This window comes from Planococcus plakortidis, from assembly GCF_001687605.2.
GTDB lineage: Bacteria > Bacillota > Bacilli > Bacillales_A > Planococcaceae > Planococcus > Planococcus plakortidis.
Window position 1 is genome coordinate 3,019,410 of sequence record NZ_CP016539.2, and the last position, 115,343, is coordinate 3,134,752.

General features: G+C 47.4%; 108 protein-coding genes, 6 pseudogenes, 1 riboswitch and 1 other annotated feature (2 of these 116 cut by a window edge). Of the genes and pseudogenes, 33 read left to right on the top strand and 81 right to left on the bottom strand.

The window, feature by feature from the left end; all coding sequences use genetic code 11:
- Both BBI15_RS15045 and BBI15_RS15050 read left to right on the top strand, forming a co-directional pair.
- On the top strand, window positions 1–46 hold the 3' portion of the coding sequence (locus BBI15_RS15045; RefSeq protein ID WP_068870795.1) for a glycosyltransferase family 2 protein. Its footprint begins 1,352 nt before the window's first position; only the last 46 of its 1,398 coding nucleotides appear in the window; its start codon lies beyond the left edge, outside the window; its stop codon occupies window positions 44–46.
- 17 nt (window positions 47–63) lie between these two features.
- Complete coding sequence (locus BBI15_RS15050) at window positions 64–420, top strand: response regulator transcription factor (RefSeq protein ID WP_068870797.1); 357 nt, start codon at window positions 64–66, stop codon at window positions 418–420.
- A gap of 206 nt (window positions 421–626) precedes the next feature.
- Here the strand turns inward: BBI15_RS15050 and BBI15_RS15055 are convergent, their stop codons facing one another.
- The 5 genes from BBI15_RS15055 to BBI15_RS15075 form a co-directional block, all read right to left on the bottom strand.
- Window positions 627–3,491 carry an ATP-binding protein gene (locus tag BBI15_RS15055; RefSeq protein ID WP_068870799.1) on the bottom strand — a complete coding sequence of 955 codons (2,865 nt, stop codon included), beginning with the start codon at window positions 3,489–3,491 and terminating at the stop codon, window positions 627–629.
- 223 nt (window positions 3,492–3,714) lie between these two features.
- On the bottom strand, window positions 3,715–5,151 hold the full coding sequence (cls, locus tag BBI15_RS15060; RefSeq protein ID WP_068870801.1) for a cardiolipin synthase: 1,437 nt from the start codon (window positions 5,149–5,151) through the stop codon (window positions 3,715–3,717).
- Window positions 5,152–5,374: 223 nt separating this feature from the next.
- Window positions 5,375–6,223, bottom strand: coding sequence for a GAF domain-containing protein (locus BBI15_RS15065; RefSeq protein ID WP_068870803.1), 849 nt, complete (start codon window positions 6,221–6,223; stop codon window positions 5,375–5,377).
- A 162-nt stretch (window positions 6,224–6,385) separates the two neighbouring features.
- Entirely contained in the window at window positions 6,386–6,958 is a 573-nt protein-coding gene (locus tag BBI15_RS15070; protein WP_068872624.1) for an MEDS domain-containing protein, read from the bottom strand.
- A 257-nt stretch (window positions 6,959–7,215) separates the two neighbouring features.
- Window positions 7,216–8,550, bottom strand: a complete 1,335-nt coding sequence (locus BBI15_RS15075; protein WP_068870805.1) for a hypothetical protein — start codon at window positions 8,548–8,550, stop codon at window positions 7,216–7,218.
- 244 nt (window positions 8,551–8,794) lie between these two features.
- Between BBI15_RS15075 and BBI15_RS15080 the strand changes: the two genes are divergently transcribed.
- Window positions 8,795–9,625 (top strand): SDR family oxidoreductase, encoded by an 831-nt coding sequence (locus BBI15_RS15080; RefSeq protein ID WP_068870807.1) that lies wholly within the window; start codon window positions 8,795–8,797, stop codon window positions 9,623–9,625.
- A gap of 62 nt (window positions 9,626–9,687) precedes the next feature.
- Here the strand turns inward: BBI15_RS15080 and BBI15_RS15085 are convergent, their stop codons facing one another.
- Both BBI15_RS15085 and BBI15_RS15090 read right to left on the bottom strand, forming a co-directional pair.
- Window positions 9,688–10,077: a potassium channel family protein gene (locus tag BBI15_RS15085; protein ID WP_068870809.1), complete on the bottom strand. Its 390-nt coding sequence runs from the start codon at window positions 10,075–10,077 to the stop codon at window positions 9,688–9,690.
- A gap of 21 nt (window positions 10,078–10,098) precedes the next feature.
- A complete protein-coding gene (locus tag BBI15_RS15090; RefSeq protein ID WP_068870811.1) occupies window positions 10,099–10,560 on the bottom strand; it encodes a peptide-methionine (S)-S-oxide reductase in 462 nt (153 codons plus the stop codon).
- A 410-nt stretch (window positions 10,561–10,970) separates the two neighbouring features.
- On the opposite strand from BBI15_RS15090, the gene BBI15_RS15095 reads away from it, so the two are divergent.
- Window positions 10,971–12,629, top strand: coding sequence for a M4 family metallopeptidase (locus tag BBI15_RS15095; RefSeq protein ID WP_068870813.1), 1,659 nt, complete (start codon window positions 10,971–10,973; stop codon window positions 12,627–12,629).
- Between the two features lie 324 nt (window positions 12,630–12,953).
- Window positions 12,954–14,417: a Na+/H+ antiporter NhaC gene (gene nhaC / locus BBI15_RS15100; protein ID WP_068870815.1), complete on the top strand. Its 1,464-nt coding sequence runs from the start codon at window positions 12,954–12,956 to the stop codon at window positions 14,415–14,417.
- A gap of 127 nt (window positions 14,418–14,544) precedes the next feature.
- Here the strand turns inward: nhaC and BBI15_RS15105 are convergent, their stop codons facing one another.
- The 5 genes from BBI15_RS15105 to BBI15_RS15125 form a co-directional block, all read right to left on the bottom strand.
- Complete coding sequence (locus BBI15_RS15105; protein ID WP_068870816.1) at window positions 14,545–14,961, bottom strand: GNAT family N-acetyltransferase; 417 nt, start codon at window positions 14,959–14,961, stop codon at window positions 14,545–14,547.
- A 37-nt stretch (window positions 14,962–14,998) separates the two neighbouring features.
- On the bottom strand, window positions 14,999–15,505 hold the full coding sequence (locus tag BBI15_RS15110; protein WP_068870818.1) for a CueP family metal-binding protein: 507 nt from the start codon (window positions 15,503–15,505) through the stop codon (window positions 14,999–15,001).
- Between the two features lie 151 nt (window positions 15,506–15,656).
- Entirely contained in the window at window positions 15,657–16,199 is a 543-nt protein-coding gene (locus BBI15_RS15115; RefSeq protein ID WP_068870820.1) for a PepSY domain-containing protein, read from the bottom strand.
- A 119-nt stretch (window positions 16,200–16,318) separates the two neighbouring features.
- Window positions 16,319–16,804: a hypothetical protein gene (locus BBI15_RS15120; protein WP_068870821.1), complete on the bottom strand. Its 486-nt coding sequence runs from the start codon at window positions 16,802–16,804 to the stop codon at window positions 16,319–16,321.
- 67 nt (window positions 16,805–16,871) lie between these two features.
- Window positions 16,872–17,318 (bottom strand): DUF7878 domain-containing protein, encoded by a 447-nt coding sequence (locus BBI15_RS15125; RefSeq protein ID WP_068870823.1) that lies wholly within the window; start codon window positions 17,316–17,318, stop codon window positions 16,872–16,874.
- A gap of 370 nt (window positions 17,319–17,688) precedes the next feature.
- On the opposite strand from BBI15_RS15125, the pseudogene BBI15_RS15130 reads away from it, so the two are divergent.
- Window positions 17,689–18,401: pseudogene (locus BBI15_RS15130) on the top strand (SMI1/KNR4 family protein).
- A gap of 229 nt (window positions 18,402–18,630) precedes the next feature.
- Here BBI15_RS15130 and BBI15_RS15135 read toward each other — a convergent pair.
- Window positions 18,631–19,077 carry a hypothetical protein gene (locus BBI15_RS15135; protein WP_068870827.1) on the bottom strand — a complete coding sequence of 149 codons (447 nt, stop codon included), beginning with the start codon at window positions 19,075–19,077 and terminating at the stop codon, window positions 18,631–18,633.
- Window positions 19,078–19,294: 217 nt separating this feature from the next.
- Window positions 19,295–20,476, bottom strand: a pseudogene (locus BBI15_RS15140) (IS256 family transposase).
- 208 nt (window positions 20,477–20,684) lie between these two features.
- On the opposite strand from BBI15_RS15140, the gene BBI15_RS15145 reads away from it, so the two are divergent.
- Window positions 20,685–22,187 (top strand): multicopper oxidase family protein, encoded by a 1,503-nt coding sequence (locus BBI15_RS15145; protein WP_068870829.1) that lies wholly within the window; start codon window positions 20,685–20,687, stop codon window positions 22,185–22,187.
- An 81-nt stretch (window positions 22,188–22,268) separates the two neighbouring features.
- Here the strand turns inward: BBI15_RS15145 and BBI15_RS15150 are convergent, their stop codons facing one another.
- Complete coding sequence (locus tag BBI15_RS15150) at window positions 22,269–23,561, bottom strand: APC family permease (protein ID WP_068870831.1); 1,293 nt, start codon at window positions 23,559–23,561, stop codon at window positions 22,269–22,271.
- Window positions 23,562–23,976: 415 nt separating this feature from the next.
- Between BBI15_RS15150 and BBI15_RS15155 the strand changes: the two genes are divergently transcribed.
- Together BBI15_RS15155 and BBI15_RS15160 are read left to right on the top strand one after the other, a co-directional pair.
- Window positions 23,977–24,504 carry a GNAT family N-acetyltransferase gene (locus tag BBI15_RS15155; protein WP_068870833.1) on the top strand — a complete coding sequence of 176 codons (528 nt, stop codon included), beginning with the start codon at window positions 23,977–23,979 and terminating at the stop codon, window positions 24,502–24,504.
- Between the two features lie 116 nt (window positions 24,505–24,620).
- A pseudogene (locus BBI15_RS15160) lies at window positions 24,621–24,887 on the top strand (metal ABC transporter solute-binding protein, Zn/Mn family); the annotation flags it as partial.
- 259 nt (window positions 24,888–25,146) lie between these two features.
- Here BBI15_RS15160 and asnB (BBI15_RS15165) read toward each other — a convergent pair.
- The 7 genes from asnB (BBI15_RS15165) to copZ (BBI15_RS15190) all read right to left on the bottom strand — a co-directional run bounded on the left by asnB (BBI15_RS15165) (window position 25,147) and on the right by copZ (BBI15_RS15190) (window position 33,627).
- Entirely contained in the window at window positions 25,147–27,066 is a 1,920-nt protein-coding gene (gene asnB / locus BBI15_RS15165) for an asparagine synthase (glutamine-hydrolyzing) (RefSeq protein ID WP_237150882.1), read from the bottom strand.
- A gap of 82 nt (window positions 27,067–27,148) precedes the next feature.
- Window positions 27,149–28,276, bottom strand: a complete 1,128-nt coding sequence (locus tag BBI15_RS15170) for a sensor histidine kinase (RefSeq protein WP_167358044.1) — start codon at window positions 28,274–28,276, stop codon at window positions 27,149–27,151.
- Between the two features lie 265 nt (window positions 28,277–28,541).
- Window positions 28,542–29,252: a response regulator transcription factor gene (locus BBI15_RS15175; RefSeq protein WP_068870841.1), complete on the bottom strand. Its 711-nt coding sequence runs from the start codon at window positions 29,250–29,252 to the stop codon at window positions 28,542–28,544.
- A gap of 158 nt (window positions 29,253–29,410) precedes the next feature.
- On the bottom strand, window positions 29,411–30,289 hold the full coding sequence (locus BBI15_RS16715) for an MATE family efflux transporter (protein WP_237150883.1): 879 nt from the start codon (window positions 30,287–30,289) through the stop codon (window positions 29,411–29,413).
- Window positions 30,290–30,335: 46 nt separating this feature from the next.
- A complete protein-coding gene (locus BBI15_RS16720; protein WP_237150884.1) occupies window positions 30,336–30,971 on the bottom strand; it encodes an MATE family efflux transporter in 636 nt (211 codons plus the stop codon).
- 176 nt (window positions 30,972–31,147) lie between these two features.
- Window positions 31,148–33,286 carry a heavy metal translocating P-type ATPase gene (locus BBI15_RS15185; RefSeq protein WP_068870843.1) on the bottom strand — a complete coding sequence of 713 codons (2,139 nt, stop codon included), beginning with the start codon at window positions 33,284–33,286 and terminating at the stop codon, window positions 31,148–31,150.
- A 137-nt stretch (window positions 33,287–33,423) separates the two neighbouring features.
- Window positions 33,424–33,627, bottom strand: a complete 204-nt coding sequence (copZ, locus tag BBI15_RS15190; RefSeq protein ID WP_029336157.1) for a copper chaperone CopZ — start codon at window positions 33,625–33,627, stop codon at window positions 33,424–33,426.
- Between the two features lie 272 nt (window positions 33,628–33,899).
- Here copZ (BBI15_RS15190) and BBI15_RS16325 point away from each other — a divergent pair, with 272 nt between their 5' ends.
- Window positions 33,900–34,232: a four-helix bundle copper-binding protein gene (locus BBI15_RS16325; protein WP_084632964.1), complete on the top strand. Its 333-nt coding sequence runs from the start codon at window positions 33,900–33,902 to the stop codon at window positions 34,230–34,232.
- 59 nt (window positions 34,233–34,291) lie between these two features.
- On the opposite strand, the gene BBI15_RS15195 is transcribed toward BBI15_RS16325, so the two are convergent.
- The 5 genes from BBI15_RS15195 to BBI15_RS15215 form a co-directional block, all read right to left on the bottom strand.
- Entirely contained in the window at window positions 34,292–34,969 is a 678-nt protein-coding gene (locus BBI15_RS15195; RefSeq protein WP_068870845.1) for a response regulator transcription factor, read from the bottom strand.
- The gene (locus BBI15_RS15200) at window positions 34,947–36,350 is read right to left on the bottom strand and encodes a sensor histidine kinase (RefSeq protein ID WP_068870847.1); all 1,404 of its coding nucleotides are present in this window, start codon (window positions 36,348–36,350) and stop codon (window positions 34,947–34,949) included. The genes BBI15_RS15195 and BBI15_RS15200 overlap by 23 nt, the downstream gene beginning before the upstream one ends.
- A gap of 99 nt (window positions 36,351–36,449) precedes the next feature.
- Complete coding sequence (locus BBI15_RS15205; protein ID WP_068870848.1) at window positions 36,450–37,358, bottom strand: F510_1955 family glycosylhydrolase; 909 nt, start codon at window positions 37,356–37,358, stop codon at window positions 36,450–36,452.
- A 322-nt stretch (window positions 37,359–37,680) separates the two neighbouring features.
- On the bottom strand, window positions 37,681–38,226 hold the full coding sequence (gene resA, locus BBI15_RS15210; RefSeq protein ID WP_068870850.1) for a thiol-disulfide oxidoreductase ResA: 546 nt from the start codon (window positions 38,224–38,226) through the stop codon (window positions 37,681–37,683).
- A gap of 38 nt (window positions 38,227–38,264) precedes the next feature.
- On the bottom strand, window positions 38,265–38,972 hold the full coding sequence (locus tag BBI15_RS15215) for a cytochrome c biogenesis CcdA family protein (protein ID WP_068872625.1): 708 nt from the start codon (window positions 38,970–38,972) through the stop codon (window positions 38,265–38,267).
- 379 nt (window positions 38,973–39,351) lie between these two features.
- Here BBI15_RS15215 and BBI15_RS15220 point away from each other — a divergent pair, with 379 nt between their 5' ends.
- The 6 genes and pseudogenes from BBI15_RS15220 to BBI15_RS15245 all read left to right on the top strand — a co-directional run bounded on the left by BBI15_RS15220 (window position 39,352) and on the right by BBI15_RS15245 (window position 46,481).
- Window positions 39,352–39,939, top strand: a complete 588-nt coding sequence (locus tag BBI15_RS15220; RefSeq protein ID WP_068870852.1) for a YdhK family protein — start codon at window positions 39,352–39,354, stop codon at window positions 39,937–39,939.
- A gap of 199 nt (window positions 39,940–40,138) precedes the next feature.
- Window positions 40,139–41,590, top strand: coding sequence for a UDP-N-acetylmuramoyl-L-alanyl-D-glutamate--2,6-diaminopimelate ligase (locus BBI15_RS15225; RefSeq protein ID WP_068870854.1), 1,452 nt, complete (start codon window positions 40,139–40,141; stop codon window positions 41,588–41,590).
- A 25-nt stretch (window positions 41,591–41,615) separates the two neighbouring features.
- Window positions 41,616–42,776, top strand: coding sequence for a D-alanyl-D-alanine carboxypeptidase family protein (locus BBI15_RS15230; RefSeq protein WP_068870856.1), 1,161 nt, complete (start codon window positions 41,616–41,618; stop codon window positions 42,774–42,776).
- A gap of 32 nt (window positions 42,777–42,808) precedes the next feature.
- Window positions 42,809–43,429: a TVP38/TMEM64 family protein gene (locus BBI15_RS15235; protein WP_237150885.1), complete on the top strand. Its 621-nt coding sequence runs from the start codon at window positions 42,809–42,811 to the stop codon at window positions 43,427–43,429.
- A 157-nt stretch (window positions 43,430–43,586) separates the two neighbouring features.
- Window positions 43,587–45,410 (top strand): annotated as a pseudogene (asnB, locus tag BBI15_RS15240) (asparagine synthase (glutamine-hydrolyzing)).
- Window positions 45,411–45,449: 39 nt separating this feature from the next.
- Window positions 45,450–46,481, top strand: coding sequence for a C39 family peptidase (locus BBI15_RS15245; protein ID WP_068870860.1), 1,032 nt, complete (start codon window positions 45,450–45,452; stop codon window positions 46,479–46,481).
- A 169-nt stretch (window positions 46,482–46,650) separates the two neighbouring features.
- Here the strand turns inward: BBI15_RS15245 and BBI15_RS16330 are convergent, their stop codons facing one another.
- The gene (locus BBI15_RS16330; protein ID WP_167358045.1) at window positions 46,651–46,974 is read right to left on the bottom strand and encodes a Rieske (2Fe-2S) protein; all 324 of its coding nucleotides are present in this window, start codon (window positions 46,972–46,974) and stop codon (window positions 46,651–46,653) included.
- Window positions 46,975–47,085: 111 nt separating this feature from the next.
- Window positions 47,086–48,183, bottom strand: coding sequence for an NAD(P)/FAD-dependent oxidoreductase (locus BBI15_RS15250; protein ID WP_084632967.1), 1,098 nt, complete (start codon window positions 48,181–48,183; stop codon window positions 47,086–47,088).
- Between the two features lie 423 nt (window positions 48,184–48,606).
- Between BBI15_RS15250 and BBI15_RS15255 the strand changes: the two genes are divergently transcribed.
- The 3 genes from BBI15_RS15255 (at window position 48,607) to BBI15_RS15265 (ending at window position 51,483) form a co-directional block, all read left to right on the top strand.
- Window positions 48,607–49,131: a hypothetical protein gene (locus BBI15_RS15255; RefSeq protein WP_068870862.1), complete on the top strand. Its 525-nt coding sequence runs from the start codon at window positions 48,607–48,609 to the stop codon at window positions 49,129–49,131.
- A gap of 192 nt (window positions 49,132–49,323) precedes the next feature.
- Window positions 49,324–50,763, top strand: coding sequence for an MATE family efflux transporter (locus BBI15_RS15260; RefSeq protein ID WP_068870863.1), 1,440 nt, complete (start codon window positions 49,324–49,326; stop codon window positions 50,761–50,763).
- A 24-nt stretch (window positions 50,764–50,787) separates the two neighbouring features.
- Window positions 50,788–51,483, top strand: coding sequence for a hypothetical protein (locus BBI15_RS15265; protein WP_068870865.1), 696 nt, complete (start codon window positions 50,788–50,790; stop codon window positions 51,481–51,483).
- 441 nt (window positions 51,484–51,924) lie between these two features.
- Here the strand turns inward: BBI15_RS15265 and copZ (BBI15_RS15270) are convergent, their stop codons facing one another.
- Entirely contained in the window at window positions 51,925–52,131 is a 207-nt protein-coding gene (copZ, locus tag BBI15_RS15270) for a copper chaperone CopZ (RefSeq protein WP_068870867.1), read from the bottom strand.
- Between the two features lie 51 nt (window positions 52,132–52,182).
- Window positions 52,183–53,187, bottom strand: a complete 1,005-nt coding sequence (gene gap / locus BBI15_RS15275) for a type I glyceraldehyde-3-phosphate dehydrogenase (RefSeq protein WP_068870869.1) — start codon at window positions 53,185–53,187, stop codon at window positions 52,183–52,185.
- A 608-nt stretch (window positions 53,188–53,795) separates the two neighbouring features.
- Between gap and BBI15_RS15280 the strand changes: the two genes are divergently transcribed.
- The 5 genes from BBI15_RS15280 to BBI15_RS15300 all read left to right on the top strand — a co-directional run bounded on the left by BBI15_RS15280 (window position 53,796) and on the right by BBI15_RS15300 (window position 59,522).
- A complete protein-coding gene (locus BBI15_RS15280; RefSeq protein WP_068870871.1) occupies window positions 53,796–54,410 on the top strand; it encodes a CadD family cadmium resistance transporter in 615 nt (204 codons plus the stop codon).
- Between the two features lie 81 nt (window positions 54,411–54,491).
- A complete protein-coding gene (locus tag BBI15_RS15285) occupies window positions 54,492–54,857 on the top strand; it encodes an ArsR/SmtB family transcription factor (RefSeq protein WP_068870873.1) in 366 nt (121 codons plus the stop codon).
- Window positions 54,850–57,027: a heavy metal translocating P-type ATPase gene (locus BBI15_RS15290; protein WP_068870875.1), complete on the top strand. Its 2,178-nt coding sequence runs from the start codon at window positions 54,850–54,852 to the stop codon at window positions 57,025–57,027. The genes BBI15_RS15285 and BBI15_RS15290 overlap by 8 nt, the downstream gene beginning before the upstream one ends.
- A 230-nt stretch (window positions 57,028–57,257) precedes the next feature.
- Complete coding sequence (lpdA, locus tag BBI15_RS15295) at window positions 57,258–58,676, top strand: dihydrolipoyl dehydrogenase (protein WP_068870877.1); 1,419 nt, start codon at window positions 57,258–57,260, stop codon at window positions 58,674–58,676.
- 183 nt (window positions 58,677–58,859) lie between these two features.
- Window positions 58,860–59,522: a class I SAM-dependent methyltransferase gene (locus BBI15_RS15300; RefSeq protein WP_068870879.1), complete on the top strand. Its 663-nt coding sequence runs from the start codon at window positions 58,860–58,862 to the stop codon at window positions 59,520–59,522.
- 369 nt (window positions 59,523–59,891) lie between these two features.
- Here the strand turns inward: BBI15_RS15300 and merA are convergent, their stop codons facing one another.
- The 4 genes from merA to BBI15_RS15325 all read right to left on the bottom strand — a co-directional run bounded on the left by merA (window position 59,892) and on the right by BBI15_RS15325 (window position 65,254).
- Complete coding sequence (merA, locus tag BBI15_RS15310; RefSeq protein ID WP_068870883.1) at window positions 59,892–61,532, bottom strand: mercury(II) reductase; 1,641 nt, start codon at window positions 61,530–61,532, stop codon at window positions 59,892–59,894.
- Window positions 61,533–61,535: 3 nt separating this feature from the next.
- On the bottom strand, window positions 61,536–61,937 hold the full coding sequence (merR, locus tag BBI15_RS15315) for a mercury resistance transcriptional regulator MerR (RefSeq protein WP_068870885.1): 402 nt from the start codon (window positions 61,935–61,937) through the stop codon (window positions 61,536–61,538).
- Window positions 61,938–62,300: 363 nt separating this feature from the next.
- Window positions 62,301–64,616, bottom strand: coding sequence for an MMPL family transporter (locus BBI15_RS15320; RefSeq protein ID WP_068870887.1), 2,316 nt, complete (start codon window positions 64,614–64,616; stop codon window positions 62,301–62,303).
- Between the two features lie 26 nt (window positions 64,617–64,642).
- A complete protein-coding gene (locus tag BBI15_RS15325) occupies window positions 64,643–65,254 on the bottom strand; it encodes a TetR/AcrR family transcriptional regulator (RefSeq protein ID WP_068870889.1) in 612 nt (203 codons plus the stop codon).
- 191 nt (window positions 65,255–65,445) lie between these two features.
- Between BBI15_RS15325 and BBI15_RS15330 the strand changes: the two genes are divergently transcribed.
- Window positions 65,446–66,102 carry a Type 1 glutamine amidotransferase-like domain-containing protein gene (locus BBI15_RS15330; protein ID WP_208599436.1) on the top strand — a complete coding sequence of 219 codons (657 nt, stop codon included), beginning with the start codon at window positions 65,446–65,448 and terminating at the stop codon, window positions 66,100–66,102.
- Between the two features lie 79 nt (window positions 66,103–66,181).
- Here the strand turns inward: BBI15_RS15330 and BBI15_RS15335 are convergent, their stop codons facing one another.
- The 4 genes from BBI15_RS15335 to BBI15_RS15350 all read right to left on the bottom strand — a co-directional run bounded on the left by BBI15_RS15335 (window position 66,182) and on the right by BBI15_RS15350 (window position 69,743).
- Window positions 66,182–67,177: a YhdH/YhfP family quinone oxidoreductase gene (locus BBI15_RS15335; RefSeq protein ID WP_068870891.1), complete on the bottom strand. Its 996-nt coding sequence runs from the start codon at window positions 67,175–67,177 to the stop codon at window positions 66,182–66,184.
- Window positions 67,178–67,312: 135 nt separating this feature from the next.
- On the bottom strand, window positions 67,313–67,888 hold the full coding sequence (locus tag BBI15_RS15340) for a 5' nucleotidase, NT5C type (protein ID WP_068870893.1): 576 nt from the start codon (window positions 67,886–67,888) through the stop codon (window positions 67,313–67,315).
- A gap of 12 nt (window positions 67,889–67,900) precedes the next feature.
- On the bottom strand, window positions 67,901–68,995 hold the full coding sequence (ribD, locus tag BBI15_RS15345; protein WP_068870895.1) for a bifunctional diaminohydroxyphosphoribosylaminopyrimidine deaminase/5-amino-6-(5-phosphoribosylamino)uracil reductase RibD: 1,095 nt from the start codon (window positions 68,993–68,995) through the stop codon (window positions 67,901–67,903).
- Complete coding sequence (locus tag BBI15_RS15350; RefSeq protein WP_068870897.1) at window positions 68,988–69,743, bottom strand: GTP cyclohydrolase II; 756 nt, start codon at window positions 69,741–69,743, stop codon at window positions 68,988–68,990. The genes ribD and BBI15_RS15350 overlap by 8 nt, the downstream gene beginning before the upstream one ends.
- A 311-nt stretch (window positions 69,744–70,054) precedes the next feature.
- On the opposite strand from BBI15_RS15350, the gene BBI15_RS15355 reads away from it, so the two are divergent.
- Complete coding sequence (locus tag BBI15_RS15355) at window positions 70,055–70,594, top strand: helix-turn-helix domain-containing protein (RefSeq protein ID WP_068870899.1); 540 nt, start codon at window positions 70,055–70,057, stop codon at window positions 70,592–70,594.
- A gap of 112 nt (window positions 70,595–70,706) precedes the next feature.
- Window positions 70,707–70,948, top strand: a binding site (T-box leader).
- Between the two features lie 79 nt (window positions 70,949–71,027).
- The gene (tyrS, locus tag BBI15_RS15360) at window positions 71,028–72,242 is read left to right on the top strand and encodes a tyrosine--tRNA ligase (RefSeq protein ID WP_068870901.1); all 1,215 of its coding nucleotides are present in this window, start codon (window positions 71,028–71,030) and stop codon (window positions 72,240–72,242) included.
- 53 nt (window positions 72,243–72,295) lie between these two features.
- Here the strand turns inward: tyrS and aldA are convergent, their stop codons facing one another.
- From aldA to BBI15_RS15380, 4 genes are all read right to left on the bottom strand, one after another.
- Complete coding sequence (gene aldA / locus BBI15_RS15365) at window positions 72,296–73,738, bottom strand: aldehyde dehydrogenase (RefSeq protein WP_084632969.1); 1,443 nt, start codon at window positions 73,736–73,738, stop codon at window positions 72,296–72,298.
- Window positions 73,739–73,847: 109 nt separating this feature from the next.
- Window positions 73,848–74,537: a Type 1 glutamine amidotransferase-like domain-containing protein gene (locus BBI15_RS15370; RefSeq protein ID WP_068870905.1), complete on the bottom strand. Its 690-nt coding sequence runs from the start codon at window positions 74,535–74,537 to the stop codon at window positions 73,848–73,850.
- A 17-nt stretch (window positions 74,538–74,554) separates the two neighbouring features.
- Window positions 74,555–74,971 (bottom strand): NUDIX hydrolase, encoded by a 417-nt coding sequence (locus BBI15_RS15375; protein ID WP_068870907.1) that lies wholly within the window; start codon window positions 74,969–74,971, stop codon window positions 74,555–74,557.
- The gene (locus BBI15_RS15380) at window positions 74,961–75,203 is read right to left on the bottom strand and encodes a hypothetical protein (RefSeq protein WP_068870908.1); all 243 of its coding nucleotides are present in this window, start codon (window positions 75,201–75,203) and stop codon (window positions 74,961–74,963) included. The genes BBI15_RS15375 and BBI15_RS15380 overlap by 11 nt, the downstream gene beginning before the upstream one ends.
- A 157-nt stretch (window positions 75,204–75,360) precedes the next feature.
- Here BBI15_RS15380 and BBI15_RS15385 point away from each other — a divergent pair, with 157 nt between their 5' ends.
- Window positions 75,361–76,035, top strand: a complete 675-nt coding sequence (locus BBI15_RS15385; RefSeq protein ID WP_068870910.1) for an ArsR/SmtB family transcription factor — start codon at window positions 75,361–75,363, stop codon at window positions 76,033–76,035.
- Window positions 76,032–77,270 (top strand): annotated as a pseudogene (locus BBI15_RS15390) (MFS transporter). Before BBI15_RS15385 ends, BBI15_RS15390 begins: the two are co-directional and overlap by 4 nt.
- Window positions 77,271–77,351: 81 nt before the next feature.
- Here BBI15_RS15390 and BBI15_RS15395 read toward each other — a convergent pair.
- The 5 genes and pseudogenes from BBI15_RS15395 to BBI15_RS15415 form a co-directional block, all read right to left on the bottom strand.
- Window positions 77,352–77,705, bottom strand: coding sequence for a hypothetical protein (locus tag BBI15_RS15395; protein ID WP_068870912.1), 354 nt, complete (start codon window positions 77,703–77,705; stop codon window positions 77,352–77,354).
- Window positions 77,706–77,727: 22 nt separating this feature from the next.
- A complete protein-coding gene (gene rpsN / locus BBI15_RS15400) occupies window positions 77,728–77,997 on the bottom strand; it encodes a 30S ribosomal protein S14 (protein WP_068870914.1) in 270 nt (89 codons plus the stop codon).
- A 39-nt stretch (window positions 77,998–78,036) separates the two neighbouring features.
- On the bottom strand, window positions 78,037–78,186 hold the full coding sequence (gene rpmG / locus BBI15_RS15405; RefSeq protein WP_058382433.1) for a 50S ribosomal protein L33: 150 nt from the start codon (window positions 78,184–78,186) through the stop codon (window positions 78,037–78,039).
- Between the two features lie 15 nt (window positions 78,187–78,201).
- Window positions 78,202–79,319, bottom strand: a pseudogene (locus tag BBI15_RS15410) (GTP-binding protein).
- A 145-nt stretch (window positions 79,320–79,464) separates the two neighbouring features.
- Window positions 79,465–80,721 carry a Y-family DNA polymerase gene (locus BBI15_RS15415; RefSeq protein ID WP_068870916.1) on the bottom strand — a complete coding sequence of 419 codons (1,257 nt, stop codon included), beginning with the start codon at window positions 80,719–80,721 and terminating at the stop codon, window positions 79,465–79,467.
- Between the two features lie 172 nt (window positions 80,722–80,893).
- Between BBI15_RS15415 and BBI15_RS15420 the strand changes: the two genes are divergently transcribed.
- Window positions 80,894–81,643 carry an SDR family NAD(P)-dependent oxidoreductase gene (locus BBI15_RS15420; protein WP_068870918.1) on the top strand — a complete coding sequence of 250 codons (750 nt, stop codon included), beginning with the start codon at window positions 80,894–80,896 and terminating at the stop codon, window positions 81,641–81,643.
- A gap of 42 nt (window positions 81,644–81,685) precedes the next feature.
- On the opposite strand, the gene BBI15_RS15425 is transcribed toward BBI15_RS15420, so the two are convergent.
- The 9 genes from BBI15_RS15425 to BBI15_RS15465 all read right to left on the bottom strand — a co-directional run bounded on the left by BBI15_RS15425 (window position 81,686) and on the right by BBI15_RS15465 (window position 89,608).
- The gene (locus tag BBI15_RS15425; RefSeq protein WP_068870920.1) at window positions 81,686–82,576 is read right to left on the bottom strand and encodes a fumarylacetoacetate hydrolase family protein; all 891 of its coding nucleotides are present in this window, start codon (window positions 82,574–82,576) and stop codon (window positions 81,686–81,688) included.
- A 103-nt stretch (window positions 82,577–82,679) separates the two neighbouring features.
- Window positions 82,680–82,967, bottom strand: coding sequence for a hypothetical protein (locus BBI15_RS15430; RefSeq protein WP_068872627.1), 288 nt, complete (start codon window positions 82,965–82,967; stop codon window positions 82,680–82,682).
- 12 nt (window positions 82,968–82,979) lie between these two features.
- Window positions 82,980–83,660, bottom strand: a complete 681-nt coding sequence (locus tag BBI15_RS15435) for a FusB/FusC family EF-G-binding protein (RefSeq protein WP_068870922.1) — start codon at window positions 83,658–83,660, stop codon at window positions 82,980–82,982.
- 132 nt (window positions 83,661–83,792) lie between these two features.
- Window positions 83,793–85,316 (bottom strand): tripartite tricarboxylate transporter permease, encoded by a 1,524-nt coding sequence (locus BBI15_RS15440; protein WP_237150886.1) that lies wholly within the window; start codon window positions 85,314–85,316, stop codon window positions 83,793–83,795.
- 27 nt (window positions 85,317–85,343) lie between these two features.
- Window positions 85,344–85,829: a tripartite tricarboxylate transporter TctB family protein gene (locus BBI15_RS15445; protein ID WP_068870924.1), complete on the bottom strand. Its 486-nt coding sequence runs from the start codon at window positions 85,827–85,829 to the stop codon at window positions 85,344–85,346.
- A gap of 93 nt (window positions 85,830–85,922) precedes the next feature.
- Complete coding sequence (locus BBI15_RS15450; RefSeq protein WP_167358046.1) at window positions 85,923–86,894, bottom strand: Bug family tripartite tricarboxylate transporter substrate binding protein; 972 nt, start codon at window positions 86,892–86,894, stop codon at window positions 85,923–85,925.
- 16 nt (window positions 86,895–86,910) lie between these two features.
- Complete coding sequence (locus BBI15_RS15455) at window positions 86,911–87,444, bottom strand: chromate transporter (protein ID WP_068870925.1); 534 nt, start codon at window positions 87,442–87,444, stop codon at window positions 86,911–86,913.
- Window positions 87,441–87,971, bottom strand: coding sequence for a chromate transporter (locus BBI15_RS15460; RefSeq protein ID WP_068872630.1), 531 nt, complete (start codon window positions 87,969–87,971; stop codon window positions 87,441–87,443). Before BBI15_RS15460 ends, BBI15_RS15455 begins: the two co-directional genes overlap by 4 nt.
- Before the next feature lie 32 nt (window positions 87,972–88,003).
- Window positions 88,004–89,608: a gamma-glutamyltransferase family protein gene (locus tag BBI15_RS15465; protein ID WP_068870927.1), complete on the bottom strand. Its 1,605-nt coding sequence runs from the start codon at window positions 89,606–89,608 to the stop codon at window positions 88,004–88,006.
- Between the two features lie 158 nt (window positions 89,609–89,766).
- On the opposite strand from BBI15_RS15465, the gene BBI15_RS15470 reads away from it, so the two are divergent.
- Complete coding sequence (locus tag BBI15_RS15470) at window positions 89,767–90,696, top strand: LysR family transcriptional regulator (RefSeq protein ID WP_068870929.1); 930 nt, start codon at window positions 89,767–89,769, stop codon at window positions 90,694–90,696.
- A gap of 56 nt (window positions 90,697–90,752) precedes the next feature.
- On the opposite strand, the gene BBI15_RS15475 is transcribed toward BBI15_RS15470, so the two are convergent.
- Genes BBI15_RS15475 through BBI15_RS15510 form a run of 8 tightly spaced genes read right to left on the bottom strand, consistent with a single transcriptional unit; the run spans window position 90,753 to window position 98,652 of the window.
- Window positions 90,753–91,652: a hydroxymethylglutaryl-CoA lyase gene (locus tag BBI15_RS15475; protein WP_068870931.1), complete on the bottom strand. Its 900-nt coding sequence runs from the start codon at window positions 91,650–91,652 to the stop codon at window positions 90,753–90,755.
- Window positions 91,652–92,272, bottom strand: a complete 621-nt coding sequence (locus BBI15_RS15480; RefSeq protein WP_068870933.1) for a flavin reductase family protein — start codon at window positions 92,270–92,272, stop codon at window positions 91,652–91,654. Before BBI15_RS15480 ends, BBI15_RS15475 begins: the two co-directional genes overlap by 1 nt.
- A gap of 23 nt (window positions 92,273–92,295) precedes the next feature.
- Window positions 92,296–93,534 (bottom strand): MFS transporter, encoded by a 1,239-nt coding sequence (locus BBI15_RS15485; protein ID WP_068870935.1) that lies wholly within the window; start codon window positions 93,532–93,534, stop codon window positions 92,296–92,298.
- A 38-nt stretch (window positions 93,535–93,572) separates the two neighbouring features.
- Window positions 93,573–95,069: a sodium:solute symporter family protein gene (locus BBI15_RS15490; protein WP_068870937.1), complete on the bottom strand. Its 1,497-nt coding sequence runs from the start codon at window positions 95,067–95,069 to the stop codon at window positions 93,573–93,575.
- Complete coding sequence (locus BBI15_RS15495; RefSeq protein ID WP_068870939.1) at window positions 95,062–95,322, bottom strand: hypothetical protein; 261 nt, start codon at window positions 95,320–95,322, stop codon at window positions 95,062–95,064. Before BBI15_RS15495 ends, BBI15_RS15490 begins: the two co-directional genes overlap by 8 nt.
- A 45-nt stretch (window positions 95,323–95,367) precedes the next feature.
- Window positions 95,368–95,970 (bottom strand): 3-isopropylmalate dehydratase small subunit, encoded by a 603-nt coding sequence (leuD, locus tag BBI15_RS15500; RefSeq protein ID WP_068870941.1) that lies wholly within the window; start codon window positions 95,968–95,970, stop codon window positions 95,368–95,370.
- Window positions 95,967–97,391, bottom strand: a complete 1,425-nt coding sequence (gene leuC / locus BBI15_RS15505) for a 3-isopropylmalate dehydratase large subunit (protein WP_068870943.1) — start codon at window positions 97,389–97,391, stop codon at window positions 95,967–95,969. Before leuC ends, leuD begins: the two co-directional genes overlap by 4 nt.
- Window positions 97,392–97,404: 13 nt before the next feature.
- A complete protein-coding gene (locus tag BBI15_RS15510) occupies window positions 97,405–98,652 on the bottom strand; it encodes a CaiB/BaiF CoA transferase family protein (RefSeq protein ID WP_068870945.1) in 1,248 nt (415 codons plus the stop codon).
- Between the two features lie 311 nt (window positions 98,653–98,963).
- Here BBI15_RS15510 and BBI15_RS15515 point away from each other — a divergent pair, with 311 nt between their 5' ends.
- On the top strand, window positions 98,964–99,635 hold the full coding sequence (locus BBI15_RS15515; protein WP_068870947.1) for a GntR family transcriptional regulator: 672 nt from the start codon (window positions 98,964–98,966) through the stop codon (window positions 99,633–99,635).
- Window positions 99,636–99,701: 66 nt separating this feature from the next.
- On the opposite strand, the gene BBI15_RS16485 is transcribed toward BBI15_RS15515, so the two are convergent.
- A complete protein-coding gene (locus BBI15_RS16485) occupies window positions 99,702–99,941 on the bottom strand; it encodes a hypothetical protein (protein ID WP_157101677.1) in 240 nt (79 codons plus the stop codon).
- A 569-nt stretch (window positions 99,942–100,510) separates the two neighbouring features.
- Here BBI15_RS16485 and BBI15_RS15520 point away from each other — a divergent pair.
- A complete protein-coding gene (locus BBI15_RS15520) occupies window positions 100,511–101,794 on the top strand; it encodes an L-lactate MFS transporter (protein WP_068870949.1) in 1,284 nt (427 codons plus the stop codon).
- A 77-nt stretch (window positions 101,795–101,871) separates the two neighbouring features.
- Here BBI15_RS15520 and BBI15_RS15525 read toward each other — a convergent pair whose 3' ends face one another.
- The 15 genes from BBI15_RS15525 to BBI15_RS15590 all read right to left on the bottom strand — a co-directional run.
- The gene (locus tag BBI15_RS15525; RefSeq protein ID WP_068870951.1) at window positions 101,872–103,365 is read right to left on the bottom strand and encodes an amidase family protein; all 1,494 of its coding nucleotides are present in this window, start codon (window positions 103,363–103,365) and stop codon (window positions 101,872–101,874) included.
- A gap of 536 nt (window positions 103,366–103,901) precedes the next feature.
- Window positions 103,902–105,659 carry an aminodeoxychorismate synthase component I gene (pabB, locus tag BBI15_RS15530; protein ID WP_068870952.1) on the bottom strand — a complete coding sequence of 586 codons (1,758 nt, stop codon included), beginning with the start codon at window positions 105,657–105,659 and terminating at the stop codon, window positions 103,902–103,904.
- Entirely contained in the window at window positions 105,637–106,260 is a 624-nt protein-coding gene (locus BBI15_RS15535) for an anthranilate synthase component II (RefSeq protein WP_068870954.1), read from the bottom strand. The genes pabB and BBI15_RS15535 overlap by 23 nt, the downstream gene beginning before the upstream one ends.
- A 148-nt stretch (window positions 106,261–106,408) precedes the next feature.
- A complete protein-coding gene (locus BBI15_RS15540; RefSeq protein WP_068870955.1) occupies window positions 106,409–106,615 on the bottom strand; it encodes a hypothetical protein in 207 nt (68 codons plus the stop codon).
- Window positions 106,616–106,737: 122 nt separating this feature from the next.
- On the bottom strand, window positions 106,738–107,136 hold the full coding sequence (locus BBI15_RS15545) for a DUF1259 domain-containing protein (protein ID WP_068870957.1): 399 nt from the start codon (window positions 107,134–107,136) through the stop codon (window positions 106,738–106,740).
- A gap of 243 nt (window positions 107,137–107,379) precedes the next feature.
- Window positions 107,380–107,553 carry a hypothetical protein gene (locus BBI15_RS16490; protein WP_157101678.1) on the bottom strand — a complete coding sequence of 58 codons (174 nt, stop codon included), beginning with the start codon at window positions 107,551–107,553 and terminating at the stop codon, window positions 107,380–107,382.
- A gap of 74 nt (window positions 107,554–107,627) precedes the next feature.
- Complete coding sequence (locus tag BBI15_RS15550) at window positions 107,628–108,107, bottom strand: flavodoxin domain-containing protein (RefSeq protein ID WP_237150887.1); 480 nt, start codon at window positions 108,105–108,107, stop codon at window positions 107,628–107,630.
- On the bottom strand, window positions 108,094–109,140 hold the full coding sequence (locus tag BBI15_RS15555; protein ID WP_068870959.1) for a ribonucleotide-diphosphate reductase subunit beta: 1,047 nt from the start codon (window positions 109,138–109,140) through the stop codon (window positions 108,094–108,096). The genes BBI15_RS15550 and BBI15_RS15555 overlap by 14 nt, the downstream gene beginning before the upstream one ends.
- 6 nt (window positions 109,141–109,146) lie before the next feature.
- The gene (locus BBI15_RS15560; protein WP_068870962.1) at window positions 109,147–111,324 is read right to left on the bottom strand and encodes a ribonucleoside-diphosphate reductase subunit alpha; all 2,178 of its coding nucleotides are present in this window, start codon (window positions 111,322–111,324) and stop codon (window positions 109,147–109,149) included.
- 2 nt (window positions 111,325–111,326) lie between these two features.
- Window positions 111,327–111,815, bottom strand: coding sequence for an acyl-CoA thioesterase (locus tag BBI15_RS15565; RefSeq protein WP_068870963.1), 489 nt, complete (start codon window positions 111,813–111,815; stop codon window positions 111,327–111,329).
- Window positions 111,816–111,951: 136 nt separating this feature from the next.
- Window positions 111,952–112,129: riboswitch (cobalamin riboswitch) on the bottom strand.
- Window positions 112,130–112,729: 600 nt separating this feature from the next.
- Window positions 112,730–112,918 carry a DUF3934 domain-containing protein gene (locus tag BBI15_RS15570; RefSeq protein ID WP_068870965.1) on the bottom strand — a complete coding sequence of 63 codons (189 nt, stop codon included), beginning with the start codon at window positions 112,916–112,918 and terminating at the stop codon, window positions 112,730–112,732.
- Between the two features lie 71 nt (window positions 112,919–112,989).
- The gene (locus tag BBI15_RS15575) at window positions 112,990–113,466 is read right to left on the bottom strand and encodes a glutathione peroxidase (protein ID WP_068870967.1); all 477 of its coding nucleotides are present in this window, start codon (window positions 113,464–113,466) and stop codon (window positions 112,990–112,992) included.
- 28 nt (window positions 113,467–113,494) lie between these two features.
- Window positions 113,495–113,932, bottom strand: a complete 438-nt coding sequence (locus tag BBI15_RS15580) for a transcriptional regulator, SarA/Rot family (RefSeq protein ID WP_058382398.1) — start codon at window positions 113,930–113,932, stop codon at window positions 113,495–113,497.
- Window positions 113,933–113,952: 20 nt separating this feature from the next.
- Window positions 113,953–114,372, bottom strand: coding sequence for an organic hydroperoxide resistance protein (locus BBI15_RS15585; protein ID WP_058382397.1), 420 nt, complete (start codon window positions 114,370–114,372; stop codon window positions 113,953–113,955).
- A 420-nt stretch (window positions 114,373–114,792) separates the two neighbouring features.
- Window positions 114,793–115,343: the 3' portion of a methyltransferase family protein gene (locus BBI15_RS15590; RefSeq protein WP_068870970.1), read on the bottom strand. It continues 4 nt past the right edge of the window; 551 of the gene's 555 nt are visible here — the last part of the coding sequence; the start codon falls outside the window, past its right edge — the gene reads right to left on this strand; its stop codon occupies window positions 114,793–114,795.

Here is a 115,343-nt window from a genome sequence, read left to right on the forward strand (position 1 = left end):
GAAAGCGCATTGGGGCGATATGAAACGCAAAGGGATTTCGACTTAACAGCAAGGAGGATACTGATGAAGAAAATATTGGTCGCAGATGATGAAGACATTTTGCGCATCTTGATCGCAGATACTTTGGAAGACAATTTCCTGATCGAAGAAGCCGAAGACGGCAAAGAGGCCCTGGAGAAGATCCGGGCCAATGACTACGATTTGGTCGTGCTCGATTATATGATGCCGTACCTCACCGGCATGGAAGTGCTCGAGGAAGTCCGGAAAGACCTGAACGACACGAAAGTGCTGATGCTGACCGCGAAGGCACAGGATGCGGACCGCGAGAAAGCCATCCTGAACGGGGCGGATTATTTCATGTCCAAGCCGTTCAGCCCGATGGAACTCTTGGCGCTTGTGGAAGATATTTTGGTGTCCTAGAAAAACAAAGCCGCTCTAAAAGAAACGGTTGATGTCCATTACGACGGACGCGCTCTAGCCCACAGGATGTGGGTCATGCAGCTGGATTCACCGTCTCCATTCCCATCAGTTACTAATAAAAATAGCCGAAGAAAAAGAATATCTTTTTCTTCGGCTATTTTTATTTTGTTATAGGATTGGTCAATTTTTCAGTCGTTTGCTCTTTCTCAGCTTTCCGGCTCGTCATCCAGGCCGTATGTGGCGTAGAAGATGACGCCGTTCTGCTCCTGCCCGTTCTGCAAGCCTTTCATCACTTTCGATAAATTCACCGGGGCGTATGGTTTGGTCAAGTAGTGGTTGATCTTGCTGATCTTGTTGGCGTCCACTGATGGGTCGAGTGCGGAAGAAATGACGATTGGGATATTCTCTGTCGCCGGGTCTTCCTTCATCATATCGACCAAATCCCAGCCGCTCAATTCCTCACCGAGCATGATGTCGACGACCGCCCCGACCAAAGGCGTGCGCTTCGCTTCTTTGAAGGCTTCTTTCGGCGAGGTGTGGTAAATCACTTTAAAACCGTTGAGCTTCAGCTCTTCCGATAACAGCAACGCGAGGCTCATATCATCTTCCACGATCATCACCGGCGGGTTCTCCTCCGCACCTTCTTGTGCAGCATATTCCTGGATTCCGGATATGAGCGGCAATTCAAAGTGGATGGTCGTGCCTTGTCCTTCCTGCGATTCAATCCAGATCTTGCCGTCGTGCTTGGCGATGATTTCCTGGCAGATCGCAAGGCCAAGCCCGGTGCCGCCGATTTTGCGGCGCGAACTATTGTCGATGCGCTGGAATTTGGAGAACAGCTTCGGTATGTCTTCAGCCGGGATGCCGATTCCTTCGTCCTGGATCGACACACGCAAATGGTTGGCATGGTTTTTCATGCAAATGGTCACGTTGCCGCCTTCTGGGGAAAACTTGATGGCATTGCCGACCAGGTTCATCAATACTTGCGCGAGGCGCTCCCGGTCGCCTTCCACTTTGACATCCGTTGCATCGTCCACCAAGACGATCGAATGCGCCGGCTGCGTCCTGAATTTTTCCGCCGCTTCGATGACCAGTTCATTCATCGATAGCTTATCCATCCGGTACACCTGGTCCCCGGATTCCATCCGCTGCAGATCCAGGAAATCATTGATCAAATTGGTCAGGCGCATCGCTTCTTTATAAATCGTCTTCAAATAACGCACTTGCTTGTCCGGTTTCAACTCTTTGTTGAGCAATAGCTCCGTGAAGCCGAGCACGCTCGACAGCGGCGTCCGCAGCTCGTGGCTGACGGTGCTGACCAGCTCGGATTTCATCTTGTCGACTTCGTGCTCTCTCGTGATGTCGCGGTGCACGAAAATCGTCCCCGTCCGTTCCCCGTCGACAATGACCGGTGTGCTATAGACATCGATGACCCGTTCATAAGGGGCGTTGACCGTATATTGGAAAGTTTTCGCATCGCCGTCGTTCTCACGGATGCACGCGTTAAGAAAATCGTTCATCGCTTCAGGCGATGCCGTTTGTTCAGACATTTTGCGGATCCACACATCTTGGGGGATGACGGCGTCGAGCGGCGCATTCCCGCAGCTCAGCATCGTGCACATGGTTTCATTGCGCTGCACCATGCTGCCATTTTTCGCGATGAACTGGATGCCTTCATTGATGTTATTGATGATGCGCTCATTCAATGTCCGTTCATGGATCGCCGCGTCGTATAATTGGATCCGGTCGATCGCCAGATGGACGCGCTTGAACAGCCCGTCAATATCGGCTTGTTCTTCTTTCGAAAAGCCTCTTCCGACACGCGACAAGCCGACCAGCGCGATGCTTTCGTCTTGTTCGTTTTTTACGGAAGCGTATAAATCATGGATAAAGACCGGGCCGTCCGCGAAGCCTTTTTGCTCCACCGCTTCCCGTGTGACCGTAAAGGATTCATCTTCTTTCAAGCGGGTCAATAGATAAGGGATTTGCTGTTCCTGAAATTGCCTGAACATCTCTTCCGTGAAGCCTTTCAGCGCAAATTCACCGGAATCCGGCAACCACAAGGCCCCCGTATCGATCTCATACGTATCGGTAAAGTATTGGAGTGTCGCATTGATCAACTTTTGCTTATCCAAGGTAAATGACAAGACATGGTTCAAGTCGTTGAAGCGGATCAAGCGGTCTTTCGTTTGTTCGGTTTCTGCCAAGGCATCTTCCAGTTCGGCCTGTTTGTCCTGCAACTGGCCTTTATTCAAGAGAAGGGCCTGGTTTTGGGAAGTGAGGTCTTCCTGGTTTTCACGGATCGTGTTCATCATCCGTTGGAAAGTCTGGGACAATAAGCCGATTTCATCTTTCCGTTCGAGAGGGGTGTAGGATACTTGCTCGCCATTGCCGAACCCTTCGATCGATTCACGCATCCCTTCCAGCGGCTTGACGATATCATTCATCGCCCTGTAGATGATCAAGGCCGTGATGATGAACAGCAGGATGAACAATAAGATCAACATGAATGAAAAGTTCTCCGACTGCCTGATCATGTCTTCGTTCAATTGTTCCAAATCCGCTTCGGACGCGGATTTGTATTCGTCGGCGAAAGCGACGAATTCATTCACTGTAGCATTGGTCCCGTCGTTCGACAGGTTCCTCAATGCCGCATAGTCGTCATTTTGTACAGCAGCGATGGCTTGGGGAAATACTTGCGTTTCAAACGTCGTGATGAACCTTGCCAAATCGGAAATTTCCTCTTGTTCTTCCTCACTTATGGATAAGCCTTCCAACCTTTCAATGGCGCTCTTCAGAATTGCCAATTCGACATACGCCAGCCTTAACTCTTCCTGGTTCTGGAAAGCGTAATACCCCCTCGTGCGGAAAAAGAGCTGGTTCAAAGCTTCGGAAAGCCCCTGCAAGGTTTCTTGCTTTTCTGTAAGTTCGTCATATTCCGCCTGCCGCTCATCCTGCTGGCTGTCCATATAAAAGTAAATCCCAGCAATCAGCAATGAACAAATAAGCAATGAAGACAATGTAAGCCGAAGATATTTGTGCCTGATGCCTTTCTCCGATGATTTATCCATTGCGCCCACCCCAACTTTTATAAGATTGATCATGCAATAAAAATTTCAAAATTTAACCTTCAATGTAAATTTTCTTCTCTTGTTATAGTATATGATTTTCCCGATTTATAGAATCTTTTTCCGCACTTTTTTCCCTTGCATTGCTCCATCAAGACGATAAAAAAGCTCGAAGCCACGAATGGCCCAAGCTTGATTGATTTCCCCCCAGAAACGGCGGCCGCCCCTATAGGATCGGCGACACCAGTTTCGCGATATCCTGTTTCGCTTTCTCGAACCAATGCTGTTTCCTGAAATCCTCTTCGGTCAATTCCGCCGAGAGCTTGCGGTCCTGCAGGAACAGGCCCGCCATTTCCTGTGCCGACTGCGCATCGTAGACGAAAGCATTCAATTCGAAGTTCAAAGCGAAACTGCGCACGTCCATATTGGCCGACCCGACCGAGAACGCCTGTCCGTCAACGACAAGTGTTTTGGCATGGAGAAACCCGTTCTTGTAGCTATAGACTTTGACGCCGTCTTCGAGCAGTTCCCGGGCAAAAGATAGCGTGGCGGAATGGACGAAGAGATGGTCCGCCAAATGCGGAATCATCAGCTGCACGTCCACCCCGCCGAGCGCCGCTGTCCTTAGCGCATCCATGATGGACTTATCCGGAAGGAAATAAGGCGTCTGCAAATAAATCGATTCGCGCGCGTGATGGATCATCTTCAAATAACCGTTCTTGATGTCTTCATGCGTTTCCAAAGGCCCGCTTGCCACCATTTGCAGCGGGGCGCCAGATCGTTGCTCGGTTTTCGGGAAATAGGTTTCCGCATACTTCATCGGATATTTTTCAGCAGCCTGGTTCCAATCGATGAAAAAGCGGTTTTGCAAAGAATGCACCGCTTCTCCCGTTATGCGCAGATGCGTATCGCGCCAATAGCCGAACTCTTCTTTCTTGCCGATGTATTCATCGCCGACGTTAAAGCCGCCTGTATAGCCGATACGTCCGTCGATGACCGCCAATTTTCGGTGATTTCGGTGATTGAGACGCGGATTGATGCTTGTCAGCATAGCCGGCAAAAACGCGGCTGACTTGCCTCCTGCCCCGTGGAACGCATCAAAGAAATGCTTCGGCAGGCTGCTCGAACCCAAGTCGTCATACAGGAACAGCACCTTTACGCCTTGGTCCGCTTTTTCAGTCAGCAGCGACATGAGTTCCCGCCCCAGGGCGTCGTCATTGAGGATGAAATACTGCAGGTGAATATGCTTTTCGGCAGCGCGGATATCCGCGAACAAAGCATTGAATTTCCGTTTTCCGTCGTTGAAGATCTGAATATCGGAAGCCATCGATAAGGGGGCATCGGTCCGCGCGGCATTCATCTGGACAATATCCATCCATTTCTCCTCCAGTGCGGGCGGCTGGAAGCTTCCTGATTTCATCTCCGATAGCTGCCGGTCCTTCCAATCCATGAAATCACGGTTCTCATAAGCAATCGGACGATTCAGCCGGCTGCGCCTCAAAGGTTTCCCGAACAGCCAGTACAGCACGAAGCCGAGAATCGGGATAAAGAACAGGACCAGAATCCATGCCCATGCCGAAGAAGCCGTTTTCCGTTCAAAGAAAAGAATGAAAAACGCCAAGACCAAATTGATGAAAATGAAAATATTGCTTATCGTGCTCAACCATTCAAACGAAATGCCAATCCCTCCTCACGCTTCGACGTGCCTTGATTCATCGCTTAAGAAAGCTTATCTCTTTGTATTCCCCACTGGCCTATGCCTTTAACGCCCCGCAACCGGAAAAAATGAACCCCGGTGAATCCGCTGGAAGCGTCTTCGCCGGGGCATGTATTTATCCATTGGCCGATCCGAGTGGCCGCTTATTTCACCGAAGCGGCCCCGGTGGTCATGTTTTGATCAAGGCGAAACCGAGCTGCTCGATGGCGACCTTCAAGCTTCTTTCCATTCGTTCACCCTTCAGGGAATGGGCGAAATGCGGGACGTTCATTGCCATCGTCGGCAAAATGCCGGTGATGATCGGGGTGATGCCCATGATCTTCAAAGCTTTGATCAAATCCAGCAAAGGCTCTTCGATGCGTGGGTCGATTTGCGTGATGCCTGAGAAATCCAAGATGAGGAAGTCGAGTCCTCCGCTCGCTTTTATCACTACATCATCGATCAGCTGATAGGCGCGTTCCAAGGTAATGTGGCCGATGACCGGCAAAATCGAGATTTCATCGGACAAGGGCACGAGCGGCGAAGACAAAGTTTGGATTTCCTTTTGTGCTTTATCGAGTTCAAGGATATAGCTCAATAAAGATGACATGGTCCCGAACATCTCCTGCTGCTCTTCGGTAAACGAAACCGGCTCTTTATCCAAGCCGCAGATGGTACCGTACACTTCCCCGCTTTCAAAATAAATCGGGATGCCGATGAATGCGCCATTGCCGAATTGCGCAGCGACGGGCAGCTTGGCGGCATCGCCATCTTTCGAGATGTCTTCGATCACCAGCGGCTCCTGCCCGTAATTGATCGTGAGGCTGCAGAAGGTCTGGTCAAGCGGCGACTGGCTGTCTTCCACTACCAACTTTTCATTTCTATTGATCGCTTTTTTGATGATATTGGTTTTTCCGTCATTTTCAGCAATGAAAAGCGTATTGATGTCCATTTGCTTGCTCAGCATGCTCAAGATTTGATTGGCTGCATCATTGAAGTTCTGAAATTTTCGGGAAGGGCCGATTGGCTGATGGTGCATATGATCCCTCCTCTATGGGGAGTGCCCAAGGAGAAAATTGGCGCACTTTTTCCTAACGATACTAAAGCGGTTCTTCGATTGCAACGCACCGCCTTTCTGGCATCACCCCGTCCCAATTATCCGGCCGGGTCAAAATTTCAGGGACAAATTCAAAAACCGGGCTTAAACCTGTCTCGGTGCTGATTGGTACTGCGGCGAAGCGATGAATTCATCTTCCAACAAGACATATGGATGGGTTTTCATCAAACTCTCTGTCAAATGAAGAGGCATCTTCTTTTTTTCATAAGCACAAATCAGCGGAAACTCATACTCGTCCACTGCACGATCTGCAATTTTTTCGAAATCTTCTATAAGAAACAGCGGCTCTTTGACGCTTTCCCATTCCACATGAGCCCAGGAACGAAAACTTAAGTTATTTTCAATATAAGGCGCCACCGTTTTAGTGAAATAATCATGAATGGCAGGCGGGTGGTAACTTCCAGTCGACCAATAGAAGTGAAGGCTGTTCACGAACTTAACCATCGCCAGTTGTTTCTCTGTATACCGTTTCTTCATATGCTGTGTAAGTTCCCGTGTCAGGCGCTCGTTTTCCACGACTAATACATAATCGCCAGCGTGTATTCCTTCATTTATGTAGTCCAGCAGCTGCTTCATATAATTTCCAGCACCTTCGAAAGCATACAGGACGTGCACATTGCGCTGGGTTTCAAGCAATAGATTCATCTTGCTTGCCAAACAATCCCCTTCTTTCTTCATGCGATTTCAATAAAAAGAAATTCATTCCCCCTCAGGGTCGAGAATCGATAAACATCGCTTCCTTTTATCAAATCATACCATTCCCCTGTACTTTTCTGCTGTTATTCTTTTCAGCTCGTGCCGACCTAGAGGACAAGCACTGTATATACCGTTGCGGACCTTATACAAAAAAGGATATATGGGGAATTTCAGCCTAAAAAAAGAAAGGGCTTGAGCCCTTTCTCTCCTATCTTTCATTATTGTTTTTTAGTTTGACGATACGTCAGTGTTCCAGCTGCCATGAAGATCAATGTGCTGAGTGCGACCCACAAGACCATCGTGTTGGATTGGCCGGACATTCCGCCGAGCCCAGTGGAAGGCATTTTGTCAGGTGCTGTGTTCTCGAAGTTCTCTGGGAATTGGTCGACGATTGCGCCGCTCAATCCTTTCCCGATATCGAACATGATCGCATAACCTGTGCGGTATGTGTCATATGACGCGGCATAGTCGCCGTTTACGTATTGCTGGAAAGTGTCCACAACGGATTGTTCATGCGCTTCCACGCCTGCAATTGTTTCATCCAACGGCATACGGTCTTCTGTTGCTGTGTTCAAGAATGTGCCAAGGTCTGTTGCGAATGTGCTGGTCAAGGTGGAGACAGCTTGCTCTTTCGCTTGCTCATCTTCTGAAGCTGTGGCATTTGCCAAGTCGCCTTGAACCGTGATGTGTTCGTTGTTCCATAGTTCCACAAACTGGTTGCTCGCTTCCTCACCATAAACAGAAGCTAGTGCTGCACGGAACTCTTCTACGTTTTGGTCTTGTGCCCAGTTGACGAAATCGAAGTCAGCCGAACCGTTGAAGCCTTTTGCCATGCTCAATTGCGCGAGGGCAAAGTGCTCTGCTGCAATGCGGTTGACTGTCGAACGGAAGTCGCCAGCTGGTGTGTTCGGGTCAGAGAACTGATCCGGAAATTGAGCCGAAATCGCTCCGCTGATGGCACTGCCTGCACCGAAGATTTGTGTGAAGCCTTCCAGGTACATCGTGTAAGCAGCTTCGTAATCGCCTTCTACATAAAGATCAAACGTATTTTGCACGTAATCTTCGTGTTCACGAAGTGCAGCTGTCGCCCCGTCTTCCGGAAGATTGCCTTCTGTGGCCGTGCCGAGGAATTCACCCATTTCATCGACGAATGATTGGACTTGATCCAATGCTTCTTGTTGCATCGCGGCGTCATCCGCTTTCACGGCCGCTGCGTAATCATCTGTTCCCATATTGTGCTTATCGAAGATCTCGACAAAAGCCGCTCCGCCATCTTCCCCGTAAACGGAAGCGATGACCGGTTCCATATCGGCCGCGTTCTCATCGAGCGCCGCCATGGCTTCTTCTGCTGCTTCGTCGCCATCGTAAATTTTCATCATGGAATCCACTGCGAGCGCATAGTGCTCAGACAATAGCGAATCCAAGGTTGCGCGAAGTTCGACGCCTGTCGTTTCTGTTGGCGGTGCTTCTTCTGCTGCCAACACGGTAGAACCGATTCCCGGGACTAAAAGCGATGCGCCTACTACTGGCAGTAAAAGCTTTTTCATTTTCATGTAACCACTCCTCTGTTTTGTTTTCTTATAAGCTCAACGGAGTGAGGGTGAATTTAGATCACAATTTCTAAAAAAAGTTTTCTTCGGTTAAGCGGTTACATCGAAAAAGCCAGGTTTAGCGCCCTTCCTGGGTGGTAGGTAAGGTAAAGTATTGATCAATAAAAAGGAAGATTCCGGTAAAGGTTTTGACCGGTTTGATTCATAGATTTACAAGAACCTACTATAACTAGAGGAGGAACAGAACATGGGTAAATTGCAAGATAAAGTGACCGTCGTTACAGGTGCAGCAACAGGCATCGGGAAAGCGACAGCAGAACTGTTTGCACAAGAAGGCGCGATTGTCCTTCTTGCGGATATTAAAGAAGAAGCCTTGCAGGAAACGGTCGCGAAAATCAATGAAAACGGCGGCACGGCGAAAAGCTTCCAAGTGAACATCGCCAAGGAAGAGGACGTCACTTCTTTCGCCAATCAAGTGAAAGAACAATACGGCACGGTCTATGCGTTGTTCAATAACGCCGGCATCGACCAGGAAGGCGGCAAAGTACACGAGTATCCGGTCGATTTGTTTGATGACATCACGGCTACGGACTTGCGCGGCACGTTCTTGATGAGCAAATATTTCATCCCACTCATGACGGACAATGGCGGGGCGATCGTCAACAACGCTTCCATGTCAGGCAGTTTTGCCGACTTGGACCGCTCAGGCTACAATGCAGCAAAAGGCGGCATCATCAACTTCACGAAATCGATCGCCATCGAATACGGGCGTTCCGGCATTCGCGCCAACTCCGTATCTCCCGGAACAATCGAAACGCCGCTGATCGATGAACTGGCTGGTTCGAAAGAAGAAGAAGCCGGGCGTGAGTTCAGGGAAAGCAACAGATGGCTCGCTCCATTAGGGCGCCTCGGCTTGCCGAAAGAAATCGCTACGACGGTGTTGTTCCTCGTCTCAAGCGACAGCTCTTATTTGACGGGCCAGGACATCGTTGTCGATGGCGGCCTTACCGCTTACACATGGCCGGGCAAAATGGTCATGGACGACAGCTGGAAAAAAACGACCACAAAAGAACAATAAAGATAGCAAAAAGAACCCCAAACGGCAACTGCTTTTAACAGCAGTCCGTTTGGGGTTCTTTGCTATTTCCCTTTAGTTTTCTGTTTCGGTGCCGCCTTAGCTTGCGGTTTTACGTCCAGCTGCTCGGGCCGCTCTAATTTCAAAACCGCATAGCCCAAGCGAATCAACACCATGACCATTACACCGACGCCAACTGCCAGATAAATCATCGTGAAACTTCGGCTTAAATTGCCGCGCGGCACGAGACCCGTATCGACTCCAGCCGGAATGAGGCTGACGAACGCGAAGTAAAAGGCATCAAATAAGGACCACCCTTCGATTTGATAATAGAACAAGGTCCCCGACAGCACGATGAATGCCAAAGTCAGCAGCAAGGTCCTGAACAAGGGCTCTTTGCCAATGCGGGCAATGGCTGACAGCAAGCGCCTTAAGGTCAATACGAGTGAAATCATCTTTTGCTCACGCTCTTTTCTTTACGCATACTTGGTCAATAACGCTGTGGGGATATGGCAATAATCATCGGGGCATCTGTCCAAACGGTCCTGATGCTCCGCTGCACTGGCTATGTAATTCTCAAGCGGCAACACTTCAACTGCGATACGATCCGAATCCGAACGTTCGTTAATAAAGGCTTTCGCAAACGTTAAATGCGCAGGCGTTTCGCTGTAGACGCCGGTTCTGTATTTCTCGCCGACATCCTCGCCTTGTTTATTGACACTATACGGATCGATGATTTCAAAGAAATACCCCATCAATTCCTGGACCGATACGCGTGAAGGGTCGAATGTGGTTTTGACGCATTCCGCGTAGCCATCGTAATCGCCTTCAAGCGATTGCGTCTTCCCGTTCGCCCGTCCTGCTTCGGTCGATTCGACACCCGGTAAGGTCTTGATGAACGCCTGAACGCCCCATAGGCATCCGCCTGCAAAATAAATCGTTTCATAATGCTCCCCTTTCCATCTCCCAGCATTTTCCCCATCAAATCATAAATTTACTTTTAAACGAGTATAGCATTTCACGCATGGCCGCAGGAACCGCCATTCCCCGCCCCGGTTCTCTACTTCATTAAAGCAAAACTCATTGTTTCAATAAACCGCTTTTTGAGAATCTTCGGGATGCAGCCAAGCGCTATGCGCATTTAGCTTAGCAAAATGGTTCCATCCGCAAAACCGATAGGCCTATAAAATATACAAACCCTCGCTTCTTCGGTAAACCCCGGGGGGCAATCATCACTTTTAAGGGGACATAAAAACGCATATTATCGCTCATTTATTCAGAATAGTTAAATAGTTATGATGTGTTTACCGCGCTAAGATGCCGGTAAGACGAGAAGGAGTGACTTTTGATGAACAAGAAGAAACTACTGACTTTAAGTTTAGCAGCATCATTGGCATTATCCGCTACAGCGGTTTCCGCCGATACTTTATCGGAACAGGCAGCGGAGAAAGTCCATGTCAACAAAGATACCAAGACGCCTGATTTCATTTCCGGGAAACTGACGGCCCCATCCGATCAAGCGGCCAAAGATATCGTCTTTACATATTTGGAAGACCATCAAGATACGTATAAACTCGGCAAAAAAGAACTTTCTAGCTTCAAGGTCATCAGCCAGGAAGAAGATGAACTTGGCTTCACCAAAGTGAAGCTCCAGCAGAAATTCAAGGGCGTTCCGATTTTCGGTTCCGTGATCAATGCCCATGTCGATCAAAATGGCGTGCTCACGTCGATTTCGGGCAATCTGACGCCCGAATTATACGATAAGCAGTCCTTGAAAAAAGGCGCTACTTTGAAAGCCGGGACAGCTGTCGAAAAAGCTGCAGCCGACCTGGAAGAGAAAATCGGCAGCACACCGGAGCTTGAAGCTGAAGTGTCACCGGAATTGGTCATCTATTCCAAAGACGGCCAGGCGCATTACGCCTACAGCGCCGAATTCGAGTTCCTCTACCCGGAACCGGGGAATTACCAATATTTCGTGGACGCCAAAACGGGTGACATCCTCGATTCCTATAACCAGATCCACGAAGCGAAACCTTCCGGCGGCGGCGCTAGCTTAACGGGTGAAGACTCGACAGCAACTGGTAAAGGCGTCTTGGGCGATACGAAATCATTCAATACCTTAGTCAACAGCAACGGCTCTTACCTGGTCGACCGGACGCGCGGTAACGGCATTTTCACCTACGATGCGAAAAACCGCACCCGGATTCCTGGAACTCTGTGGCTCGATAGCGACAATGTCTATAACGCCGCTTATGACGGGGCGGCAGTCGATGCCCATGCTTACGCCGGGCAGACCTATGATTATTTCCAGGACGTCCATAGCCGTAACAGCTACGATGGCAACGGGGCTGAACTGATCTCGACTGTCCATTACGGCCGCAGCTACAATAACGCATTTTGGAGCGGTTCCCAGATGGTCTACGGTGACGGTGACGGCAATACCTTCGTGCCGCTGTCCGGCGCACTGGATGTCATCGCGCACGAATTGACGCATGCCGTGACCGATACGACGGCGGACTTGATCTACCAGAACGAATCAGGCGCAATCAACGAATCCATGTCCGATATCTTCGGGACGCTAGTCGAGCACCATTTCAATAACACGCCGGACTGGCAAGTAGGAGAAGACATCTATACGCCGAATGTCGCGGGTGATGCACTGCGTTCCATGGAAGACCCGACTTTGAGCGGAGACCCGGACCATTACTCGAAACGCTACACCGGCACAGGGGATAATGGCGGTGTCCATATCAACTCGGGCATCAGCAATAAAGCGGCATTCTTGCTTGCGAACGGCGGCACGCATTACGGCGTGACGGTCGCTGGCATCGGCAACGACAAAGCGGGCGATATCTACTACCGCACGCTCACGCAGTACTTGACGCCAAGCTCCAATTACAGCCATTTCCGCGTTTCCACCATCCAGGCAGCAACGGATCTCTACGGGGCATCAAGTGCTGAAGTCGCAAGTGTCAAAGCGGCGTTCTCGGCTGTCGGGGTCAATTAAATACTCGCAGTATCCTGACCATGCATTCTTTGCTGAATCCATACCAATAGAAATGCCGATGGGGCCCCGCTATAAGGTGCCCCATCGGTATTTTTATATTTGTGGTTTTTCGGCTACCCACCAGTTAACGCTTTTCTTCCATATACTAAAATAACGCTTTTTTTTAAGATGATTTTACAAATAATTATTGTTAAAATAGTGCAAAATTTCTTTGCGCAAAAATTTTCGGATTTTAGATTTTTGAAAAAATCATTTGCGCCTCCTCGAAGCTCGTGGCAGAATAGTTGAAAAGGCTTTCATTATCTTGCATTGAGGAGATGGATTATGAGAAATCAACCAAAAATAGAAATCCCATTTGCTATGGCATTAATTCCCTTCATCGTGATGATCGGCATTATGGCCATCACGATCATCAAATTCGGCGGGAGCCCGCACGTCCCGTTATTGATCGGCGCAGCCATTGCTGCCTTGATCGGCTGGCGCTACGGATACAAATGGGACATCATTGAAGAAGGCGCCTATAAAGGCATACGTATGGCGCTTCCAGCGATTGTCATCATCATACTCGTCGGCCTGATCATCGGCGCTTGGATCGGCGGGGGCATCGTTGCGACGATGATTTACTACGGATTGAAAATCATCACCCCGTCCTTATTCCTCGTGACCATCTGCATCATTTGCGCCATCGTCACTTTGGCCATCGGCAGTTCGTGGTCGACGATGGGAACGATCGGCGTCGCGGGAATGGGCATCGGCGTGAGCATGGGGATCCCTGCCGCCATGGTAGCGGGTGCGGTCATTTCGGGCGCTTATTTCGGGGACAAGATGTCTCCGCTATCTGACACGACCAACTTGGCCGCCGGCATTACGGAGACGCCTCTTTTCACACATATTAAGCATATGGTGTATACGACGATTCCCGGACTCGTTATTGCATTGGTTGTTTACTTTATTCTCGGCAGGCAGTTTGCCGGCACAGCGGTCGATATCGGTAATATCAACAGCATCCTTTCCGCGTTGGAAAGCAATTTCGTGATCTCTCCATGGCTATTGCTCGTGCCGCTTGCGGTCATCGTCTTGGTAGCGAAGAAAGTCCCCGCGCTTCCTGCATTGACGATCGGTGTTTTGCTCGGCTGGCTATGCTATGTCTTCGTCCAGGGCGGCAGTGTAGCCGATGCCGTCAACACGCTCCATGATGGGTTCGTGATTTCGAGCGGCAATGAAATGGTCGACAATCTATTCAACCGCGGCGGCATCGAGTCGATGATGTACACGGTGTCCTTGACGATTGTCGCGATGATCTTCGGCGGCATCATGGAACAAGTCGGGATGCTCCAAGCGATCGTCAACCAGATCCTGAAAGTGGCAAAATCAGCGGGCAGCCTGATCGCGGCGACGATCGTCTCCGCCTTTTTCACGAACGCGACCGCTTCTGAACAATACATATCGATTCTTCTCCCAGGAAGAATGTACGCCAAAGCGTACCGGGACAAAAAACTGCATTCGAAGAATCTCTCGCGGGCATTGGAAGACGGCGGCACCGTCACGTCTCCCTTGATTCCCTGGAATACATGCGGCGTATTTATCGTGGCGACTCTTGGCGTCAGCACATTCGCTTATGCGCCATACGCCGTCCTGAACTACACCTTGCCGATCATCTCCATCTTCATGGCATCTGTCGGGTTGAAAGTCGAATTCCTGACAGAGGAAGAATTACAAGCCTTGGAAGAAAAAGAAGCGCGGCAATCCGAGAAAACAGGCGACACTTCAGATTCTGTATTGACGTGAATACCAAAAACCCATCAAGCTGCTTGAAGCTTGATGGGTTTTTTGCTTTTTCATTTATAAACCCGAAAGGAGAACGTGCTTAAACCCGATGAGTCCGGCCCTTTGAGCAATAATGTGGCCACTTGTTTCAAAGCTCTTTGTACATATAGTAATGCGTGAAGCCTTTCGGGAAATCTTCCAATTGCCCAAAAACCTTGAATCCTAATTTCTGATAGAAATCCGGCGCTTGGAAGCTGAAAGTCTCGAGCCTCATCAACCGGCATTGTTGTTCGCGCGCATAGGCTTCAGCCGTCTCCAGTAATTCCTGGCCTTTTCCCATGCCGCGCAAGGAATCTCCTACCCACAGGAGATCCACGAAAAAACATTCCCAGTCCGTATGGCCGACGAGCCCGCCAAGGATATCACCTTGTTCATCCTTCAACACAAAACTCATTTTCTCTTCTTCGGTATACGCGACTTTCGATTTGTTGTACCTGACCAAATTGTATCGGATAAATCCCGCTTCCTCTTCATCGTATCCTCTATGCATGCGGATGTCCGCCATTATTCTCTCTCCCTTCTTGATCCATTACGAGCCAATTTTAGCTCAATGCCATGCTGGTTAAACAGGTTGGATCGCCGCTGAATGTGGAGAATTGAAGTTCTCCGCTTTTACCGTCCGCTTCGATTTCAACCGTATAGGTTTGCTCACGCGGCAGCCACAAATCGATGAACCCATTTGCCGGCGTTGTCATCAACTGGTCTACATAGACTTCCCCTTGTTCATCCGTCACGGTGACCTTCAGTTCTTTTTCCGCCAGCTCTCCTTGGCATCCCGTCAAGCTATGGATTTCGCAAGGATGCGTATACGTTTCATACGGGGCAATCGAGACAAAGAACTCATCTTCAGGCAATGGATAAACCGTTGTTTTTCCCTCGTCTTCCACCTTCAGTTCTCGATCGTCAATCGAAGCTGCACTGACTTCATCACTTCCGCTCAAATCAACTACCAACTCTTTTACTTCTGTTTCATTCAATGCAGTGCCCTCTGTACATCCGGCTAAGAAGCCCAATAAAGCCACCATCAATATCATGAATGGAACTCTCATATAACCTCTCCTCTCTTCCTTACTATATCAAAGCCCTATTCCTGCTTGAAGAGCTGAATTCGCACGACTTTATGAACCTGCCTGTTCACCGATGTCCCCATAAAAAAAAGAAGCGCGAACGGCTTCTTCTTGCTGTTTCCTTTCTTATTTTTTAGATATCTCCGCGGTAAACCTGTTCACCGTTCGACAAATCGATAATCTCCAGCTCCCGGCTGTCTTTCAGGAAAATCGTTTTAAATTGCTTTTCGCCGTTTTCATCCAGTAAAAATAGAATGCGGTTTCCTGGATTGTCCGTCGCTAAATGATATGTTAAGCGGCCTGTGTCGACTTGCTCTTCAACCATCGAGTATTCTGCATAGTCCATGGCATCGACTGGACGGTGAAATTCATCATCGGATGCATTTTCCTGACCTGGTTCCTCGGCCAAGAATTCCCCTGAAGCGGCATCGATCAGAAACTCGTATTCACGCACTGAACTTTCCACTTCCACTTCATAATAACGCCTGTCTTCGAGTCCCAACTCCACTTCCTGCACTGTGCCCTCGACCTTGGAAAACACCTCCTGCAAAGCTTGCTCCCCACTTACTTCAGGTGCCTCAGAGTCATTGAATGCCGTTGCTGCTGCAACCGTTGCTCCACCGATTCCACCTGCGATGGCTGTCCCTACTATAGCTCTCATCCATAGTTTTTTCATCGTAATTCCTCCTTTTTGTTATTACACAATAACAATAACCAGCCAGGATGAGGACAACTTGAAAGACAGATTAGAACTTGATGAGAAGCTTTCACTCTTTTTACTTCCGATAACCAATATCATGTAAACTCTTCAGGACTCCAAGTAGCTATTTCGTTTCCTGGAACCGCCACAATTAACCAATTACCATCCCCATAACCAGATTGATCTCCAAGCTGCCAGCATTCATAGTTTTCATCATGCCCATTTACATACAATATTTTTCCGGACTCAAGCGAAATATATAAATGTGGCGACTCTTCTCCGAGCCAAACATCTTTCACTTTTTCTCTTCGGTTTTTCAAAAATAGTTGAAACGAATCTTCATCATCTAGTTCTTTCAAATTCTCTTTAGAAATCGATTTTAATCGCTCATGATTAGTAGTGACGGCGATTTTTCTTACCTCAATGTTCAACCACAATATATCGGGATCTTGCTCAGAATAATGGGTAAAGCAAACGCGTACTATTCCTGGACCAATGCCGAATTGAAAGCCATCAAGTTGGCTTCCGACAAGCAATTGCTTTAACGCTCTCTCTGCAAAATTTTTGTTTTCCTTTTTCATTTTTATCCGCACCCTTATTTTTTGAAATTGAATGTAACATAATTCACAAAAAGTTACATTCGATTTATCAGAATCGAGCGAAGTATGAATACTTGATATTGAAATTTTTCATCAAAATATCTTCTAGTTTAGTTAAATACCGGTCTACTGCTTTTAACAACATATCAGAAGCTATTGTGCTTTCGTGTTCAAATTCTTGCCAAATTGAAAACACCTGCCATTCTTTTTCGCTTTTTCTAACAAAAGCTAAGATAGGTCCTTCTCTTTCATCATGTTCCATCGTAAAGTAATAAAAATCATTTTCTCCTTCGGAATCTTTCACTCTCCACTTTTTTAAAGCAACCCCCAGTTCAAGCAACGCTAAGGACGGTTCATGAAAGAAACACGAATGACCGATATGAATGATTAATTCCCCTTGCACATCAATCAATAATTTTCCGTTTTTCTGTCGAATTAGCTTTTTATCCAATTTCAATAATGGATCCAATTCAAAATCAATAGCCAGATTCTCCATGCAATCACTCCTTCAGCACGTTTCTACTGGAATTTTTCAGTGTGAATGTAACTTAACTGCACATAAGTTACATTCAATTCCCCTAAATCAGCGCCTTTTATTTGTTGCAAATTTTAAATATATCGGACTACCGATGATTTAAATTATGTAAACGTATGGATATTAAAAATTTTTTAACTTCCTATTTTTGGTGAAACGGATATTTTCAATCATTTTGTTTTATTATGGTTAGTAACAATATTAAACAAGACTATTCAATAGAATCTAAGGAGGTTAATTGATGCACGTATGGGCTAAGGAAGTCGAGGATGATTATAAGTTACCAAAAACTTCAGAAGTAGAGATTGAAAAAATAGAAAACCAACTAGATATGGAATTGCCAGCTTCTTATAAAGAGATTCTTTTAGAACATATGGCGGTACTATACAGTACAATTCAGTGAAGAAGGAAAGTCATCTTGAAACCAATGCGTACATTGAGATTAATCACATTTATGGTTGTGGTCAAGGTGGTATTTTAGATTCAGATTATCTCATTGATGAATGGGATCTTCCGAAAAATATTCTTATTTTCAGCGGAGATGGGAATAGCTTTTTTGCTCTTGATTACAGAAAGGATTCAGTAAACCCTTCGGTTATTTATTTGGAACCAGAAACTGAAGAAATTATTGAAGTAGCCCATACATTTGATAATTTCTTAAATAACCTTTCAAAAGAAGAAGTGTTTTTCGAAAATGACGAAGACGATGAAGATTGGGGTATTTCTGAAGAAGCAGCTGAAACGATCTTTTCGGGGAATGATATTCTATTAATCGAAGAGACTTTATTAAATCTTCAATATCCAGAAAACCACAAGTGGTATTTCGAACAGCTCTTGAAATGCGCTACTCATTCAGAGGCACTAATTAGGGAAACTGTTACTAATATCTTAAATAACAATCTTGAAATCTACATTATTGAGTCGGATAAAAACTTACATTTTTTACTTGAAGAAATAATCGAGAAATTAATCGCAGACAAGAACGAAAGCATACGCTCAGAAGCCAGAGAAATAAGAAAAAGAATAAAGTATAAACACTTTTGAGAAAAAGATATCCTATTTCCAATGTATACTTCTTCTCTCAAGGATTCTCAGTGCTTGTAGGAGAATGTCCGGTAAATTTGCTAAGTAGCAGGAGATTGAGTGAATACTACACTTAAAAAAGACTTCTTCTAAACAGAGGAAGCCTTTTTTAAGTATTCTTCAATACCGAAGAAGGGAAATTTCTAGTTTAGCTTCTCCACTTCCGATAAGGGGTCATATGTTAACCAAGTTAAATTCTTTCTTCATAATAAGTCAGCTCATAATAGCCGTATTCACTCTCCTCTAACAAAAGTATTTGGTTCAAGTCGGTTGAAAATATGAACCAATGCAAGAGTGCATCCTTTGAGAGGTCTTCCACCATCTTATCTGCATGCTGGATCAATTCACTTTTATTAAACTGAACGAAGAAACTGTCTGTACTAAAGTAAAACACTGTCCCTAGCTTCTCGCTATCAGAGAAAATTTGACCAATTTGTTTTCGAAGAGATTCTAAGCTAACTTCTTCAATTCTTTCTATTACTCTCCCCTGGTTTATTTTATTCCATATTTCCTCATCCGCATTAGAGGATAGAAGTTGATGTGGCGGATATTTTTTAAATTCATGCATCTGTATAAATTGTTTTTGTCTTTGAACCACTTTTAATTCATCTATTCTGATTCGCCTGTCATCATTCATCGCCAATCCTCCCTTGTCTGGTTCTCGTAGTAAACGATTCTCTTTAACTATACTGAGTGGTAACTGAGACATCCAGAGATGATTGGGCATAAACTGTTCGTAAAATACACTTCCACACATAAAAAGGGAGAGACTAAGCTTTAATCAACTTATTCTCCCCTGAGACCGTCAATAATTATGTGTAAATAAGTAAATCCTTTTCTTGTATGTATATCGATTAAGCCTGTTTGAACATCTCAGCCAGCTCTGCACGAGCTTGATCGAATCCGATATGGCAACGGGTAGAGAAGTTCTGATTATAGATTTCGAACTGGGAAACCAGGAAGCGATCCAAGGAATCTTCGTTCGGAAATTGCTCCTTGCGCTTGCTATATTTCTTTACATTTTTATTGAACGATTCGATCAGATTTGTTGAATAGATGCTTCGCCAAATGGATTTTGGGAAGCTTTAGAAGGTGAAAATATAGGGATTCGCTTCCAACGATTTCGTCACTTTGGGATAGGCCGTTTTCCATTTATCGACAAAGGATTTTAACGCTTTTTCACCCAGTTCTCGGTTCTCTGCCCGGTAGACCGATTTGAAATCATCCAGAATCTCCTTGCGATCGGTAACGCGAACTTTGTGGCGGATCCCACGAGACAAGTGGACACAGCACGCCTGATATTGAGCATCGGGAAAGACCGCGAAGATGCGATCAGTGATGCCTTTCAAGCCGTCGGAGATAAACAAAAGCACCTCTTCGACACCGCGCTCTTTCAAGTCCAACAGGACTTCTTCCCAAACGAATGCGGATTCCGTAGGTGCCACTGTATAGGCCAACACTTCTTTTGAGCCGTCCTCTCGGATGCCAATCGTAATATAGACGGCTTCCTTCGAGACCGTGTCGCGCTTGAGGGCAATGTAAGTTGCATCCAGATAGACACACGCGTAGCGCTGCTCTAACGGACGAGATTTAAACGCTTCGACCTGTTCGCTCATCACTTTGGTCATATTGGAAATGGTTTGCGGCGTGTAGTGATGGCCGTACATTTTCTCGATCAGATCCGAAATCTCGGACATGGTGACGCCTTTTTGGAACATGTGGATGACGAACGACTCCAGCGTATCATTCGAGCGCTTGTATGGAGCGACCGTCTGTTGGTTGAATTCGCCGTTCCGGTCCCGTGGCATCGAAAGCTCTAAATCCCCATACTCCGTATGGAGTGTCCGCGTGTAGGCACCGTTCCGCGAATTGCCCGAATTGAACCCGATGCGGTCGTATTTTTCGTAATCTAGGAACGCCGTTAGTTCCGTTTGAAGAAGTGCATTCACCGCTGTCTCCAGGTGCATCCGAAAAACTTCGGAGATGTCTCCTTTTTTTACTAGAGCTTGCATAATATCTGTTGTAAACTGAGTCATAGGGAAGGCCTCTTTTCTGTGAATTGGTTGTGGTGACTTAATTCTACAAGAAAAGGTCTTCCTTTTTCTATTTATTCATTTACACAAGATATTTTACGCTCTCAAATTTTTTCAACTTTTATCCATAACTTTGTCACTATTTTTGCACAAGATATTCACATATTAGGTTTACAGTAGCAATATAATAAATACGAAAGAAGGGTAAACAATGCGTGAATTTCTTAAGTTGATCGGGCTCATGGTTTTTTTGTTACTAATTCTATCTGCTTGTTCTGGTAATAGTGGTGGAATGGATTCAAATATGATGAACGGAGAAGATTCTGACCAAAGTATGGGAGGGATGAATCAAGGGGGAATGGGTTCAATGATGGATCATGGGAATGTACCTTCCCTTGCCTCTTCTGAGGGTTCCAATGAATTAACTATACCTCCATTGCTTGAAAAGCAGCAGGGTCAAAATTATGATTATGAAGTCGTTGCCCAACAAGGAACTACCGAGTTTTACAAAGGAATATCAACGGAAACTTACGGATATAATGGCGACTTACTAGGCCCCACTCTCACAATAGAAGAAGGCGAAAAAGTGGAGGTTAAAATTACAAATGACTTAAACGAACCTACTACATTTCATTGGCACGGACTTGAAGTTGCTGGTGAGATAGATGGAGGACCTCTTGATGAAATCCAACCTGGAGAAAGTCGGATTATAACGCTCGAAGCAGATCAACCAGCGGCAACTTTATGGTATCATCCACACGTTCATGAAATGACCGCTGAGCAAGTATATAGAGGCTTATCTGGTATGTTGCTTATCGATAGCTCCGATAAGGAAGAACTAGCTATACCTAACGATTATGGAGTTAACGATATTCCCTTGATTTTCCAAGATCGCCTTTTTAGTGAAGACAAACAGTTGAATTACAACCAACTTATGGATGAAGATGGCACATTAGGAGACGTTTCTATCGTGAATGGCACAATCAATCCTAAATTAACGATTACAAAACCAATTATGCGTTTCCGTGTATTAAATGGATCGAATGCACGAAACTACACATTTAGTTTAAGCAATGACGCTAGCTTTACTCAAATTGCTTCTGATGGAAGTTTGCTCGATGAACCTGTAGAAATACAAGAATTAACATTAGCGGCATCAGAGCGCGCAGAAATTTTGATAGATTTTTCAAAACTAACAGCCGAAGAATCACTCGCTATCATAAACGATGAAGGCGTTGAATTATTGCCATTTGATGTGAAACTTGAAGATGCTACTGCAAATCCAACGGAAAAGTGGACGACAGAGGAGCCATTCTTAACGCCGGAAGAAAAAGAAATGCCTATTGAAAAAAACATTGAATTGTTTGGCATGATGGATATGGTAACGATTAACGGCAAAAAATTTGATGCCGATCGCATTGACTTACGCCAAGAACAAGGCGTTACTGAAGTATGGGAAGTGTACAATAAGAAGGATATGATGGGTGGTATGATTCATCCGTTTCACATTCATGGGACGCAATTTAAAGTGATTTCTCGTGACGGCAAGGAAGTAGACCCTAGCGAACAAGGCTTGAAAGATAGTGTATTAGTTAATCCAGGTGAAAAAGTGAAATTGCTCGTGACGTTTCCAGAGAAAGGTGTATATGTTTTTCACTGTCACATCTTAGAGCATGAAGATAGTGGCATGATGGGACAAATTGAAATCTATTGAAGAATAAGACACCCGCAAGAAGTTCCTAGGGAACTTCTTGCGGGTGTCTTTCAACTCGATTTTAAAACATTTTGAAATCGTTTATGCTGTACGTTTTAAAAAGAAACGCTCTCCTGCAAAGATTAGCAGGATGAATATAAAGGAGACACCGACCACAAATAAGTCGGAATTCATTTTAATCCAAATGAATGCAGCGAGTATGATGGCATCTAGTGTCAAAGCGGTCAATACGATCACTGAATTGGCTCCCACTTTTTCTCTCAAATGCTTGAACACTCCCCAATGAATGATCATGTCCATTACCAAATATAAAATAGCACCCATTGAAGCAATTCTACTCAGATCAAAAAAGATGGTTAGAAACATAGCTAATACGATTGTATAAACCAAGGTATGTTTTTGTATATCACCAGGCATACCGAAGTGTTTATGAGGAATCAGTTTCATATCTGTTAACATCGCTAACATTCGTGATACGGCAAAGACACTTGCAATTATTCCGGAAATGGTTGCGATGATGGCAATTCCGACAGTAAACCAAAGACCGTAATCACCAAACGCAGGTCTTGCTGCTTCAGCAAGTGCATAATCTTTTGTTTTAATGATCTGGTCCAATGGTAAATTACTTGAAACTGACCATGCAATTAATAAATACACAAGCAAACTAATTGAAATCGAAATCATAATGGCTCTGCCAACGTTTTTCTTCGGTTTTGTTATTTCAGAACCACTATTGGTAATCGTAGTAAACCCTTTAAACGCTAAAATTGTCAATGCTACCGCAGCAATATAGCTTGCTATGGTGGGGTCTGCTGAATCTCCCCCACTTTCTACAGATGAAAACGAAAATCCCGCTACGCTTAATCCACCTATCCCAAAAACAGCTAATCCTGCAATCTTGAGTAGTGAAGCTATAGATGTAAACGACTGTATGAAGCTATTTCCAGAAATATTTACCAAGAATGCAAAAGTCAGTAACCCCACTCCTAATAACGGAACAAGATAACTTGATTGATTGATATCAAAAAGTTGTAGAGTGTAGGTACCAAATGTTCTGGCAACCAGACTTTGATTAATGACCATTGAAATGGCCATTAACAAAGCAGCTGCAGCTGTAATTGTTCCTTTACCGTAAGCTTGAACTAAAAACATTCCAATTCCACCGGCTGATGGAAATTCATTACTTAGCTTTATATAAGAATAGGCACTAAAAGCTGTAACAAGCCCCCCTACTATAAACATCAGAGGAAACCATGATCCTGCAAGTTGCGCGACTTGTCCTAGTAAGGCAAAGATTCCTGCACTAATCATCACCCCGGTTCCTAATCCTACAGCACCGATTAAGGAGATACTATTCTTTTTATAATCTGCCATCCTCAACTCCTCCATTCTGTATAGAAACATTGCTAACTTATGTTAAGTATCAAATCGATAACAAGTACCTGACTTTTCCCTAGACCCTGTTCCGCTAAACAGAAAGTTAAGAATTCCACACAAACTGCATATTTTAATACTCGGCGAGATACAATAGTTAAGGTTTAAATCTTTACTAAAGAAGTCATTTACAAAAAAGAAAAGCTCCAAGTGAAGGTTTTCTACCGATAATCCCCTAATATGCTAACGTTACTCTCAACCATAATTTAGCCCATCAATCTCTACACCACTTCGAATTTTATAGAGTCCACTCTTAATTTTTCTATTATTTTATTCTTCAGAATCATTTCTCCATTCTTTTTACACATTTCACATTTATAGTAGATAAATAAATCGACAGAATGGAGGAAGGAACATGAAACTTGAAATCTTTCAGCCGACTATCGAACAAAAGCATGTATTGCAAAACTTGATGGAACTGTATCAATACGACTTCTCCGAGTTCGAATCTGAAGATGTGGATGAAAACGGTTTGTTTGGCTACAAGTACCTGGATTACTATTGGACAATTCCTACGCATTTCCCGTTCCTAATCAAGGTGGATGGAAACCTTGCCGGATTTGCATTGGTGCGCGAGATAGCGTCTGAGGATTCAAGTTGTTCTTCCTATTTAAAGATATGCGAATTTTTCATCATGAAAAAATACCGGAAGGAAGGTATCGGCAAGCAAGCCGCATTTCAACTTTTTGACCTGTTTCAAGGGGTCTGGGAAGTGGCTGAGCTCGAAACCAACCTTCCCGCACAGAAGTTTTGGCGAAAAACCATATCTGAATATACAAATAACGAGTACGTGGAAATCAAACGCGATCATTGGCCTGGGCCAATTCAGCGGTTTGTTTCAGCGAAATATTTGCCTCTTCAATCACTAACTCTTTTACTATAAAGAAGAATAAACTTTGGTTTATATTCCTCTCAGTCTGTATTCGGCCTCGACTAAAATGACTGCCAGTTACCTTTATACCGCATTGTAAAGATTTATTTGTGTAAGCTGATGCAGAAGGTCCCGAGACGTATGAAGAAAATTACGAGGAACTGATTATCGAGCTGCAGCAAGTGGCTGAATCCGATCAAGCACTAGGCAGCAACACAGAAAACATGACATTTTTCGTTTCCTATGATGCTTTTGGCTATATAACGGACACATACGGATTTGAACACGTTCCGGTTGCCGGGTTGAATAGCCAAGATGAGCATTCGCAGAAAGATTTGACGGCCATCGTGGACTTGGCAAAAGAGAAGAACATCGAACACATTGCGTTTGAGTAAAACGTGTCTTCCAAGCTGCCTGAAGTGGTTCAGAATGAAGTCGGAGCTGTGGAGCTTCATAACCTAAGCGTTCTCATTCCGGAAAATGAAGACGACAACGAAACCTACTTCACTTTGATGGAAAAGAACCTGAAAACTTTAGAAACGATGCTAAAATAACAAAAACACCGCGATGATGAATCGCGGTGTTTTTTGATGTCCAAACTAATTTTGATTAGAAGCCTATAGAGGAATGTTCGATCTGTATTTATAACTATATTCACTGTCCTTGCAGGGCTGGATGCTTATCTCGGTTCTTGGCTGCCTCTCCCTTTTCCTCGTCCAGAAAATACTGCTCGTACCAAATGCAGAAGCTATAGATTGTCCAAATATACCGCGCATGATTTTCCTCATTGTTATAATGCCGTTCGAGGTACTGCAAGAGTTTCTCCTGATTGAAAAACTCTTGCACATATCCTTGCTGAAAAGTCGAATGAATCATTTTGTAGAACTTTTCTTCTCTCATCCAGTGGCGGATCGGCACGGGAAACCCTAACTTTTTCCGCTTGGCCCAGTCTTCTGGAAGATTTTTCAGGGCTGCTTCCCGCAAAGCAACTTTCGACTTGCCATAATCGACCCGCATGCTTTCCGGCAATTGCCTTGCCGTTTCAAATACCTTCTTGTCCAAGAACGGCACACGCAACTCAATCGAATGGGCCATACTCATCTTATCTGCTTTCAGAAGGATAGCTCGAGGCAACCACAACTCCAAATCAAGCGCCTGCATTTTATCCGTTTCATTGTAATAATTCATTTTCGAATACTGCGGGTCCACCACTTCCTGTACAGAAGGGCCAGCTTGATAGTCGGTTTTCAAAATTCCAAGCGCATCTTTCTCACTCCACACAAGCGCATGGCCAATGAAACGCTCTTCAATCGGCTGGATGGCTTTTTGGAAAAACTTTCGATACGGGTTTGATTGCGGCAAGGCATTCGATACTTGTGCAAGCGTATGTTGGACAGCTTTCGGCAATCGCCGGTACGAATTCAGCTTTTTAGAAGGCTGATACCATTCGTATCCCCCGAATAATTCATCCGCCCCTTCACCAGATAAAATAACGGTCACGTCTTTGCTGGCCATTTCATTCAAAAAGTACAATGGAATAATCGACGGATCGGAATGCGGCTCGTCCATATGCCATTGGATTTGGGGAAAGACGTCAAAACTTTCCTGCGCACTTACATATCGCTGTTCGATTTCGACTCCCAGCTGCCCTGCTAAATCCACAGCCAGTTTGGTCTCATCAAACATATCTTCATAATCCTCAAATCCCACGGTAAAGGATTTTTGTGGCTTCAGCAAAGAGGTGATGTAGCTCGAGTCGATCCCACCTGATAAAAAAGATCCTACCGGAACATCGCTTACTCTATGCGCGTCGACAGATTCGGCGACAGCTTGCTGGATGTCTTCGATGTATTCCCCGTAACTTTTACGTTGTTCCTTAAATTCACAGGAGAAATAAGCGACCGTACGGGTCTCTTCACCTTTTTCCATCACGAGATAAGTTCCTGGCTGCACACGATATACGCCTTCAAAAAATGTCTCTTCCATCACCGAGTACTGGAAAGTTAAATAGGGTTTTAACGCCCGTTTGTTCAGCTTTTTCACAAATCCTGGATGCTCCATGAACGATTTGATCTCAGAAGCGAACAAGAATGAGCCATCGGAGGTTTTTGTGTAATATAAAGGCTTAATCCCAAATGGGTCCCTTGCGGCAATGAACTTTCCGCTCGGTTTATCCCAAATTAGAATCGCGAACATACCGCGTAATTTCCCGATAATGTTCTCCCCGAAATGCAGATATCCCTTCAACAGCACCTCAGTATCGGAAGTCGTTGAAAATTCAAATCCCAGTTCCATCAATTCTGTCCGGATTTCACGGAAATTGTAAATTTCCCCGTTAAATACAAGGACCACCTCTTCAGCTTCCAATGGCTGATTGGCAGCACTTCGTAAATCCAATATGCTCAATCTGGCGAATCCTAGCCCAACTTGACCATCACTGTACACTGATTGGTTATCCGGCCCACGATGGACAATCGGGTCCAACATAGCATTCAGCACAGTTTCGTCATTAGCCCCCGGAGAACCAGGAATAACCCCTATAAATCCACACATACTACATCTCCCCATTTCCATTTCGTTACACATGAGTATAGAAATGAATTATGGAGAAGATATGGAGAGTAATTGCTGATTTATGACCACCAAGAGCTTAGTTCTACATATCCTGATTTTCGATGCTGTATGGAAGCGTCACAATAAACCTTGTTCCTTTGTTTTCTTCACTTTCCATTTGAATGGCACCTGAAATTTGTTTGGCCAGTTCAGAGGCTATAGCCAGGCCAAGCCCAGTCCCGCCGGTCGCACGGGATCGAGATTTGTCCACGCGGTAAAACCGGTCGAATATTAGAGACTGATCACTTTTCGGTATTCCTGCCCCCGTATCTTCGACAATGAATTCAATATGTTCCTCCTTCATCTCGACTTGCAGGTTGACCCATCCCTGTTCTGTATAATTGATTGCGTTCTCCAGCAGATTCAACAAAATCTGTTCGAGCTTCATGCCATCCGTAAAGAATGCATGGTCGTTCCCATTTAACTGTACATTTGCAGCCAAACCTTTTTCGGCAGCTTTCAGTTTCATTTTCGCATGCAAGGATTGGATAAAATCTTCCATGTCCACTTCTTGGATTTGAAGCGTGTATTCCCCTTCTTCCATTTTTGATAAAGCGAATAACTCCTGGATCAATTTCGCAAGTCTTGATGCTTCCCCTTCAATGACCGATGCATAACGGCCCAGCTCTTCGGGTGTTTCGTACTTTCCTTGTTTAATAAGGTTTGCATAGCCAATCAGATAGGAAGTCGGGGTTCTCAATTCGTGAGAAATATTCGCTAAAAATTCACTTCGGGTTTTCCGGTAATTATTCAGCTCCACACTCAAATCGTTGATGGCACTGCCCAAAGAGCCAAGTTCATCTTGGCTGTTCACTTCCACACGTGTAGTTAAATTGCCTTTTGCAATTTCGCGTGTCGCTTTCTCCATTTTGACCAATGGCCTGGATAAATACCAAACAATGAAAAATGTATAACCTATGGCGATCAGGACAGTCGCTGCGATTGCCCGAAACATCCAGTCTCGTACGTTGTGCATCTTATTGTGCAGCTCATCAATGGAAGAAAAAATTATGACTCCCCCTTCAAAGGCCTCATCGTTGAAAATTGGCTCGATAAAATAATAAAAGTTTTCTTCAGTATCTGAGTTATAACGTTCGCCTTCTACAGTTTCCCCATTTTGCAGCTGAGCTATCCATTCATCCGGAAGATGGTTCCCTTCATTGAACTCCATAATATTGCCATGCGTGATGTGTCCGTTCTGGTTTAAAAAAATCACTTCATGTTCGAAGAAAAGATTCAAGTGATGATAGATTTCTTCAGGAGATTGATTTTTTTCTATCCATTCGACTTCCAGGCTTTGGGCGAGAGACTTGACATTATCGTTTAGGTAGATGGAATAGACATTCAGGAATATCCGGTCAATCAAGAATGCAAACGGAATCAGTATGCTCAAGAAAAGGACCATGATCAGCAAACCCAGCTTTAATACAATCCCTTTACGCCTCATCTGCCGTTTCCTTCAAGTCCACTTGATAGCCTAAGCCCCAGACTGTCTTAATGACGGCTAGTTTCGGCTGAAGCTTCCTGAATTTTAGCCGGATGTTCTTGATGTGCGAATCGATGGCCCTTACATCCCGGATTTCTGAATAATCCCATACCAAATCGAGCATTTCTTCGCGTGTGAAGATTTTGTTCGGCGATCCTGTGAGCAATTCAATGATGGCGTACTCTTTCGCCGTAAGCTCCATTTTCTGTCCACAGAAAACTACTTGTTTATCCTGTTTATTGACGACTAATTTTTTATCCTTTAACACAATGATTAAATCATCAGCTACATTTCTTTCAACCTGAGCACTTCTTCTTAACAAGGCATAGACGCGTGCTTTTAATTCTTCGAAATCGAAAGGCTTCACTAAATAATCATCTGCCCCTAGCTGAAGTCCTTTAACCCGATCTTCAACAGCAGATCGTGCCGTCAACATGAGGATGGGCATGGTGGAGTTGCGCCTGATTTCTTTACACACTTCAAACCCGCCCATGAAAGGAATCATGATATCCAATACCAATAAATCAAAAGACTGGTCTTTTGTTATCTGCAGCGCCTGAGCGCCGTCATAGGCAAACACCAGATCGAACTCGCTTTCGAGATGAATACGGATAAGGTCACACATCAATTTCTCATCTTCCACTACCAGAATGCGCTTCATTCGCTTCTTCCTTTCCCACTAACACGGGGCCTTAACACGTTTGCCGCGAAAACCGCCTGATCATGATAAATCCCGTGTTTCAAGTGAAGTACGTAATTTTACTCAGAATAACATATTCCTTAAAATACATTGCGGTTTGTAATAAAGCTGATTACATATTAGTTGAATATATTCTCGTCACGATCCTGTTCTAGCTTTATCTTTTGCATGGCTTGTGACTTAAACCTGAAGAATAAGTAGACCGCACGCAAAGCAATGTCCGCCGCAATCGCCAGCCAAATTCCTGCAATCCCCATTTCTAGATATATGCCGAGAAAATAAATACCCACTATCCGGACTGCCCACATGCCGATTGCTGTGCTGTACATCGGCGACTTCGTATCTCCCAATCCCTGCAACGCCCCTGTTAAAATCAACCCTATAGCTAGCGCAGGCTGAGCAAAAGCATCAATGCGAAGAGCAATAGCAACCATTTCTATCGCTTCAGGATCTTTTGTAAACCACGAGGCATACCACGGAGCCCAGATGAACATCGCAAGACCGATAAAACTCATAAAAACCACTCCGATTGCAGCTGTCAAAATACCATAGCGATAAGCTTCACGCCAATTTCCAGCACCCCAACTATGTCCGACCAAAGTTGTCGCGGCCAGCGCCAGCCCATACCCTGGCATATAAGAAAACATCTCAATATTTCCTGCGATGGTGTGGGCAGCAAATGTCTTTGTCCCAATCACTACAATTAAGCCAAAATAAACAACTTGGCCAAGCCGCATAATCATTCTTTCCACAGCAGCCGGAATGGCTAAATAAATCATTTCCTTTGTATTTTTGTCCCATGAAAATAAGGTGCCGAGCGAAATAGCCAGAACGGATTTCTTCAAATAACGCCACAGTAGCCACGTTCCGACCGCTCGGACGAGAAGTGTAGACCATGCGGCCCCTTCAACCCCCCATCCATTCCACTCCCCCATACCGAAAATCAATACATAATTTAGTGGGATATGGATGATATTGATTATCCACGCAACTTTCATTGGGCTTTTGGTATCGCCCCCGCCCTAAGTATGCTGCTAAGTACAGTCATCCAAGCAAGAAACAACGCACCGCCCCCACCACCTTCAAATAAACGGATCCTATTTGGACCACATTTTCTTCAGCACCGAATAAAGACATAAAAAACTCTGAACCAAACCAGGTCAGGATACTTAATATTATCGCTACTACCGTGGCAAACCCGAGCGATTCCTGTGCAACTTTCCTTGCACCTCCAAGATTACCGGCTCCCAATTTCCGGGCAACAAGCGAAGAAGTTCCCACTCCTAAAGCCATAAAGAGTGCCAAATAGATGGCCAGCACAGCACCAGCTATTCCTACCGCTGTAACTTCCTGCAGCCCGATCCGCGCAATGAACAATGTGTCGACAAAGCCAACCACCGTCTGCAAAACATATTCCACCATCGCCGGCACTGCCAGCAACAAGATGATTTTGATTTTCTCGCTATTCGATTTAGGTTCACTCAATTCGTCCATAGGTTTCACCACTTCATCTTCCCTTCGAGCTACTAATACCATTATGGACTCGAACAAAGTAAAGTGAAAATTCTTTTTATTCAAATTGTACTTTTTTCTATTAATACGCTGGTTATTATCAAAAGTCACAGTCTCAGAGTGTTCACAAAGGTTAACTTCATAAACGAAAAAGAAAAGGAACTTCAAATGAAGTTCCTTCTTCCGATAATTTTTCATATGTTAACTATAAAAATATATTTAATTATCCAAAGTCTTCAAACCTCCGTTTGACTTTAACCTAATACAAAACTGTGCCCCCAAGGTTAAAGAAAATTCAACTTTTGGGAGGCAGTACTTTTCGTGTACGACAATTAAACACGGTGTTAAACAGCTCTATTTCTTAGTTTCAATGTCATCGCATTGATAGCCACGATAACCGTGGACACGGACATCAGAACTGCTCCTGCGGCAGGAGCCAACGTAATCCCAATGGAGGCTAGAACACCCGCCGCTATGGGAATGGCAATAAAGTTATAACCGGCTCCCCACACGAGGTTCTGTTTCATTTTACTGGTTGTTTTATTGGCCAATTCGATAAAGGATTCAATATCGCCTGGATCCGACTGAGTCAAAATCACATCAGCGGAATCGATGGCGACTTGAGTTCCGGCACCGACTGCTATCCCAACGTCTGCTATTGCAAGGGATGGTGCATCGTTGACGCCATCGCCGACCATGATAACCGTTTGTCCATTATTTTTCAGTGATTCCACTAAATCATATTTATCTTGCGGTAATTGATTGGCTCTGTATTCAATGCCCAGTTCCTCTGCTACTCCTTGGGCAGCCGTTTCATTGTCACCTGTAGCCATAATCGGTTTTATATTGTAATGCTTCAATGCCTGTATCAGCGTTCTGCTCGTTTCTTTCAATTCATCGCCTAATGCGACCGTACCGATCGGATTCCCGTCCTCAACTAGTATACTTAATGTTGCCCCTTTGGGAACATCCACCGCTACATCTCTTCCAAGTGCCTTTTGGCTGATCAATTCGTATTTGCGGCCATTGGCGTTTCCTTCTATACCCGCACCCGACACAACATCAATCGAATCAAAGTGGACAGGCTGAATCCCTTGTTTCTCAGCGTATTGGACGATTGACTGGGCGATTGGGTGGCTGGACCCGCCTTCAATCCCTGCCATTAACGCCGCGATTTCGGCTTCGGTATGTTGACCATCCAGTGTTTCCATGTTCAAAACTTTAAATTCGCCAGTAGTCAATGTACCCGTTTTATCCAGTATCATTACATCAGCCTTAGTTGCCAGCTCCAATGCTTCGCGGTCTTTCACCAACAGCCCGCGGCTTGCACCTAAACTGGTGCTTCGTGCAATAACCAGCGGAATGGCAAGGCCGAGAGCGTGTGGACATGCAATGACTAATGTCGTAACCGTAAAAAGAACAGCGGTTTGAATGTCAGCAATGTACAGCCAAACGACAAAAGCGAGGAAAGCCGTCGCAATGGCGATATAAAACAGCCAGCCGGCTACTTTTTGAGCCAGATTTTCAGCTCTTGAAGGTTGATCCTGCGCCTGGCTTATCAGGGTTTGTACTTGGGAAATGAACGATTGGTCGCCGGTTTCCTGTACTTCAAGATATAAGATGCCTGCACCGTTCGTGGAACCGCCGATCACTTTGTCTCCGGCTCCTTTTTCAATGGGTTTAGATTCCCCCGTCAGCAAAGCTTCATTGATCCGCGAGGTGCCTCTTTTGATGATGCCATCGGCAGGGACGTTTTCTCCGGCCTGAACCCGTACAAGGTCTCCGACTTTCAGCTCATTTACGGGACGCGTCTCGATCGAATCATTTTTCAATACCACATGTGCATCTTTCGGCACCAATTCGGCGAGCGATTTTTGCGCGTCTCCTGCTTCTCCGACAGCCTTCATTTCGATCCAGTGTCCAAGGAGCATGATCAACAGCAAGGACGCGAATTCAAAGAAGAAATCCATGATGTGATCGCCGGTTACGTAGCGTACCAGCACGGCGTAAATGCTGTACAAATAGGAAACGGATATCCCTAATGAAATAAGGGCCATCATGCCCGGTGCTTTTTCCTTAAATTCAGCGATTGCACCTTGATAGAAGGGTTTTCCGCCATAAACCAATAAGATAGTTGCTAATACAGCGACAACAATGTCCGAGTAAGGGAAGGTGAATTGAAAGGGAAGCCGAACGTCCATCATCGGCGATAATAACAAAATGACAATGCCCAAGGGCAGCGACTTCAGAAAAATTTCTTTGAAGTTTCCGTGGTGGTGATGTTCATGTCCACTGTGATCATGGCTACTATGATTGTGATGGGCATGATCATTATGAATTTTGGCAGGATTGCTGTCGTCTTGAATGCCTTCTTTCACTTGGTCTTCATGGTACGAATGCCCAACATGTTTGGAATGATCCATTTTACTGTGATCTACCTGTTCGTCTTGATGGTGGTGATGGTCTTTATCATTTTTAGCCATTCAGTGCGCCTCCTCCAAACTAGTGGTTCTTATCCTATTTAACCCTATTTACATTCTTAACATTCACAAAGTTCTTGCCGAATATACCACGCGGGGGTATATTTCATTTAAAAGTAAAGAGTGCTGTGAAAGCACCCTTATACGACGTCATACCCTTGTTCTTCAATCGCTTTCTGAATTTCGTTTAATGATGTCTTGGCAGTATCATAGTCTACTGCCACTTCGCCTTTTTTAAGATCAACTGTCACAGATGAAATCCCTTCGAGTTCACCGACGCCTGTTTCAACCGAGTTTGCACAGTGGCCGCAGGACATACCTTGTACTTTTAATGTTTCAATCATTATTATTCCTCCTAAAGTAATATTTCCTTAAACTTAACATACCCATATAGGGTATATCAAGTGTTTAGTATCATTTTACTTTATCGCTGTTTCCATGACTCTAATTTAGAAGTTCACAATGACCCCCCAAAAAAACCGCACCATTGATTTTAATATTTGATTACTTGTCTATAAAATGTGCAGTTTCTATGGAGTTTCGGTATTTCTGTTTAGTTTGGAAAGGAGAGGGAAATCCAGTAAATGAAGCAAAAATAAGAAATGGAGGTTTTAACATGGCTCATGAACAACATCAGGAATTGATTCGGGCATTACATGATTGTGCAGCGGAATGTAACCATTGTTTTGACGCTTGTCTGCAGGAAGACGATGTGAAGATGCTAGCACAGTGCATTCGATTAGACCGGGAATGCGCGGACATTTGTGCATTTTTGGAACATGCCATTACTCGCAATTCACCGTTCGTTTCCGAACTGGCAGCCGTTTGCGCAACCATTTGCGAAGCTTGCGCAGAGGAATGTGAGAAGCACGCCGATCATCATGAACATTGCAGACGCTGTGCGGAAGCTTGCCGTAGATGTGCAGAAGCTTGCCGTAACGCCGCATAACCTTACTCAAAAAGGCCCGTCGGAAATATTTTCCGACGGACCTTTTCTTTTATCAAGCATCATTCTGCTTCATGGATCCATTTGTAGCCGATTCCCCAAACCGTGAGAAAATGATCATCGACCGGAAAACCGGACTGGCGGATTTTTTCCCGAACATTTCGCACATGCGAATCGATGGTCCGCCCTTCCGTCTCTGAGTCGAATCCCCAAATTAACTGGATCAGCTGCTCCCTCGTAAACACTTTGTCGGCATTCTTCATCAGGTGGCCCACCATCAGAAATTCTTTTGGCGTCAATTTGATGATATGTTTGCCGTACGTAAGTTCAAACCGGTCTTCGTCCCACACCAAACCGTCCACTTCAATGGTATTTTTCGGAGTTCTCCTGCGAAGCAGCGCCCCCATCCGGGCCAGCAACTCATCTTCATTAAACGGCTTTGTGATGTAATCATCCGCCCCGATATTCAATCCCTTAACAATATCCTCCTGTTGTTCCCGCGCCGTCAGCATAATGATTGGCACATCCGAAAATTTCCGGATTTCGCGGCACAGTTCCCAGCCATCCATTTCCGGCATCATGATATCCAGTAAGACGAGATCGAAAGGTTCCGATTCCAAATAGTCGAGGGCTTCATGAGCTCCCAGTGCTTTTTTACAGAGGTACTGATGCGGCTTCAAATATAAAGCCACTAAATCCAGCATTCGGTGTTCATCATCAACCAACAGCACTTTCTGCAAGCGAATCCCCCCTTTTCAATTCTATCAGGACGGTTGTCCCTTGTCCGTACTCACTTTGAAGCGTCATGAGACCACCGTGCGATTCGACGATTTCTTTCGCAATCGCCAGGCCAAGACCGCTTCCTCCGTACTGTCTGGATCTGGATTTATCGACCCGATACAATCGTTCAAAGACAAAAGGAAGATCTTTTTCCGGTATGCCCTCTCCTTCATCACGGATGCTTATGGTGATGGTACCTTTATCTTGGACTCCCTGTAATACCACTTGTGTTCCTTCAGGAGAATGCTTGCGGGCGTTGTCCAAGACATTCAGCAATACCTGCTGAAAACGTTCGGGATCAATGAAGGCGACAATCTCATGTTCACAATGGACAGCCAATGAAATCTGTTTCTCGTCAAAAGCTGGCCGAACCAAGGCAACGACGGATGCAAAAAGCATCTCCAGTGAAAATCCCTCTTTTTGAATGGCGAACTGGTTATGATCTATCTGAGCCAGCTCAAACAGCTGCCGGATCAATTCCGTCAAATGGGCCGTCTCTTCCCGGATGATGCCAATGTATTCCTTTTTCTCTTCCTCGGATGCATCCGGCCGGCTCGCGATATCGGCATATCCTTTGATATAGGTCAACGGCGTCCGCAACTCGTGCGAAATACTCGCCAAAAATTCATTCCGCTCATTTTTTAAATGTTCCAAGTCACTGGATAGGGCAGTGATGGCGTTCGCCAGCTCTCCCAACTCATCGTTTCGGCCAATATTCAGGCTGACCTCGTGGTGCCCTTCGCTTAACTGTTCCGTCGCTTCTTTCATCCGAATCAACGGCAACGTAATCAATCGGGATAGCAGAAAAATTGTGATGACGGTCAACCCGACAGCAATCAGGCCAACAATCAGGAATTGGTTTCGCAAATGACTGACCATCCCTTTGATATGATTGGTTTCCGCAAACATGAACACGTGGCCTCTATGTTCTCCTTCAATGGTGATTGGGCTGTCCGTCGCAATAAACTCTTTTTTGTCCCATCGCTCTTCCACGACCTTCCCTCCCTGCAGAACCTCATCAAAATCGGTGTGTTCCAACACTTCCCTCATTTCAGGTTCAATCAGATCGGAATGGGTCAATTCGTTGCCATCTGCATCCGTGATGATGACGATGAAATCGGAGGCCGATTCCATCAACGCCACATGGTTCAATGTCGCCGGTTCAAAACTGTCTTCCAATACTTCGCTGTGGGTGTTCCCTCTTGCAAGCAGGTTGGTCATGACTTCATCCACCCGTTCATTGACAAAAGTAACGTACAGGGTTAGAAACAAAACCGATTCAATGATGATAATAAACACAAAAAACAGCAAACCTATTTTCAATGCAAGCCTGTTTAACATGGCATCCCTCTTTAAGTCGATTGGTTAGCAGCAATCAAGACAAAGACTGCTGCCGAAAGCTGTTGGATTCGGTTCGTCTTTCAAACGGCTAGCTGGTTTCTACTTGGTTTTCCCCTCTTCCAGCAGCGTTTTCCAGGTCTGTAATCCGTCTTCCGACAAGTAGGCATTTCCTTCAAATGTGTAGATCGCCAGTTCCATTCCATCCATCGGGTTTTGTGCAATAAAAGCGATGGCATCTTGTGAAAGGTCCGGTGTATCCACCGGCTCGAGTTCTTCATTTTCCATAGTATACTTCACCAGAGCCGCCGCTGTCCCGTAGCTTCCGAAATACAACTGGTCTTCGGTGAAATGCACCGCTGTGCCTGTTTCATTTCCGGCTGTAATCGCTTCAAAAACTTCGCCGCCATCCTGCGAGAAATAAACCCCTGCAGCCGTAGCCGCAGCGACGAAGTTCGAATCAGTCGGGTGAAGGGCGAGCGCAGTCACTTCCCCATTCAACCCTTCAGCCTTCACAGGTTCCCACGATTCTCCTTTATCGTTACTTTTGTAAAATCCGGCTTCCAGCAAAGAGTTTTTTGCCGGATTGAGCAGGAAGATATCGTGACTGTTGTACCCTACCGCCATCGCATGAAAGTCCGTTTCTCCTTGGAATGCAATCTCTTCCAAAGTTTCGCCGTCATCTATACTTCGCTGAATCCCAAGTGGATTGGGCAAATCTGAATCTGCACTCGGGTGTCCTGAAGAATAGAAGCCCTCATCTACGGCGTTAAAGCCCATATAATCGTAAAAATTATCCGCTGTTTCAAACCACTCGCCATCGCGGTAAATTTTTGGCCCAGTATGTGATGCAAAATACAGTCCGTTCTCTTCTCCTGCATAACCCATCCCATGGACATGGTTCAGTTCCCCTTCAAACGGCACTTCAAATGAATCCGTTGTATCATTGCTGCAGCCGGCCAGTAAAAGTAAAGCCGACAGTACCGCTATGCCCATTCTCTTTTTCTTCATGTAGATGCCCTCCGAATATGTCAATTTTCTATACTTTCCATAAGTATCAACCTCTTATAGCTTAACGAAAAAGTTTCGACTTTTTGTGCAGATATCTTGATTTCAAACAGGTAATTCATACCCTTTACTAATTGCCCTAAAAGAACAGACCTTCCAATCAGTCCGGTGTAGGACCTTTACCTGATTTTTGTTTATATTTTCTACACCTGACATTGCTTTTCTTGTGGTTTAGTCCACTTTAAAGAAATGTCTTTTTCTCGTTTTTTCCTTGCATCAATTTTCAAAATACGTGGCTCGCACTATTCTGGGGAACTCAGTTGTATCAGCTCGGTTTGATCTGTTCCATATAACTCGCAATATCCTCTTCGGACATTTCACCCGTAATGATTTTCTCGATTTTTCCCTCTTGATTGACCAACAATGTAGTGGGCAATGGACGAATATTATAGGCTTCCATAACACTTTTGTCCTTATCGATAACAATCGGGAACGTTAAATTTCGCTGTTCAGCAAATTGTCTCACTTCATAATCGGATTGCGCAATATTGACAGCGAGTATCTCTACACCTTGGTCCTTGTATACTTGGTACTGCTTTTCCATCAGCGGGAACTCTTTTTCGCACGGTTTGCACCAAGTACCCCAAAAGTTCACGAACACCCCCTGCCCTTTGTACTCAGACAGCTGATGCTGTTCCCCATTCAAATCCGTCAAAGCAAAATCGGGTGCCCAATCTCCAACTTGCAGCAATTCGTTTTTCTCTTTGGTTAATTCGTTGTAGATAGTAAATGCAATAGCGACGACCAGAATGAACAAAATACTTGTCCTCATAATCAAGCGATTTCTCTTTTTATCCTTTTTAGCAGCCATACAATGTCACGTCCTTCCTAGATGCTGGGTTGAGTCCATTAAAACCCTGTAAATCCACCCGTAAATTGCGATAAAAAAGCGATGATTTCTGTCAGCATGTCAAAGTAAAGCAAAACGCCCATCAGAATCATTAATGCTCCTCCTATTGACATGAAAAGAGCGCTCTTCTTCTTCAAGAAAGTCATTTTCTCAATAAAAAACGACATTAAGAGAAAAGGAATTGAAAATCCCAGAACGTAAAACAGCATATAGAGTAAGCCACTGTCCGGATCCGCTACTCCGAGTGCAATAACTCCTGCAAGTATGGGACCGGTACACGGTGTCCATCCAGCTGCAAAGCCAATGCCGATCAGAACAGAACCCGCGTATCCGGAGGGCCTTTTCTGGAACTGTAATTTCTTATCCGACAGCAGGAAGTCGAATTTCAGAATACCGGTTAGGACTAAGCCAAAAAACACCATCAAAATAGCGCCCAATTGACGTAGAAGAACTTGATATTCCAAGAAGAAGTTTCCGATAAGCGAAGTCGACAAGCCCAACGCTAAAAAAATGATGGAGAAACCTATTAAAAATAGAACCGTATGAATCAAAGCCGTGCTCCTCATCATTCCCTTGCCCGTCTTTAACTCATTGACTGAAACTCCGGTAATGTAGGATAAAAAAGCCGGATACAAAGGAAGGGAGCATGGAGAGATAAATGATAAAAGCCCTGCGCCAAACGCAAGATACAAACTAATTTCCGCCACTTGTAGACCTCCTATTACAGTAAGTTGAATCCTCTTCTTTATCATTTTTGTATCCCTTAGGAATCAAATGAAATTTTCTATATAAGACTCGGGGAATTTCAAGGTATGTAAAATTAAATACAGCCCCTCTCTTAACTTCTACTTCCCCGTGCTTGCTTAACCGTTCCAGAAAACGTTAGCCACTTCAGCTTATCGATTATGTCTTGATTTTCTGTGCAGTTTCTTCTATTAAATTGTGAACTTCTCCTATCGGTTCACGAACTTGCCACAATCCCGCGATTAAAACCGTTAAAAACAAAAATGTCATGGTTCCTGCACAGAATATGCAAAGTTAACGGGTAAGGTACTTACAGACAACTGTAGAAAGAAGGAGATTTACATGCCGAAAAACAAATGGATGATGGGGACGCTGTCGCTTGTGGCAGCCGTCACGCTAAGTGCCTGCAATACAGGCGATGACATGAGCGACGAATCGATGGACATGGATAATGCCAGCGAAGAAAATATGAATGAAGATTCCGGCCATATGAACATGGACCATTCGGGTTCAGGAGAAATCCCGGATGGTTTGCAGGAAGCGGAAAACCCAACCTATGAAGTCGGAAGCCAGGCCATTATTGAAACGGACCATATGGAGGGCATGAAAGGTGCCGAAGCAACAATTGTCGGAGCCTTTGATACAACCGCTTATGCCTTGACCTACACGCCGACTGACGGAGGCGAGCCGGTTGAAAACCACAAATGGGTCATTCATGAAGAACTGGAAAATCCAGGTGACGCACCATTGGAACCGGGCGATGAAGCGGCCATTGCCGCTGATCATATGGAAGGAATGGACGGCGCAACGGCTACCATTGATTCTGTAGAAGAAACGACCGTCTATATGGTTGATTTCGTCCCGACTACTGGAGGCGAGGAAGTCACTAATCATAAATGGGTCACTGAAAGTGAACTGTCACCTGAATAATAACGGCAAAACCCGGGATCTTGTCAACAAGATCCCGGGTTTTTATTTGTGCTGGCTCATGCAAGATTCGACTTCTTTTATGTTACGAAAAGATTAAGTTTTCTCAATCAGGCTCTCCGTATCATTTCTGCACATATTTTCAACATTTTTGTAATAGAATAAACCAAATTTAAATAGTTTTAGAGAGGTCACCGAATCTATGAAAATAAATCAACTTTTAAACGAATCCGGTCTGATCTCACGATTAGATTCCAGAATATTAGAATTAGACATCAAGGGGATTGCCGATAACTCAAGCGATGTGGCAAAAGGTTTTGTGTTTGTTGCTATTAAAGGATTTGAAATTGATGGTCACGGGTTTATTGACCAGGCAATTGAAAAAGGGGCAGCCCTTGTCATCGGAGAACAAGGAATTACCCGGTTAGGTGTCCCTTATTTACAAGTGGAAAATAGCCGGAAAGCGCTTGGCATCCTGGCCAGGAATTTTTATGGCCGTCCATCTGACCAGAAAATAATGATTGGAATTACGGGCACCAACGGAAAAACGACGACGAGCTATATGCTCCAGCACTTTCTGGAAAGCAACGGTATGAGTTGTTCTGTCATCGGTACCAACCAAAATATTATCAATGGCGAAAAAATGAAAAGCTCGAACACCACACCAAATTCACTCGCTCTCCATAAACTGTTGACCCTCAGTCAGGATGAGGTCGTCATTATGGAAGTTTCTTCTCATGGACTGGCCCAGTATCGGTTAGAAGGCATTGAATTTGATTACGGCTTGTTCCTCAATCTTCACCATGAACACCTGGATTATCACAGTTCCATAGAAGAGTATTTTCAGGCGAAGCTTACAATGTTCAATCAGATGAAAGAACATGGGATTGCTGTAGTGAATACAGATAATGAGTGGGGACGAAAGCTCTGTGGAATCCTGCAAACAAAGGGAAAACCGATTTATGCAATTGGCACATCCACTGAATGCAACCTGCGTGTTGCAAAATTTCATTCACTGTCCTCCACTATGCGGGTGATTGAAAGTAACGAAACGTATCAAATGGTCGCTGCGATGACCGGAATGCACAATATGTATAACACCTTAATGGCCTACGGAACATCATTGTTGCTGGGTATCCCCAAAGAAAAGCTCTTAAACTCCATTCACCATTTCAAGGGAGTCGATGGACGCTTTGAGATCACGAAACTGGCCAAGGGCTCGATCGTTATTGTGGATTATGCCCATACTCCGGATGCCATCTCTTACTGCCTGGAAACTGCAAAATCACAAGGGGCCCAACGAATAACCCATATTTTCGGCTTTCGTGGAAATCGAGATGCCAGCAAGAGAAAGCACATGCTATCCATATCTGCTGAAATGAGTGACCGCTACATTTTAACGTTGGACGACCTGAACAATGTTTCTCCAGGAGATATGCTGGAAGTTTTAAACCAACTAAATGAAACATACGGCAACTCAAAAGGCAGCATCGTTCCAGACCGTACACTCGCCATTCAGCAAGCAATCCATGAAAGCAAGGAAGGCGACTGGATTGTGATTACCGGTAAAGGACACGAGAAATACCAGCAAACCTTTCATTTACCGACTGATTCGGACCGGGAAACCGTCAATTATATAATAAAGCAGAACTAAAATAATCACTCAGGAGGGAGTAGTTATGAAAAAACTAAGTGTTGTTTCAACCATTTTAATCATGATCAACACTTTAATCGTTTCGTCCGTTTTCAGTAAAACTGATGACCCTTCCCTGCCAAACGTATCCAGTGAAGCAGCTATTGTCATGGAAGCAACGACTGGAGAAATCCTCTATGAAAAAAATGCACAGTCGCAGATGTATCCTGCCAGCCTAACAAAAATTGCCACAGCCATTTATGCAATTGAAAACAGAAAATTAAATGATGTTGTAACCATCAGTAAAAAAGCACGCAATACGGAAGGCACCCGTGTTTATTTGGAAGAGGGAGAACAAGTGACTTTAGAAAAACTGTTGCTGGGCCTCTTAGTCAACTCTGGAAATGATGCCGGCGTCGCCATTGCTGAACACATCAGCGGCAGCGTTGAGTTATTTTCTGCTGATATGAATTTATATTTAGAAGATGTAATTGGCCTGCGGAATACGAACTTCGAAAATCCCCACGGTCTTTTTGATCCCGAGCATGTTACGACAGCCGAAGATTTAGCGAAGTTAACCCGATATGCGATGAAGAACGATGAATTCATGAAAATATTTGGAACAAAAGAACTGCCCTGGAACGGTGAATCCTGGGATACCACGCTTTATACCCACCACAAACTATTAAGGGAAAAACCTTATGAAGGCGTTACGGGTGGTAAAACCGGGTTTGTGCCAGAAGCAGGCGTCACGCTGGCCACGACAGCCAAAAGAGAAAACCTGAATTTAATTGTCGTCACCTTAAAAAGCGACACAGAGGCAGAAGCTTATGCTGACACTGTTCAACTTTTGGATTTTGGATTTGAAAATTTTGAAACAGTGAGCATTCCGAAAGAAAGCAGCTTTTTTGCCGGTGATTTTGAATACATTACGCCAAGCGTATTTTTTTATACACATCAAGCAGATGAACAAGTGACGATTGCTGTAAAAGAAGATGAGAAATTGAGGATTACTAATCAGAACGGCGCTCTTTTGTCTTCTTATCAGTTCCCCGTTGTCAGTGCTTCTGAGACAAACCTTCCTTCTAATCCTGAAGACGTTCGCCCATTTTTCCCACCTGGGATTTCAAGTTCAATCTATTTGTTCCTCCTCGTCGTTGGCTTATCAGGCTTAGTGTATTACCGAGTTCGAAAAAAACAATTATAGAACTCACTTCCCTATCCTAAAATTGCGCTCAGTTGAAATTTTATATACCATCATTTTTTAAAACATCGCAGGAGGCGGATCATACCATAAACACTCAATTCCCCGTTTTCGAATTTCTGCTGCTGCTCTTTTTCAACATAAGCATGGGTGCAGTCGGCTTTTTCCCAAGCTTTCTGCTCACGGCTCTCAATATCAGTTCTTTAGGGTTAACCATAGGCATCATCCTCTCTTTGTCGGGGGAGATTTTTGGCGCAATCATCGGATTTTACCTATATCGATATGGGTTTTCAAAAATTAATCCAAAGTGGTTAAAGCGGCCGTTCTGGAGGTACATCCAGAGTTCTTCAATAAGCCGCGTCTTCTGCGCAATCCTTTTGCTGCGCTTAATTCCTTTTGTCCCATCAGGTCTGGTGACAGCAGGAGCATCCTTGACGCCCATTCCAGGTGGCTTTTTCATGATTGCCAGCACCATCGGTAAAATTCCGGCCGTTTCTCTTGAAGTGGCTGTTGTTTGTGGCCTTGTAGAATCCATACCTCCCGGTTATCAGTACGGCTTATTTATTTTGATCTTTCTATCGTTTCTGCTGATCTGGGCAAAGAACAAAAGAAAAATTCTTTGTAATTTTACCCACTGTTTGAGAAAACTACGATAAACACTTCCTCTTTTTCATAAATGAAAATCAAAGAAATGAAAGTACAGCCCCATAAATTGTTTTTAAATTACATTTTTATTTATGCATAAAATCTGCACATAAAAACTTTACAATACGGAGGTTCGAAAAAATCAAACGCTGAATGGAGCAACAAATTATGTGTGGATTTACTGGATTTATCGGCGAAACGAGCAATTCGTCAGCCGTTTTGGAACAAATGATGAACACCATCATACACCGTGGACCTGATTCCTTTGGTATGTTTATTGATAACAAAACTGCTTTAGGCTTTCGCCGCCTCAGTATTATCGATTTAGAGGCAGACAGTCAGCCCCTTTACAATGAAGATGAATCATACGTATTGATTTTCAATGGTGAAATCTATAACTTTATGCAACTTCGCGAAGAACTTATTGCCAAAGGACATGTTTTTATTACACACACAGACAGTGAAGTGCTCATTCATGGATATGAAGAGTTCGGGGAGAGACTGATAGAGAAGTTGCGTGGAATGTTTGCTTTTGTCATCTGGGACCGTAAAGCGGAAAAGTTATTTGCCGCGCGTGATATGTTCGGCATCAAACCTTTTTATTATGCACAAATGAACGGAACCCTTTTGTTCGGCTCTGAGATTAAGAGTTTCCTGCCACATCCCCACTTTACTAAAAAAATAAATAAAGAAGCGTTAAAGCCGTAGCTCACCTTTCAATTTCCAGTATTGAATGAAACGTTCTTTAAAGATGTCTTTAAATTACCTGCTGCTCATTATCTAACTTATCAAAACGGTGAAATGAACGTTCAGCGCTATTGGTCACCTGAGTTTGTCCCTGTTGACCAACAACCGCTGGATAAAATAGTGGATGAGATTGATCAAGTGGTCAGAGAATCCGTACAGGCGCATCGAATAAGTGATGTCAAGGTCGGTTCCTTTTTATCCAGTGGCGTAGATTCCAGTTATGTCGCGTCCATTTTAAAACCTGATAAGACGTTTACAGTTGGTTTCAGCGACAAAAATTTCTCGGAAATCGACAACGCAAAAGCATTGTCTGATGAGCTTGGCATTGAGAATGTAAATGAAATACTGGATTCCGAAAAATGCTTCGATAAGTTGGAAGAGATCCAGTACATGATGGATGAACCCCATTCCAATCCTTCTATTGTTCCGTTATATTTCTTGGCTGAAATGGCCAGCCGTGATGTGACAGTAGTTCTTTCCGGTGAGGGAGCAGACGAATTGTTCGGAGGTTACACAGAATACGACACCACATCCTCCATGAAAAAATACAAGAAACTTCCGAAGTTGATGCGTAAACCACTCGGCATGATAGCCCAACAGCTGCCTGAGGTAAGAGGGAAGAATTTCTTAATAAAAGGCGGACTTTCCCCTGAAGAATGGTTTATTGGCCAAGCAAAAATATTTGAAGAAAAAGAAGCTCACGGCATTTTAACAAAGGAATATAACCAGGCTCCATCCGTAAAAGAAATTGTAAAGCCTTATTACGACATGGTAAAACAAGAAGATGATGTGACAAAAATGCAACACCTGGATTTACACCTTTGGTTAGTAGATGATATTTTATTGAAAGCAGACAAAATGAGCATGGCCCACTCCATTGAACTTCGTGTTCCTTTCTTGGACCGGGAAGTGATGAATGTAGCTGCTAAAGTGCCGGTCAAGTACCGGGTAAATGATATCGACACGAAGTATGCTTTCCGTTTGGCAGCGGGGCGAGCTTTGCCTGAAGAATCTGCGAACCGCAAAAAAATCGGATTTCCCGTCCCTATCCGCCATTGGTTACGGGAAGAACGGTATTATGTGAAGGTCCAAACCTATTTTGAAAGTGCAAATGCTGCCCTTTTCTTTGATCAACAAGAAATAATGGCTCTATTAAATGACCACTATCAAAACAAAGCGAATAATGCCCGGAAAATATGGACGATTTTCATGTTCTTGGTCTGGTATAAAAAATACTTCGATTGATCGGCTGTCGCACCCTTACTCATTAATGGAGGTGTTCATTTGAAAACATCCCATAAGTTCCTGCGGTTCTTATTCCTGTTCATCTTTTCTTTTGTAATTATCGGATTCAGTCCGCTGGCACTGAGTACGTCCATTAAAAAATTCATGGCCGAGGGCTTTGAGTTGAACAAGCCTCAGCCCAATGGCTCTGCGGGAAACTTTTTATTGAAGAATTCCAGAAACGGCCAGCTGCTGGATAACTATCGAATGTACATCGTCGATGCCAGTACAAGCACATTGGTCGATGCTGTAAAATCCGGTGAAACCGGTGAAATGAACGCGGAAGAATTGGTGGACGGAAAAGAATATCGGCTAAAAATCGTAGCTGCTGATGAAGATTCAGGCGCTTTCAAGGTAGCAGAAGAAGAACTCTATGTCCATGAAACGGTAAGCTCTCCGGTTGTCATAGAGACATACGTTGAACGTGAAGCGAATCGCATCGGTATTCCGACGGTGCGACAAAATCCGGAACTTCCCAATGGTTGTGAAATCACCACTTTGACAGCCGTTCTCACCTATCACGGCATCAAAACCTCAAAAACGAAACTGGCCGATGACTACTTGCCTAAAGAATCTTTCGAATTTCAGGAAGGGAAACGGATAGGACCTGATCCCCATCAGGCTTATGCCGGGAATCCCCGAAATGCAAACGAAGGCTGGTATGCTTTTGCCGGTCCAATCGTTGAAGCGTCCAAAAAAATCATTGATGACAAAGGAAGCCGGTTAATCACTGAAAATGTCAGCGGAAGTTCGCGTGAGGAAATTCTTTCTTATATGGATCGCAATATTCCCGTAATTGTCTGGGTCACACTCGATTTGTCGCCGCCTGTCACTTCCGGTGGCTGGTATGTTGGTGGAACTGCTGAGTTCCACTCTTCATTCATTAATCTGCATACAGTCGTGTTGGACGGTTGGAAAGATGGGGAAGTCACTGTTATGGACCCCCTTAAAGGACTTGTCACCCATCCGGAAGATAAATTTTTTGAGAGTTACGAAGCACTTGGAAGCCAGGCGGTTCTTGTCAAAAGGTAATTCCCCTCTTACGGACTGCAGTAATACTCTACTTTTTCATTTCGTATTACCAAAGCTGCCAATATAGTAACGCCCTGAGTGAAATGAAATTCCAGACAAATAAAAAGTATGGCGGAGCCTATTTGGCCGCCATACTTTTTACTTGTTTCTGGTTCAAAATCACTTTTGCTTATTCTCTCATTTTCTTTAAAGGCTTTGTTGCGGGTCCTTCCACTACATCACCGTTATAGGAAAAGCGAGATCCGTGACATGGGCAGTCCCACGTGCGTTCCGCGTTGTTCCAATGTGTCTGACATCCCATATGAGTACAAGTGGCATCCACGACATGGAAATCACCTTGTTCATCGCGGTAAGCGCCGGCCCGCTGTTCGTTATAATTGATGACTTTCCCTTCATCTATTTGCAAGTCCGTGAACTGCCCGGCTGGTTTTTCCGCTTTGTCTTCCGCAAACATTTTACCAACATGAAAACTCTCTTTAGTGAGCTTTTTCATGCCCGGCTCCTTAATCGGCCGTAAAGGAGAAAACGTCTCCTCGTACTTTGAACCTCTCCCACTGATCAAGTTTGTTAATAACTGGCCGGCTAAAATACCCGAACTCATCCCCTATTTGCGGTATCCGGTCGCCACAAACACATTCTCCATTTCTGTTGAATATCTGCCGATATACGGTATCTGATCGAGAGTAGCTGGGTCCTGAGCTGACCAGCGATAAGGGACTTTTTTGACTCCAAACGTCTGATTCACAAACTGATACAGCTGATTATAGCTTTCTTCTGTATTCTGTTTGTGTCCCACATAATGACCATAGCCCCCTGCCAAAACCAGTTCCTTGCCCTCTAACTGAATGGAGCGTAGGGAATGGGCAGGTTGGCCGGCGTTGACATACATGCCACCCGGATATTCCTTGTCTGTTTCTGCCGCAATGCTGTATGACCGGTTAGGACTCAAGCGTGCATAGTAAAACCCTTCTTTATCATAAAAAGGATAGTGGGAACAGACAACCAAGTAATCTCCTTCCACTCTTCGGCCTTCCCTTGTGACGGCGACCGGACGCTTATTCGATTCAATATCGTCTACCCTTGTGTTTTCAAAAACCCTGCCACCTTTTGCAACAATTTCTTCAACCAGGGGTTTAAGAAACTTAACCGGATTGAACTGTGCCTGATGATTCATGACAACTGCCCCCAGATTGTGGACGTCAAGAGGAATGTTATCTATGAATCCACCATCAATACCTATCTTTCGATAAGCTTCCGCTTCTTCTTTAACTTTCTCCTGTTGCTTTTCATCTTCGGCAAAAACATACGCTTTTTCTTCAGAAAAATCACAGTCAATTCCTTTTTCAGTGATTAAGTTTTTGACATATGAAATAGCTGCCTCATTTGCCTCATAATAAGAATTCGCTGTCTTGCTACCCTCGTTTTGAAGCAGGTAGTCGTAAATGAGACCGTGCTGCGAAGTTAACTTTGCCGTCGTAAAACCTGTTGTTCCACTTAAAAGACGTCTTGCTTCAACTAAAGTAACGCGGTATCCCTCGATGGCCAGCAGATAAGCTGTCATAATGCCCGAAATTCCCCCGCCTATAATGACGACATCCGTTTCACAGTTTTCCTCTAGCGAAGGAAAGGTCGGGAATTCCACTGAATCAAGCCAGTAAGATTCTGAACGATCAGGGATGTTAAGCGCCCTGTTTTTACTCATCAAGATTCCTTCTTTCAAGCATAGGAACAGAAAACTTTAACTTTGAGAATTTATTGATTTGTAAACACCTTATTGAGACGAGCGTTAATAACAGAGACAGCAAACAGAACTTTGTATCTCTTGTTACCGCAATAAATATGATTCTGTTTACGGCTAGTACTTGCTAGCCTTTTCAATTTTTAAGACTTCTTCTTAAAATTTAGCGCTTAATTTTATCTACCCGTCATTTTCTGGCATAAACTGATGGGTCGTATCCAAACTGGGTAAAGTGGATTTTACTTGTCTATTCTGCAAGCCATTTACATTTATAAAGCATTTATTCCCGAAAGAAATTATGCATTTTCTATGGAGTTTATGAGGAAAAGGGAAGGGTAGAAGTTTATATAGCAACAAAACAATAACCATACGAAAGGATGTTTTTTTATGTTATTACCATCTACAGATACCGGGTTACTCACGTCACATCTAGAAGCACATGATGGACTCATTTCAACAGTTAAAATGCACTTGAAGGAAGTAGAAAACCCATTTCTTCACCATTTACTTAGTGTAAAACTAAAGACCATGCAAAGTCATGTATCTGTGATGTTGGAAATGATTGATCCAGATAAAAACGACTTTTCAGAAGTGCCACCATTGGAAGAACTCTCAAACAGTACAAGCAGCGAGGAGAAAAAACAGAAAGCAGCCACCGAGATGGAAATTCATTTAGCACTTCAAGCAAAAGCCACTACACAATCAATGGCGATGGATAACTTTATTTCTGCTTTAAAAATGAAAAATCCCGAAGTCAAAACGGCGCATGTGGAGATGGCACTTCAACAAATGCAACTATTGAAAGAAGTAACTACGTTTTTAAAAGAAAATGAAGCCGAAGTCACACCCTTCAGCAATCCCGACGAGCAACGAAAAGTGTTAGAACATTTTAGACATATGAGACGTGAATAATAGTTTGAAAAACTAATTCCATAATGTCTTCCTTTAGAAAGGAAACCAGGAACCTTTTAAAACTCAGCTAAATACCCGAGTGGCAACTTCTGTATTGCAGCATTGCATTCTAGAGTTCTCAACAATTGAAATAGGGCACACATTATGTGTGCCTTTGTTTTTTGAGGGAGGGTTCCGGAAAGGAGAAAATTGATGAAAGAGAACTTGCTGACGGACCAGCCTTTTCAACCGCAAACAGATAAAGAACGGCTAAAGATTATTATCGTTTTAGCGATACCAGCAGTAATAGAAAATTTCTTTCAGACGTTACTGGGTTTTGTGGATACTTATTTTGTTTCCCAAATCAGTTTGGCGGCCGTTTCAGCAGTTGGGATCACCAATGCAGTCCTTGCCATTTACTTTGCCCTGTTTATGGCGATCGGAGTCGCAGCCAATGTCCGAATTGCGAACTTCCTTGGTGCGAACCAACCCGAAAAGGCCAGGCACATCTCGCAGCAGTCCATTATTCTGGCAATCATCTTTGGGATTCTCACCGGTTTAGCTACATGGTTCTTTGCAGAACCACTGTTACGGCTGATGGGCATCGAAGAAGAAGTCCTGGAATTGGGATCACTGTATTTCCGGATTGTAGGTATTCCTTCAGTCATCATGTCTTTAATGTTTGTAATGAGTGCAATTCTAAGAGGAGCTGGCGACACCAAAACGCCGATGATGATAAGTATAGTTATCAACGGCATCAATGCTGTGCTTGATTATGTTTTGATATTCGGTTTTTTATTCATTCCTGAACTTGGAATTGTCGGTGCCGCCATAGCCACCGTGGTTTCCCGTTTAATAGGCAGCTTAGCCCTTTTCTATTATGTAAACAAAGAAAAAGTACTGGCATTCAGAAAACACTATTGGCAGCTGGATAAGGGGCATTTACTGGAGCTTTCCACACTTGGTGCACCTGCAGCCGGAGAACGTTTGGTCATGCGGGCCGGCCAGATTGTCTACTTCGGTTTCGTCGTAGCCCTTGGAACCAATGCCTTTGCGGCTCACCAAATTGCCGGCAACGTTGAAGTATTTTCCTATATGATTGGGTATGGCTTTGCTACCGCAGCAACAATCCTGGTAGGCCAACAGATTGGCGCCGGTAATTTGGCAGAAGCCAGAAAGTATGCAAAACTTTCCACCCAAGTAACCGTGGTGTTCATGACGCTCTTGGGCGCAGTCTTGTTCTTCTTTGGAGACTGGGCCGCCTCTTTCTTTACAGAAGATCCGGAAGTAATCAGCGATATTGGGACTGCATTGAAAATTTCAGGTGTTTTCCAACCTTTTCTTGCGGTTTTGATGGTTTTGACCGGCGCATTTCAAGGAGCGAACAACACAAAATTCCCGATGTATTTGACCGCTTTTGGTATGTGGGCTATCCGTACACTGCTTGTCTACCTGTTAGGAATACAGTTGGAATGGGGATTGGCTGGTGTCTGGATTGCAATAGGAATTGATATCGCTTTTCGTGCGGTGGTGTTAGTAATCCAATTTCGACGCGATAAATGGATGGCGCTCGAGAAAGCGCCGGAGCCAGAAGCTCAGTGTCATCCACAAACAACTAAAGAAAATATGTCGACAAATGCCAACAATTACTAATACACAAGAAGGAGGAAATTTATTATGAAACATGATCAACATGAACATCACGCAATGGATGAGAGTCTTCCTAAGGTCCAAGTAAACACCGCTTACAATTCCGGAATAGTGACAGTTGAAGTTCGGGATGCTGACAATAATGCAGTAACGTTAACCGAAACCCATGAAAAAAGAATGCACCTGGTTATTGTCAGTGCGGATTTAGAGACTTTCCTGCATGTCCATCCCATCGAAAATGCTTCTGGAGATTTCGAAGTGGAGGTAGAACTGCCTCCGGGTCGTTACCTTGCTTTCGCGGATATCACCCCGGTAGGAATGACTTACGTTATCGAGCCAATTACGATAACAGTTGGCAAAGTCACTGAAACTCCTAGCATCGATTGGGAGATGCTTGCGGAAAGGGATAGTGCTACAAAAGAAGTCGAGGGTAAAACCGTTACGTTTCACCATCCAAAGCTGACTGCCGGAAAATCAGCTGCTCTATCTTTTGATTTAAACGGCGAAACTCCTTTGCCTTACTTAGGGGCATTAGGCCATGTAGTTGTGCTGGATGAACAAGGAGAAAAATTTATCCATGTCCATCCAGTATCAGAAGATAAACCCGTATTTGAAGCTCAGTTCCCTTCACCTGGTTTTTATAAACTATGGGTTGAATTCAAATTCTCAGACGCGGGCGTTCTCGCTTTTCCATTTGTCATGAAAGTCGCTGATAGAAATTAACTTGCAAGAAAGAGCATAAATTAATTCGGTATCACTTTGGACATTAACCTAAAAACATAAAACTAAAAAACGCCTTGCATTGAAAAAAAGTATGAAAATACCAAAATTCTATGCAAGGCGTTTTTCTGTATAGCTTCAAAAAAGGGTCAAAAAAAGGTACTGAAACAACTCTATCCTGAGAAAGAAATCCAATGTCATCCAGATGAAGCGCAACGGCAACTATACAAGTGCGGAAATTATGGAAATTTACCAAATCACAAATAGATTGCAAATCGAAACCTAAATGTCACGTAACTAGGCAGGCAAAACGTACCGGATGGTGAGGTCTCTTTTGCTAACCGGCATCCCAGATGGTGATGTTTGGATGGCGTCCACCTCAAATAAGCAAATTTCAAAAAAAGCGAGCTTCCAATATAGGGAACTCACTTATATCATCTATTTTTATGCTACGTCATAGCCTTGTTCCTCAACAACTTCTTTCATATTCTCTGAGGAAACTTTTGATTCGTCATAGGTAACTTTCACTTTACCAGAGTTTAGATCTACCTCTGCAGCAGATACTCCTTCTAAACCTTTTAGCGCGCCTTCTACTGATATTTTGCAGTGGCCACAAGTCATTCCCCTAACATCTAAAGTTTTGGTTTGCATGTTTTCTCACCTCCTTTTTGAAGATTTAAAACCGGCTATTTCAATTGACATTTATTTAATGACTTGAGCAAAATGTTCAGTCAAACGAACCAGATTAGATACAAATCCATATTCGCTGTCGTACCAAGAAACAGTTTTAACAAGCTGCTTATCCCCATTTTCAACGATATCAGTTAATGTGGCATCAAAAATACCTCCGGCTGAAGTTCCAACAACGTCTGAGGACACAATTAGCTTTTCAGAGTATTCAAACGAGGGACTCGCAGCTTCTTTCATGGCTTCATTCACTTCTTCAATTGTTACTTTTCTTTCTAAGTTTGTATAAAACTCCACTATTGCCCCACCTAAAAGTGGTACTCTCACTGCCGTTCCGTCAATAATTCCGGTTAATTCAGGAATGACTCTTCCGACAGCTTTTGCTGCTCCAGTAGAAGTCGGAATTGCATTCATCGCTCCTGCCCGTCCGCGTCTCATATCCGTATTAGGGCTATCATGTAATTTTTGCGAAGGTGTATAGGCTTTAATTGTAGTCATATAACCAGTTATAATTCCAAAGTTATCATGTAATACTTTCGCAACTGGAGCTAAATCATTAGTTGTACAAGAAGCTGAAGAAATGATCATGTCGTCTTTTGTAACAATGCTCTCATTAACACCGTAAACAATCATCTTCGTTTCCTGATCTGCTGGAGCAGTTATAATTACTCTTTTAGCACCTGCGTCAAGATGTGCCTGAGCCTTATCAGCCGTTTTATAAATACCGGTTGCTTCTAACACGATATCAATTTGCAACTCATTCCACGGGAGATCTTTTGCATCAGCTTCTTGGTAGAATTTAATTTCCTTCTCACCAACAACCAAGACATTTTCATGTACCTGAACATCATGCTTTAATCGCCCATAAGTTGTATCAAATTCTAATAAATAAGCTAAGTTTTCAATATTAGCTAAATCATTAACAGCAACCAGTTCCAGTTCCGAATTTGTATCTACTAATCTTCTTAATGTTGTTCTTCCTACACGTCCAAACCCATTAATAGCTAATCTAGTGGTCATTTATTTTCCTCCTCTAATATAGATTCAGACATCTTTTAGCTCGAATAAACAGGTAGCCCGATTCTACTAAGTTATTACAAGTATTGCACGACTTTCATTTCATATCTTTCTATTCCTACTTAGAAAACTCCTTCATTCCGTAAATTAATTCTTTAATTGTTTTATTTCCTGCTTTTCACTGAATAACGTTACTTATCCAGCGAATGATAAGTCGTTCTGCTGGGGTGAATCCTACATTTGAATTGCAGCTTAAATTGATATATCCACACAATTGCGAAACTGTATTTTAAAGTACAACAATAGAGAAAAGGGAGAGTAGATGCTATTCCAAGCGCATCTTCCGTCCCTTCCTCTTTGTGCAGCTTCCGATAAATTCATGATATGTAAACCTACATCTAAATGAACCCGTTGATAAATTCTTCTGTGTTTATCGCACCCTTTCCATAGAGTTTTAATATGTAAATCACAACATTTAAACATCCATTTGAATATTTGATTGACAATCTAACTAAATATTTATACACTTACATTAATCAAACGTTCGTTTGAACGTTTAACTATTAGAAAGGTATTGATTGTCTATAGTATCTATAAGGGAGTTGCTGCGATTGATTACGACGATTTTTTCCGCTGTGGCAGCTTATGTTGCCACCAGTATTGATTATGTCATCATTTTGCTGATCCTGTTTTCGCAAACGATGAAAAAAGGTCAGCTAAAATCCATTATTATCGGCCAGTATCTGGGGACATCCATATTAGTGGGTGCCAGTCTATTAGCTGCTTATGGCTTGACGCTCGTACCGACTCATTGGGTCGGCCTGCTGGGCCTCATTCCGATTTATCTGGGAATCAAGGTTTGGAAGAGGGAAGAAGAAGAGAATGACGAAGAGGATCTCTTGTCCCGCTTGTCTTCCGGAAAGTCCAATCGCTTGTTTGTCACCATCACGGTCATTACACTGGCTGCTGGCGGGGACAACATCGGTGTCTACATACCCTACTTTTCAACCTTGAATCCGAGTGAAACCATTGTGATGCTTGTTGTCTTTGCTATCATGACGGCCGTTTTGTGTTACCTCAGTTACCGCTTGGCAGCCGTTAAGTCGGTCTCTGAAACGATTGAGAAATGGGAACGCTGGATTGTGCCGGTGGTCTTTATCGGACTCGGTATCTTGATTATGGTGGAGAATGGGACATTCCGTTTCCTTTTGGATTTGGTGAATTGAACTGATTTTCACACCCTATGCTTCTTATAGAAGAGAATCTATTGCTTTAAAAAAATGAGTTAGGAAAAGGAGTGAAAGAAATTGGCAAAAGAAATTTGTGATGTGGTTTGTATAGACGAGGAAAAGGTGGAAAGAGTCCAGCACCAGCTGGCGGAACAAAACCCGTTGGAAGTCGCGAAAATTTTTAAGGCATTGTCAGACGATACCCGTATCAAAATTGCTTATGCTTTATCGTTAGAGGACAAACTTTGTGTTTGTGATGTCGCGAATATCATCGGTTCTTCTACTGCGACAGCTTCTTACCACCTGCGTTTGTTAAAAAATATGGGGTTGGCGAAATACAGCAAAGAAGGCAAATTGGTCTACTATTCATTAGATGATGCGCATGTGAAACATCTCGTGCAAGTGGCCTTCACTCACCAGAAGGAAGGTGTCAGCATTGGTTGAGAAAATAAAGACAGAAGAGGAAAAAAACGTCTTCCGGGTGGAAGGCTTTACATGTGCCAACTGTGCTGGAAAGTTCGAGAACAACGTCAAGAAGATTCCCAGTGTCCAAGATGCCAAAGTGAATTTCGGAGCCTCAAAAATTTCCGTTTACGGGGCGGCCACCGTCGAAGAATTGGAAAAAGCCGGTGCATTCGAAAACCTGAAGGTCGCGCCTGAAATTACCGGTCGTCCAGCGGGTTCGAAAACGGAAGCCGAAAAAGCGACCGTCAAAAAAGAGGACAAAGTGCCGTTCTACCAAAAACACAGCACCTTGCTCTACTCCGCCCTGTTGATCGTCTTCGGGTACATTTCCCAATTCGTAAACGGGGAAGAAAATTTGATGACGTCCCTCCTTTTTGTGGCCGCCATAGTCATTGGCGGGTACTCGCTCTTTAAAGTCGGTTTTCAGAATTTAGTTCGCTTGGATTTCGACATGAAAACCCTTATGACGGTTGCCGTCATTGGGGCAGCCTTCATCGGCGAATGGGCGGAAGCGTCCATCGTGGTCATCCTTTTTGCCATCAGTGAAGCATTGGAACGCTATTCCATGGACCGGGCCCGACAATCCATCCGTTCGTTGATGGACATTGCCCCGAAAGAGGCACTTGTCCGACGGAATGGACAAGAACAGCTGATTTCGGTAGACGACATTGCCGTCGGAGATACCATGATCGTCAAACCCGGACAGAAGATTGCAATGGACGGCATGGTGGTCAACGGCTATTCGGCGGTCAATCAGGCAGCGATTACGGGTGAATCCGTGCCCGTCGGCAAAACGGTGGATGATGAAGTCTTCGCCGGCACGCTGAACGAAGAAGGCCTGCTCGAAGTCAAAGTCACCAAGCTGGTCGAAGACACGACCATTGCAAAAATCATCCATTTGGTAGAAGAAGCGCAAGGCGAACGGGCTCCTTCACAGGCGTTTGTCGATAAATTCGCCAAATATTATACACCGATCATCATGGTCGTTGCCGCACTCGTCGCCATTGTCCCTCCCCTCTTGTTTGACGCCAGCTGGGAAACATGGGTCTATCAAGGACTGGCTGTGCTCGTAGTTGGCTGTCCATGTGCTTTGGTTATTTCCACACCGATTTCAATTGTATCCGCTATTGGTAATGCAGCGAAAAAAGGCGTTTTGGTAAAAGGCGGCGTGTACCTGGAAGAAATGGGCGCTATCAAAGCGATCGCGTTTGACAAGACCGGCACCCTGACCAAAGGGGTTCCCGTCGTCACAGACTTTGAGGTATTGAACAAGGGTATCAATGAAAAAGAACTGCTTTCCATCGTCACAGCGCTGGAGTATCGCTCCCAGCATCCCCTTGCTTCGGCCATCATGAAAAAAGCGGACGCAGAGAACATTTCTTATTCTTCGGTCTTGGTCGAGGACTTCTCTTCCATCACCGGCAAAGGCATCAAGGGAACTGTCGAGGGAATCACTTACTATATCGGTAGCCCGATTCTCTTCAACGAGCTGAGTGCCGCAAGTGCTGATAAGAACTTGGAACAGAATGTAACGGCTCTTCAAAATCAGGGCAAGACGGCAATGATCATCGGAACGGAACAAACAATCCTGGCGGTCATTGCCGTGGCAGATGAAGTCCGTGAATCCAGCAAGGAAGTCATCCAGAAATTGCACCAGATGGGCATCAAGAAGACGATTATGCTGACGGGTGACAACAAAGGAACCGGTCAGGCCATTGGCCAGCAGATCGGCGTCACCGAAATCCAGGCCGAACTGATGCCGGAAGACAAACTGAATTTCATCAAACGCTTACGAGCCGAATACGGCAATGTCGCGATGATTGGAGACGGCGTGAACGATGCTCCGGCACTCGCGGCTTCTACTGTCGGAATTGCCATGGGCGGTGCTGGAACGGATACCGCTATGGAGACCGCTGATGTGGTCTTGATGGGCGATGATTTGAGCAAACTGCCGTTCACGATGAAGTTAAGCAGGAAATCATTGAACATTATCAAAGCGAATATCGCATTCGCCATCGGCATCAAAGTGATTGCGTTGCTGCTGGTCATCCCGGGTTGGCTGACGCTATGGATCGCCATTATGTCCGATATGGGCGCTACCCTTCTGGTCGCGCTCAACAGCTTACGGCTAATGCGCGTAAAAGAGTAACGAAAAGAGCTTTCCATTTGTCTGGAAAGCTCTTTTCATAAATACAAACTGCTACTCAACCAGTCTGCAGCACAATCTTATTTAATCCTCAAGATAAAGGGTATGGATTTTAGAAGAGGCACCCCTGGCACGAAGCGCCCCTTGTTAGTGCCGGTTCGTCTCTTTTGAAATAAAAATGAGCAGAAATATACGATTTTTCTAATGACCAAATGCCGAAGGAGGAAACAGAAATGACGGATGAAACAAAAAAGGATCTGGACTTATTGGTAATCGGTGCTGGATCAGGCGGCTATGTGGCGGCCATACGTGCTGCACAGCTAGGGAAAAAAGTGGTGTTGGTGGATAAGGCCGAATTAGGCGGCGTTTGCTTGAACCGCGGGTGTATCCCTTCCAAAGCGCTGATCAGTGCTTCTGAACGAGTAAAACACATCCAGCATGCCGGTTCCATGGGCATCAAGGTTTCGGGTGAAGTAGTCGTAGATATGCCGGAAGTCGTGAAATGGAAGGACGGGATTGTAAATAAACTCACGAGTGGGGTCCAGACCTTGCTGAAAGGCAATGGCGTGGAAGTCATTAGCGGGGAAGCTTATTTGACAGAATCCCATCAGGTCAAAATCAAAACCGCAGACGGAGAACAGCTCTATACCTACAAAGATCTGATTCTGGCAATCGGTTCCCTGCCGACTGAACTGAAAAGCCTGCCGTTCGATCAAGAACGGATTCTCTCGTCAACAGAAGCTTTGACGCTTCAGGAAGTGCCGAAACATCTCGTGGTGGTCGGCGGCGGGTATATCGGATTGGAACTCGGAACAGCCTATGCCAAATTCGGGGCGAAAGTGACCATCCTGGAAGGAACGGATACCATTCTTCCAGGGACGGACTCTGCACTGACAAATGTGGTTAAACGTCACTTAAAAGATTTGGGCATCACGGTCATCACCAATACCATGGTCCAAGGCGGTGAAAATACAGGTGAAGAAGTCAATGTCCGGGTTCAGGTGGATGGCAAGGATGAGGTCATTAATGGCGATTACTGTCTGGTTTCTATCGGAAGAAAACCGAACACAGGAAACATCGGCTTAGAAAACATTGGCGTGGAACTTGATCAACGTGGGTTTATCAAGATAAATAACCAATGTCGAACCACAGTTGATCATGTGTACGCGATCGGCGATTGTGCAGGCGGTGACCTTCTGGCCCACAAAGCGAGTTATGAAGGCAAGATTGCGGCAGAGGTGGCAAGCGGTCAAAAAAGCGTGATTGATTTTCAAGCGATGCCGTTTGTTATCTTCAGCGATCCGGAAGTTGCGTATACCGGATCGACCGAAAAAGCAGCAAAAGAACAGGGCTATGAGACAGTTTCCAGTCGTTTTCCGTTCCAGGCGAACGGTCGCGCTTTATCCATTTCCGATGCCGATGGTTTTGTACAGATTGTGGCTGAAAAAGAGACCAAAAGGGTGTTGGGCGTCCAGATGGTCGGACCGGAAGTATCGTCCCTTATTGCCGAAGCGGTCTTTGCCATTGAGACCGGAGCGACTGCCGAAGACCTCAGTCTGACGATTCACGCCCACCCTACGTTACCGGAGCCATTGATGGAAACTGCGGAAGGAATCATGGGACACCCAATTCATATGCTAAACAGAAAATAACTTATAGCGAAAACACATCGAGGCCGGTCTGCACATTCATAAGCGCAGGCCGGTTTGTTTTTATACGAGCGTCTATGACTTTCTGAAGTGATGATAAATCGAATAGATTAGCGAGTTCTCTCTTTTTTCAAAACGGAATTATTCGGAACAAAAAATCCACTTAATTGAAAGGATGCGAACTTCATGAAGATAGATAAGAACAATGCGTATATACCGGCACTCAAATACCGCTGGATGACCCGGTTCTACGATCCGTTAATTCAATGGGGGATGCAGGAAAAAAAGCTTAAAATGCATTTGGTCAATCAAGCAGCCCTTCAACCTGAGGAAGTGGTAATGGATTTGGCTTGCGGCACAGGAACCTTGGCACTCTTAATACGGCAATCACATTCTCACGTTCAAGTGATTGGAGTCGATGCGGACCCGGAAATAGTAGCAATTGCGAAAGAAAAAATCAACAGAAATCAAACTAATGGAATTAGCTTCAAGGAAGGATTTTCTGACCGGCTTCCCTTTTCTAATAATCTGTTTCATCATGTCTTTACCAGTTTATTTATTCACCATTTAACGTTGGAGAAGAAGAAGGAAACTTTTGAGGAAGTTCGCCGGACACTCAAACCGGGCGGCCAATTCCATATTATTGATTTTGAGAAGCCGCAAAACGGTTTGATGCGTGTTGCATTCTTCCCCGTCCAGTTGTTAGACGGGTTCGAGACCACTTCCCCTCATGTCAATGGCATTATTCCGAATCTCTTGAAAGAAACCGGATTTGCTGCAATTGAAGAGACGGGGCAATTTTCAACCGTGGTTGGCACTTTACGGGCATACAGAGCTTTTAAGTCATAAATTTCTCGATATTTTTTATTAAATTCACTTCGTAATCATGAGGGCTAAAGCTTGAAATGGATATCAGAAAAGCCTTCGTAAAAGGAAACTTAAACAAATTAATAAGGAGAGAAGATGTGCTTGCAGCACCACCTCTTCTCCCCCTTTGTATTCAAGCAAATTCAGATAAATTAATGATATGTAAACCAAAGAAACTTATTTATCCTCATGGCTCCCATAACATGATAGAGACTCTAATTAAGCAAGCACTTGCTCCAATCCAGTCATATAATTGAACGGCTGTCGCAATGTGCTTGATTTATCCGTCTGCTTCCTAGTTGTTCAAGTGGGCTCCCTATAAACAGCTTAAATCTTCATTAATAGTCAGTTTTACCCGGCACAACATGACAAGTGGGAAACATCCTGGTCGAACGTTAGCGCAGCCAGCTTTACCCCTTCGGCCATGGTTAGATACGGCGCGAAGGTTTCGCTAAGATTTTCAATGGTCAAACCGAATTTTACGGCAAGCGTCACCGCATAGATGACATCTCCAGCATTTTCCGCTACGATATGCCCGCCCAGCAGCTGGCGTGTTGTCGCATCCGCCACCAACTTGAATACTCCGGTCGTTTCCCGGTTCACTTGCGCTCGCGGAACAGCCTCCAACGGCAGGACGGAAGTAAGGACGTCATAGCCGTTTTCTTTTGCCTGTTTCTCTGTCAAGCCGACCGTGGCAACCGCCGGCGCTGTAAACGTGACGCCCGGCACAACGGCCAAATCCAGTTTTTCACTCCGTCCACCGACCGCATTTCCTGCCGCCACTCGCCCTTGATAAGCCGCTACATAGACAAACTGAGGACCCAGTGTAACATCGCCCGCTGCATAAATCCGTTCATTGGTGGTCTTGGCATAATCATCAATCCGAATTTCTCCAAGACGTCCTGTTTCGACACCCGCCGCCTGCAGATTCAAGCTTTCCGTATTGGGCTTTCGGCCAGCTGCAATCAGCAATTGTTCGGATTCGATGATCCGCTTCTGGCCATCCACCTCGACATAAACTTTTTTCACCTCTCCATCCTGTTCAATTCGCTCGTATGTGGCACCGGTCACTAACTGAATGCCTTGCTCGGTCAAAGCTTTCGTGAGGGCTTCCGAGATTTCCGGATCATATTCCTTGAACAAACGCGAACTTCTTTGTATCAGTGTGACTTCTGAACCGAGGTGGTGAAATAGCTGGCCCAATTCCACACCAATATAGCCGGAACCGATGACTGTCAGGCGTTTCGGCACTTTCTTTAGCTCTAATAAGGTCGTGCTGGTCAAGTAATCCACTTCTGCCAGACCGGAAATGGCTGGCACAGCAGGAGCCGCCCCCGTCGCAATCAGAAACCGTTTGGCAGATAGCTTCAGGCCATCCACTTCAATAGTATGTTCATCTACAAACCTGGCTTCCCCTTTGATCAACTCAAAACCGTAGTCTTCAATCAAATCGACATATTTCTTGTTCCGGAGATCCGTCACCAATTCCTCTTTCTGTTTGACCAGCGGAGCCAAATCCACTTCATTCGCAGAGGTATGCAGCCCGATAAACGGGTTGTTCCTGGCCAAGTGATTGATTTCTCCCGCCCGTAATAAGGTTTTGGAAGGAACACAGCCAATGTTCACACAGGTACCGCCTACCGTTCCCCGTTCGATCATCGCCACTTTCGCCCCGTGTTTCACAGCTTCGATGGCGGAAGAAAAGGCGGCTCCCCCGGAACCGATGATGATGTAGTCAAATTCGCCTTCTTCATCCGGGCGGAGTGCTTCTTGGGCTCGGACTTCTTCTGCTTCCCCTGGCTGATACTTGGCTTCAGCAATTGCTTTTTTTGCCTTTTCAACCTCCATGTTTTCCGGCAGTTCAAATAGGGCTTCTCCTTTTCGAAAATCAGCTTGAATCGCTTTTGCGCCAATCGCTTCAAGCGCGACTGCAATGTGTTCTTCGCATCCTGTGCAGGTCATCCCTTGGACATCCACTCGATACTTTTTCATGTTCTACTCCTCCTCCATCAATACATCAATAATCGGGCATTCATGCAGCTCTTTTTTATCCGGACACCGGTCTTTCAACTCACTCAGCATCCGTTCCGCACGCTTTAGATCCTCAATCTGCTTTCGGACTTCCACTTCTTTTCTGGAAACAAAATCGAACATATCTTCACAGCGCACATTGTCTTTGTCCACAACACCCAATAATTTATAAATTTCATTCAATGAAAATCCCAACTCCTGCAGCCGCCGGATAAAGCCTACCCGTTTGACCGTTTCCTTCGAATAAATCCGATACCCCGAATTATTCCGGACCGGTTCTTGCAATAGCTCTTTTTGTTCATAGTATCGGATGGTTTCCTTATTCACTTCACATAAGGTTGCAAGTTCACTGATTCGATAGCTCAATTTTCTTCACCTCAGAAAAAGTATAAACCATGTACTTAGGTACATGGTCAAACATCTACACTTCAATACTTTCTTTCTATATATAAAATTTCAAGTTATTAAAACTAGATTTAAAATAGTCGTTTATTAAAAATAAAGCGTTCGTAAAAGTACACTTTCGCGAACACTTTGAATTGGACTAAAATGACTGAAAATAGCGTTCGTAAATATATCAAATGACTCTGCGAACGTTCGCTGATGTACAGACACTTTTACGAACGCTCTTCAGTTACAGTCAGTCAGCCCTGTCCTGACGAGCCAGCCTCAAGAATTATTTAACCAAAGAAAAACTGCCGGGAAGCTTCCCGGCAGTTTTAGCTATCTTTAGATTGAGTTTTCCCCAGTCTTCGTGCGTATTGCCTTATCTTTTTCGTTCAATTCATGAAGCAACTTTTCTCCCTCAATATCCAAATCCGGAAGAATCTTGTCGAGCCATTTCGGCAGCCACCAGATCTTGTCGCCGAACAGTGACATGACGGCCGGGACAAAGACCATGCGGATCAAGAAGGCATCGACAAGGATGCCGAACGCCAAGGCAAAACCGATCTGCTTGATCATGATGTCGTCCGTGAAGATGAAGCCGGAGAATACAGAAACCATGATCAATGCGGCGGCGACAACGACTTTACTTGCCGTCTTATAGCCGCTGACGATGGCCCGGTCGCCTTTTTCGCCGTGGATATAGGCTTCGCGCATCGATGATACGAGGAAGACCTGGTAATCCATGGCGAGGCCATACAGGATGCCGGTCACCATGATCGGAATAAAGCTCAGCAGCGGGCCGCCGGTGTCGATTCCGAAGAGTAAACCGAGCCAGCCCCACTGGAAGACGGCGGTGGTGGCGCCGAACGTTGCCATGATGCTCAACAGGAAGCCGGCCGTCGCCTTGATCGGGATGAGGATCGAACGGAACACGACCAGCAAAATAAGCAGTGACAGCACGACGATAATGGCGATATAGATCGGGAACACTTCAGCGAGTTTTTCCGAGATGTCGATATTGATCGCCGTCAAGCCGGTCACGCCGATTGCCGTATTGGTGTTTTCGGTAGCTGCGGCATCTGTCCGCAAGCTTTCCACCAATTGTTTTGTCGCTTCATCGGTCGGCCCGTTTTCCGGGATGATGCTGATGATGGCGATCGTGCCATCTTCATTGAATCCGCCTGGAGATACTTCCGCTACGCCGTCCAGCTGCGAGATATTGGCGAGCAGCTGGAAATATTCCTGCGGGTTCACCGCAGCCGCGTCCTGGTCTTTCGCCACGACAAGCAGCGGGCCGTTGAACCCTTCGCCGAAGCTGTCGGAAATGAGGTCATAACTTTGTCTCGTCGCCGTGTCTTGATTGGCGCTTTCACCGGAGGGCATGCCGAGGTTCATTTGCGCGACCGGCACTGCGAGGGTGCCGAGAACCACGATGACCAGCAGGATCGCTGCCCATTTCATCTTCAATAAGCCGGTGATCCAAGCACCAGAAAAGCCTTGCTTGGAATCCTTGCCCGTAAGTTGCTTGTTCCTTGCTTTAGCTGAGACAATCCGTTCGCCGATCAAGCCAAGCAAGGCCGGAAGCAAGGTGAGCGCGACCAGCACATCGATCAATACGGTCAATGCGGCGACGAGCGCCATGCTGCTGAGGAACGAAATGCCAATGACGAGCAAGCCGCTGAGTGCGATGATGACAGTCAGGCCGGCAAAGAATACCGCGCTGCCTGCTGTGCCGACTGCACGGGCAGCGGCTTCTTTAGCAGGCAATTGTTGTTCGGTGATCAAGTTGCGCTGTCTGTTGACGATAAACAAGGCATAATCGATGCCGACAGCGAGGCCGATCATCAAGGCGAGAACCGGTGTCAGGCTGTTGATTTCGAACATGCTCGACAAGGCGAATGTGCCGCCAACACCGACACCGACGCCGATCAATGCCACAACCAGCGGCAAGCCTGCGGCGATGAGTGAACCGAGCGTCACGACCAAAATAACCGCTGCGATCGCGAGCCCGATGATTTCATGCGTGCCGCCGATCGGGATATCGACGCCTTGCAGCGCGCCTGTCGGAATGACTGTAATGGAAGAGTTGTCTTGAGCGATATTCGCGGCATCCGCGAGTTCTTCACGCTCCGCTTCACTCAAATCTTCCGCTGTTTTGGTCAGTTGGAACTGGAATAACGCGACCGTGCCGTCTTCTGAAATCTGGATGCCAGGGACCGGCATTTCTTGAACGATGAACGGGCGGTGGTTGACTTCAGACGCTGGGAGCTGGCTCATCATCTCTTGCATTGCCTGCATCTGTGCCATTGCTTCTTCGTCTTGGATCATGTCCATCGGATTGACGACATGATCCAAATTGTAAATTTCATTTGCGGCCATGGCTAAAGCTTGGGCATTGGCCGGATCGTCAATGGCTTCCCCTTCCGGCACTTCGAACAAATAACTTCCCTGCCCGCCGGATGCCGCCGGGTATTCTTCTGCCAATTCGTCCAATACGTCCTGTGCGGCGGTGCCGTCGATTCTTGTTTCACTGCTTGTATTCACGCCATTCGTGACGATGGCGGTGATGATGATTCCTAATATGAGCAGCCAGCTGGCAATGAAAATCCATGGCTTGCTATACGCTGTTTTTCCGATGCTGTAAAAAAATCTCGACACGTGTGCAACTCCGTTCTATTGATTGATTAATTAAAGCCTTTTCGCAAATGGGCAAAGACGGTATCGATGTATCGGTTGAATTCATTGTCCGTTTCACCCTGCTCCCCGTCCTCAGGCAATTTGACGGCGATGCTTTCATCCAGAACCGGCAAAATCGCCCCGAATACGGCACCAATCAGGATATGGTAATACTCTTCCGGATAATCGCTGCCGAACGCTTCGCTGATGCCGCGTTTCGCAAAATCCTGCACTTTCATCAACGCCCCGGTGACATAGAGCTTAAGCGCCGGGTAGTCGCGCGACAGCGAAACAAGCTGGTTTAGCCGCCTGAGCTTATTGATCGTGAAACTCCCCCGGATATACAATTCGATGGTGTCTAAAGGCGTGTAATTTTCTGTGGAAAAGGCGAATTGGCCGTCTCGCTGCGAATAATCGTCCATCGTCAAGGCGTTGGCGACCGCTTCTTCCTTGCATGAAAAATAATTGGCAAAGGTCCGGCGCGAATAGCCTGCCGTCCGGACGATATCTTCCACGACAAACCCGTCCACGCCACGCTCCCACGCTAAATTAAACGCCGCTTCCGCCAAGGCCTGGCGCGTCGCTATTTTTTTCTGATCCCGCAAATTGCCATCTGGCATCTCATCACCCCTTTTTCAATCCTTTCCTGTTATACCACGAATATTGCCCAATGTGCAATTTTTCCCTTTGGGCAATCATAAGAGAGCCGAACAGTTTTATGGGCACTTACATCGAGGCTTCCGGCGCAAGTGGTTTCACGGGCCTGATTGGCTGTATAATGGCTATAGTCCAGTTCATTAAGGAGGCCCTTATGAAAACCCATTATTATTTAGGCTGGTTTACGGATTTTTTTCCGGAGAACTTAAGCAAAGCATTAAGGGAAGATCTTACGGAACGGAAATCGCTCGTGATGGTCAGCTCGGACCCATCTGACCCTGAAGTTGATGGGGCTGTGGAGCGTTCATGGCTCAATCAGGCGGGCATTTCATTCGACGAATACCATCTTATCGATTCGAGCATAGAGCGCGAAGTGGCACATGCCTCAATCAGGGATGCCTCGGCCATTTTTCTATTGGGCGGAGATACGCTTAAGCAAAACCGGTTTTTGAAGGAGTTCAAATTGGCAGAGCCGATCAAAACGAGCGCGGCTTTGGTCATGGGCGCGAGCGCCGGGGCGATCAATATGTCCGCTAAATGGAAATGCTCGGAACGCTTTGGGTATCCTTTGGGCATGGACACCGTGTGTGACGGGCTCGCCCTGGATCCTTTTTCTGTGCTGTCCCATTTCGATCTCGAAAACAATATGGCACTCGTCCAAGAAGAACTGTCTGCGCTGTCGGAGGAAATGGACGTGTATGCGTCCAATAAAGACTGTGCCCTACGCACACGAGAGGGCCATCTCGACATTTTCGGGGATGTCTATGCCATGTCGCGCTCACAAGTCCGGAAAGTGGAAGAAACTTTTTAGCTTCATGGCTTATCAATAGGCAAAACAAAAAACGTTCGGCAAACGCATTTACATGCTTGCCGAACGTTTTTCTATCGGTTCAATTCTCTTGGCACTTAACAATGGTTCTTCCCAAATGCTCGCCGTTCTTGATCGCTTCGATCGTCTCGGGAACTTGGTCGAGCGAGATTTCGTCCGTCAAGGCCGTTTGGGTGATGTTCCAATCGGAGGACATCTTATCCCAGATCTCGCCCCGTTTTTCGATCGGCACATTGACCGAATCGATGCCGAGCAGATTGACGCCTCTTAAGATGAACGGCAAGACCGTCGTCGTCAGCTGGAGGCCAGCCGCATTGCCGCACATGCTCATGCTGCCGCCGTAGGAAATTTGCGGGATGATGACTGACGCAACATCGCCGCCGACAGTATCGAGGACGTAATCGAACTTTTGCTTGCTGAGCGGCTTTTTCAATTCGCCCAGATCATCCGGGAAAATGACTTGGCCAGCCCCGAGCGATTTCGCCACGTCCACTTGGCGGTCTTTCCGCACCAATGCCGTGATGTTCGTGTAGCCGATCTTCGAGAGAATCTGCAAGGCAAGGCTGCCGACCCCGCCAGTCGATCCCGTCACCAAAAGCGACGGATTGTTTTTCGGGTCCATGCCGTGCCGTTCGAGCGCTTGAATGGACAGGGCCGCCGTGAACCCGGCCGTCCCGAACACCATGGCGTCTTTCAGGCTCAAGCCCTCCGGCAGCGGGACGATCCACTCGGCCGGAACGCGGGCATATTCAGCGAACCCGCCGGTATGGCTCATTCCCATCTCAAAGCCGGTGACGATCACTTCCTGCCCTTCCTGGAATCGGCTATCCCCTGTATGTACAATCGTGCCGCTGAAGTCGATCCCTGGAATCATCGGGTAATCGCGGATAACGCCGCCTTTCTTCTGCACCGCGAGCATGTCTTTGTAGTTGATCGACGAATAGGCCACTTTCACCAAGACGTCTCCATGCGACAATTGCTGCTCATCGATTTGTTCAACCCCATAGACGATTTCGCCCTGTTGCTCTTTGATGACAATCGCTTTAAATGGATTCATGAAAATCCCTCCTTACCTGTCTCTTCCCGAATCCCTGCATAAGCAAAACTACTAGCGCCGAAGGATTTCAAAATACTGGCCCCTTCAAAAATAAGCCGTCGCAGCTTTATGACATGCTGCAACGGCCCACTTACCTCAAAACCCTTCCGTATCGATAAAGTTCTCTACTTCTGACCACTCCTGGATCCTCGGGAAGTTCAAATGGCGATTATAGGATTGGTCCTTGACGATCACTGTCGTTTTTCCTTTGTCTGCCAGGGTGTTCAATACTTCTGGCTTGTCATCGAAATAATAATCCAATTCGATTTTCTCGATAAAGCGGATTTTTTCGTGGTCTTTCATTCCGTAGAAAAACCGCTCTTCTTCGATCGGGAAACCTTGTGTTTTCATCCATTCCAAGGTGCGTTCCCCATGCGCTTTCGGCCGCGATGTAATATAGAAAATCTCATGGCCGCTTTTCTCCAGTTTCTGCACCGTCTCCACCGCGTCCGGAAACGGCGGGCATGAGTTGAAATAAATGTCTTCCAGTGAGGAATTCCACATTTCCGCTCCCTGTTCATCCGTCAGCTCAAATGCTTCGTGGATTTCCACTCTTTCCAAACGATGAAAAACAGCGAGCGGCACTTCTTTGTTCAATTTCTCATTATAGAGATGAAAAGCGTATTCCCTTAAATTGATCAATGTATCATCGATATCGAACCCAATTTTCATGCGATAACTCCTTTACGATTCGTAGATCGGGTAGCCGGTCATCTTGAAATCCTTGCCGATCTTCGTGATTTCGGCATCCGCCAATTCAATCGCTTCGTTCATTTTATCGAATCCTGCGCCCCCCAAAAAGCTTGGCGCTCCTTTGCCGCCGATTAATTTCGGGGCGATGTATAAAATCACTTTATCGATCAGCTGCGCTTCCAGGAACGAGGCGTTGATCGTGCCCCCGCCTTCAATCAACACGGATGTGATCCCGTTTTCCCCCAACACAGCCAATGCTTCCTTCAAGTCCACGCTTTTCACGCCGCCCGTCCGGACGACTTTGATGCCGGCCGACAACAATTGCTGCTCTTTGGCTTCATCCGGCTGTTGGCTCGTGAAGATCCACGTGTCCGCTTTTTTGTCTTGTGCCACTTTCGACGCCAGCGGGATCTTCAAACCGGAATCGATGACGATGCGGACCGGGTTGCGCCCATTCGGGATTCGGGCGGTCAGTTCGGGGTCGTCCTGGATGACGGTATTGACGCCTACCAGGATCGCCATATTTTCATGCCGGAGCTGGTGTGCATCCCGGCGCGATTCAGCTGATGTGATCCATTTGCTGTCATAGGAATGCGTCGCGATCTTGCCGTCCAAGGTAATGCCCGCTTTCAATGTCACAAAAGGGCGTTTTTCGGTGATGAAGGTATTGAATACTTCGTTCAATTGCCAGGCCTTTTCCGATTCGACCCCGGACACGACTTCGATTCCCGCAGCTTCCAGTATCTTCACGCCATTTCCAGAAACGAGGGGATTCGGGTCCAGCGTGCCGATGACGACTTTTTTCAGCCCCGCTTTCACGATGGCTTCCGCGCAAGGACCTGTTTTTCCGTGATGCGAGCAAGGCTCGAGCGTCACATAGATGGTTGCGCCTTGTGCTTTTTTCCCCGCCATTTGGAGGGCATGGATCTCAGCATGCGCTTCCCCTGCCTTCATGTGCGCCCCGATGCCTACAATCTGGTTGTCGTTGACGATGACCGCGCCCACTAATGGATTCGGGTCGGTTTGCCCTTTCATCGCCTGTGCATTTTGAATCGCCAAGTTCATGTAAAATTCATCGTTAAACATTCGGGCAAGCCACCTCTTCCTCTAGATGGCCGGAGCGCCTCACTTTTGTCTGGAGATAGCTTTCGTTGAACTCGGAATGATCTCCCCATAAAGCCTGTCTGCCCGATAACTGCAAACCCGCATTTTGCATGGCTTCCAGTTTTTTCGGGTTGTTGGTCAGAAGTGTCACCGGCTTGGAACGCAATGCACGCAATACCGCAATCGCATCATCGTAGTTTCTCGTATCGTCTTCAAACCCGAGCGTTTCATTCGCATCGACGGTATCGTAGCCATTTTCCTGAAGCAGGTAAGCCATCGCCTTGCTGAACAGCCCAATGCCTCTTCCTTCATGGTTCGCGAGATAGAACAACGCGCCTGTCCCGTGTTCGACGATCATTTTCATCGACTCTTTCAATTGATAGCCACAATCGCAGCGCTTGCTGCCGAAAATATCGCCTGTATGGCAAATAGAATGCATCCGGATCAAGGCCTCTTCATCATTAGCGAAATCACCATACGCCAATACACTCGATTGTTGCAGTTCCGCCAAATTAGAGGAAGATAATTTTTCGATCACTTTTTGGTAATCCGTGGCCACTTCGTCGCAGCCCAGCCAACAGTACCATTGGAAGGTCACCGTTTCCCCGTATAAATTGACCGGAAGCTGAATCGGGCCGACCAGATAGATCGCCCCTTGTTCTTTTTGGATCAATTGAATTTTGCCTTCTAGAGCCGACAGCATCTTGGAATCGAATTTTACTTGCGCCATTCACACGCACCTCTTTTTAGGAAATTTTTAAAAACCGTTTTTCACTTGCTAATGTAAATAATGCCATCATTCAGCGGGTTTCTCCAAGAAGAAAGCATCAGCCACTGGAAATAATGCGATATCCATCGCTCGCGGTTTGTTTCTTATGGAGATTTAATATTCTTATGAGAAAACACTTAACCAAAAATAAATAGTTTCCTGAAAGGAATAATTGTTATCTATAAAATAACTTCAGTAAACTAGAATGTCAATGATTTATTTGTTAATATATAAATAAGTTTCTTAAAAGAAAACAAATGGGGGTCATCCACTTGGAAATCGGGGCAAAGATTCGTGCCATTCGGAACCGCAAGAAAATCACCATCGCTCAAATGTGCGAAGGCACCGGCCTGTCAAAAGGGTTCATCAGCAACATCGAGAACAATAATACATCTCCTTCCATTACGACACTCAATACGATCGCCGCTTTCTTGAAGGTCCCCCTTTCGTATTTGCTGTTGGAAAAGCAGCAGCATATGCGCGTCGTCCGCAAAGGGGAGAGGAGAAATTCTTCATACAATCACTTGAAAATCGAACATTTGGCTTCAAAGGGTGGTTTGCGGACGATGATCATCGAGATTCCCCCAGGCGCCTCGATCGGCGAGCCGCATGCCCATGAAGGTGAAGAATCCCACCTCGTGCTGCAGGGGAAAATTTTCGCCGAACAAGGGGAAGATTCATTCGTCGTCGAAGAAGGCGACTCGTTCAGCTGGAATGCCAGTGTCCCGCATTTCGTGAAAAACATTGGGGAAGATAAGGCCATCATCTATATCTCGATTTATTCCGATACGGAATTGATGGATATCCTGTAATCTCTTTGGCCATCCATCCGGCCATTTCGCGATTGACTTCTTTTTTATTCCCGTTATAATGAAACACAATATCTGCATAACGAAGATTTGCCAAGGCAGGTCGAATATAAGAAGAAAAGCGATGATAAGAACGAGTACCCGTGACTGAAGCATACAGAAAGCAGCCGGTTGATGAGAGGCGCATGCGGTGTCCGGGGAAATACCTCTTTGAGCTGTGTACCGAACCTTCAGTAGGCTACACCGGAGTTGCATCCGTCATCCATGCAGGAGTATCGCTTCGGCCGTACTTTCCAAGGGAAGCTGTGCGAGCAGCTTCCGAACTAAGGTGGTAACACGCATATCCGCGTCCTTTAGGGTTTTTCCCTAAGGGCGCTTTTTTGTATTCTGATCGTTTTTGCGATATGGACGATTTCAAAGACAAGGAGATGTTAGCATGCGACTCACCCCAGCCGAACAATTGAAAATCATTGAAAGAGGAGCCGCCGAAATCATCGAGGAAGGCGAATTGCTCCAAAAGCTTGAACACTCATACAATGAACAGCGCCCCCTGACGATCAAGCTCGGGCTCGACCCGTCCGCCCCTGATATTCATCTTGGCCACGCGGTAGTGCTGCGCAAAATCAAGCAATTGCAGGACCTCGGCCACCAGGCGGTCATTTTGATCGGCGACTTCACCGGGCGCATCGGCGATCCTTCCGGCAAGGCGAAAGGGCGGACCGCACTCAGTGACGAGGAGGTCCGGAAAAACGCGGAAACATACTGTGAACAGATTTTCAAAGTGCTCGACGAAACGAAAACGACGGTACGTTTCAATAGCGGATGGCTGTCGAAATTGAATTTCGAGGAAGTCTTGAAACTCGCTGCCAGCACGTCGGTCGCACGCATGCTTGAACGCGACGATTTCCAGAACCGCTACCAAAACCAGTCGCCGATCGGCCTTCATGAGTTTTTCTACCCGCTCATGCAAGCCTACGATTCCGTTGAACTGAAAGCGGACATCGAAATCGGCGGCACCGACCAGACTTTCAATATTTTGATGGGCCGCACGCTGCAAAAGCATATGGGACAGGAAAAGCAAGTCGCCATTTTCATGCCGCTGATCGAAGGGCTCGACGGCGTGGAGAAGATGAGCAAAAGCCTCGGCAATTACATCGGCGTCAGCGAAGCGCCTGAAGTCATGTTCAAAAAAGTGATGGAAATCCCCGATCCCCTGGTCTTCAAATACTTCGAACTCGCGACAGACGAAGACCCCTTGTCCGTCGAATCCATCCTCGACCGCTTGGAAGCAGGAGAGAATCCGCGCAATATTAAATTGGAGCTGGCGGAAATCATCACGAGGCTCTACCACGGCGAAGAAGCGATGAAACAAGCACGCCTCTATTTCGAGACCGCTTTCCAAAAGCGCGAAATCCCGGAAAACATCCCTTCGCTATTGGTGGAAATCGGCAAGGAACGCATCGGGGAGATCATCCCGCAGTTCGTCGCGTCCGGTTTCGTGCGCAGTAAAAGCGAATTCGTCCGGCTTATCGGCCAAAATGGGGTATCATTCAATGGCGAGAAGTTGACGCAAGAAGAACTCGATACGGTCGTCTACAACGGTGACGTCCTGCAGATCGGCAAAAAGCGCTTCGTGCGCTTTGAAAAATAACCATATAAAGAGGCGAAGAAACGGATACCGTTCTGCGCCTTTGGTGATTCAATCTATTTTTTGTATTGCATGTAAACGACTTGAGTCGCGAGGAAGTCTTCCATGCCGTGCTTGCCATCCGCCCCGCCGAGGCCGGATTGGCGCATGCCGGCGTGATAGCCTTGCACCGCCTCGAAGTTTTCGCGGTTGACGTAAGTTTCGCCGAACTTCATCTCATTGACGACGCGCATCGCTTCGTTCAAATCGTCGGTATAGACAGAAGACGATAAGCCGTAGACGGTATCATTGGCCATGTCGATCGCTTCCTCCAAGGTGCTGTAAGTGGTCATCGGCAGCACCGGCCCGAAAATCTCTTCTCGCATGATGTCGGAATCATGCGAGACATTCGTCAAGATGGTCGGTTTATAGAAGAAGCCGGCGTCAAAGCTAGGCCGCTCACCGCCAGTCGCAAGATTCGCCCCTTGTGCGACAGCCTCTTTCACCATGCCCTCGACCGTTTCCAAACGGTCCTGGCTGATCAATGGCCCCATGTCCGCGTCTTTATCTTCTCTTGGGTTGCCAAGCTTGGTCGCTTCAAACGCTTCGACGAGTTTTTGGGTGAATTCCTCTGCCACGCTTTCGTGGACATAAAGGCGCTCGGCATTCGTACACGCCTGTCCGCCGTTTGCGAGCCTCGACATGGTGATGGCTTTTGCGGCCAGGTCCAGATCGGCGTTCTGTGTGACGATGGCCGGCGCTTTGCCGCCCAGTTCCAGATTGACCTTGGTGATGTTTTTCGCTGCCGCCTCCATCACTTTCGTTCCAGCCGGCAAGCTCCCGGTCATGGTGACCATCTGGACTTTTTTGTGCGAAGCCAGCGCATTGCCGATTTCAGAGCCAGTTCCGGTTACGACATTATAGACGCCTGCCGGGATTTCCTCCATCGCGTCGACGATTTTCGTGAATTCCATGGCGGTATTCGGTGTCTGTTGGCTCGGTTTGATGACAATCGTGCAGCCTGTGACAAGCGCTGTCGCGACTTTTCTCGCCAAGATGAATACCGGGAAGTTCCACGGAATGATACCCGCCACGACGCCGATCGGCTTTTTATAGACAAGGATGTTTTCATTCGGCCGGTCGCTAGGCACGATCTCCCCTTCGATCCGTCTTGCCCATTCGGACATATAATGGAAGTAATCAATCGCGAGGTCGACTTCGCCGCTCGCGAGTTCATAGTCTTTCCCTTGTTCTTCCTGCAATAGGTCGATGAACTTATCGCGGTTCTCGGCGATCTTATCCCCCAGTTTGCGGACGATTTTCCCGCGTTCGATATTCGGCGTCAATTCCCATGCCTGCTGTGCCTGATGCGCCGCTTCAACTGCCTTATCCACGTCTTGTTCCGTGCCTTTTGGAATTTTGGAAATCACTTGTTCCGTTGCCGGATTGATAATGTCGATCCATTCATCTCCAGTGGAAATGATGTATTCACCGTTCACGTACATTTGATGAGTTTGCAAAAGATCTCCTCCTAATTTTCAAATTAGTAGGTTTTTCCCTTCCCAGTTACCGGTAAACTTGGCCTTCTGCACTAACATGCTTAGACAAGACCGAAACCCACACGAAAGGTCATTCTTTTCCCAGAAAGCGCGTCTCCAGTTCCTGTTCAGATCCCCGGGCAACCCGGTAAGCCTTGGCATGGGGGCGTGAGCTGACTGCGCCATGCAAGTCCTGTCCGATAAAATGAAGCGCTGCGCCGTCATCCGCGGCGAGCCCCGGCTTGATCAGCCCTTCTGTAAGCAAGCGCTGAAACGCAGGACGCCGGTTTGCTTCCCCGTCGTAATGCGGGCAATTGCTGCCGGGCAGAAAGCCTAAGCAAGCCAGCGCATGGAGATCCTCACCATAAGAATCGGTGACACCTTGTTCGAACCAGCAAATCGACCCTGCACTGATGCCGGCCAGGATGATTCCCTGGTTCCAGGCTTTTTCGATGATCCGGTCCAAGCCCCACTCCTTCCACAGTACAAGCAGGTTTTTCGTGTTGCCCCCGCCGACATACAGGATGTCCTGCGACAAGACCAACTCTTCCAGTGCTTGTGCAGGCGGCTTGAATAACGACAGATGCGTAGGCTCGCAATCTTGCTGTTTGAAGAAATCGTAGAAACGGCCGATATAGCTATCTGCATCCCCACTCGCCGTTGGGATAAAGCAGATTTTCGGCGTTTCTTTCTGTGATTGTCCCAATATGTATAAATCGAGCAGTGGATTGTCCGGCTCCATCGAGAAGCCGCCTCCGCCCAGTGCGATAATCTGTTTCATCGGGTTTCCTCCTGCAATTACTTTTTGTGTATCTGTTGCTCTTCAAGCAAACGCTGCAATTTCATCGCAACTTCTCGCGGCTTCACATCGACATCTTGCAACTCTTTTAGTTCGACCCATACCGGTTCGTACGTTCCACTATGCCGGTCCGGGTCAGTATACTCTTCTCCCAGACCACTTCCGAATATGCCGCCGATCCTTTTCGCTGTAAAATAATACTGATCGCCTTGATAGGCTATTTTTGCGAAAAGCCTTTGGATTTCCACTTGCACACCCAGTTCCTCGAATGCTTCCCTTTTCGCTGCAGCTTTTGGTGTTTCATGTTGTTGCATGCCACCGCCCGGAAAAACATAATACACAGAACCGTCGCGTACGCGTTTGATCAATGCCACCTTATTTTCTTCGATAAGTACGACCGCTCCTCTATTCCCCATACAGCTCTTTATCTTTCTGATTGCTTAAACGGATATAATACGGAAACAGCACGATAAGCAACAGCCCGATCGTTCCGCTCACATACCCAAGCCCCATCAAAAATCCGCCATTATTAAACGATACGTACTGCCTCGCATCACAAGATGGACAGTTCTTGCCGTCTTTTGATACGCCCAGTTTCCAGATATCTTTCACTTTCCACTCGGTTCCGCAATTTGCACAATATGCCATTATTGACCACTCCTTACTGCTAATTACGCTTTTATTCGTATAAAGTTTCAAATGATCAAAGTAAGTTAACCGAGCACCTGCTCTTTACAGATCCTGAGTCATTCCATTACACTCTACCTATTCAACAAAACACTTGAATAGATAAGGAGTGACCTGAATGGAAGCACGGGAATTCAAAGATTTCGCCTACGGGCATTTCACGAAAATCAGCAAAGCCTTATCGAGCCCAAGGCGTTTCGAGCTGCTCGATTATTTGGCGCAAGGGCCGAAGACGGTCGAACGCCTGGCGAACGAGACGCATATGTCGGTGGCGAATACATCACAACATCTGCAAGCATTGCGTGAAGCGCGCCTGGTCGCTTCTTCGAAAGTGAAAAACCATCATTATTACGAACTGGCAGACCCCGAAGTCGCCAAACTATTGCAATTGACGAAACGGCTCGCTGAACGGCAATTTTCCGATATGGGCGAAGTGCGGGCATCGGAAACGACAGCGGGCGGCTCGGTCCCGGTCATTTCTACGGCCGAGGCATTGAAAGAAGTGGCGAGTGGGAGTGCCGTATTGATCGACGTACGGGCTGAAGACGAATACGCCAGCCGCCATTTGCCGGATGCCTTATCGATTCCATTAGCGCAACTCGAAGAGAACCTGAAGCAATTGCCGGTTGGCAAGAAAATCATCGCCTATTGCCGGGGCGCTTATTGCCTCTACGCAAGCGATGCCGTCCGCTTGCTCCGCGAACGCGGGATTGAAGCGTACCGCCTGGACGAAGGGCCGGCAGACTCGGCCATTTCCCGGGAAATCGACGGCTATGGGGAAGAGTCCTTATGAAAAACATCCAATTCGGCATTAAAGAAAATATCGTCCAATTCCTCCTGCTCGTGCTGACGAACTTTTTCGTCGGTTCGATGGTCGGGCTCGAGCGGACCATCCTGCCGATTATCGGCGAAGAAGAATTCGGGCTTGCGTCTGCAAGTGCGGCGCTATCGTTCATTATCAGCTTCGGTTTCTCGAAAGCGATCGTCAATTATTTTGCCGGCGCCATCGCCGACCGGCTGGGCCGCAAGAAAGTGCTCATCGTCGGTTGGAGCGCAGGGCTATTTGTGCCGCTGCTCGTCATTTTCGCCGATGCTTAGTGGATGATCGTCGTCGCCAATATTTTCCTCGGCATTAACCAAGGCCTCGCCTGGTCGATGACAGTGAATATGAAAATCGACCTCGCAAAGCCGACAGAGCGTGGGCTTGCGGTCGGGCTCAATGAATTTGCAGGTTATACGGGCGTTGCCGTCATGGCCGCCTTGTCGGGCTACATTGCCGCGACCTTCTCGAACCGCCCCGAACCGTTTTATATCGGATTGGCAGTTGTCGTCATCGGCCTTATGCTGTCGTTTCTCGTCCGGGATACCGGCGAACACTTGAAGCGCCAGGCGAAGTCGTCGTCACAAGACGCCGCCCTTTCAGCAGGCGAAGTATTCAAGCGCACAGCGTTCAAAAACCCGGCGCTGTCGACCGCCACTTTCGCCGGGCTTTCCACGAATTTGAAAGATGGCATGGCGTGGGGCTTGTTTCCGCTATTTTTCGCCGGTGTCGGGCTGAGCGTCCCGGAAATCGGCTTACTCGTCGCCTTGTATCCGGCCGCGTGGGGCTTTTTCCAATTGTTTACCGGAGCATTGAGCGACCGCTGGGGACGGAAGTGGCTGATCGCTGGCGGCATGTGGCTGCAAGCCGCTTCGCTATGGCTATTGCTGATGGCCGGCCAATACAGCTTATGGGTGGTGGCTTCCGTCCTTCTCGGCCTCGGTACTGCCATGGTGTATCCGACCTTGCAGGCAGCGATCAGCGACGTGGCCGCCCCTTCTTGGCGGGCATCTTCAATGGGTGTCTACCGGTCATTCCGCGACAGCGGCTATGCCTTCGGCGCATTATTCGCCGGCATCCTGACCGACGTCATCAATGTCGAATGGGCGATCGGCTTGGTTGCCCTTCTGCCGATGATGGCCGGGGTGATGGCTGCCTTGCGTATGAAGGAGACGCTTCTGGAGAAAGCACACCAGTTAAAGAAATGAGTGGACTGAATCATCACAACGACGAAAAAAGCCGCCAGGACATGGACATGTCCTGGCGGCTTTTGCATATTTTGATGGCATTCATTCACTAACGAACAAAAAAACTTGCTTGTCTTTCTGCCCTGCTTCACCAGTGAGACGGTCTGTATAGTCGATCCATTTAGCGCGTTCCCGGCGGGCTTCGATCTTATCGCCGAGCTCCGCTTCGATTTGCTGCATCATGGCGGCAACTTCCTTGAACGAGCGGTTGAAGCGGTACGCCGCCTGCTCGAACGGTGAGTGAAGCACCAGCAAACGGCGAAATTCCTCTACGGTGTCCGCTTGTTCAGCCAGCGCATCTTCCAACTCTGTGATAAAACGGTACAATTGCCGCTGCTCCTCACCCAGTTTCGCCACTTCGCTTTTCAGCAAATAGGCAATCATGCCATCGTTCATTGCCCACGCCTCCTTTATGGTCTCACCAACTTGATTTTTTGACGCCGGGGATCTGCCCTTTATGTGCAAGGTCACGGAATGCGATGCGGGACATGCCGAATTTGCGCATGAAACCGCGCGGGCGCCCGGTCACTTCGCAACGGTTCTTCAAACGGGTTGGCGACGAGTCTTTCGGCAGTTTCGCCAATGCTTCATGATTGCCTTGCGCTTTCAGTTCTTTGCGGAGTTCCGCATAGCGCGCCACCATTTCACGTTGTTTTTTATCGCGTGCTACTTTCGATTTCTTGGCCATCGATAGGCTCCTCTCTATTATGCAATAATTTTCGCTAGATTACTTCGTTTCGCGGTGCAAAGTCACTTTTTTCAAGCGCGGGCAATATTTTTTCAGTTCGATGCGCTCTGGGTTATTGCGCTTGTTTTTGGTCGTCGAGTAATTGCGGTCGCCTGTCTCTGTGCAAGCCAGTGTAATGTTCACTCTCATGTTAGTTCCTCCTTTTTAATGAGTCATGGCTGTTTGCGGCAGCGGATCATTGAACCCGCTCCAGTCTTCCGCCATTTCCTGTTGTGTCAGTAAGCAGCCATCCAACGATTGGATGATGTCTTGTTGGTCCATCTTGATGCCGATCAACACCAACTCGGTCATTTTCACGCCGTATGCCTCGTCCCACACGCCTGCTGTCTCAAGGCTCGCAGACGGCCCGGCCTGGGACAATAAAGTCGCAAACGAATCGCGCGTAGCGATGCGCAAAAATCCTTTGGCACGGACGATTTCCACCGGCCAGTCCATGATCCAGCCAAACAAACGCTTCGGATGGAACGGGGTTTCACTGCGGTAAACGAATGAAGCGATGCCGTATTCTTCTGTTTCCGGCACATGTTCTTCATTGAGCTCTTTGATCCAGCCCGCGCCTTGGCTCGCCTTGTCCAAATCAAAGCGTCCGGTATCGAGCACTTCACCGAGTGCCACTTGCGAACGCTCGGTGCGGAGAATATTCGCAGACGGATTCAAGGCCTGCAGAACGCCGTGCAACTCGTCCGCTTTGTCGTCCGTAAGCTGGTCGGTTTTGTTCAACAGGATCACATCCGCAAATTCGATCTGGTCGATGAGCAAATCGGAAATCTCTCGTTCATCGGCTTCCGTCGCCCCTTCTTTCCGGTCGAGCAAAGTTTCGCCGGAAGCGAAATCACGCCAGAAGCCGTGGCCGTCAACGACCGTCACCATCGTATCGAGCCGGCACAGAGCGGACAGGTCCACGCCGAGCGCGTCGTCCATATAGCTGAAGGTCTGTGCGACCGGAACCGGCTCGCTGATGCCGGACGATTCGATGACGATATAATCGATATCCCCCTCGCTCACCAACTTCTCGACTTCTACGATCAAGTCTTCGCGCAACGTGCAGCAAATGCAGCCATTTTGCATTTCGACCAGTTTTCTTCCGTGCGGGAAAAGCCGCCGTTTTGAACGAGCGCGCTATCAATGTTCACCTCGCTCATGTCGTTGACGATCACTGCGACTTTCAAGCCTTCGCGATTCGTCAAGATATGATTCAATAGCGTCGTCTTGCCCGCGCCCAGGTATCCGCTCAATACGGTGATGGGGATGCGCTTGTCCATATGATCTAACTCCTTTATTATTTCAGTCATCAAATCGTAACGATTACGTTTTATATACTAAAGCGCTTTGCTCATTTGTGCAAGTATTTTTCGTGGAATTAAAAAAACCTGCCAAGCTGACAGGGTTTTCTCCATTCCAAGCACTTCATTTCTTATGCCCGCCGATCAGCTTCGTGCGGTCAATCGCCGTGCCCGCCTCCGTTCCGGAAACGCCCCGGTAGATCGCGGTCGGCCCGTGCTTGCGCTTGATCGCATCCATCGCCGCGCCAAGGCGCCGCCTTTGCCATTTATCCGCTTCGAACAAGCTCAGCTGCATCGAGGTCTCGTCCTCCAGATTGGTGATGGACAGCGAGATTTGCCGGACGGGCTGGCCGGTATAGAATTCGCGGAACAGTTCTTTGCATACGGCATAGATTTTCAAGGTGTCGTTGGTTGCCTCGTCGATGGAACGCGAGCGCGAAAAGCCTCCGCCAAATGATGTTTTGCTGTAGCTCATGCCAAGATGGATCGTGCGCCCCGCCATGCGCGCTTCCCGTGTGCGCATGGCGACGTCTTCGCACATCTCCAGCACAATCGTCAGGATGTCTTCACGCGTTTCATAGTCGCGGTAGAGGATTTGGCCTTTCCCGAAGCTTTTCTGCCCTTCGATGAGCAGCGACCCAAGCTCCGAATAGTCAATGCCGCGCGCGTGCTGGTGCAGCTGATGGCCCATGATGCCAAAGCGGTCTTCCAGCCGTTTGACGTCCGCCCGCGCCAAATCGCCGACTGTGAAGATTCCCATATTGTTAAGGTTGCGCTCCATCTTGCTGCCGATGCCCCACATTTTGCTGAGCGGGGAAACCGGCCATAGTTTTCTCGGCACGTCTTTCATTGTCCAATGCGCGAGCCCTTTTTTCTTGCCTTCAAGATCGAGTGCGAGCTTGGCCAGCAGCATATTCGGCCCGATGCCGACTGCGGACGGCAAGCCGAATTGGCGCATGATCGAATCCTGCATGTCGATGGCTGCTTTTTCCGGCGTGCCGTACAAATGGATGATGCCGGTCAAATCGATGAAACTCTCATCCACGCTGTAGACATGGATGTCTTCTTTCGGGACATACTGGGCGAACAGCTCCGTGATCGCCATCGAGATCTCCAAGTAAAACTGCATCCTCGGTTCAATAAGCAGGATATCCGGATGGTCCGGAATTTCAAATAGCCGCGTGCCGGTTCTGACGCCAAAGCGTTTTTTCATTTCCGGAGAGGCCGCGAGCACGACGCTGCCTTTTCGCTCCTGGTTCCCGACGATGGCAATGCATGCTTCCATCGGGTCGAGGCCGCGCTCGACCGCTGAGCAGCTGGCGTAAAAGCTACGCATGTCGATACAGGCGATATAGCGGGGCTTTCCTGTTTGATTTCCCATGTCGCCACTCCCAAATAGAACGTTTGTTCTTATTTTAGCGGAAAAAATAGTAAGCGGCAAGAGGCAAAAGAAAGGAAATTCAAGAAAAGGCAGAATGTTTTGAACTATTTTGGGATAATCAGTAAACTGAGAGAGCACAGTTGGAAAGAACAATTCGAGGGGGAATGGCATAATGGCAAGATTGAAAGGAAAAGTGGCCGTCATTACCGGAGGCGCTGGCGTAATCGGCAAAGTGACGGCGGAGCGGTTTTTGAAGGAGGGGGCAAAAGTCGTACTTGTCGATATTTCTGAACAAGCGCTCCAAGAAACAAAACAAGAACTTGGCAGCGAGGTGGAAATTGTCCAAGCGGATGTCTCCAAAGAAGCGGACGTCAAAAACTTTGTCGATAAAACGGTCGAAGCATTTGGCAAGATCGACGTGTTTTTCAACAATGCAGGGATCGAAGGGCGTGTCGCTCCACTCATCGAGCAGACAGTGGAAGATTTCGACCAAGTCATCGACATCAATGTGCGCGGCGTCTTTCTCGGAATGAAACATGTGCTGCCGGTCATGTACAAACAAGGCTCCGGGAGCGTCATTAATATGTCGTCGGTGTCGGGCCTTAGCGGTTCACCGAACGTCAGCCCATATATCACATCAAAGCACGCGGTCGTCGGTTTGACGAAAGCTGCAGCTTACGAAAGTGCACGCCATCAAGTCCGCGTCAATTCGGTCCACCCGTCGCCGGTCAATTCACGCATGATGCGCTCGCTCGAGGAAGGACTCGGTACAACTGAAAAAACTTTGTCGAAAACGATTCCGCTCGGCCGCTACGCTGAATCCGAGGATATCTCCAATCTTGTGCTGTTTCTTGCTTCCGACGAAAGTTCGTTCATCTCAGGCACCCAGTACCGCGTGGATGGCGGCATGGCCGCATTATAGAAAAAGACGGACACCCAGCATTCGGGGATGTCCGTCTTTTACTTATTCACGGCCCGGCAATTTCAAATCTACGACCGGGTTTTGCAAGGTTTTGAAGCCGTCGATGCGGCATTCGACCACATCGCCGTCGCGGATGACGACTGCCCCCGGCGTCCCGGTCGAGATGATGTCTCCGGGCAATAGCGTCATCACTTCCGAATGAAACGCTATGAGGTCCCGCGGCCGGAACGTCATATTCGAGACGCTGTTTTTCCGGTGGATTTCCCCGTTCTTGACGGTTGCCACCGTTAGTTCAAGTACCGCATCCACTTCGTCGGGCGTCACAAGTTCCGGCCCGAAACTGAAGAAGGTGTCGAAGCTTTTTGCGCGCGTCAAATAGCGCGGGTTTTTCTCAAGAATGTCTTCCGCGGTCATATCAATGATGGTCGTGAAGCCCGCCACTACATCAAACGCATCTTCTCTCGAAACGTTTTCACATTCCGTCCCGATAATGATGCCGAGCTCCGCTTCCGCCGTCACCCGGTTAGATTGCTTGGGCAGCTCGATCACATCGCCCGGCCCAATGATTGCCGTATCGGGTTTCATGAAACTTGCCGGTTCGGTGTCGGGCGATACTTCCTTCAAATCTGCGGCATGTTCGGCATAGTTCAGCCCGATGCCCCAAATTTTCCGCGGATGCCGGTATAGAGGCGCGTAATCCGCTTCGGAAAACGGCATAAGCGATGCCTCGAGCGCCCCTTCAGGCATGCGCTCGAATTCCTCCCTCAGCCATCTTTTCAATAGCTGAAGTTCTCCTGTTTCGATCAGCGTAAACAAATCGGTCGGCCAGTTTTCCGCCGTATGTTCGTTGAGTTTGCGCAATGGCAAAAATCCGTCCTTCATGACCAGTGCCGCTTCTTCTGTGCCGTTCCACTGGATTGTCGCGAGGCGCATCACACATCCCCCCTTTCCTTTCTCTTATTTCGGTCTCTTTCGGCCGAAACCCTGCCGAAAGACAGAAAAACAGGCTTTCCTTCTAGAGGAAAGCCTGTTGGTTTCAATCGTTCTCTTTTAATCCATCGATATATTGCTTCGCTTCGATGAGCGAATAGCCGAACGCGACACGCGCCGCTTTCACTGCGCGGACTTCCTGCCCTTCGGCAATCAAGCGCCGCAGCTCGTCATTGATCGCCGGTTCTTCTAAACTCACTTCCGCTTCCAATTGTTCAATGCGTTTTGACATATGTTTCATGCGCACCTCCAATGCCTGGATCCGCTGGCTCAGCAATAAATACACCGCCCCGACTGCCCCTATCGAGAGCCCGATTAACCATACCCAATCCATGCCCTCTGCCATTTAGCGTTCCAGCCGATCTAAAAATTTCTCGAGACGGTCGACGGTCGTCAAGCGGGCATTGCACGCCGTTTCATCTGCACAGATGTACTGGCCGTGCTTGACGTAGCTGTCAATGTTCGCGCCTTTGGTCTTGGCCATGAATAAGCCGACCGAGCTGTGTTTATGGCAAATCATGCAGACGCCCTGCTTGCGGCTCGCGCCGAATTGGCCGCTCACGGCTTGCAGTCGGCCATTGCGTTCAGCCACCAAAAAGCGGTTGGTGTTTTCCTGCCAGGACAAATACGACAAAGCATGGAAATCCATCGCCGGGAGATTCGGCCCTTTCAGCCTTTTCGCTTTTGGAAACAAACGCTTTAAATTGTCGAGGTTGACAGTTGGAAAGGGAATCAAGTAAGGGCGCAGCCCCGCCAGAAACTCTTCCGCAGCGTCAGTGTCTTTTACCGCCGTCAATGGGCGCAATACGTTTTTCTGCTCTTCTGTCAACGCCGGAAACAATGCGAACACTTTTTCATGGCTCAAATGGCGCAACACGCTCAGCACTTCCGCATCGTTCGCCGTCGCATGCGCCGTCACAAGCGCCAAGGCCTGTTCTTTAATGAAATTATATTGATGGTTGCGGATAAACGCTTCAGGCTGTCCTGATACATTTGTCCGATCCGTCGACTCTTTGATGATGGTCATCGCTCTCCATCTCCTTTTCAGGTTCTGGTTATGTTCTCTTTCATCATACTTCATCTAAAAGTTCGTTTCCATTATAGCCCATTTACAAAAGCCAATAACCCGGGTATTGTAGCGGGTCACTGGCCTTGGCAATTAGCTGATATTCTTTTTCAAGCGATAGTTGGTGCGGTAGTTCTGCCATGCGGTGAATAAGATGGACAGTATAGCCAGAATGAGGAATGTTAAGGAAATGGGGCGTGTCAGAAACAATGTCCATTCCGGATCGGCCATAACTGCACGGCGTAGGTTGACTTCTGCGATCGGCCCGAGAATAACCCCGATAATCGCTGGAGCCAAGGAAAAATTATACTTGGTGAAAAGATAACCGATGAACCCCATAACGAGCAAAATGTAGAGATCCGTAAACCGATTATTGAGAACGAATGTTCCGATTACGCATAATACCAGTATCACCGGGACTAGTATTTGTACCGGAACCTGCGTCACTTTCATGAAATAGCGCATACCAAGAAACTGGGTGATCAGCATCCAGAAAGAGGCGACAAGAAAGGCAAAGAAGATACCGCCGACGATGTTCGGCTCATTGACGATCAGCAAAGGGCCCGGCGTGATGCCATGGACCATCAATGCAGAGAGCAATACAGCTGTAACTGCTGAACCCGGTATGCCTAGAGCCACTGTCGGGATCAAGTCACCGCCGACCGTGGAGTTGTTTCCGGCTTCTGAAGCAATAACGCCTTCTTCACAGCCTGTCCCGAATTTCTCTGGATTTTTGGACCATTTCTTTGCTTGGTCATAGGCTACTATATTGGCGATACTTCCGCCCGCGCCAGGAATCGCACCAATGATGGCACCGATGGCAGAAGAACCGAGCAACGTACCCGGCTTCTTTAAAACCGTCAGCATGGTATGGATTGGACGCAGGACAAATTGGACATCCTTTAATTTCTCTTCAGCGCGCTTGGCGTCGTCTTTGTCCAGCTCTTTGCGTTCAAGTGAGACAAGAAGGCGCGAAATCGCAAACATCCCGATTAACACCACCAGGAAGGGGATGCCCGCCCTCAAAGTTTGCAAATCGAACGAAAAGCGTGAGATACCGGAAATCGGATCTGCTCCGACTGTTGCAATGAGAATACCGAACAAGCCGGCTATCAAACCTTTAATTATTGAATCGCCCGTGACGCTTGCAATGATCGTCAAGGAAACGACGATGAGCGAGAACATTTCCCAAGGCCCCATCATCAGTGCAAATTTGGAGATTTGAGGCGCAATCGAGACAAGGAGAATGAAGCTGATGATCGAGCTTAGAAATGACGCCCAAATGCCGATCGATAGCGCCTTGCCCGGCTCCCCTTTTTGCGCCATCGGGTAAGCATCGAAGGTCGTGGCGATTGATGAAGGCGTACCAGGGATTCCAAGCAGCGCTGCCGTAATCAAACCGCCGGACATGCCTCCGACAAAGACGCCGACCATCGCTGCGACACCCGATACAGGGTCCATGCCGAATGTCAGCGGAAGCGTCAGCACAATCGCCATGGCGACCGTAAAGCCCGGGATCAGACCCGCCAAAATCCCAACGATTACCCCTACCAAGATGATTAACAAAATACGCCATTGAAATATTTCAGCAATTCCTAGAATAAACAAGTCCATCATCTAGAAAGACCTCCTTTCTATGTTGGTTTAAAAGAAGATTCCGGAGGGGAATCGGACATTCAGGAAGTTTTCAAAGAAGAAATAGGTCCCGAGTGTGACGGCGACAGAAACAATGGTGATGACTATAATGTCTTTTTTGGCCCGGGAACCTACTAGCAAACCCGTAAAGATAATGAATGCGATTGTGGAGACGACGAATCCGATAAATTGCATCAGGAAAATGTAAATAAAGAAAACCAATAGTGTCAGAATTACCAATCTATATTCTTTATAAAAACCTCGCGCTCTTTCACCTGCTCCTTGCCGCTCGTCACCAGTCGGTTTAGACTTCATGAGAGCCAGTCCCTGCTTGATGATCAGCATGAGCGACAATAAAATCAAAAGCCCGGCAATCAATTTTGGAAAGGAGCCGGCATCGAGATGAACTTCGTTGAGCGCCGGGAAATCGTTCGATCGCAGATAAATGACTGCGCCAAGCGCAATCAATGCCAAACCTATCAATATCTCACCCATGATGTTGTTCCTCACCTTCTTATTGGATGCATGAAGCCCGGGAGTCTAGACGCGCCCCCAGGCTTCCGCTGTAACATCCATTTAGTCCACTTTCTATTCGAGGTCCTGAACGATTTCGCTAATGATTTCGTCTTGTTCCTCTAAATGAGCACGATATTCTTCCGGCCCCATGAAATCGACTTCGGTTCCTACATTTTGTACGGCCTCGATATAAGCTGGATCATTTGAAGCCTCTTCGAAAGCAGTTGCCAATTTTTCAATGATTGCAGGGTCTGTGCCTTCTGGGGCGACATAACCGCGGTTGATGCTCATTGTCACGTCATAGCCGCTTTCCACGAATGTCGGGACGTCGGGCAATCTCTCGATGCGTTCCGATGTACCGATGGCCAGGAATTTCATATGCCCCGCTTCGACGAATTCATTTGCTGACGAATAATCGACAATCGCTGCATCGATATGGCCGCCTGCGAGTGCTTGAATCGCTTCGCTCAAGCCTTCGTAGCCAACGAGATTGTAATTTATCTCAAGTGCACGTCCAAGTTGCTCGACCCACACACGCGGGATACCGGCCACCGTTCCGCCGAAGCGCACTTCATTTTCTTTGCCATATTCCACGAATTCTTCCAGGGAATCGATCCCCAGGTCATTCGAGACCGCCAAAATCTGATCGGAGGCGGACATTGAAGCAATAGGTTCAAAGCTGTCATAATTGATTGATGTAATGTCTGTATGGTGGGCAACTAGGAGCCCTTCGTGAATTTGCCCAATGCTATAGCCGTCAGCTTCCCGTTCAGTCAATTCTTCCAAACCGACCGTACCGCCGACCCCAGGTGAATTGATGACAACAAAGGATTGGTCAAAATGATTGCCGCCGTGTTCAGCGACGAGGCGGCCTTCAATATCGCTCCCTCCTCCTGGAGCCCAAGGAATGATCATTTCCACTTCACGTTCCGGATAATTCTCGACTGCTGCCCCGCTATCTTCTTCACCGCAAGCTACAAGCCCAAGTGCAGCTGCTGAAACTCCTGTAGCCAGCGCCATTTTTCTCCATGCATTTCTTTTCATATACATTTCTCCTTTTTTAAGAAATTCCTGTCAGCGCCCCATACAACAACGCCAGACCAATAACCAAAGCAGGGTGCAGTTTCCATTTCTCGAGCATCAGGTAGCTTGCCACCATCAGGATTGCCGTCTGGAGGCCTCCGAGCGACGCTTCCGAAGTTAAGATAAAGTCTAATGTCATGACGCCGATCAAGACGGCGATGACCGGCTTGACGACTTTCGAGATGTTTTTCACTTCGCGTGAATCTTTGTATTTGAAAAGAACCGCCATAAGCGCAATCATCAGGATCAGCGATGGCGCAACTGCCCCGAACAGGCCGGCGATGGCGCCAAGGGCACCTCCCTCGGCATAGCCGATGTACCCTGCCATTTTAGTTGCAATCGGGCCAGGCAAGGAGTTGCCAAGCGCCAGCACTTCGCTGAATTCCTGTGTATCCATCCAGCCATAGCGATCCACGACTTCCTTTTCGACGAGCGGGATCGAGGCCGGCCCGCCGCCGTAACCGACGATGCCCGGAATGAAGAAAGCCAGGAAAATCTGCCAGTAAATCATGTTCTGCTCACCGTCCTTTTAATGAATGGTACGAGGACCAGAAGAATCAAAGCGGCGATCAGAAAAGCCGGATGCAGACCAAACACTTCCAGAAGAAGAATTGAAATAACGATCAACAGGATTGCCCGGCTCCATCCGAGCGCTTTTTCGGATTGCTGGATAAAATTCCACGTCAGGACACCGAGCATGACGGCCACGACCGGAACAACCGCATTTGACATATTCGCCACCCACGGCACATCTTTATAATTTTGCAGGATGCCGAGAAGCAGGATCATCAAGATGACGGTCGGAATGACGGAGGCGGCCAGGGCAATCAAACATCCACGCAGCCCCGCCACACGATAGCCGATATAGCCGGCAAGTTTGGTCGCGATCGGCCCAGGCATTGTGTTGGCGAGGGCAATCGTATCGCCGTAGTCATCGTCCGTCATCCAGCCGTAGCGTTCCACTACGTCGCGCTGCATGATCGGGATGACTGCCGGCCCGCCGCCGAATCCGAGCATGCCTGCACGGAAAAAAGCCATGGCGAGATCGATCGATTTGACGCTTTGTTCTTTTACCAAACAGCAATCGCCCCATCCGTCCGGGATTCCGTGCCTCCTGCAAGCACGCCTGTTTCGGGATTGCGCCAGATGATCTGGCCGCGCCCAAAGCTTCCTGGATCGGCCATCACTTCCACTTGATGCCCTCTTCGCTGCAATTCCTGTGCCAGGTAATTCGGGAATTCCGCTTCCACGGTCACTTTCTTGCCACCCATCCATTGCCAGCGTGGCATATCGAGTGCCGCTTGCGGATTCAATAAGTAATCAAGCGTGTTCACCACGACTTGGAAATGGCCCTGTGGCTGCATATAGCCGCCCATGACACCGAACGGCCCGACCGCCTCGCCCGCTTTCGTCAAAAATCCCGGGATGATCGTATGGAACGTGCGCTTGCCGGGCTTCAAGGCGTTCGGGTGATTTTCATCGAGCGAGAAATCCGCCCCGCGGTTTTGCAGGCTGATGCCGGTACCAGGAATGACGATTCCCGATCCGAAGCCCATGTAATTGCTCTGGATATACGAAATCATATTGCCTTCTTCATCGGCCGCCGCAAGATAGACCGTCCCGCCTTGTGGCAGTTCATACGGAACCGGGTCCACGGCTTCAGCGCCGATTTGTTTCGCGCGGCTTGCGGCATAATCATCGGACAGTAGCTGTTCAGCCGTCACTGGCATGTCAGCTTGTTCGGTAATGAACGCCTGGCCATCCGTGTAGGCCAATTTCATCGACTCGATTTGCTGGTGCAGCGTGTTGCCGCTCTGCCATGCCGGCTCGTCCAGCTGCTTGAAGATATTGAGCGCCATTTGTGCGACCATGCCCTGGCCATTCGGCGGGATTTCCCATACTTCATGCCCTTTATAGCTCGTCGAGATCGGCTGGACCCATTCCGCCTTATACGCGGCTAAGTCTTGTTTTTTCAGGAAGCCGCCGTGTTCCGTCATGAAGCTGTCGATTTTCTCTGCCAGCTCGCCTTCGTAAAAGGCTTTGGCATCGCTATCGCCGATTTTACGGAGCGTGTCGGCATGGCCAGGCGATTTCCACATCTCGCCGATTTCCGGCGCGCGGCCATCCGGTGCGAAAGTTTCGAACCAGGCTTTGAATTCTTTATCGGTGAAAGTCTTCTTGAAATTGTCATACGCTTTTTTCCAGAACTTGCCGAGAATCGGCGTCAGCGGATAGCCTTCCTCCGCGTAGCGGATCGCGGGCTCCAATGTTTCAGCAAGCGGTAATTTTCCGAAGCGTTCCGAGAGCTCCGCCCATGCAGCGGGAACTCCTGGAACCGTAATTGGCACCAACCCGTGCGTCGGCATCTTCTCATGCCCTTTCGCCTTCACTGCTTCGATCGTCAATTCCTGAGGGGATGGTCCGGAAGCATTCAAGCCGTGCAGCTCGCCTTTCACCCACACAAGCGCGAAGGCATCTCCCCCGATGCCATTTGATGTCGGTTCAACGACAGTTAAAGTGGCAGCAGTCGCAATCGCCGCATCGATGGCGTTGCCGCCTTTTTTCAATATTTCAAGCCCTGTCTGTGCGGCAAGCGGCTGTGATGTCGCCACCATGCCTTTTTTGCCGAAGACCGTATGGCGTTTTCCCGGGTAAGGGTGATTTGAATAATCCATGTCATTTCCTCCCATATCCTTTCATTCGGTTGAATAAATTTTCGCCCTTCCGAATAAAGATGTCTTTTTGTATTATTCAAATTTTACAAAAACATTTTTCATAAGTAAAATTAAATATATTTAATAGTATAATGAGAAAAACTTAACGAGGTGATACCGTGGACCATAAATTAGAGATCTTCGTCACGACAGCTGAACAAAAAAGCTTCACGCGTGCAGCCGAATTGCTTCACATGACCCCTTCCGCCATTTCCTTAAGCATCAAGGCGCTCGAAAAAAAGCTCGGCGTCCGGCTGTTCGACCGCAACAATAAATACGTCCAGTTAACGGAAGCCGGGCAATTGAGTTACGCACAGGCTAAGGAAATCCTCCTTAAATACGACCAATTGAAAATCTCCCTGCTGGAACTCGAACCGTCGGCGGCTATGCCTTTGTCGATCGGGGCAGCCTATACATTCGGCGAGTACTTTCTGCCAAGCATCATCTATGCGTTCAATAAGCGCCATCCGAACATCACACCCTCCATTACGATCCATAACTCCAAGGCCATCATCGAGCAAACCCACAAACAGGAACTCGACATCGGTTTTATCGTAGAAGGCGACATCGGCAACCAGGATATCGACATCGAATTATTCACGGAAGAAGAAATGGTCATCATCGCCAGGCCCAACCACCCGATCATCCGCAATTCACAAGTCGACCCCCGGTTGCTTGAAGCGGAAACATGGATTATCCGCGAACCCGGTTCGGGCACGCGTGACGTCACCGATAAGCTGTTCGCGCAGCTTGGCATCGCCCCCAAGAAAGTAATGAGCTTTGGCAGCTCGCAGACAATCAAGGAATCGGTCGCACTCGGCCTCGGCATCTCTTACCTCTCCGAATCCACCGTCAAAAGCGAGACGAATGCCGGAACCATCGGTGCGATCAGCCTGTCCGATTTTCCGAATAAGAGCCGCTTCCATTACATCACCCATCGCTCGAGCTTCCATGCGCAAGCCGCCCAGCTATTCTTGGACTTTCTTGATTCTTATGTTCTCGATGAAAAAGTATCGGTGCACACGAAAAAGCGGTTGGCGGACAAATGATATCTGCACGCTTCACAGAAAAAAGGGCAAGAGGCTGCATGCCTCTTGCCCTTTTCTTATGCAATATGCGTTTTATCGGCCTGTCCCGATTTCATGACTTGCCCCGGGAGCGTCCTGCCGAGCAGTTTCTCCATACCAAGTGCAGTTTCAATCAACCCCGGCAAATTGCCGTCAACCGGCACCCCCATGAACTCGAACATGTGAATCACGTCTTCTAAACAGACGTTGCCACTTGCCCCAGGCGCAAATGGACAGCCGCCGATACCGCCTAGAGCAGCATCGAAATGGCGCATTCCCGCCTGGTAAGCTGCATAGATATTCGCCAAGCCCATCCCTCTCGTATTATGGAGATGCAGCCCAAAATAATTGTCGGGATACCGTTCCATAATGGTGGAGATAAACTCCGTCATTTGCACAGGATTCGCCATGCCGGTCGTATCGGCAATCGTGAATCGGCTGATGCCAGCAGCTGTCAAAGTTTCGATATTGCCGAGGATTTTATCGACTTCATACAAGCCTTCGAACGGGCAGCCGAACGCTGTGGCTAGACTTACTGTAATTTTCGAAGAATCCATTAATTTCTGGATGTCTTTGACCCCTTCGATCGATTCACCGACCGTTTTCCTGACATTTTTCTGGTTGTGCGTCTCGCTGATGGACAGCACATAATTCACTTCATCCACGCCTGCTTCGAGTGCCAGCTCAGCACCTTTGACGTTAGGCACGAGTGCAATCACTTCCACGTTTTCACGTTGGATTCCGTCAATTACTTCACGTGCATCGCGCATTTGCGGAACCGCTTTCGGTGAAACAAACGAAGTTGCTTCGATGCGAGGAATTCCCGATGCGATAATTTGGTTAATGATGTTGATCTTATCTTCTGTAGCGATCCAGTCCTTTTCCATTTGAAATCCATCTCTGCCCGTGACATCGGTCATGATCACTCTTTCGTCCATCACTTGATCCCTTCTTCCACTTTTACTCTGGGCAAAGTGAACAAATTATCGACTTCGCAATAATTGCCTGCCAGCCTGCCCAGCGGTTTGAGCTTTTCGAGGTCTACTTTATAATTGCCGAGATAATATTCATCCTGGATATGGTATTGAACGACTCTTCCCAAAATCAAATGGTCGCTGCCGATTTCGATGATTTGATCCAGCTCCAACTCAAAGGAAATCGGCGCTTCCCCTACTCGCGGCGCTTGCACATTTATGCTCTCAACCGGTGTTAGCCCTGCCGCTTCAAACTCATCCACCTCTGCAGGCAAATTACCCGAGCTGATGTGCATCTCGTCGCCAAGTGGAGAATTCACGATATTGACGACGAATTGCTTGGTACTTCGGATATTCGATAAGGTATCCTTGGTCGTTCCTTCCCTGTCGCCGACCCCAGGACCGACTGAAATGCATAATGTAGCCGGGTTTCGTGAGGCGACTGTAAAAAAACTGAAAGGCGCTAAATTGCGGTTGCCGTCTTCGTCTATCGTGGAAACCCAAGCGATCGGCCGGGGCACGATCGAGCCGGTCATCAGTTTATATGCTTGTTTCGTATCGATGCTGCGCAAATCTATATTCATCGTTTTACACTCCTTTATTAATGCTAACTTCCTTTGTTCGCTAATCGCCTTGCCCACAAAAGCAAAAGAATGACAAGGAGCAAGATAAACGCGAGGAAGAACCATCCGTAATTGAAATCACCCGAAAGATCGACAATGTAACCGAATAATGGCGGGCCAATGATCACACCCCACGAACCGATCATTAACGTAAACCCGCTTGCGATTCCTGCTTGCTTGAAAGGCACAAGTTCTGTAGCCGCATTCATCCAAATTCCATTAAATCCGGAAATGCAAAAACCGAAAACGGCAACGACTGAAGCGACAGCCATAAATGAAACTCCCACCGGAAGCCGGGTAACAATGAAAGCGACGCCGATTGACAAGGCGGCAATATAGACGAGGACAATCAAACGCTGTCCCTTGAATAGGGTATCACTGATAATTCCCCACGCTATCCTCCCGAGAGAACCGCTTACTTCTGACACAACCAGGAGCATGCCCGCTAACAACAGGCTGAGCCCGAGTTGTTCATAAGCAAACAAGACGATATACGTATTCAAGATCAATTGGCTCCCGCTCAAGCCCATGGCGGCGATGCTGAGAAGAACGAGTGGTTTATGGCGGAACATGTCGCCAATTGATTCCTTTAAATAAGGCCAGCTCATTTTCCTATCTTGTTCAAGAGGCTCTGCGGAAGGCGGATCCCTGTAAAAACGATAAGCAAGCACGCCCGTTGCCATCAACAGGCCACATGCCGCCAGTAATGCCATGCGCCATCCCCACACCGCTGCCAGCGGCAATAGCAAAAGGGCCGATAGAGCCGACCCTAATGTAACACCCATTTGCTTGATGCCCATCGCCGTTCCACGCTTTTGTTGGAACCAGTGCAAAATCCCTTTATTGGATGTCGGATGCATCGTGCCATAACCGACTCCCCCGATAACGACCATCAACAGTACAAAAAAATAATGGCTGGTGATGGCCATCAACATAAAAGCACCGCCAAGACCGAACGATAAATACAGCAATAAGCGTTTGGAGCCAATGCGGTCGACGATAAATCCTGCGGGGATGGAAGCAATGGATTGGCCGAGGAACAAGGCAGCCGGCAACATGCCGATCTGGGCCTTGGTCAGCGACAAATCTTCTCCGATCAATACCCCGAGCGGCGCCAGGCTCCGGCCGATGAATGCGACCATTACCTGGGCAACAAGCAGCCACCCAAGCATATGCCAGGGGTTGATTGATTTGAATGGTTTTATATGAGTTGAGTTGTCCATTTGATCGCCACATTCTATTCAGCATTAAGAAAGCTGTTTTATGCCAAATCGATTTTTTTGAGTTCCGCTTCTTTTTCGACAGTAAGCGGCACAAGGTATGAACCGACAACAGCGATAAAGAAGTTAGCAGCGAGCCCGATGACGCCGCCGTGAATGCCAAACACCGTCTTATGGCCTGTCCATGTCAATACGCCTGCAATGATCGCACCGGCAAGCATGCCCCAGAATACAGGCTGTGCTGCCATGCGCTTCCAGTAAAGGCCCAAGACAAATGCCGGGAATACCTGGACGAGCAATTCGAATTTCAGCACGAAAATCTCGTACAGCGTTGCCGGTGGATTCCAAGCAATCCATAACAACAAGCCGACCGCTAAGACACCGGTTACTTTCCCCACCATCACTTTTTTCTTTTCGGGAGCTTTCGGGTTGATAAAGCGGCCGTAGATGTCATTGGAAACAATGGACGAAAAACTCAGTAGCACAGAGTCAGCCGTCGACACAATCGCTGCGACAATTGCCCCGAAGAAAATGATCATGACCCAATAAAAGAACCCATTAATGCCGGCGATTTCATTCGCCATCAACCCTACCAATTGTTCGGAACCCGCCGTGTCCAAATTCGGGATGAGCGCGATGCCCAAAATCCCGATGACAAACACCAAACCTGTCGTAATCGGCGGCATCCACGCCATGCGTGAGAACGAGCGTTTCAAGGTGCGTTCGCTGTCCGCCGCAAAGATCCGCTGCACGGCGTGAGGGTAAATAGCTGCCCCGAGACCTACCAATAACAACATACTGAACCAGTTAACCGAAGTCAGCATATCCGGCACGCCAAGTTTCGCAGGTTCATTCGCTGCGATGTACTGGGTTGCCGAAGAGAAATCTCCTCCAACCAAATAGACGGCACCAACCAAAAAGATGACAATCCCGACCATCAAGACCAAGCCTTGCATTACGTCAGTGAAAGCAACGGCTTTCATGCCGCCCAACCATTCGTAAATCAGCATGACCAGAACAAAGGCGATTACTGCCACTTGATAGGGAATCGTTCCTCCCGTCAAACTCGATGCGGCATGGCCGATTGCCACCAATTGTTCAAGCAGGTAGTTCCCAAGCCCCCAAAGCATAAGTACGACTGCCAGAATTGTCACCGCTTTCGATTTGAAACGATGCGATATCCAATCTGCAGGGGTAATGAAGTTCATTTTCTTCGATACGACATACATGCGTGGGGCGAAGAGCAAATAAACCCCGATTATGATCGTCATGAATGAAATCGACTGCAGCCAGGAGAAGCCGGTGCGATAAGCAGTCGGTGCATAGCCAATAATAGTATTCCCGCTATACTGCGTGGCGTATAGCGTAAAGAACAACGCCACAATCCCTAAATTTTTCCCCGCCAAGTAATAGTTGCTCAAGCTATCATGGAGCGTTTTGTCTCCACGGCCAGAGAAATAGCCGATTAACAGCATGACGATTGCGTAAGCTGATAGAATCAATACGCCATCCAGGCCTGCAAACACCAATTCACTCATTTAGTTTCCCCCTCTTCTCCGCTTCTTCCTCATCTTCTACAATATTCCACTCCCTCAACGTCACCCAACTCAAGAAGCCGCATAAAATCAGTGAAAATGCGACAATGATCAAAGCCCAATAAGGAACACCGAAAATCAAAGGTTCATATGAGCCGATCGGCAAATACCATGGGACATTTCCGATAACGATCAACAATAAAGCGATCCAAATCCATTTTTTTCGAATCGGCTCTTTAATTTGCTTTTTCTCCATATCCGAAGCTCCTTTTAATTGCTGTATTTTGAACTTTTCTCATCATTACAAGCTATAGTAAAGACGATGTTGCTGCTCAAATGCATCGATTTGTTCCTCGTGCCGGATCGTTGCGGAAATCTCGTCCATTCCCTCAAGCAGCATATGCTTTCGGTAGTCGTCTACTTCAAAATGCTTTGTCATGCCGTTGGAATCCCGAATTTCCTGCAATTCCAAATCTACCGTCAAGGTGTACTCGGGCTGTGCCGCAACCTTGCTAAACAGTTCTTCTATCTGTTCTTTAGGCAATCGGATTGGCAAAATGCCATTCTTGAAGCAGTTATTATAGAAGATATCCGCGAAAGAAGAAGCCAAAATCACACGGAATCCATAGTCTTCAATTGCCCAAGGCGCATGCTCGCGCGACGAGCCGCAGCCAAAATTATCGCGTGTCAGCAAAATAGTGGCGTTACGGTAGGGTTCACGGTTCAGAATGAACTCTTCGTTTTCAGTTCCATCTCTATTGAAACGCCAATCATAAAAGAGGAATTGCCCGTAGCCCCTTTTTTCGATACGCTTCAGAAATTGCTTTGGAATGATGGCATCTGTATCAACATTGGCACGGTCGAGCGGCATCAACGTTCCCGTATGAGTTTTCAGCGCTTTCATCGTGTCACTCCTTCCCCGGTTCTAAGCGGCCAGCCCCGGACATCGGTAAAGCGGCCGGTGATTGCAGCTGCCGCAGCCATCGCCGGGCTGACCAAATGGCTTCTCGACTGGCGCCCTTGCCGGCCTTCGAAATTACGGTTGGAAGTAGAAGCTACCCGGTCTCCGGGCTTGGCGATGTCTGGATTCATGCCGAGGCACATGGAGCATCCCGCTTCCCGCCACTCAAATCCAGCGTCTATGAAGATACGATCCAGGTTCTCTGATTCCGCTTGTGCTTTGACTGCCTGTGAACCTGGAACGACCAGTGCCCGAATGCCGTCTTTTACGCTGTAGCCATTTACGATAGCTGCCGCTTCCCGCAAATCTTCAATGCGGCCATTCGTGCACGAGCCGATAAAGACCGTATCGACCTCGATGTCTTGGATTCTTACGCCTGGCTCCAGCCCCATATAAGCCAAAGCGCTTTCTGCAATTTTCCGTTGTTCCAAAGACAGGTCTTCCAGTGGCGGCACTTGGCCGTTTACGGAAACGACCATGCCGGGGTTTGTTCCCCATGTCACTTGGGGCTCTACTTTGCTGCAATCGAATTCCACCACTTTGTCGAATACCGCATCCACATCACTGAACAGATTTTCCCATTCTGCTTGCGCTTGTTCCCATTGGTCACCTTCCGGAGCATAGGGTTTATCTGACAAATAGGCGAATGTCGTGTCATCCGGTGCGATCATGCCTGCCCTTGCGCCGATTTCAATCGACATATTGCAGACGGTCATCCTTTCTTCCATCGACAGCTTGCGGATAGCTTCGCCGCGATATTCAATTGTGTAACCGGTTGCAAAATCATGCCCGTATCGCCCGATCAACGCCAAGATCAAATCTTTAGCGGAAGCGCCGGTGGGCAATTGCCCTTGGAATTCAATCGCCATCGTTTTGGATTTGCTTTGCTTCAAGGTCTGTGTGGCAAGGACATGTTCAACTTCGCTCGTGCCGATGCCAAAAGCCAATGTGCCGAATGCCCCGTGCGTCGCGGTATGGCTGTCTCCGCAGACGATTGTCTGCCCTGGCTGAGTCAATCCGAGTTCGGGCGCGATGATATGGACGATGCCTTGCTGTTTATGGAAAAGATCGAAAAGTTTGATGCCGAAGTCTTCGCAGTTTTTACGCAACGCCTCTACTTGCTTTTGCGCAACTTCATCTTCAAAAGGCTGGTCGCGGTTAAGAGTCGGTATGCTATGGTCCATAGTCGCCAAAGTCCTGTCTGGCCTGCGCACGTTCCTGCCCGCTTGCCTTAATCCGTCGAATGCTTGCGGTGAAGTCACTTCGTGCACTAAATGTAGATCGATATAAAGAATGTCCGGTTGCTCTGGCTGTTGGGCCACTACATGCCGGTCCCAGATTTTTTCATATAAAGTCTTTCCCAAAACCCATCACTCCTTAAATGATTTCGCGCTCCTCCAGCTCTTTCAGTTTTTCTTCGCCATATTCCAATATTTTTCCGTATATGAGTGCATTGTCTTTTCCTGCACGCTCCGCTCCTACATGTTTCACTTCTCCAGGCGTCCGGCTCAATTTCGGTACAACTCCCGGCATCGGGAATTCGCCGAGAGTCGGATGTTCCCGTTTGATGATCATTTCGCGTGCTTCATAATGGGGGTCTTCGACAATATCTTTGGCGGTGTAGATCAATCCCGAAGGCACGCCTTTTTCCGCCAGGATTTCGAGCGCTACTTGTGTGTCTTGTGTTTTCGTCCAAGCTTCGATGAGTTCATCCAGTTCAGTCATATTCTCGCTTCTGGCGTGATGGGTATTGTATTTCGGGTTATCGAACAACTCGGGCTCGCCCATCGCTTCGCATAGACGCTTAAAGACTCCGTTTGCATTGGCGCCGATGACGATGTACGTATCGTCTTTAGTTTTATAAATATTAGAAGGTGCGACACCCGGTAGGATATTGCCCATCCGTTCGCGCACATAGCCTGCCAGCAAATAATCCGGAATCGTGCTTTCCATGACTGAAAAGACCGATTCGTAAATGGCCGTATCGACCACCTGCCCTTTTCCGGAATGGTGGCGTTCATGAAGTGCAGTCAGCGTTCCGATGGTCGCAAATAATGCAGCGAGCGTATCTCCAATGGAAATCCCGATGCGTGAAGGCGCCCGATCCGGAAAGCCAGTGACATTCCGGATGCCACCCATCGCTTCGCCGACACTGCCGAATCCAGCTCTTTCTTTATAAGGACCTGTCTGGCCATATCCAGATGTTCTCGTCATGATGAGGCCTGGGTTGATTTCAGCCAATTGTTCATAGGAAAGATTCCATTTCTCCATCGTTCCAGGACGAAAGTTCTCGATGATGACGTCGGCATTTTTCACCAACTCCTTGAAAATCTCCTGGCCTTCCGAAGTCCGTAAGTTCAAGGTGACCGATTTTTTATTGCGCGACTGGATCGGCCACCATAGTCCTTCCCCATCTTTTTGTTGTCCCCACTCACGCAGTGGATCCGTTTTGTCAGGCGCCTCAATTTTTATGATTTCGGCGCCGAAGTCTCCGAGCATCCTTCCTGTGAATGGACCTGCAAGCAATGTGCCCAGTTCCAGTACCCTGACGCCTTGCAACGGCAGCCTGCTTTCTTCTTGTTGTGGTTCGCCCTGAATAGCGCTCGACTCTTTTAGATTTGTCATACGTGGCACCCCCATCTATTTTTTGCATTGTATCCAATTTATTCGTTTGCGCATCCTCTGCATGGAATAAAAAACAACGCACCACCTTAAGATGCTTTACTGCGACGCATACTTGCCGGACAGAATAAATTTTCGGATAATTAGCAATTGATAAAAAAATAACACATTGTATACAATATGGTCAACAAACATTTTGGGTACTATTGACTTATTTTTTAAATCCTTTGTAAAATAGCGAAAATTCAATTAGAGAAATATGTTCATTTGTTTCAAATTAATATTTTGTATACAATAAATTGAGAGGTGTTAAAATGAACGCATATGAAATGATTAAAAATGAAATTATTATCGGCAAACTGCCACCCGGCAAGCGTTTGACGGAAGAAGCATTGGCCGAGCGCCTGCAAGTTAGCAGGACCCCAGTGCGGGAAGCTATCAAACAATTGGAATCCGATGGCCTTATCACGCCTTTTCAACGACGAGGGTATGTTGTTCGGGAGTTCACCATCCAAGACATCCGCCAAATCTATAATGTGCGGGCGCTCCTGGAAAGCCACGGGACGAGTGAAGCCGCGCTTTACCGGACGGATGAAGATCTTGAAAAAATCCACAATAAAAACTTAGCTTATGAAAAAGCCATCAACGAATTGAACCACGAAGACATTTATTCGATCCGCAGCTTGCAGCAAGCCAACCAGGCATTTCACGAAGAAATCTACAAAGCCACCAAAAATGAGTATTTGATGTCGCTCATTTCCAAAGTGGTGGTGGTGCCGCTTATCTTCCGTTCCTTCTATTGGTACAATGAAAGCCAATTGATGCGCTCACTGGATGTCCATAACACCATTTGGAAAGCCATTGAAAACCAAGAACCAGAGCGGGCGAAGATTGCGATGCAAGAACATATTTACCAAGGGCGGGACGATGTCTTGAAACAACTGAGCGACCCTGAATTGGAGATATGGAAAGAGAATATGCAATAACTTTTATCGTGAGGAAGTAATCTAAACCCCAAAAAGAGGCAGCACAGTGCTGCCTCTTTTTTGGGGTTAGTTATAATCCCGATCCGTTTCAAATTCACGGCATGTATCATATACTTTTTCATCGCCTTCAAATGCGGCCAACTCACTCGTTACGTAAAATTTCTCTTCATCAGCCCACATTGTGCTGGTGAATTCCAAGCGTGTCTGCCAGTCCCCACGCCCAAGCGTCAATGTCCAATCGCAAACTACTTTCGCGGATAGTGGGTCTCCTTCTGTGATCCGAGAAATCTTCCAATATCCATTCACTAATAACAAGCAATGGTTTATATCCGTGACATCGTCCAGATGAAAGTGGGTTGACGAAATAGCTTTGATTTCCGGAAATACGCCAATATCTCGGGTGCATTTCCGGATTTTTTATATCACAATAATTATATTGCCTGAAATAGCATTTATCCATCTAAAAGAGAGAAAATAGCATCTAAAACAGAAAATTTTAGAATAGTTGAAATTCTTCTTCCACTGATTCTTAAAACCGCATGGTTACAAGGTTTCGGACTGTCGATTTCTCTCTCAAGCACAGAATCTCTCCTTTAAACTAGAAAATTCCTCTCTCAGTGAAAAATGAGCAAATATTCCCAAGCTAATTTGGACTTTTCTGAAAACGCTTACTTTAATTTCCCTATTTTATTCCTTTTTCATTAAAAAAGAGCGATTTTCACTCACTTCATCGGGTAAATCTATAACTCCACTTAATACGAATATCATATTTTTATCAAATAAGTTTTTCAATTCAGAAAATTAGTTTGTCGAAATAGTGAAAACCATGTATTCTCTAGAAACAAGTTCTACGAAACAAAGGAGGAATTTCACTTATGAAGACAAACAAAAACAGATGGCTGATTGCGTTATCCGCCATCGCGATCCAATTGTCGATCGGAGCGGCTTATGCCTACAGCGTCTATACGAAACCCATCAGTGAAACAATGGGCTGGTCCCCAACAGAAATCACTTACGCCTTCACGATCATGATGGCACTCGGCGGGATTTCCGCTGCGTTCTTCGGCGGCTTCGTCGAAAAGAACGGGCCCCGTAAATCCGCCATGGTCGCCGCTTTCTTGTTCGGCCTCGGACAAGCGGGCGCTGGCTTTGCAACGCAAATCGATTCACTCGTACTGTTCCTGCTTACATACGGATTCATGAGCGGGATGGGGCTAGGGGTCGGGTACATCGCGCCGATCTCGACACTCGTCAAATGGTTCCCTGACCGCCGTGGGCTCGCGACGGGCATGGCTGTCATGGGCTTTGGCGCCGGCGCCCTCATCACTGCACCGGTCGCTGCGAGTTTGATCGCGTCAGTCGGCGTGACAACTACTTTCTATATTCTCGGAATCAGTTACTTCATCCTGATCTCACTCGGCGCTTCCTACATCGCACCGCCGCCTGAAGGCTTCATGCCTAAAGGAATGGAAGCGGATCTTGCTTCCGGCAAGAAGGTCATGAAAAAGGATTTGGCACAATTGACCGCTAAGGAAGCCGTGAAAACACGCCGCTTCTGGATGCTGTGGACGATGATGCTCATCAACGTCAGCGCCGGCATCATGATCATTTCGGTCGCGTCCCCGATGGCACAGGAATTGGTCGGCTTGACGGCAGCCGGTGCCGCGACACTTGTCGGCATCATGGGTATCTTTAACGGTGGCGGACGGCTCGGCTGGGCCGCGATCTCCGATTATATCGGGCGCCCGACTGTATTCATGATGTTCTTCATCATCCAGATCGTCGCTTTCGTTATGCTTCCGGGCATCACGAACGTCATCATTTTCCAAGTATTCATTTTGCTGATCGTGTCATGCTATGGCGGCGGTTTCTCGAACTTGCCTGCCTTCATCGGCGATATGTTCGGCACAAGACAGCTTGGCGCCATCCACGGCTATTTGCTGACGACTTGGTCTCTCGGCGGCATTATCGGGCCGGCGATCGTTTCACAAGTCTATTCCGCAACCAACAGCTATGTGCCGGTTTTCTATATTTTCATCGGATTGATTTCCGTTGCGCTCGTCTTGTCCATCTTGATTCGCATCGACATCCGCCGCGTGGAACGCAATTATGAAAAAGACGACAAGGTCCAAGCAACCCAACAAACTGTTTCTTCTTAAAACGCATGAAATCCCTGGAAAAGGAGTTCCTTTTCCAGGGATTTTTTTGTTTTCTTCTATTATGAAACAATTCAACTCTATTGAAAGAACGGGTTGCCCCGCTGGCCGATCCACAAGCCGCTTTGTTCGATCTGTTTCGCCAGTTGCAGCAAGCGGTGCTCTTCGCCTTTTTGCGCCATCACTTGGACGCCAATCGGTAAATTCGCTTCGGTCACATGAAGCGGCAAAGACATCGCCGGCAGGCCGGTCAAATTCGCCAACTGCGTAAACGGCGTGTAGCTAAGGCTCGGCAAGAACATTGCATAGATCAATTCTTGCTGATCGGTGGTATCACGCGCCATGTCGAGTGCTTGCAATAAGCGCGTACGCGATTCTTTAGAATGGCTCAATTCACCGATTTCCGGGGCCGGATGCGCTGTCGCCGGTGTAATGTAGAAATCAAAACGCGCGTGCAATTCTGCCATTTTCGCGGCAGCTGCGTCCCATGCGGCAAGGCTCGCGGAATAGTCGGCGGCCGAAACCCGTTTGCCGGCTGTTGCCAATAGCCAGGACTCGATTTCCATATCGTCTTCCGACAAGCGGCGCCCGATTGTTTTCTCCAGGTTTTTCTGGAGCAGCGCCATTTCCCCGCTGTTCATCAAATAATATTCACGCATCAATTGAACGCCGTCGATATCAGGGGCTTGTTCTTCGACTCTATGCCCCTGGCCTTCAAGCCAGCGCACCGTCTTCAGCACAGCTTGTTTCGCATCTTCTGACACCAGCGTGCCGACAGGCGATTCGAGCGAGAACGCGATCGTCAGCGGCCCGCTAAACTCCCGGTCCAGCTGTTCCGCATAGTTGCCGGGAAATAGCGGCGTTTGAAAGGCAGCTTCCGGCTGGACGACCTGCAAGGCATCAAGCAGCGCGGCGCTGTCCCGTACCGTCCGGCTCAGTGCAAAGTCGATCGATGCGCCTTGCCATTGCCGCCCCGCTCCCGGCCCGACTGGCGTTCTGCCGCGCGTCGGCTTGAGCCCGAACAGGCCCGTGAACGATGCGGGAATGCGGATCGAACCGCCCCCGTCGCTGGCACCTGCGACCGGCACGATGCCGGATGCGACAGCGGCCGCCGCCCCGCCGCTTGAGCCGCCTGGTGAATGATCCGTATTCCACGGATTGTGCGTCGGGCCGAACAGCTCCGGTTCTGAAATATTTTTCAAGCCGAATTCCGGCGTATTCGTGTGGCCGATCGGGATAAGCCCGGCCGCTTTCAAGCCCGAGACGAAATGAGAATCGCGTTCCGGGCGGAAGTCTGCCAGCAATTTCGATCCCGAACTCAAGCGCTGTCCCGCGAGTGCCTGCGAGATATTCTTCAAAGCCACCGGCACACCGCCGAAGATGCCGTTTCTTACATTCCCCGCATCCAACAAAGCTTGCTCGTGGCGCTCCGCTGTGAAAGCATGGAGTTTCGGTTCCACTTCATCTAGACGCTGAAAGCTTAGTTCCACCAATTCCCTTGGGCTAACTTCCCCTTTTTTCACCAGCTTTGCAAGCGCTGTCGCATCAAGCGACAAGTATGTTTTCATATCCATTCCGTATGCCCCCGTTTCCGTTGTATCGGTCCAGTTATTTCTCATTCTCAAGTGTAGCATTTCCTGCGATTGGCAAATAGTAGGCGCTATAGCCATTCTGTGGAAAAGCTTTCGAAATAAGCACTTCCTCTATGAATATAGAAAAGCTAGCTTTTCTGTCATGGATGGATGCATTTATTTCTTGGCGCATTGTTGATCCAGGCGAATTTATCCATCGTAAAATGGCATATCAATGGAAGATTCCACTCTGGGCTTCGGGTAATCATCAGCCATTTTTGGCGTTGGCCTTGGCTACGCTGCCTGTTTCCTTTGGTTGATATCGGAACTGCCGGCTAAGGAAGCGACTTAATGGCAGCTTTCCAAGTTTCCTGGTAATGGCTAATGGTCGGATCCATTACATGGGAGGGCAGGGATTGGCTATCGTAAAATTTTTGACCAAGAAGTGTGTGCGAATATAGGAAACCCCAAACTACGCAGCTTTTGAGCGTGGTTTGGGGAATTTTGATTGATATATCCTGCTGAGTAAAGATGCCGCTTTAGAGCTTCCCAAGCGTTTGGTTGATCTCATCAAGTTCCACTTTCAACCATCCGCGGACGCTGTTGATGAACCAAATGGCGTCAAATGTATCGAGCTCGTCTTTTTTCAGCACTTTCGTTTCGATGCGCCCTTCTTCCAGTAGCTGTTCGCGGTAGACACCGGCGAGCAGGCCGCTTGAGACGGGCGGCGTGTAGAAACAGCCGTCTTTTTCTGCGACCAGATTGCCGATGGTAAACTCGGTCAATTCCTCGCGGTCATTCCATAACAGTACGGAAAAAGCGTCAGCCGCTTGCTGTTGGTGCTGTTCATAGATGCTGCGGTTGGTCGTTTTGTGATAGAGAAATGCATTTCGGCTGTCTACTGGCGATTTGGCGAGTGCACAGCGGATCGGCTGCTCGATCGGGGCTGCCGGCTGTGCGGCCAGCTCCATCTTGCCGCTGCGCTCAAGCGTCAGGCGGACTTTGAAAAGGCCTGTTGCATGCTTTGAAGCAAGCGATTCCAATTGTTTCGCCATCGCCTCTTCATCCAATGCAAAACGGAAATATGCTGCGCTTTTTTTCAGCCGTGCGAAGTGCAGTGCGGCAAGCGGATAATTGCCGTCTTCCAGCTTGAGCGATTCGAGCAAGGCGAATTCCGGACGCTGGTCTGTCAGCACGCGCGCTTTCGTCAATAGTTCCTCGTATTCGCCGTCGGATGTCGAATCCCAGGTGATGCCGCCGCCTACGCCGTAGCGCGCAGCCGATTTGTCCTGATCGATGACGACGGTGCGGATCGGCACATTGAAGATGGCGTTTTTCTCAGGCGTGATATAGCCGATTGCGCCGCAATAGACTTCCCGAGGCGTCTGTTCGAGTTCGGCGATATAGCGCATCGTGCTGACTTTCGGCGCGCCGGTGATCGAACCGCAAGGAAACAATGCCTGGAACCAGTCGAATACGCGAAGCCCTTCCGGCAGTTCGGCTTCCACCGTCGACGTGAGCTGATGGACGGTCGGGTATTTTTCCGCTTCAAACAGCTTCGGCACTCGAACCGTCCCCCGCTTGGCGAGTCGGCTCATATCGTTTCGCAATAGATCGACGATCATCAAGTTCTCGGCGCGTTCTTTTTCCGATTCGAGCAGCACATCCAAAATGGCCTCATCTTCCCAGCTCGTCCTGCCGCGTGGTGCGGTGCCTTTCATCGGCTTCGTGCGGATACGCGAGCCGTCGATGCGGAAGAACAGTTCCGGCGATGCCGACAAGATCTGATGGCGGCCGATGTCTAAGTACGCACTGTAATCCGCTTGCTGGTTGCGTGCGAGCTGCCGATAAAATGCTTTCGCATCCCCTTTGAACCCCGCAGTGAGGCGTTCCGTGTAATTCACTTGATAGGTATCGCCTTCTTCGATGGCCTGGCGGATTTTCCGGATGCCGTTTTTGTACTCAGCAACGGAGCCTTCAAGCGTCCATGCCGATACTTCATACTCAGCATCGCTTACTGGTTTTGGCGCTTGTGTTTCGCTAAAGATACCGAACCAGACAAGCGGCATTTCAGCACCGGCACGTACAGCCATTTCCGGATGGAAAGCAGGCGCTGCTTCGTAGGATACGTAACCCGCGGCGTAATAGCCTTGCGACGTGTAACGGTCGACTTGTTCAAAAACGCCCGCTACGTCCTTCAGCGACTTCGCTTCAAGAACCGCTTGCGGCTCGGAAAAAGCGACCGTTTCCGGCGTTCCGTCGGCTTTCGCAAAATCAAACTGCAGATAAGGGGCCATCGTGTGCGCCTCCTTTCTTTTCACGATTCCATAATTGGGCGTTCTGGTAGGCGGTCGCGAGCATCTGAAAGCCATCCTTCGTCAAAATCGATTCAGGATGGAATTGGATGCCTTCGATGGGCAACTCTTTATGGCGCACGCCCATGATGCTGCCATCTTCCGCTAATGCAGTCACTTCGAGAATGGCGGGCAGCGTCTCGCTGTCTGCCACAAGCGAATGATAGCGTACGACCGGCGTCGGTGAACCCAGCCCTGCAAAAACCCCTTGCCCCCTGTGTGCCACTTCCGACACTTTCCCGTGGACCGGTTTTGCCCCTTTACGGACTTTACCGCCATAGAATTCCACAATGCTTTGATGACCAAGGCATACGCCGAGTATCGGCACGTTCCCGCTGAGCCCTTCGAGCGCTTCGATTCCCACTCCTGGCTGCAAGGGCTTGCCAGGCCCTGGCGATAGCACGATCAATTCCGGCGATAAGACTTCGATGTCTTGGAGCACGGCCCGGTCATTCTGGAAGACCTCCACACGTGCACCAAGCCGTTCGAAGTAGTGGACAAGATTATATGTAAATGAATCATATTGATCGATGATGGCAATCACGGGAAAAACTCCTCTTCAAGTGAAATGTTGCGTAAATTCATTATAAAGGGAGGATGAGGATTAAGCATCGATTATCTAATGGCATGTCTTATGATTGGAAAGCGCCTAAATTGAATATTGGCCTGATGGACTTCACGGCCGGATCCTGTTAATTCCCGGTTTCGCCTTTTTCCTGTGCTTCTTTCCTGTACACTCTCTTCTCAAACCAAAACCCGCCGCGTATGAATAGCGCGATGAACAAGGCTTTGAAAATATTTTCCTGGAAATTCCATACACCCTCTTGCGCGTGGTCTATCCAGCTATTGACTGCTGCAAGCGCCAGGAATCCTACGAAATATATTATATGTTTACGCATGCCCAACCCTCCAGATGGATTTGAAATTCCATTATGCCCACTCTATCATGCTGCCTTTCGTTTTCCAAATAAAGGATGCATATTAAAAACCCGGATTACCAGGTAATCCGGGTTTTGTATATTTAATCGATCTGGCGCAATGCAGCTGCAAGCCGTGCGGCAAAATTCTCCGGCGGCTCTTCTGCAGTAAGCCGCAGACACACAATATTCGGGTTCGAGTCGATACTTTGCTCAAATTCCGTCGGCAAGGCGATCGGGTATTGTTGCAATGCTTGCGTAAATAACGGCACTTCTTCAGGGAGCAAGTATATGTCTGCTTCGTTCATGGCAGAGCCATCGGATTTCAGGTTTCGAAACGATATGTCATGTTCCAATGTGCAATCAAAACTTTTATCATGCAATTGAATGGTTACGGTCCGGTTTTTTTTGATCAGGCATTCCATATCTGTCGTATCAGTTTCCGCCTCAAGCAAGTTCCCGACCTGCTGTGCCAGGTCCATGATAGTGTGTTCGATTTTCATATCGTTCCCCTTTCTTAAAGCAAGTTGCGCGGAACAGAAAACGCCGAAAAAACCCAGGCAAGGGCTTTTTTCGGCGTTGGTTCCAGCGCTATTGTCTGTTCCATTTTACCAAATTGAAGTCGGGTATCATTAAGCGGTGAAAAGTGGTGCCTGAACGGAAATACTATAGTTTTCCATCCGTGAATAGTATAAGATAAACCGTGCAAAAAGGGAAACCATAGGCCTATGTTTGCTTATACAAAATTAATCCTCTTCTTCCTCATCATCGTTGTCGTCCGAATCACCATGGTTCTCGCCCGGCATGACATCCGTTTCCTGTTCCATTTCCGGCTCGTCTTCCCCGCCGCCGCATGCAGCGAGCATTCCTGCAGACAGCATTGCCGCCGCGCCGACTTTCAGCCATTTCTGTTGTGCCATCGCCCTTCCTCCTCTGTTTCAATTCCTTATTTGCTCTATACCCGCTTGCCTGAAGGAGAAACTAGGGGGAGGATTCAGGAGTTGGCGGCTGACAACATGCCTTTGCGATGGCTGTATTTCATCAGCACACTTTCCGCAAATGCGCCGCAGCGCTTGCGGTCATCCGCGGACGGCATCTGTTCGACTTTGAGCGTCGCGGCTAAAATGGTTTTCGCATGGAGCATGTCCCGGAACAGATCCACCGCCCCGCAATAGGTTGCAAAACAGCGGTCGCCTGTCCCGAATACACCTGTAACAAGCGTCTTGTCTTGCTGTTCCATCGCTTCAAATAAGCCGTGAAGCTGCTTTGGAATGTCACCGTTCATCCACGTATAAGTGCCGACCAAAACTATATCGTAACGGCATAGTTTGGTGAGATCGAATTCCTTTACACGAAAAGCATCCGGTTCAGCCCCTTGCCGCACGAAAGCGTCCGCCACCATATGCGCAAGGGTTTCAGTGTGCCCCGTCGCAGAAGCATAGACAATTGCAACGCTCGGTTTATAATTCGTCAAAGCCGTTCGACTCCGATACTTTCGTATAGGCGCGCGATTTCTGTTCGAAGAAATCCGACTTCGTGCTGTTCATCATATCGTCACCGAAGACGCGGATCCACGGCATCGGGTTGTCCCGCGTTTCATAGAGGTTGCCAAGGCCGATTTGGCGCAGCCGCTTGTTGGCCAAATACTCGACGTATTCATTGAATTCATCAAGGTCCAGGCCATCGATCTCCCCAAGGATATGCTGGGCCCATTCTTTTTCGAGTTCGACGGCGTGCGCCACTTCCTCGCGGATCCAGTTGTTCATGCTATCTGTCGCAAGCTCCGGGTTTTCTGCGATCAAGATGCGGATAAACTGGGACACGAAATAAGCGTGCTGCATTTCGTCGCGCTGGATATAGCTGATCATCGTACTGGTCTTGAGCATTTTCTGCTGGCGCGCGAGGTGGTAGAAAAAAGCAAAGCCCGCATAGAAATAAATGCCTTCCAAATTGATCGAGTTGACCGCAAGCTTCAGCAGGTTTTCCAAATTCGGCTCGGTACGAAATGCTTCGTATGCTTGTAAAATGCGTGCGTTGCGCTTTCTGACGAGCGGATCGTTCTTTGCTTCATCAAAGCGCCGGTTCTGTTCATCGAGCGGCACGAGCGAGCTGAGCACGTAGGAATAAGACTCGGTATGGACCGCTTCCTGCTGGGCGATGACGGCAAAAATCGACTTGAAACTTGAATCGCTGACATAGTCCATGACTTGGGTCATCGTTGGTGTCTGCAGGCTGTCGAGAGACGCGAGTTGCGTGTTAATGCGCAAAAAGACATCTTTCTCGGTATCCGATAGCGAATCCCAATTTTTAATATCATCCTGCATATTGATTTCCTGCGCTTTCCAGAAGTTCGCGAGCAGCGCTTGGTACAGTTCATACATATGCGGATGGGCGATGTCGTTCCAATTGAGCAGACCTGAGCTCGCTCCGCCGACAATGGCGGTCGAGCGGTTCGGTGCATCCGGGTCCATCAAGACTTGTTTCGTTAACGTTTCCATACTCATCATCCTTCCTTAGCTTTCGCATGCCTCGCATGCTTCGATTTCTTCCTGCGACGTGCTGCGCACATAATAGCTTGTCTTCAAGCCGCACTTCCACGCTTCGAGGTGCAATTCGAGCAATTCCTTGGCGCGGATCGTATGCGGCACGTATAAATTAAAGCTGATCGACTGGTCGATATGGCGCTGTCTTGCGGCATTTTGGCGGATGCTCCATTTTTGGTCCAGCACGTGGCGCGCGCGGCGGTAATAATCATATGTGTGGTGGTTAAGGTCCGGTGCCGTCACATTAAAGCGGAAATTCTTTTTCTCTTCTGCGTATTCGACGGCATACAAAGGATCGATGCCGTCTGTCGAGCCGCCGATTTTCGCGGTCGACGAGTTTGGCGCGACCGCCATCATCCAGCCATTGCGGACACCGGATGCAGATACTTTGCGGCGCAAGGCGTCCCAGCGTTCGCCCGTATAGCTGCGGCGTTCGAAATACTCGCCCGTGTGCCATTCAGAACCTGTGAATTCACTGAAGGCGCCTTTTTCTTCTGCCAGTCCCGCTGATGCGCGTATGGCGTGCCAAGCGATTTCTTCATACAAGGTATCGGCATAATCGACTGCTTCTTGCGTTTCCCAGTGGATGCCGCGAAGCGCGAGCAAGTGGTGCCATCCGAATGTCCCTAATCCAACGGCGCGATATTTTAGGTTCGTCACTTCCGCCTGGCCGACCGATATGGTGTTCAAGTCGATGACGTTATCGAGCATGCGCAATTGAATCGGGATGAGGCGGGACAAAACGTCCGCTTGCACCGCTCTTGGCAAGTTGATGGATGATAAATTGCAGACGACGAAATCGCCCGGTTTTTTCACAGTGACGAGATTCCCTTCTTCATCTTTGTATTCTTTAATGATTTCAGTCGGCGACATGTTCTGTGCGATTTCACTGCATAGATTGCTGCAATAGATGGATGTTTTGCCGATGCCGCGCAAGTGCTTGTTCGGGTTTTGGCGGTTCACTTCGTCACGGTAGAACATGTACGGTGTGCCAGTCTCGAGCTGCGACACCATGATGCGCGCCATGATATCCATCGCACGGAACGATTTTCTGGCCAATAAAGGATGGTTGACCGCTTCTTCGTATTTTTCCGTGAAGTATTTACGGTCGGTTTCGTCGTAGAAGTCTTCGAGCCCGAGCAAATTGCCCTGCTCGTCTTTCCAACCCATTACTTGTTTCACTTCATGCGGGCAGAACGTATGCCATTCGCCGACGCTGCGGCCGTTTTCATCGGTTTCCTGCAATTTTTGCATAAACAAATCCGGAATCGAGACCCCGGTGAAAATATCGTGTGCTTTGCGGCGCTCATCGCCATTATTCGTTTTCAAATCCAGGAAGCCATTCATGATGTCTTTATGGAAGACATCCAAATAGACCGCCACTGCGCCTTGACGCTGGCCAAGTTGGTCGACGCTGACCGCTGTGTCGTTGAGCAGGCGGATCCACGGGATGACGCCGGATGAATTGCCTTTGAATTTGCGGATGTCCGAGCCGAGTGCGCGCACTTTTCCGTAGTAAACACCGAGGCCGCCGCCGTCTTTGCTCAGGCGTGCGACATCCCAGTTGTTCTGGTAAATGCCATCAAGCGAATCCGCTACGGTGTCGATAAAACACGAAGACATTTGGCCAAAACTTTTTCCGGCATTCGATAAAGTTGGCGTCGCCACCGTCATATACAGATTGCTCATCGCCCAATACGCTTCCTTGACGAGTTCGAGGCGGCGCACTTTCGGTTCTTTTTGCATCAAAGTCATCGCGATGACGAGAAAGCGCTCCTGCGGCAATTCCCACACACGGCCGTCATAGTCTTTTGCCAAATAACGGTCCGCCAGCAAGAACAATCCTATGTAATTGAACAATTCATCGCGCTCCGGTGAAATTTCTTGTCCCAGTAAGCGGATTTCGCCCTCGGAGTAAGCTTCCAGCAAATCTTTTGAATAAATCCCAAGGCGGCTAAGCCCATAAATCAATCCGTAGAAATCATCGTATTTATTCGCTGCGCTGTAGCCTCGCGTTAGTGCCGCTTGCTCATATAATTTCTCCAAATATAATCCTGCCGCTTCGAACGTCCAATGCGGTTCGTCCATCGAAACCCGGTCGAGTGCATCCTGAATTTTTCTATCGCGTTCTACTGCTCCTAAAGTCATTTTTAACACAGCTCCTTTGCGTATTCGTTTGCGATCATTCGGCGTTCTTTTCGTTCCTGTGCGTTGTCAAATAATCGTTTTTCATTTTCCGTTTCCGGCACCACGCTCGCGACTGGCGTTGGGCGCCCTTCTGCATCCACTGCGACCATCGTCAAGATCGAAGTGGTCGTTAAGCTGCGCGTGCCGCTTTCGATGTGCTGGCATTCTGCTTTGACGTATACTTCCATCGATGTCCGGCCCGTCGAAATGACAACGCCTTCCAAGATCAAGATATCGCCGACTTTTGCCGAGGACAGGAAATTGACGTTGTCGATCGATGCGGTCACGACTGCGCGCCGGCTATGCTTCATTGCCGAGATGGCGGCGATCTCGTCGATATACGCGAGGACGGTGCCCCCGAAAATCGTGCCCATATGGTTGGTGTCCGGCGGCAAGACAAGCCGGGACTGGATCGTCCTGGATACGCCGGCCGGAAGTTGTTCTCTGTGCATATTAATTTCCTCCTTCTAACAACACAAAAGCCCCCATTCTCCAGAGAGAATGGGAGCATGAACGCAAGTTAACTAAGTGGGCACATTTGGGCCACACGAACCAAACCTTTGTCATCCTTCCCAATTCCCGGAGAAGTGCAAAACGACAACAAAGGCAGGTCTCCTGGCTCGCGCGTCACTCTCCCCATGCCCTTCCCGTCCATTGGACAGTGGATTTCATGGTTCGTCTGCGCTTACAGTTGCGGGAACAGCTCCGGTATTTCACCGGATTCCCTTTTCAGCCCATATTGGGCACCCTTATTGCGGTATCACTATATATGGTGTTGAATTTTTACATCATCACCAAATCTTGTAGTTTCACTATAGACCAGTTCGAATTTCGCCGCAAGGATTTTCTCGTACTTCCTGTAGAAAGTGAAAAAGGGTCTAGTCGCTGGCTTGTTTTTCGTATAAAACTTTCAATTTGTAGTTATTTTTTGATACAAGGTTTTCAAATTTTCTGTTTCAGCGAAGACAGCGAGAACTTGCTTGTGAAATCGTTCCTGTGCTCTAGTTATGCATCATCTTTGTAGTCGCCAGCCTGCTTTGGGTTGGCCTTTAGCAATAAGCCAAGAAGGGCGCTTGTCTTATTGCGTCGGCTCACCCTTGTCGCTGGCTGGCTAATACATTTCATAGATTCGTGTGTGTTCAATTAGATCTGCTTCTCTAAGGAGTTGCCGGCTAGTGGGGGAATCGCTTCCTAAGGCGTGCATCGGTAAGGTAGATAGTATTTAGTTCGGGAGCTCGTTTGTGCTTCACGTTGGTTTTCAATACCTCGCTTTAGCACAGCCCATAGCAAAATCCCCACCGCTTTCCACTGCCATTTCTATTTCCCGGGAAATAAAAAGGCCGCGCAACTTACTGCGCGGCTCTTGTTATCCATCGACCCATTCAGATTCAGCTTCTGGCTGCTTTCCTTTTTGGTTCGTGGCTTCTTTATTGTCTTTGCTTGTATACGGCTTAAAACTTTTGGCTTTGTTTTTGCCTTTTTCCCAACGGTTCCAGCCTTTTTTGCCGGTGCCTTGACCTACGCCGCTTTTTGCTTTTGCTTTCGCTTTACCCATTTCGTTCACTCCCGTTCACTCATCGTGACGTTCAGCTTACCACATCCCGCCGCTTTCGTGAACAAAGGTGTTTAGGCCTCGAGCACTTTCTGGATGTCTTTGTGCATCGAATCGGGTGTATCTTTCGGTGCGAACCTTGCCACGACTTTGCCATCTCGGTCGACTAGGAACTTCGTGAAATTCCATTTGATACCGCTCGACAGGAAGCCTTTCGTGTTCGACGTCAAATGATCGAACAAGGGATGTGCGTCTTTGCCGTTCACTTTGATGATGTCGTGCATCGGGAACGTGACGCCGTAAGTCATGCGGCACGACGATTCGGCATCTGCCGCTTCCCCGACTTCCTGGCCGAACTGATCGGACGGAAAGCCCAGTACGACTAGGCCCTCATCTTTGTAGCGCTGGTAAATCTTTTCGAGGCCGTCAAACTGGCCGCGCAGGCCGCATTTGGTCGCCGTGTTGATGATGACCATCGGTTGGCCTTTGTAGCGTTCGAGCTTGTACTCTTCCCCGCTGGCATCGGTGACCTTAATCTCGTAGATTCCCATCATTCATCACTCCTGTTTCCATGAATTTTCACAGATCCATCTCGCCGAAAAATGCATTTAAGGCTTTCAGGTTATTCATTAGTTCGATGGCATTGACATCGAGGTAATTGCAGCTGGTGATCTTGTCGTGAATGGCCTGCTCAATCGGCTTTTCATCCGCACGCGACTTTTCCGTTAAAGAAATCCGGAAAGCGCGGCGGTCTTCAGCCGATTGTTCTTTCACGATGCGGCCATTTTGAATCATCCGGTTGATGATCGGGTTGAGCGTGCCGGTGCCGAGCCCGAGTTGCCCGCCGATTTCTTTCATCGTCAAGCCGTCTTCTTCCCATAACACGAGCAATACCAAATACTGCGTAAAGGTCAGGCCGAATGGTTCCAATGTCTTTGCGTAAAGTTTCGAGAAATTGCTCGAAGCTTTATACACTTCAAAGCATAATTGCTGTTCCAGTTTGGTCGGTTTATCCATGTCATCACCTGTTTTTCTGCTTATCGAACGACAATCTCCACATCCACGGAATCTTTGATCGCTTTGGAATATGGGCAATATGCGTGGGCTTTATCGACATATTCCTGTTTTTTGCCATCTTCCAATCCGTCGATATCCACTTCGAGGCGCACTGCAAGTTTCACGCCACCGTCCGTTTTATCGCCCAGCAAGGAAACCGTCGCTGTGACTTCGCTGTTCGTTACTTTCACTTTATCACGTTCCAACACGAAGTCCAACGCACTGTTGAAGCACGAGCTGTAGCCTGCCGCAAACAATTGTTCAGGGTTCGTCGCTGTGTTCGGCTGCCCGCCGAGCGCGACCGGTTTTGCCACATCGAGGTTGAAAATATTATCCGGTGAATAAACCGTGCCTTCGCGTCCGCCGCTGTTGATCATCGTCGTTTCAAATATTGGTTTCATTTTTATATCCCTCCAAGAATTATATCTTACACGATCTATATTAATTTAAATCGTACACGATGTAAAATGAAACGCTTTAGTTTTTGTCTACAAGAAAAATCCCAGATGCAAGATCCGGGATTTCCAAGTGTGTTAAAGCAGTCTATGATTCGCTATGAATTAAAAAGAGAGTCATCTTTTCTACATTCAAAAATCAATGGTCTATCTAAGTATTTGGAGAAGCGTTCGCTCGACTCCAGTGGATCAGCGAGACGACCGAGACCCCGCAAGGCGCAAAGCGACTGAGGAGGCTTGGGCGCGAGCCCACGGAAAGCGAGCGATAAGCTTCGGAAAATACGATTTCTTACCTTTCTCCACAAACTGAAAAATCCCGGATGCAAGATCCGGGATTTCCACTTCTTTATTCACGATAGCTGAGCTTCAATAAATATAAGGAATCAAGCGGGCGCGGTGCTTCATCCATTCCTTGTATTCGGGTCCGAACTTCTCGATGAGCAAGGCTTCTTCGTGCTGCATGCGTTTATTTAGCGCAAACGCGAGCAACAAGCCGCCGGCAATCGCCGCAATGAGGCTCGTGAAGAACAGCGCCATGCCGATGCCGATCAAAAACAAGCCGGTATAGAGCGGGTGGCGCAGCTTGCGGTAAGGGCCGCTGCTGACGATACTATCGCCTTCACGCACCGTCACGTGACGCGTAAATTGTGATTTCAAATGAATGATTCCCCAAAATCGCAAAAAGACGCCTACGATAAGCAACACGAGCCCGATCGGCCTGAGCACTGATGCAATTTCATTTTCTGCCAGCTCCTGAAGCCAAAAACCAACTACGATGGTGGCAATCAGCGACAATAGGATCCCAAAGAATGTCCTTTTTTCGACCGGGTCGCCTTGCCCGGTCTCACGGTTTTTAAAAACGATGAATTCGACCAGCCAGATAACGCTCACGGCGGTGAAAACCCAGTCCATCCACC

What these genes read in the sequence shown, in the direction of transcription:
- BBI15_RS15050 (WP_068870797.1), top strand. Translation starts at nt 64, where the DNA reads ATGAAGAAAATATTGGTCGCAGATGATGAAGACATTTTGCGCATCTTG.
- BBI15_RS15055 (WP_068870799.1), bottom strand. Translation starts at nt 3,491, where the DNA reads ATGGATAAATCATCGGAGAAAGGCATCAGGCACAAATATCTTCGGCTT.
- BBI15_RS15065 (WP_068870803.1), bottom strand. Translation starts at nt 6,223, where the DNA reads ATGCACCATCAGCCAATCGGCCCTTCCCGAAAATTTCAGAACTTCAAT.
- BBI15_RS15075 (WP_068870805.1), bottom strand. Translation starts at nt 8,550, where the DNA reads ATGAAAATGAAAAAGCTTTTACTGCCAGTAGTAGGCGCATCGCTTTTA.
- BBI15_RS15080 (WP_068870807.1), top strand. Translation starts at nt 8,795, where the DNA reads ATGGGTAAATTGCAAGATAAAGTGACCGTCGTTACAGGTGCAGCAACA.
- BBI15_RS15085 (WP_068870809.1), bottom strand. Translation starts at nt 10,077, where the DNA reads ATGATTTCACTCGTATTGACCTTAAGGCGCTTGCTGTCAGCCATTGCC.
- BBI15_RS15095 (WP_068870813.1), top strand. Translation starts at nt 10,971, where the DNA reads ATGAACAAGAAGAAACTACTGACTTTAAGTTTAGCAGCATCATTGGCA.
- nhaC (WP_068870815.1), top strand. Translation starts at nt 12,954, where the DNA reads ATGAGAAATCAACCAAAAATAGAAATCCCATTTGCTATGGCATTAATT.
- BBI15_RS15105 (WP_068870816.1), bottom strand. Translation starts at nt 14,961, where the DNA reads ATGGCGGACATCCGCATGCATAGAGGATACGATGAAGAGGAAGCGGGA.
- BBI15_RS15110 (WP_068870818.1), bottom strand. Translation starts at nt 15,505, where the DNA reads ATGAGAGTTCCATTCATGATATTGATGGTGGCTTTATTGGGCTTCTTA.
- BBI15_RS15115 (WP_068870820.1), bottom strand. Translation starts at nt 16,199, where the DNA reads ATGAAAAAACTATGGATGAGAGCTATAGTAGGGACAGCCATCGCAGGT.
- BBI15_RS15120 (WP_068870821.1), bottom strand. Translation starts at nt 16,804, where the DNA reads ATGAAAAAGGAAAACAAAAATTTTGCAGAGAGAGCGTTAAAGCAATTG.
- BBI15_RS15125 (WP_068870823.1), bottom strand. Translation starts at nt 17,318, where the DNA reads ATGGAGAATCTGGCTATTGATTTTGAATTGGATCCATTATTGAAATTG.
- BBI15_RS15135 (WP_068870827.1), bottom strand. Translation starts at nt 19,077, where the DNA reads ATGAATGATGACAGGCGAATCAGAATAGATGAATTAAAAGTGGTTCAA.
- BBI15_RS15145 (WP_068870829.1), top strand. Translation starts at nt 20,685, where the DNA reads ATGCGTGAATTTCTTAAGTTGATCGGGCTCATGGTTTTTTTGTTACTA.
- BBI15_RS15150 (WP_068870831.1), bottom strand. Translation starts at nt 23,561, where the DNA reads ATGGCAGATTATAAAAAGAATAGTATCTCCTTAATCGGTGCTGTAGGA.
- BBI15_RS15155 (WP_068870833.1), top strand. Translation starts at nt 23,977, where the DNA reads ATGAAACTTGAAATCTTTCAGCCGACTATCGAACAAAAGCATGTATTG.
- asnB (WP_237150882.1), bottom strand. Translation starts at nt 27,066, where the DNA reads ATGGAAATGGGGAGATGTAGTATGTGTGGATTTATAGGGGTTATTCCT.
- BBI15_RS15170 (WP_167358044.1), bottom strand. Translation starts at nt 28,276, where the DNA reads ATGGAGTTCAATGAAGGGAACCATCTTCCGGATGAATGGATAGCTCAG.
- BBI15_RS15175 (WP_068870841.1), bottom strand. Translation starts at nt 29,252, where the DNA reads ATGAAGCGCATTCTGGTAGTGGAAGATGAGAAATTGATGTGTGACCTT.
- BBI15_RS16715 (WP_237150883.1), bottom strand. Translation starts at nt 30,289, where the DNA reads ATGAAAGTTGCGTGGATAATCAATATCATCCATATCCCACTAAATTAT.
- BBI15_RS15185 (WP_068870843.1), bottom strand. Translation starts at nt 33,286, where the DNA reads ATGGCTAAAAATGATAAAGACCATCACCACCATCAAGACGAACAGGTA.
- copZ (WP_029336157.1), bottom strand. Translation starts at nt 33,627, where the DNA reads ATGATTGAAACATTAAAAGTACAAGGTATGTCCTGCGGCCACTGTGCA.
- BBI15_RS16325 (WP_084632964.1), top strand. Translation starts at nt 33,900, where the DNA reads ATGGCTCATGAACAACATCAGGAATTGATTCGGGCATTACATGATTGT.
- BBI15_RS15200 (WP_068870847.1), bottom strand. Translation starts at nt 36,350, where the DNA reads ATGTTAAACAGGCTTGCATTGAAAATAGGTTTGCTGTTTTTTGTGTTT.
- BBI15_RS15205 (WP_068870848.1), bottom strand. Translation starts at nt 37,358, where the DNA reads ATGAAGAAAAAGAGAATGGGCATAGCGGTACTGTCGGCTTTACTTTTA.
- resA (WP_068870850.1), bottom strand. Translation starts at nt 38,226, where the DNA reads ATGGCTGCTAAAAAGGATAAAAAGAGAAATCGCTTGATTATGAGGACA.
- BBI15_RS15220 (WP_068870852.1), top strand. Translation starts at nt 39,352, where the DNA reads ATGCCGAAAAACAAATGGATGATGGGGACGCTGTCGCTTGTGGCAGCC.
- BBI15_RS15225 (WP_068870854.1), top strand. Translation starts at nt 40,139, where the DNA reads ATGAAAATAAATCAACTTTTAAACGAATCCGGTCTGATCTCACGATTA.
- BBI15_RS15230 (WP_068870856.1), top strand. Translation starts at nt 41,616, where the DNA reads ATGAAAAAACTAAGTGTTGTTTCAACCATTTTAATCATGATCAACACT.
- BBI15_RS16330 (WP_167358045.1), bottom strand. Translation starts at nt 46,974, where the DNA reads ATGAAAAAGCTCACTAAAGAGAGTTTTCATGTTGGTAAAATGTTTGCG.
- BBI15_RS15250 (WP_084632967.1), bottom strand. Translation starts at nt 48,183, where the DNA reads ATGAGTAAAAACAGGGCGCTTAACATCCCTGATCGTTCAGAATCTTAC.
- BBI15_RS15255 (WP_068870862.1), top strand. Translation starts at nt 48,607, where the DNA reads ATGTTATTACCATCTACAGATACCGGGTTACTCACGTCACATCTAGAA.
- BBI15_RS15260 (WP_068870863.1), top strand. Translation starts at nt 49,324, where the DNA reads ATGAAAGAGAACTTGCTGACGGACCAGCCTTTTCAACCGCAAACAGAT.
- BBI15_RS15265 (WP_068870865.1), top strand. Translation starts at nt 50,788, where the DNA reads ATGAAACATGATCAACATGAACATCACGCAATGGATGAGAGTCTTCCT.
- copZ (WP_068870867.1), bottom strand. Translation starts at nt 52,131, where the DNA reads ATGCAAACCAAAACTTTAGATGTTAGGGGAATGACTTGTGGCCACTGC.
- gap (WP_068870869.1), bottom strand. Translation starts at nt 53,187, where the DNA reads ATGACCACTAGATTAGCTATTAATGGGTTTGGACGTGTAGGAAGAACA.
- lpdA (WP_068870877.1), top strand. Translation starts at nt 57,258, where the DNA reads ATGACGGATGAAACAAAAAAGGATCTGGACTTATTGGTAATCGGTGCT.
- BBI15_RS15300 (WP_068870879.1), top strand. Translation starts at nt 58,860, where the DNA reads ATGAAGATAGATAAGAACAATGCGTATATACCGGCACTCAAATACCGC.
- merA (WP_068870883.1), bottom strand. Translation starts at nt 61,532, where the DNA reads ATGAAAAAGTATCGAGTGGATGTCCAAGGGATGACCTGCACAGGATGC.
- BBI15_RS15325 (WP_068870889.1), bottom strand. Translation starts at nt 65,254, where the DNA reads ATGCCAGATGGCAATTTGCGGGATCAGAAAAAAATAGCGACGCGCCAG.
- BBI15_RS15330 (WP_208599436.1), top strand. Translation starts at nt 65,446, where the DNA reads ATGAAAACCCATTATTATTTAGGCTGGTTTACGGATTTTTTTCCGGAG.
- BBI15_RS15335 (WP_068870891.1), bottom strand. Translation starts at nt 67,177, where the DNA reads ATGAATCCATTTAAAGCGATTGTCATCAAAGAGCAACAGGGCGAAATC.
- BBI15_RS15340 (WP_068870893.1), bottom strand. Translation starts at nt 67,888, where the DNA reads ATGAAAATTGGGTTCGATATCGATGATACATTGATCAATTTAAGGGAA.
- ribD (WP_068870895.1), bottom strand. Translation starts at nt 68,995, where the DNA reads ATGTTTAACGATGAATTTTACATGAACTTGGCGATTCAAAATGCACAG.
- BBI15_RS15350 (WP_068870897.1), bottom strand. Translation starts at nt 69,743, where the DNA reads ATGGCGCAAGTAAAATTCGATTCCAAGATGCTGTCGGCTCTAGAAGGC.
- tyrS (WP_068870901.1), top strand. Translation starts at nt 71,028, where the DNA reads ATGCGACTCACCCCAGCCGAACAATTGAAAATCATTGAAAGAGGAGCC.
- BBI15_RS15370 (WP_068870905.1), bottom strand. Translation starts at nt 74,537, where the DNA reads ATGAAACAGATTATCGCACTGGGCGGAGGCGGCTTCTCGATGGAGCCG.
- BBI15_RS15375 (WP_068870907.1), bottom strand. Translation starts at nt 74,971, where the DNA reads ATGGGGAATAGAGGAGCGGTCGTACTTATCGAAGAAAATAAGGTGGCA.
- BBI15_RS15380 (WP_068870908.1), bottom strand. Translation starts at nt 75,203, where the DNA reads ATGGCATATTGTGCAAATTGCGGAACCGAGTGGAAAGTGAAAGATATC.
- BBI15_RS15385 (WP_068870910.1), top strand. Translation starts at nt 75,361, where the DNA reads ATGGAAGCACGGGAATTCAAAGATTTCGCCTACGGGCATTTCACGAAA.
- BBI15_RS15395 (WP_068870912.1), bottom strand. Translation starts at nt 77,705, where the DNA reads ATGAACGATGGCATGATTGCCTATTTGCTGAAAAGCGAAGTGGCGAAA.
- rpsN (WP_068870914.1), bottom strand. Translation starts at nt 77,997, where the DNA reads ATGGCCAAGAAATCGAAAGTAGCACGCGATAAAAAACAACGTGAAATG.
- rpmG (WP_058382433.1), bottom strand. Translation starts at nt 78,186, where the DNA reads ATGAGAGTGAACATTACACTGGCTTGCACAGAGACAGGCGACCGCAAT.
- BBI15_RS15415 (WP_068870916.1), bottom strand. Translation starts at nt 80,721, where the DNA reads ATGGGAAATCAAACAGGAAAGCCCCGCTATATCGCCTGTATCGACATG.
- BBI15_RS15420 (WP_068870918.1), top strand. Translation starts at nt 80,894, where the DNA reads ATGGCAAGATTGAAAGGAAAAGTGGCCGTCATTACCGGAGGCGCTGGC.
- BBI15_RS15425 (WP_068870920.1), bottom strand. Translation starts at nt 82,576, where the DNA reads ATGCGCCTCGCGACAATCCAGTGGAACGGCACAGAAGAAGCGGCACTG.
- BBI15_RS15430 (WP_068872627.1), bottom strand. Translation starts at nt 82,967, where the DNA reads ATGGATTGGGTATGGTTAATCGGGCTCTCGATAGGGGCAGTCGGGGCG.
- BBI15_RS15435 (WP_068870922.1), bottom strand. Translation starts at nt 83,660, where the DNA reads ATGACCATCATCAAAGAGTCGACGGATCGGACAAATGTATCAGGACAG.
- BBI15_RS15440 (WP_237150886.1), bottom strand. Translation starts at nt 85,316, where the DNA reads ATGATGGACTTGTTTATTCTAGGAATTGCTGAAATATTTCAATGGCGT.
- BBI15_RS15445 (WP_068870924.1), bottom strand. Translation starts at nt 85,829, where the DNA reads ATGGGTGAGATATTGATAGGTTTGGCATTGATTGCGCTTGGCGCAGTC.
- BBI15_RS15450 (WP_167358046.1), bottom strand. Translation starts at nt 86,894, where the DNA reads ATGAAAAGAAATGCATGGAGAAAAATGGCGCTGGCTACAGGAGTTTCA.
- BBI15_RS15455 (WP_068870925.1), bottom strand. Translation starts at nt 87,444, where the DNA reads ATGATTTACTGGCAGATTTTCCTGGCTTTCTTCATTCCGGGCATCGTC.
- BBI15_RS15460 (WP_068872630.1), bottom strand. Translation starts at nt 87,971, where the DNA reads ATGGCTTTTTTCCGTGCAGGCATGCTCGGATTCGGCGGCGGGCCGGCA.
- BBI15_RS15465 (WP_068870927.1), bottom strand. Translation starts at nt 89,608, where the DNA reads ATGGATTATTCAAATCACCCTTACCCGGGAAAACGCCATACGGTCTTC.
- BBI15_RS15475 (WP_068870931.1), bottom strand. Translation starts at nt 91,652, where the DNA reads ATGGACGAAAGAGTGATCATGACCGATGTCACGGGCAGAGATGGATTT.
- BBI15_RS15480 (WP_068870933.1), bottom strand. Translation starts at nt 92,272, where the DNA reads ATGAATATAGATTTGCGCAGCATCGATACGAAACAAGCATATAAACTG.
- BBI15_RS15485 (WP_068870935.1), bottom strand. Translation starts at nt 93,534, where the DNA reads ATGGACAACTCAACTCATATAAAACCATTCAAATCAATCAACCCCTGG.
- BBI15_RS15490 (WP_068870937.1), bottom strand. Translation starts at nt 95,069, where the DNA reads ATGAGTGAATTGGTGTTTGCAGGCCTGGATGGCGTATTGATTCTATCA.
- BBI15_RS15495 (WP_068870939.1), bottom strand. Translation starts at nt 95,322, where the DNA reads ATGGAGAAAAAGCAAATTAAAGAGCCGATTCGAAAAAAATGGATTTGG.
- leuD (WP_068870941.1), bottom strand. Translation starts at nt 95,970, where the DNA reads ATGAAAGCGCTGAAAACTCATACGGGAACGTTGATGCCGCTCGACCGT.
- BBI15_RS15510 (WP_068870945.1), bottom strand. Translation starts at nt 98,652, where the DNA reads ATGACAAATCTAAAAGAGTCGAGCGCTATTCAGGGCGAACCACAACAA.
- BBI15_RS15515 (WP_068870947.1), top strand. Translation starts at nt 98,964, where the DNA reads ATGAACGCATATGAAATGATTAAAAATGAAATTATTATCGGCAAACTG.
- BBI15_RS15520 (WP_068870949.1), top strand. Translation starts at nt 100,511, where the DNA reads ATGAAGACAAACAAAAACAGATGGCTGATTGCGTTATCCGCCATCGCG.
- BBI15_RS15525 (WP_068870951.1), bottom strand. Translation starts at nt 103,365, where the DNA reads ATGGATATGAAAACATACTTGTCGCTTGATGCGACAGCGCTTGCAAAG.
- pabB (WP_068870952.1), bottom strand. Translation starts at nt 105,659, where the DNA reads ATGGCCCCTTATCTGCAGTTTGATTTTGCGAAAGCCGACGGAACGCCG.
- BBI15_RS15540 (WP_068870955.1), bottom strand. Translation starts at nt 106,615, where the DNA reads ATGCGTAAACATATAATATATTTCGTAGGATTCCTGGCGCTTGCAGCA.
- BBI15_RS15545 (WP_068870957.1), bottom strand. Translation starts at nt 107,136, where the DNA reads ATGAAAATCGAACACACTATCATGGACCTGGCACAGCAGGTCGGGAAC.
- BBI15_RS16490 (WP_157101678.1), bottom strand. Translation starts at nt 107,553, where the DNA reads ATGGCACAACAGAAATGGCTGAAAGTCGGCGCGGCGGCAATGCTGTCT.
- BBI15_RS15555 (WP_068870959.1), bottom strand. Translation starts at nt 109,140, where the DNA reads ATGATGAGTATGGAAACGTTAACGAAACAAGTCTTGATGGACCCGGAT.
- BBI15_RS15560 (WP_068870962.1), bottom strand. Translation starts at nt 111,324, where the DNA reads ATGACTTTAGGAGCAGTAGAACGCGATAGAAAAATTCAGGATGCACTC.
- BBI15_RS15565 (WP_068870963.1), bottom strand. Translation starts at nt 111,815, where the DNA reads ATGCACAGAGAACAACTTCCGGCCGGCGTATCCAGGACGATCCAGTCC.
- BBI15_RS15570 (WP_068870965.1), bottom strand. Translation starts at nt 112,918, where the DNA reads ATGGGTAAAGCGAAAGCAAAAGCAAAAAGCGGCGTAGGTCAAGGCACC.
- BBI15_RS15575 (WP_068870967.1), bottom strand. Translation starts at nt 113,466, where the DNA reads ATGGGAATCTACGAGATTAAGGTCACCGATGCCAGCGGGGAAGAGTAC.
- BBI15_RS15580 (WP_058382398.1), bottom strand. Translation starts at nt 113,932, where the DNA reads ATGGATAAACCGACCAAACTGGAACAGCAATTATGCTTTGAAGTGTAT.
- BBI15_RS15585 (WP_058382397.1), bottom strand. Translation starts at nt 114,372, where the DNA reads ATGAAACCAATATTTGAAACGACGATGATCAACAGCGGCGGACGCGAA.